79 protein-coding genes (1 of these 79 running past the window's edge) are annotated in these 86179 nt (G+C 42.4%); 27 read left to right on the forward strand and 52 right to left on the reverse strand.

Features of this window, described 5'->3' with window-relative positions; translation table 11 throughout:
• The 6 genes from JKP82_RS21085 to JKP82_RS14525 form a co-directional block, all read right to left on the reverse strand.
• A protein-coding gene (locus JKP82_RS21085) for a helix-turn-helix transcriptional regulator (RefSeq protein ID WP_218397575.1) crosses the window boundary here: on the reverse strand, positions 1–102 show its 5' portion. Its footprint begins 72 nt before the window's first position; only the first 102 of its 174 coding nucleotides appear in the window; it begins with the start codon at positions 100–102; its stop codon lies beyond the left edge, outside the window.
• 84 nt (positions 103–186) lie between these two features.
• Positions 187–351 (reverse strand): helix-turn-helix transcriptional regulator, encoded by a 165-nt coding sequence (locus JKP82_RS14505; protein WP_218397577.1) that lies wholly within the window; start codon positions 349–351, stop codon positions 187–189.
• 107 nt (positions 352–458) lie between these two features.
• A complete protein-coding gene (locus JKP82_RS14510) occupies positions 459–1742 on the reverse strand; it encodes a hypothetical protein (protein WP_218397579.1) in 1284 nt (427 codons plus the stop codon).
• Complete coding sequence (locus JKP82_RS14515) at positions 1742–5014, reverse strand: type I restriction endonuclease subunit R (protein ID WP_218397581.1); 3273 nt, start codon at positions 5012–5014, stop codon at positions 1742–1744. Before JKP82_RS14515 ends, JKP82_RS14510 begins: the two co-directional genes overlap by 1 nt.
• The gene (locus tag JKP82_RS14520; RefSeq protein WP_218397583.1) at positions 5011–6339 is read right to left on the reverse strand and encodes a restriction endonuclease subunit S; all 1329 of its coding nucleotides are present in this window, start codon (positions 6337–6339) and stop codon (positions 5011–5013) included. Before JKP82_RS14520 ends, JKP82_RS14515 begins: the two co-directional genes overlap by 4 nt.
• The gene (locus JKP82_RS14525) at positions 6339–8711 is read right to left on the reverse strand and encodes a type I restriction-modification system subunit M (protein ID WP_218397585.1); all 2373 of its coding nucleotides are present in this window, start codon (positions 8709–8711) and stop codon (positions 6339–6341) included. Before JKP82_RS14525 ends, JKP82_RS14520 begins: the two co-directional genes overlap by 1 nt.
• A 411-nt stretch (positions 8712–9122) precedes the next feature.
• On the opposite strand from JKP82_RS14525, the gene JKP82_RS14530 reads away from it, so the two are divergent.
• Positions 9123–9359 carry a hypothetical protein gene (locus JKP82_RS14530; protein WP_218397587.1) on the forward strand — a complete coding sequence of 79 codons (237 nt, stop codon included), beginning with the start codon at positions 9123–9125 and terminating at the stop codon, positions 9357–9359.
• 272 nt (positions 9360–9631) lie between these two features.
• Entirely contained in the window at positions 9632–10018 is a 387-nt protein-coding gene (locus JKP82_RS14535; protein ID WP_218397588.1) for a hypothetical protein, read from the forward strand.
• A 291-nt stretch (positions 10019–10309) separates the two neighbouring features.
• On the opposite strand, the gene JKP82_RS14540 is transcribed toward JKP82_RS14535, so the two are convergent.
• Positions 10310–11077 (reverse strand): hypothetical protein, encoded by a 768-nt coding sequence (locus tag JKP82_RS14540; RefSeq protein ID WP_218397590.1) that lies wholly within the window; start codon positions 11075–11077, stop codon positions 10310–10312.
• A gap of 633 nt (positions 11078–11710) precedes the next feature.
• On the opposite strand from JKP82_RS14540, the gene JKP82_RS14545 reads away from it, so the two are divergent.
• Complete coding sequence (locus JKP82_RS14545; RefSeq protein WP_218397592.1) at positions 11711–12526, forward strand: AAA family ATPase; 816 nt, start codon at positions 11711–11713, stop codon at positions 12524–12526.
• 353 nt (positions 12527–12879) lie between these two features.
• The gene (locus JKP82_RS14550) at positions 12880–13323 is read left to right on the forward strand and encodes an SRPBCC family protein (RefSeq protein ID WP_218397595.1); all 444 of its coding nucleotides are present in this window, start codon (positions 12880–12882) and stop codon (positions 13321–13323) included.
• Positions 13324–13457: 134 nt separating this feature from the next.
• Here JKP82_RS14550 and JKP82_RS14555 read toward each other — a convergent pair whose 3' ends face one another.
• The 4 genes from JKP82_RS14555 to JKP82_RS14570 all read right to left on the reverse strand — a co-directional run bounded on the left by JKP82_RS14555 (position 13458) and on the right by JKP82_RS14570 (position 20167).
• Positions 13458–13733, reverse strand: coding sequence for a DUF1330 domain-containing protein (locus tag JKP82_RS14555; protein ID WP_220099964.1), 276 nt, complete (start codon positions 13731–13733; stop codon positions 13458–13460).
• A gap of 151 nt (positions 13734–13884) precedes the next feature.
• A complete protein-coding gene (locus JKP82_RS14560) occupies positions 13885–15405 on the reverse strand; it encodes a tryptophan halogenase family protein (RefSeq protein WP_218397597.1) in 1521 nt (506 codons plus the stop codon).
• Positions 15383–17071, reverse strand: a complete 1689-nt coding sequence (locus JKP82_RS14565; RefSeq protein ID WP_159534214.1) for a tryptophan halogenase family protein — start codon at positions 17069–17071, stop codon at positions 15383–15385. The genes JKP82_RS14560 and JKP82_RS14565 overlap by 23 nt, the downstream gene beginning before the upstream one ends.
• A 159-nt stretch (positions 17072–17230) precedes the next feature.
• Entirely contained in the window at positions 17231–20167 is a 2937-nt protein-coding gene (locus JKP82_RS14570) for a TonB-dependent receptor (RefSeq protein WP_246604401.1), read from the reverse strand.
• A gap of 518 nt (positions 20168–20685) precedes the next feature.
• Here JKP82_RS14570 and JKP82_RS14575 point away from each other — a divergent pair.
• The 4 genes from JKP82_RS14575 to JKP82_RS14590 all read left to right on the forward strand — a co-directional run bounded on the left by JKP82_RS14575 (position 20686) and on the right by JKP82_RS14590 (position 25344).
• The gene (locus JKP82_RS14575; RefSeq protein WP_159534764.1) at positions 20686–22023 is read left to right on the forward strand and encodes a GH1 family beta-glucosidase; all 1338 of its coding nucleotides are present in this window, start codon (positions 20686–20688) and stop codon (positions 22021–22023) included.
• Positions 22024–22044: 21 nt separating this feature from the next.
• Entirely contained in the window at positions 22045–23577 is a 1533-nt protein-coding gene (locus JKP82_RS14580; RefSeq protein WP_218397601.1) for an MFS transporter, read from the forward strand.
• Positions 23578–23650: 73 nt separating this feature from the next.
• Complete coding sequence (locus JKP82_RS14585) at positions 23651–24652, forward strand: LacI family DNA-binding transcriptional regulator (RefSeq protein ID WP_159534220.1); 1002 nt, start codon at positions 23651–23653, stop codon at positions 24650–24652.
• A gap of 143 nt (positions 24653–24795) precedes the next feature.
• On the forward strand, positions 24796–25344 hold the full coding sequence (locus JKP82_RS14590) for a nuclear transport factor 2 family protein (RefSeq protein WP_159534222.1): 549 nt from the start codon (positions 24796–24798) through the stop codon (positions 25342–25344).
• A 36-nt stretch (positions 25345–25380) separates the two neighbouring features.
• Here the strand turns inward: JKP82_RS14590 and JKP82_RS14595 are convergent, their stop codons facing one another.
• From JKP82_RS14595 to JKP82_RS14605, 3 genes are all read right to left on the reverse strand, one after another.
• On the reverse strand, positions 25381–26016 hold the full coding sequence (locus JKP82_RS14595; RefSeq protein WP_159534224.1) for a YiaD family glycine zipper/OmpA-like lipoprotein: 636 nt from the start codon (positions 26014–26016) through the stop codon (positions 25381–25383).
• A gap of 478 nt (positions 26017–26494) precedes the next feature.
• Entirely contained in the window at positions 26495–27688 is a 1194-nt protein-coding gene (locus JKP82_RS14600; protein WP_159534226.1) for a cyclic di-GMP phosphodiesterase, read from the reverse strand.
• Positions 27689–27762: 74 nt separating this feature from the next.
• Positions 27763–28101, reverse strand: a complete 339-nt coding sequence (locus JKP82_RS14605; RefSeq protein WP_159534228.1) for an MGMT family protein — start codon at positions 28099–28101, stop codon at positions 27763–27765.
• 60 nt (positions 28102–28161) lie between these two features.
• Between JKP82_RS14605 and JKP82_RS14610 the strand changes: the two genes are divergently transcribed.
• The gene (locus JKP82_RS14610; protein ID WP_159534230.1) at positions 28162–28743 is read left to right on the forward strand and encodes a tRNA-uridine aminocarboxypropyltransferase; all 582 of its coding nucleotides are present in this window, start codon (positions 28162–28164) and stop codon (positions 28741–28743) included.
• On the opposite strand, the gene JKP82_RS14615 is transcribed toward JKP82_RS14610, so the two are convergent.
• The 19 genes from JKP82_RS14615 to JKP82_RS14705 form a co-directional block, all read right to left on the reverse strand.
• Positions 28744–29346, reverse strand: a complete 603-nt coding sequence (locus JKP82_RS14615; RefSeq protein WP_159534232.1) for a glutathione S-transferase family protein — start codon at positions 29344–29346, stop codon at positions 28744–28746.
• Between the two features lie 42 nt (positions 29347–29388).
• A complete protein-coding gene (locus JKP82_RS14620) occupies positions 29389–30345 on the reverse strand; it encodes a hypothetical protein (RefSeq protein WP_218397603.1) in 957 nt (318 codons plus the stop codon).
• Positions 30346–30497: 152 nt separating this feature from the next.
• Positions 30498–31412: a hypothetical protein gene (locus JKP82_RS14625; RefSeq protein ID WP_218397606.1), complete on the reverse strand. Its 915-nt coding sequence runs from the start codon at positions 31410–31412 to the stop codon at positions 30498–30500.
• 198 nt (positions 31413–31610) lie between these two features.
• Positions 31611–32027 (reverse strand): F0F1 ATP synthase subunit epsilon, encoded by a 417-nt coding sequence (locus tag JKP82_RS14630; protein ID WP_159534238.1) that lies wholly within the window; start codon positions 32025–32027, stop codon positions 31611–31613.
• Positions 32028–32085: 58 nt separating this feature from the next.
• On the reverse strand, positions 32086–33471 hold the full coding sequence (gene atpD, locus JKP82_RS14635) for a F0F1 ATP synthase subunit beta (RefSeq protein WP_013786810.1): 1386 nt from the start codon (positions 33469–33471) through the stop codon (positions 32086–32088).
• A gap of 33 nt (positions 33472–33504) precedes the next feature.
• Positions 33505–34365 carry a F0F1 ATP synthase subunit gamma gene (gene atpG / locus JKP82_RS14640; RefSeq protein ID WP_013786811.1) on the reverse strand — a complete coding sequence of 287 codons (861 nt, stop codon included), beginning with the start codon at positions 34363–34365 and terminating at the stop codon, positions 33505–33507.
• A gap of 62 nt (positions 34366–34427) precedes the next feature.
• Positions 34428–35969, reverse strand: coding sequence for a F0F1 ATP synthase subunit alpha (gene atpA, locus JKP82_RS14645; protein ID WP_013786812.1), 1542 nt, complete (start codon positions 35967–35969; stop codon positions 34428–34430).
• A 13-nt stretch (positions 35970–35982) separates the two neighbouring features.
• Positions 35983–36516, reverse strand: a complete 534-nt coding sequence (gene atpH / locus JKP82_RS14650; protein ID WP_159534239.1) for a F0F1 ATP synthase subunit delta — start codon at positions 36514–36516, stop codon at positions 35983–35985.
• A gap of 14 nt (positions 36517–36530) precedes the next feature.
• On the reverse strand, positions 36531–37001 hold the full coding sequence (gene atpF / locus JKP82_RS14655) for a F0F1 ATP synthase subunit B (RefSeq protein ID WP_013786814.1): 471 nt from the start codon (positions 36999–37001) through the stop codon (positions 36531–36533).
• A 45-nt stretch (positions 37002–37046) separates the two neighbouring features.
• On the reverse strand, positions 37047–37268 hold the full coding sequence (atpE, locus tag JKP82_RS14660; RefSeq protein WP_012520222.1) for a F0F1 ATP synthase subunit C: 222 nt from the start codon (positions 37266–37268) through the stop codon (positions 37047–37049).
• 104 nt (positions 37269–37372) lie between these two features.
• The gene (atpB, locus tag JKP82_RS14665) at positions 37373–38206 is read right to left on the reverse strand and encodes a F0F1 ATP synthase subunit A (protein WP_013786815.1); all 834 of its coding nucleotides are present in this window, start codon (positions 38204–38206) and stop codon (positions 37373–37375) included.
• Between the two features lie 99 nt (positions 38207–38305).
• Positions 38306–38689 (reverse strand): ATP synthase subunit I, encoded by a 384-nt coding sequence (locus JKP82_RS14670; RefSeq protein ID WP_218397608.1) that lies wholly within the window; start codon positions 38687–38689, stop codon positions 38306–38308.
• 205 nt (positions 38690–38894) lie between these two features.
• A complete protein-coding gene (locus JKP82_RS14675) occupies positions 38895–39773 on the reverse strand; it encodes a ParB/RepB/Spo0J family partition protein (protein ID WP_159534243.1) in 879 nt (292 codons plus the stop codon).
• A gap of 49 nt (positions 39774–39822) precedes the next feature.
• Positions 39823–40617, reverse strand: a complete 795-nt coding sequence (locus JKP82_RS14680; RefSeq protein WP_013786818.1) for a ParA family protein — start codon at positions 40615–40617, stop codon at positions 39823–39825.
• Between the two features lie 11 nt (positions 40618–40628).
• Complete coding sequence (gene rsmG, locus JKP82_RS14685) at positions 40629–41273, reverse strand: 16S rRNA (guanine(527)-N(7))-methyltransferase RsmG (RefSeq protein WP_218397610.1); 645 nt, start codon at positions 41271–41273, stop codon at positions 40629–40631.
• Positions 41274–41287: 14 nt separating this feature from the next.
• Positions 41288–43189, reverse strand: a complete 1902-nt coding sequence (gene mnmG / locus JKP82_RS14690; protein WP_218397612.1) for a tRNA uridine-5-carboxymethylaminomethyl(34) synthesis enzyme MnmG — start codon at positions 43187–43189, stop codon at positions 41288–41290.
• Positions 43190–43901: 712 nt separating this feature from the next.
• Positions 43902–44723, reverse strand: coding sequence for an ATP-binding protein (locus JKP82_RS14695; RefSeq protein ID WP_218397614.1), 822 nt, complete (start codon positions 44721–44723; stop codon positions 43902–43904).
• 4 nt (positions 44724–44727) lie between these two features.
• Positions 44728–45399 (reverse strand): DnaT-like ssDNA-binding domain-containing protein, encoded by a 672-nt coding sequence (locus JKP82_RS14700; RefSeq protein ID WP_218397616.1) that lies wholly within the window; start codon positions 45397–45399, stop codon positions 44728–44730.
• The gene (locus JKP82_RS14705; protein ID WP_159534253.1) at positions 45396–45833 is read right to left on the reverse strand and encodes a flavodoxin domain-containing protein; all 438 of its coding nucleotides are present in this window, start codon (positions 45831–45833) and stop codon (positions 45396–45398) included. The genes JKP82_RS14700 and JKP82_RS14705 overlap by 4 nt, the downstream gene beginning before the upstream one ends.
• 277 nt (positions 45834–46110) lie before the next feature.
• Here JKP82_RS14705 and JKP82_RS14710 point away from each other — a divergent pair, with 277 nt between their 5' ends.
• The gene (locus JKP82_RS14710; RefSeq protein ID WP_218397618.1) at positions 46111–47757 is read left to right on the forward strand and encodes an endonuclease; all 1647 of its coding nucleotides are present in this window, start codon (positions 46111–46113) and stop codon (positions 47755–47757) included.
• A gap of 35 nt (positions 47758–47792) precedes the next feature.
• Here the strand turns inward: JKP82_RS14710 and mnmE are convergent, their stop codons facing one another.
• The 6 genes from mnmE to rpmH form a co-directional block, all read right to left on the reverse strand.
• Positions 47793–49181, reverse strand: coding sequence for a tRNA uridine-5-carboxymethylaminomethyl(34) synthesis GTPase MnmE (gene mnmE / locus JKP82_RS14715; RefSeq protein ID WP_218397620.1), 1389 nt, complete (start codon positions 49179–49181; stop codon positions 47793–47795).
• Between the two features lie 3 nt (positions 49182–49184).
• Positions 49185–49667 carry a YajQ family cyclic di-GMP-binding protein gene (locus JKP82_RS14720; RefSeq protein WP_159534259.1) on the reverse strand — a complete coding sequence of 161 codons (483 nt, stop codon included), beginning with the start codon at positions 49665–49667 and terminating at the stop codon, positions 49185–49187.
• 71 nt (positions 49668–49738) lie between these two features.
• Positions 49739–51391, reverse strand: coding sequence for a membrane protein insertase YidC (yidC, locus tag JKP82_RS14725; RefSeq protein WP_218397622.1), 1653 nt, complete (start codon positions 51389–51391; stop codon positions 49739–49741).
• 10 nt (positions 51392–51401) lie between these two features.
• Positions 51402–51650, reverse strand: coding sequence for a membrane protein insertion efficiency factor YidD (gene yidD, locus JKP82_RS14730; RefSeq protein WP_159534766.1), 249 nt, complete (start codon positions 51648–51650; stop codon positions 51402–51404).
• Positions 51635–51994 carry a ribonuclease P protein component gene (rnpA, locus tag JKP82_RS14735; RefSeq protein ID WP_013786828.1) on the reverse strand — a complete coding sequence of 120 codons (360 nt, stop codon included), beginning with the start codon at positions 51992–51994 and terminating at the stop codon, positions 51635–51637. The genes yidD and rnpA overlap by 16 nt, the downstream gene beginning before the upstream one ends.
• A gap of 22 nt (positions 51995–52016) precedes the next feature.
• Positions 52017–52151, reverse strand: coding sequence for a 50S ribosomal protein L34 (rpmH, locus tag JKP82_RS14740; protein ID WP_049791785.1), 135 nt, complete (start codon positions 52149–52151; stop codon positions 52017–52019).
• Between the two features lie 604 nt (positions 52152–52755).
• On the opposite strand from rpmH, the gene dnaA reads away from it, so the two are divergent.
• The 4 genes from dnaA to gyrB all read left to right on the forward strand — a co-directional run bounded on the left by dnaA (position 52756) and on the right by gyrB (position 59183).
• The gene (gene dnaA / locus JKP82_RS14745; RefSeq protein ID WP_218397624.1) at positions 52756–54429 is read left to right on the forward strand and encodes a chromosomal replication initiator protein DnaA; all 1674 of its coding nucleotides are present in this window, start codon (positions 52756–52758) and stop codon (positions 54427–54429) included.
• A gap of 32 nt (positions 54430–54461) precedes the next feature.
• On the forward strand, positions 54462–55562 hold the full coding sequence (gene dnaN, locus JKP82_RS14750) for a DNA polymerase III subunit beta (protein ID WP_159534265.1): 1101 nt from the start codon (positions 54462–54464) through the stop codon (positions 55560–55562).
• Positions 55563–55665: 103 nt separating this feature from the next.
• Positions 55666–56754, forward strand: coding sequence for a DNA replication/repair protein RecF (gene recF / locus JKP82_RS14755; protein ID WP_218397625.1), 1089 nt, complete (start codon positions 55666–55668; stop codon positions 56752–56754).
• 8 nt (positions 56755–56762) lie between these two features.
• Positions 56763–59183: a DNA topoisomerase (ATP-hydrolyzing) subunit B gene (gene gyrB / locus JKP82_RS14760; protein ID WP_218397627.1), complete on the forward strand. Its 2421-nt coding sequence runs from the start codon at positions 56763–56765 to the stop codon at positions 59181–59183.
• A 169-nt stretch (positions 59184–59352) separates the two neighbouring features.
• Here gyrB and JKP82_RS14765 read toward each other — a convergent pair whose 3' ends face one another.
• The 3 genes from JKP82_RS14765 to glyQ all read right to left on the reverse strand — a co-directional run bounded on the left by JKP82_RS14765 (position 59353) and on the right by glyQ (position 62884).
• Positions 59353–59802 carry a putative periplasmic lipoprotein gene (locus JKP82_RS14765; protein ID WP_159534271.1) on the reverse strand — a complete coding sequence of 150 codons (450 nt, stop codon included), beginning with the start codon at positions 59800–59802 and terminating at the stop codon, positions 59353–59355.
• A gap of 95 nt (positions 59803–59897) precedes the next feature.
• A complete protein-coding gene (gene glyS, locus JKP82_RS14770) occupies positions 59898–61976 on the reverse strand; it encodes a glycine--tRNA ligase subunit beta (RefSeq protein ID WP_159534273.1) in 2079 nt (692 codons plus the stop codon).
• 2 nt (positions 61977–61978) lie between these two features.
• A complete protein-coding gene (gene glyQ, locus JKP82_RS14775) occupies positions 61979–62884 on the reverse strand; it encodes a glycine--tRNA ligase subunit alpha (protein WP_013782512.1) in 906 nt (301 codons plus the stop codon).
• 148 nt (positions 62885–63032) lie between these two features.
• On the opposite strand from glyQ, the gene JKP82_RS14780 reads away from it, so the two are divergent.
• Entirely contained in the window at positions 63033–63620 is a 588-nt protein-coding gene (locus JKP82_RS14780) for a DNA-3-methyladenine glycosylase I (protein ID WP_218397629.1), read from the forward strand.
• Positions 63621–63695: 75 nt separating this feature from the next.
• Here the strand turns inward: JKP82_RS14780 and JKP82_RS14785 are convergent, their stop codons facing one another.
• From JKP82_RS14785 to JKP82_RS14795, 3 genes are all read right to left on the reverse strand, one after another.
• The gene (locus JKP82_RS14785) at positions 63696–64148 is read right to left on the reverse strand and encodes a DUF2489 domain-containing protein (RefSeq protein WP_159534277.1); all 453 of its coding nucleotides are present in this window, start codon (positions 64146–64148) and stop codon (positions 63696–63698) included.
• Positions 64149–64166: 18 nt separating this feature from the next.
• Entirely contained in the window at positions 64167–64682 is a 516-nt protein-coding gene (yihI, locus tag JKP82_RS14790) for a Der GTPase-activating protein YihI (RefSeq protein ID WP_159534279.1), read from the reverse strand.
• Between the two features lie 531 nt (positions 64683–65213).
• Positions 65214–65837, reverse strand: a complete 624-nt coding sequence (locus tag JKP82_RS14795; RefSeq protein WP_218397631.1) for a c-type cytochrome — start codon at positions 65835–65837, stop codon at positions 65214–65216.
• Positions 65838–66011: 174 nt separating this feature from the next.
• Between JKP82_RS14795 and yihA the strand changes: the two genes are divergently transcribed.
• Positions 66012–66629: a ribosome biogenesis GTP-binding protein YihA/YsxC gene (yihA, locus tag JKP82_RS14800; protein WP_126871553.1), complete on the forward strand. Its 618-nt coding sequence runs from the start codon at positions 66012–66014 to the stop codon at positions 66627–66629.
• Positions 66630–67011: 382 nt separating this feature from the next.
• Here yihA and polA read toward each other — a convergent pair whose 3' ends face one another.
• Positions 67012–69804, reverse strand: a complete 2793-nt coding sequence (polA, locus tag JKP82_RS14805; protein ID WP_159534283.1) for a DNA polymerase I — start codon at positions 69802–69804, stop codon at positions 67012–67014.
• Between the two features lie 409 nt (positions 69805–70213).
• Here polA and elbB point away from each other — a divergent pair, with 409 nt between their 5' ends.
• The gene (elbB, locus tag JKP82_RS14810) at positions 70214–70867 is read left to right on the forward strand and encodes an isoprenoid biosynthesis glyoxalase ElbB (protein WP_218397633.1); all 654 of its coding nucleotides are present in this window, start codon (positions 70214–70216) and stop codon (positions 70865–70867) included.
• Positions 70868–70976: 109 nt separating this feature from the next.
• Positions 70977–72428 (forward strand): TrkH family potassium uptake protein, encoded by a 1452-nt coding sequence (locus JKP82_RS14815; protein WP_159534287.1) that lies wholly within the window; start codon positions 70977–70979, stop codon positions 72426–72428.
• Between the two features lie 28 nt (positions 72429–72456).
• On the opposite strand, the gene trkA is transcribed toward JKP82_RS14815, so the two are convergent.
• From trkA to def, 4 genes are read right to left on the reverse strand one after another with little or no spacing between them, the layout of a single operon-like run.
• On the reverse strand, positions 72457–73836 hold the full coding sequence (trkA, locus tag JKP82_RS14820) for a Trk system potassium transporter TrkA (RefSeq protein WP_013782523.1): 1380 nt from the start codon (positions 73834–73836) through the stop codon (positions 72457–72459).
• A gap of 24 nt (positions 73837–73860) precedes the next feature.
• Positions 73861–75195 carry a 16S rRNA (cytosine(967)-C(5))-methyltransferase RsmB gene (gene rsmB / locus JKP82_RS14825; RefSeq protein WP_218397635.1) on the reverse strand — a complete coding sequence of 445 codons (1335 nt, stop codon included), beginning with the start codon at positions 75193–75195 and terminating at the stop codon, positions 73861–73863.
• Complete coding sequence (gene fmt / locus JKP82_RS14830; RefSeq protein WP_218397637.1) at positions 75195–76151, reverse strand: methionyl-tRNA formyltransferase; 957 nt, start codon at positions 76149–76151, stop codon at positions 75195–75197. Before fmt ends, rsmB begins: the two co-directional genes overlap by 1 nt.
• Before the next feature lie 8 nt (positions 76152–76159).
• The gene (gene def, locus JKP82_RS14835; protein WP_159534293.1) at positions 76160–76669 is read right to left on the reverse strand and encodes a peptide deformylase; all 510 of its coding nucleotides are present in this window, start codon (positions 76667–76669) and stop codon (positions 76160–76162) included.
• Positions 76670–76855: 186 nt separating this feature from the next.
• On the opposite strand from def, the gene JKP82_RS14840 reads away from it, so the two are divergent.
• From JKP82_RS14840 to JKP82_RS14870, 7 genes are all read left to right on the forward strand, one after another.
• Positions 76856–77959, forward strand: a complete 1104-nt coding sequence (locus JKP82_RS14840; RefSeq protein ID WP_373996604.1) for a LysM peptidoglycan-binding domain-containing protein — start codon at positions 76856–76858, stop codon at positions 77957–77959.
• Between the two features lie 33 nt (positions 77960–77992).
• Entirely contained in the window at positions 77993–79150 is a 1158-nt protein-coding gene (dprA, locus tag JKP82_RS14845; protein ID WP_218397639.1) for a DNA-processing protein DprA, read from the forward strand.
• Between the two features lies 1 nt (position 79151).
• Positions 79152–79628: a DUF494 family protein gene (locus JKP82_RS14850; protein ID WP_013782529.1), complete on the forward strand. Its 477-nt coding sequence runs from the start codon at positions 79152–79154 to the stop codon at positions 79626–79628.
• 30 nt (positions 79629–79658) lie between these two features.
• Positions 79659–80210, forward strand: coding sequence for a DNA topoisomerase family protein (locus JKP82_RS14855; RefSeq protein ID WP_159534297.1), 552 nt, complete (start codon positions 79659–79661; stop codon positions 80208–80210).
• 21 nt (positions 80211–80231) lie between these two features.
• Complete coding sequence (tsaC, locus tag JKP82_RS14860; RefSeq protein WP_126871557.1) at positions 80232–80807, forward strand: L-threonylcarbamoyladenylate synthase type 1 TsaC; 576 nt, start codon at positions 80232–80234, stop codon at positions 80805–80807.
• Positions 80804–81748, forward strand: a complete 945-nt coding sequence (gene hemF, locus JKP82_RS14865) for an oxygen-dependent coproporphyrinogen oxidase (RefSeq protein ID WP_218397640.1) — start codon at positions 80804–80806, stop codon at positions 81746–81748. Before tsaC ends, hemF begins: the two co-directional genes overlap by 4 nt.
• Before the next feature lie 165 nt (positions 81749–81913).
• On the forward strand, positions 81914–82588 hold the full coding sequence (locus JKP82_RS14870) for an OmpW/AlkL family protein (RefSeq protein WP_218397641.1): 675 nt from the start codon (positions 81914–81916) through the stop codon (positions 82586–82588).
• Between the two features lie 101 nt (positions 82589–82689).
• Here JKP82_RS14870 and JKP82_RS14875 read toward each other — a convergent pair whose 3' ends face one another.
• Positions 82690–83121: a group II truncated hemoglobin gene (locus JKP82_RS14875; RefSeq protein ID WP_159534303.1), complete on the reverse strand. Its 432-nt coding sequence runs from the start codon at positions 83119–83121 to the stop codon at positions 82690–82692.
• A gap of 28 nt (positions 83122–83149) precedes the next feature.
• Here JKP82_RS14875 and aroE point away from each other — a divergent pair, with 28 nt between their 5' ends.
• The gene (gene aroE, locus JKP82_RS14880; protein ID WP_159534770.1) at positions 83150–83974 is read left to right on the forward strand and encodes a shikimate dehydrogenase; all 825 of its coding nucleotides are present in this window, start codon (positions 83150–83152) and stop codon (positions 83972–83974) included.
• 136 nt (positions 83975–84110) lie between these two features.
• Entirely contained in the window at positions 84111–85055 is a 945-nt protein-coding gene (locus JKP82_RS14885) for a hypothetical protein (RefSeq protein ID WP_159534305.1), read from the forward strand.
• 35 nt (positions 85056–85090) lie between these two features.
• On the opposite strand, the gene JKP82_RS14890 is transcribed toward JKP82_RS14885, so the two are convergent.
• On the reverse strand, positions 85091–85618 hold the full coding sequence (locus tag JKP82_RS14890; protein ID WP_218397643.1) for a gamma carbonic anhydrase family protein: 528 nt from the start codon (positions 85616–85618) through the stop codon (positions 85091–85093).
• Positions 85619–86179 lie beyond the last annotated feature (561 nt).

An 86179-nucleotide genomic window follows, 5' to 3' on the forward strand; every position in this document is an offset into this window, starting at 1 on the left:
TTCTCGGTTAGGTTCCGGAAACTCACCTGATTTTATCATTCTCCACAGGGTAGTACGGCTAACCTTTATCATAGCTAAAACTTGTTTTTGCTTAATGCCCATTTTTTACCTCAATGCCTTATAAATTCATCGAGGTAATTTTCCGGTATTTAAGTAGATTTAAGAAATTTAGATTATGCTAACTTTTTAAATCAGGTTAGCTTCCCAAGCCTCAATATCCTTAATTCTCCAGCCTACTAGACGTTTGCTTATTGAAACGGAATGAGGGAAATTGCCATCATCAATCTCCCTACGAATAGTAGACTCACTCATGCCAATAAGTTTTTCAAGCTCTCTGATTTTAATGATCATATTTTAGTGTCCAATTTTGCTAAGAGGACACTTATTTAATCTCACAAATCAAAAAAAAATAAATTCTGATTATGCTGACTTTTTTGTTTCTCTAGAAGTCTCTTTCTTTAATACTCTCTATCGAGAGAAGCTGACACTTCTTCAATTTCTGGCACTCCAAAACCGTTTCGACCAATAATAGGTTTATATATGTACTGAAAGTTCGCGCTTATTTCATGTCCTGAATATGGTCTATCATCAGCCATTTCGCCCTGAATATTTGCTGAGGCTTCCGCTAAGAAGTACCCTTCTGTTGTTTTATCAATATCAATAAACTCTGTATGTTCTACACCAAAAGAATGAGCATTACTATCGGCTATTGGGCCACTAACGGCTTCATGATTAACTAGATCGAAAACATTACTAGTATCATCTATAAATTCTTTCGCAACATCCTCCATGAGATCAGACGAAATAAACCTAAACTTATCTACTAATTCAAACATTCCAACCAAGTGGTCAAATAATTCTCCTTCATCAATTACTTCTTTGTGTTTTTGGATAACTTTCTTTAAATCATTAAGCAATTGACTATCATCATAAACAACACAGGTTAACTCTTCTAATTGGCTTATTGTAAAGGCATTATCAGTGAGCATTGCATCAACATCATCAAAGCCAAAGCAAGTGGCTACAGCCTCTGACATTAGCCCTATTGAGACATGAAGATCATCGACCATTAATGACTTAGATAGTGTATCGAGAAATAAATAAAGTGTTGGAAAGTGCGAGTTCACTATCTCTTGATGATGCTTTGCTTTAGCAATCTCATGAAAGTGTTGTTCTCTCTCTTCTTTACGTTGTGCTTCAGAAGCTTTAGCTTTTTCTTGTTGTGCTTCAGACTCTGCTTTTTCTTGGTTAGCAATAGCTTCTTTGGATTCAGCGGCTGCTTTATCCGCATCTGCACGTGCTTTTTCAGCGTCAGCATCTTTTTGTTTCAACTCAGCTTCTAGCTTTTTGCCCAAGTAAGGATTAGCAGGATTACCTTTGTATAACTCTTCATTTAATTCAGCCTTCTTCTTAGCTTTTATGATATCAATATCTACAACTTCATCGTGCCGCCACTCTTCAGCCTGCTTCAATAACTTGTGACTTAGTACATTAAAATAGGGTAAGCCAAAGGCATAAACTAATGCGACCAACAACGGCCATAACCAAATACTGTAATTTGACCATGTAATTACTTTCTCAAATGCAATTAGCCTAACTTCTAGGTCACCTTTACCCCAAAAAAGCAGTAGAAAGTGTTTCCAGTTGAAAAGTACCCACGCTCCCATGAAAGCACCTAGCACTGGGCTTGTGATCTTCACTTTGTTGTCGCTAAACCAGCTTTTCACTAAATCCTGAACCATTACAACTCCTGCTTACCTTGCTGGCCTTTAAACCCATTCAACATATCAAAAACCACTCTTGCAAACTGAGCAGTTTTAGATGGATCTGATAACAACTGCATCATCTGCTCTTGATGGGCTTCGCTGCTACCTAAGATGGCGTCATCAATTGCTTGAGGGAAGTCGCCGAGCATTGCTTGCTCACGGGTGTTGTTAGCAATTTGCGTCATTACAGCATCGTTTTCAGTGAGTTTGTCACGCACGGTAAACGCATAATTGATCATGTCTTTATCAGTGAGGTTGTCGGTGATGAACACCTCATTCAAGCGAGCAAGAATGTTAGACATAAACTCTTCTTTCTTGTCTTTGGCTTTTGCTGTTCCAACATCACTATTTGGTTCAAGCTTGTAATCAGCGCTGTCTTCCTGAAGCTTAATATTCTGCTGTCGAATTTTAGACAAACGATAATGGCTCATAACCACATTTGCTAAATCAATATCATCTTCGTCAATGACTTTCTCCCGCAGCAATGGGCGCAAATGTCTTGCGTACAAGCTCAGCTTTTCAAGTTCTTTATCGTCATAGTCCACAATCTGAGACATGAACTCATAGAAACGCGTAAAACTTCCCAAGTCTTTTTTAAATATCTCAAGCCTGTCTTTTTCTTGCTTGCAATCTTTAAAGCTGTTTTCAGCGTTAGCTATCAATACAGCATCACCTGTTTTCTTAGTTCGCTCGAACATTTCTTTAGCCTGTAAATAGGCTTCTACGGCTGAGCTATATCGTTTCTGCCATCTATCTACTGCTGGCTTACAGATATTGCTGATAGCGGCATTGGATTTGTTTTTGGTAAAGAAAGCATCACAGAACTGCTCTACCTCGTTCCAGAGGAATATACCGCTGGTACGAAGCTTCTCAAATAACTCAAACACGATATCAGGATTGGTGACATCCGTTAGTTCAGCAGTTTGATAATAGGGCTGGAATGCATCGAGAATATCTTGGGGATAGTTGAAGAAATCCAGCACAAAAGTGCCACTTTCGGCTTTACCAGGGTACGTTCGGTTTAGACGAGATAGCGTTTGTACACACTCCACCCCACCGAGCTTTTTATCCACGTACATCGCACATAGCTTTGGCTGGTCAAATCCGGTCTGAAACTTGTTTGCAACCAACATCAATTGATAACTATCTGTATCAAACGCCTTTCGCATGTCCTGCTTCAAGTCAGGATTCATGCCCTTTTCAGTGAATTTCTGATTAAGTAACGCAACGGCATCAGGATCGTTGGGGTTGAATTCGACTTCGCCAGAAAAGGCAACCAACGCTCGTATCGATTGATACCCTTTCTCAGTAACATACTTATCAAGAGCCAGTTTGTATCTCACCGCTTCCTTACGTGAGCTGGTTACCACCATTGCTTTGGCCTGACCGCCAAGCAACCCCATGATGTTGTCTTTGTAATGTTCTACAATCACCTTCACTTTCTGTGAAATATTGTACTCATGCAAGCGCACCCATTGATTTAGCTTGACCTTCGCCTTCTTGCTATCAACCTCTTTGTCAGCCGCCTCAATTTTCTGCGCTAATTGATACGCTACCTGATAATTGGTGTAGTTCTTCAATACGTCCAGAATAAAGCCTTCCTCAATAGCCTGGCGCATGGAATACACGTGAAAGGCTTCCGGTTTATTCTGTTTTGAAGCGGGCATATCTGGATTCGGTAAGCGCCCGAATAGTTCCAGCGTTTTAGCTTTCGGTGTCGCAGTGAACGCATAGTAGTTCAGGTTAGCGCTACCTCTACGAGCTGCAATAGTTGCGTCCAGAATATCTTCAGAAGTTAGTTCAGTATCATCGTCCGCTTCGTCTGTCATCAAAACTTCTTTTAACTGACGCGCCGTAGAGCCACTTTGTGAAGAATGGGCTTCGTCGGCTATCACTGCGTAACTGCGTTGTTTCAGTGATGTAGAATTTTCAATTGCGCGTAAGACGAACGGGAAGGTTTGAATAGTTACAATGATGATTGGTTGAGATGTTTCCAGAGCCTGAGCAAGCTTTTCAGATTTGGAGCCATCACCTTCTTTATTGTTGATACGACCTACCACACCATCAGCGTGTTCAAATTGATAAATGGTATCCTGTAGCTGGTCATCTAAAACCGTGCGGTCAGTAACCACAATTACGGAGTGAAACTGCTTGTTACCATTTGCATCATACAATGTAGATAACTGGTGTGCTGTCCATGCAATTGAGTTGGATTTACCGGAGCCTGCGCTGTGCTGAATCAGGTACTTATTACCTGTCCCCTCTTCAACCGCTGCATTAATCAGTTCAGTGACAACGTTCCACTGGTGATAGCGAGGAAAAATCAACGTTTCTTTTTTACTCTTGCGCCCCTCCCAATCTTCTTTTTCTTCAATCTGAAGATGGATGAACCGACCAATGATATTAAGCAGATTATCGGGCGTTAGTACCTCATTCCAAAGGTAATCTGTGGCATAGCGGTCAGCATCTTCTGGAATGTCATTACCCGCACCACCTTCGCTTGTACCTTTGTTGAAAGGTAAGAAAAATGTGTCATCGCCAGCGAGTTTAGTGGCCATATACACTTCATATTGGCTAACGGCAAAATGCACGAGCGCACCGCGTTTGAAGGACAGCAAAGGCTCGATTTTCTTGGTGGCGGGGTCTTTAGATAAACGGGTTCGCTTGTATTGCTTAATCGCATTCTCAACTGCTTGTTTAAATTCGGACTTCAACTCAAGCGTTGATACTGGTAGCCCATTCACAAATAAAACGAGATCAATACGCCATTTCTTAGACGCCTTTCCCGTTTCAGCAAGATGCTCTGCCGTTGCATAAGGGCTATAAACCAGCTCAGGCACAACACGGCAGATATTCTGCTGATAGCGATTGAGCGTATCAGGGTTTAAATCATGTTCTGGTTTAAACTGGCAAAGAGAAAAACGGGCATTGCGAATCTTTAATCCATGACGCAAAACACCTAAGGTGCCGTAGGTTCTAGACGCCTGGTCTGTCGCATTAATATCCGCTTTCTTTAACTGAGAGACCAACGCGTCGAGGAAATGGCGATCTGAATCGATAGGAAATACCTTACAGAACTTCTCCCATTCTTTTGGCTGGGTTTCTTTTATAAAAGCCAGAACATCTTGTTCATACAGAGCAGATTCGCAGTTGTAGTTTTCAGGCTGACCTAGTTGCCAGCCGTTGACCAACATTTGATTAATTATATCGTCCTGGAAAATCCGTTCCTGCGTTGCATCCATACTCATGCTGTTACCTCAACTTCCTCTGTATTCTTATTATCTGTTGGTTTCCAATTACGAACATCGATTTTGCCTGTTACAGCGGCTGAGATTAAAGCTGAACGGCGCTCTTTCAACAAAGCAATTTGAATTATTGATTTACCAACTAAATCACGAAACTTAGCCTCTTTGCCTTCAACAAAGCTACAAATATATTCTTGTTCATTTTGTGGTGGAACTAATACTGGTAAATTCTCAAAGCCTTCTTGATTAACATATATAAGTGTTGCAGCCGTTCCAATGGATTGAAAATAAGGTTTTGATATTTCAACAATTGATTGAAGATATTCAGGTTCGATTTTCTTAGGCTGAAATGCTTGTAACTGCTGGTTAATAATAGCATCAACCTTGTTGATGGAAGAAATACCGAAGTTACCAACACAACTTGCAATTACAGAGCGAGCTTTCAAAACCTTAGAACCAGCAGCTTTTGCGGATTCAGGGGAAATAAACTTTTCAGTCTCATAAATGTACTTTTGCCCCATATTTTCCATAGTAATCCAAACTGTACCAGTAGAATCATTAATATCAGGTTTATTACGCTGGGGTACGAATATTTTAGAGACAAACTTAGCTCGCGTAACCTGCCAATGCTCTGGCACTTCACCCAACCACTCCACACCAGACTCTTTCATTGGTGCATTTGGGTTCAAGCCCTTAGTTACGGCATGACTAATAACCGCTTGGCGCTTTTCTTTAAGGAGCTTAATTAGCTGTTGCTGCTTTTCGATTAGGGTGTCGATTTTTGCGGTTTCGTGGTCAAGAAAATTCGCAATTTTGATCTGCTCATCTATTGGAGGTACTGGATAAACTATGTTATTGAATGACTCTGTTGGTAATCGCCACCGCCCCAAATGCGCACTACCTTGCCCTAAATGGAAGAAGAGTTTCTGCTTATAGCCAAGTTGAAGTAAGTGAAGATAATATCTGCTGTGAAACTTTGAATTATCACTTATACAAAATACTCTATAGTCTGGGCTAGTTACGCCATTGAATTCAGATATATCTACGTAGCCAGTCAATAAGTCCATATGGTTCATAGCGAAATCACCGATATCAACTAACTGATACTTAGAATAATCCATTGAAAGCTGGCCTTCACCACTTTCAATGTCTTTTAATTTAATCCCTTTATTAGTAATAGATAAAACATCGTATCCAATTTCGCCAGCTATACGTTTCTGGATATTGAAAATGAATTTTAAACGTAACGTGTCCCAGTGCTCAGGAATATCTCCCAACCAATCGATACCGGACTCTACAGACTTAGAATATCTCCCAAATTCAATCATTAAGAATGAACCTCTTGAAGAAGTTGCAAAATCTCAGCGCTCACTGCATCAAGATCTTCATCAATCTCCTCTAAATCACGAGGTGGCTGGTAAATATAGAAATGCCGATTAAACGGAATTTCATAGCCAACAATTCCAATCTCACCGTCTTTCTCATCTCGCTTATCAGCATTAATCCATGCATCTGAAACATGGGGCGCGACTTCTTTTAAAAAGTATGTTTCGATCAAATCAGACGTTGCAATGCTTGGGTCTAGCGGCACATTTTCGTTATCACGTAAGTCTCCGTCTTGCTTAAACGACACCACTTTGCCTTTCCACTTGCTAACAGGCCCTTCGTATTCATACGCACCATAAAGTGGGTCTTCTTTACCTTTCAGCGCTTTATCAACAACACTTTCTGCATCTGGATTTTTGTTCGTTACTGCATCCAGAAACTGCTTTTTCTCTTTTGCATCAAATTTGATGTTTAGTGCTTTCAGGGCTTTGCTGTAATCGATTTCGAATTGGTTAAAGTCATCTGAACGCTTGTCTTTACCACCTGCAATGTCAGCTAGTTTAGTCTGAAGTTTTTGCACCTTTTCCATTAACGCTTTCTGGAACAACCATAATTTACTGCTCAGCACGTCTTTAATTTGCGCTTCTTTTAGCTCACTGAATTCTGCTTTAATCAGTGCTCGAACCTCTACCTGAACCTGGCTTAAGTCGCCGTAATTATCTTGATTCCATGATGAACCAAATTCACTGTAAATTCGCTCCATTACTACATTGAAAGGCTTGGGTGCAAAACGCAGGGATTCAATGGCTTCATCGGTGATTTGAGAAGATAAACGTAATGGTCTTTCAATCGTTATACGGCGATACCCAAACTCATAGGTATTGAATATTTTGCTGGCAAACGTCTTTGGCGCTTCTTGTTTCGCATTGGCGGTCTGACGACCACGATTTGATTTTTGTTTTGATGGTTTATCTATTTCACGAGCGTCTATGACTTCAAAATCACCAAAGGCGTGAGTGATTGTTTTTATGTTGTCGTCACTCATCTGATTGCGTTTGGAACCAAGAGACTTACGCATTTTTCCGTAGAGGTTTGAGCCATCGATAAGCTGTACCTTGCCCTTACGCTCGTCTTTTTTCTTATTGGTTAAGATCCAAACGTAAGTAGCAATACCTGTGTTGTAAAACATGTCAGTCGGCAATGAAACGATAGCTTCCAGCAAGTCAGCTTCTAAGATGTAACGTCGAATTTCACTTTCACCACTTCCGGCACCACCAGTAAACAGTGGTGAGCCGTTTAGAATGATGCCGATACGTCCGCCATTACTGACAACACCATCAACAGGCTGTGTATCTCGCATTTTACTGATGAGATGCATAAGGAAGAGTAAGGAACCATCTGATACACGTGGCAAACCTACCCCAAAGCGGCCATCAAAGCCTTCTAGGGTGTACTCCTTTTTAATGTCACTTTCAATTTTCTTCCAGTCTACGCCAAACGGTGGATTAGAAAGCATGTAGTCAAACTGGTCGGCAGGTAGTTGATCGTTCGATAAGGTGTTACCCAGTTTGATACGGCTGACATCCTGCCCTTTGATAAGCATGTCGGCTTTACAGATAGCGTAAGACTCTGGGTTAAGTTCCTGCCCGAAAGCTCGCATGACTGCATTAGGGTTCAGCTCATGCACGTATTCCATCCCAGATGAGAGAAAACCGCCCGTGCCTGCCGTTGGATCGTATATGGTTCTGATAATGCCTTCCTTCGTTAGCGCATCATCATCTTCCATAAATACTAAAGAGGTAGTTAAGCGAACAATATCGCGAGGAGTAAAATGTTCTCCAGCAGTTTCGTTAGAACTTTCAGCGAAGCGTCGGATTAGTTCTTCAAACACCAAACCCATATCGTGATTTGATATATTTTTTGGGCTTAGGTCTGTAGTAACGAACTTCTTTACGACTTTGTAAAGCAGGTTAGCATCGTCAAGCAGACCAACAAATTCGTCGAATTTGAAGTGTTCAAATATTTCACGGGCATCTTTTGAGAAGCACTGAATGTAGTTTTCAAGGTTGTCTTTAATATCACTCTGACCCATCTTTCCTAGATTCATTGGCGAGGTATTAAAGAATGACAAACCATTTGTCGCTCGAAGAAGCATTTTTTCCCGTGCTTCTTCAGGCAGGTTCATGGCCTTTATTTTTTCAGCCTGTGTAACAACAGCGTCTTTTGATTCTGATAATACACACTCAAGACGGCGCAATAACGTAAAGGGAAGAATAACGCGCCCATATTGTGATTGTTTGAAGTCACCGCGAAGTAAGTCAGCTACTGACCAGATGAAAGTAGCAGTTTGAGAGAAGTTTGCGTTCGTTGTCATTTTAGTCTTCCAAAAGTATTCGCCATCTACAGCGCTACTTGTCAATGTATTTTGGACTTATGCCCTTATTGAAAGCCGCATAACTCTGTAATTCTTTTATTTATCACCAATGTTGCCTTAGCTTGATAAGCGCATATTGGGTAAAGATGTGTTTAGGTAGGGAACATAATTAGGCATGGCTGAACTTAGTCTAGTTTGGCTTAGCGATACAATTATTTAGTGATGAGTTTGAGATTAATTTATATTGCAATCAAACGGTTTATCTATGTCCCTATATCACCCTTTTGAATTCTATTTTTACTTTTCTTCAGCAAAGCACTTGTAGGCGTCTAACGACTACAAAAGTGCTTTCAAAACCTAGCATTTTTGCGACAATTTGTCAGTAACTTAACGTTATTAGTGGTGATTTTTATGGGGTTAATTAGCTTCTTGTTTGGTTCTGACGATTCAGTTTCTAATAGTGAGCAAAGTGTAAATGTAGATGGCTCACCAATGTGTGGCAGTGTTGATATAAATGGGAACCCATACGGGGTGACCTCCATAGGTGATGGTATTGATCATAACTCGTGCTTTGATAACGACTTTTCTAGTTCGGATACCTTTAACACCTTTGATGATTCAAGTTGTGGCGGGGTTGATGATTGGTAAGTGAAGCATAATCATAATTTATTTTTTGTTTTTTTTATTTGTAAGATGACTTCACCGACGCTTGAGATATGAGTCATCTGGTGATCACCTAAATATATAGCCAGCTCTGACTACTAAGGAAAACACACTATGGAAAGCCGAGATTCGAAAGCTAGCCACTTTTAACTTTAGCGTTAACGTGACGCTCAAAAAAAACGAGAAAGTATGATGAAAACCAGCTAATTACCATAGCATGAACCTTGTTACTCATAGGCCAACTACTTTGAGTAACAATGATGACAGATACAATTGAGTTTTTTAAACGTTACGCACGCCAATCTCGAAGTCCTTGGGACGATGTATCGCGTGTGGTTATGATGTTTCAACCTGACTCGAAACAAGGCATTTATCTGCACTTGGGTGGATCAGGCATTAACGGCATTTCTCTCAGTAAAGAACTTCAGTCTAGACTGCCAAAAGCTTTACAAAGCCAATATATTGGAGCTAGTGATATAGACGTTGTATTACACCTATTTGAGACAGATATCTCGGAATACTGCATTGACAATGTAAGCACTAAAGCTTTCAAACGAATATTCTTGGTAGATCAGCGAGGGTTCTTTTCTGATGCGTCTAAAACCGTATGGAAGAAATCATATCAGCAATTTTTGGCTAGTTAGTAAACTAGCATCGCCGCCCTGTTTGGGCGGTTTTTTATTTGTTAAAACTCCCGAACATCAGCAGTTTTAATATTTCGCCCCCATAGTTACTACGTATAGATGTACAGGTTAACTTTGCGGCTTTTGCAGGCTGCGGCTCATTCAATCACGAATGACATATTAAAGCTGGGTATGCAAACCTCGGCACCTTTGAGCTTTCTTATGGCGGTATGCCTTGATTGTCTCTTCCTGATACAAATAAAGGCAGGATTGCGGAATATCGCTTCACCTGCCTTTTCCCTCTCAACTAACTTAGAAAGCCCAAAACGATTCGTATAGCTCAGCTATAAGCTGCTTGCTATAAACATACTTGATGTGCGCTTCAAAAAATGATCTTTCAAGATTGTTTTCTGGTTCATCAAAGAGCTTGTTGTGAATACGCTCAGCATCTTTGACGTATCTGCGCTTGTGGCTAATCATCAAAATTCTGTTCACTTTATTTTCTTCAGAAATCGCAGTTTTGTAGCGACGGATAATATCTAAACGATACGGAATTGTTTTCGAAGAGCATTCAACTTCAAGACCTATTAACTCTTCACCATTATAAACAATTGCGTCAAGACGACGCTTGCGTCCAGTTCCGTCTTTGCTTTGCTCTGATTCATTTACAAAGAACTGATACTCCCCTGACTTTACGCCTCTAGCAACAAGGTACTGAACCATCAAATCATGATTTAACTCTTTTTTAGGAAAACCGGAAGACTTAACACCATATTTGAAGTCTTGCTGATGGAAATCCTCCAACATACGTAGCCCTGCTGGTTTTAATATAAATACCCGCTTATCTCGGCAAGAATAGACTGGCACTTCGCCGACAGCACCCTCGTCTACATATCGACGAAGCATTCTATTCACGACAGAGCGATCTAGCCCCCACAATGCGACTAATACCGATGGACTGGTATACCCCCAACGGAGTATCCAATCAAGCATACAATACAGTTTTGCTTGATGCTTGGCTTGTGTTGATTTCGACTGGATGTATCTTGATAAGATACCTCTTTCATATACTGTGATCATAAAACATTCCTTTGTTTCTTGTTTAATTAAGTAGCAGCAAGGTATGCGAATTACCTTCAACTGAGGTGCTGGGGACTGATTTATTGCAGGCAATCAGAAGAAGGCAAGAGAAACTATCGTTTTAAATACAACAAGAAAGGAGACAATCACTAACTCCTTGTTTCCATTGATACATCAATTACAACTGCGGCATTGATTCCATCACTGACGTCACTGATTAGCGCATCTCCACTTACCCTATGGGAGCGGAGCAACCCGCTTCGGGAAACTTCGGAGGTGAATACACCGAACCAGGTTGCTCCGCTCGCCTATGGCGACTTGAGATGCGCTTTTGCATTTTTCAAATGGCTCTCGCTGCAAAATCAACTTCGTTATTTTTTGCTTACGCGGTTTGTTGTTTAACTGCGTTAAAGTTTTTTTTTTCATGATGCTTCGCCTAATGAGTTTATGAAGCTTTGCAAGCTCTACTTACTAATAAGCACTCCCCCCTTTAAAGGGGGGAGTGCTTATTAGTAAGTTTCTTTGATGCAAATTTTGGTGATTTTTATAAAAGACTGTTCGAATCAAAATAATTTGCACAACCTAATCTTAGATATTTGCTCACAACAATTATTATTTTTAACAAGGAAAAGAATGAGCCAATTATCTTTTGATTTTGATGAGCAGCAAGAATCTAACACACCTGGGAATTCGGGTGTTGGAGAGTGTATTAATGCGATATTGTCAGCAGATATCGAACCTCCCAATATAATTGTCCCAAACTTTTTAGTATCGGGTGAAGCCACTATGCTCGCTGCATTGGCAGGAGGAGCAAAGACGATTACTACACAGTATATTGCAGCATGTGTCGCTACAGGAACACCCTGCTTTGGTATGACAGCAACGAAGCCTGAACCTGTACTGTTTGTTGATTCAGAGCTTAGTAAATATCAAATACAGCAAAGGTTTAAGCTAATTTATGATTATTTAGGCAAAAGACCAACTAAGGGTTATTTGAAAATTATTCATAAAAGGTCTTTTAAATCTGGTATACCAGATCTTACTCACCCTGATGGTTTTGAAAAACTGATGCCAGACATAAGAGCATCCAAAGTGGTCATCTTAGATAACCTGTCTTCGCTGTATCGCTCAGCAGAGGAACTATCACAAAATGACTGGAACTATTACAACGACTGCTTAGATGAGCTAAGAGAACTAAACAAAGCAGTTTTAGTTCTTCATCATACCGACAAAGACTCCAGAAACTATCGTGGTCATTCTGAAATTGCACGTGCAATTGATAACATCTTGATCGCTATTAAAGATAAAAAACAAAGCACTGATTCTAAGACTGTAATTAAAGTAAGGAAGCCTAAAAGCAGGCATGGCGCTAATAATGATGAGTTGATGACTTTCGAGTTCGGTGACGTCTCTTGCGATGGAAAATTCAAAATGCAAAGAGTATTTTAATATAGTTAGGCAATTAAGAAGTGGTGACTTAACGGTGATTAACTCATGAATCACTAGATAAATTTAACTTTCAAGATATTGAATATATTAGATATTATTATTTAAATCAGTAAGAAAATTCAGAATATAGAATAAAGCTCTCTAGCGCTTGGTAAATCGAACAATAAACTTAGAAACCTCGCTATATCGCGAGGTTTTTTTAAGCTTTTACCATAAGTACTCTTAGCGCCTTCCCTACCTATAGTTACAAATCAAAAGAGGTTATTTGAGCTATATATCTGTTGCTTTATATTTGAGTAAGCAGTGAGTAAATCAGTCGTACTCAATAACAATAAATTCATCAGGGGCAGTGGATGTTTTCAATTCATGTAGAGCGCATTATCGACCAGCCAATAGACTTTGTTTTTGCCACGTTAAGTGACCATGCAAACTATGCACAATTTAAAGGCGTGGAAGCATCCAACCTTATTGTTGAAGGTAAGTTGGAACAAAATGGTCTTGGTGCTGTGCGAGAGATTATTGCGGGTGGAGCCAACTTGCATGAAGAAATAGTCGCTTACGATCCTCCCTATAAATTGGGTTATAAAGTGGTGAAGTCAAAACCACTTCCTTATGATCACCAATTAGGTGAAATTACGTTGAAAGAAATCGACGGCAAAACCCATGCGACATGGCGCTCGGTAGGCCACATCACCGTTTTTGTTTTAGGTAGTTTATATTTCGATAAGCAAATTCAAAAAAATGGTGGCAAAGCCTTCGGCAGTATTCTAAAGCAGATTGGGAATATGCCACGCTAATTGATAACACTTCCATTCGCACTAGGCCGAGCTTGGATAGAAAACTAATCTACACACTTCCGGCATAGTGCTTACGGCGTGTTGTTAAAGAGCCAACGCGACACTAATGCCGCGGACACTGCGCTAACGCAATATCAGGCTTTGCCTTCAATCAAAAAGTGATTACTGATGGTGCCGGCTTGACGCCCTTTTAAATGGGGAAGATAAGCTGGGTCTGACATAAACGCTTTACCAGCATCTACAGATGGCCATTCAATAATAACCCGCGCCGCTTCTTTATTACCGCTACCTTCTACAAATTCGTAGTTAGTGCTATTAGCTAAATATACCCCACCGTGTTTCGACACTATGTCACCCACGCTTTCCATATACGCTGGAACCCAACTCTCATCTTTAACGATTACATCCAATACTGAGTAAGCGTTATTGGCAACGTCTTTACTAATTTAGGCGCTAATGCTTAACGTTAGCTATAGCTTAGCAGTTCACAATAACTAAATAATTAGCCTAATCATTGAATGAGTTTATGGCGAAACAGAATAATCAAATTCGCTGTATTAATTACAGGTATTTCTCAAGGAAGTCTTGATGAGACGGTAACGCTGATACCTGGTTGTCTACCTGCTGTTTTAAGCCGGCTAGAAACCGCTCAAGTTCGGTTTCAGACATTTCATCGGCCACCCTATGGTATTGCTGTGGCACCACGCCTTGCCCCATCATAACTTGTGTCCATGAATCTACGCGGAAAATATCACCGTCATCTAAGAACACTCTCCCAGTTTGTTTAAACAGATTTATTTTGTGGGTGAGGGAGGACGGAATGTCCATGCTATTGCAATGTTCCCAGAATGGGCTGTCTTTTCGGTTGGTCACTTTATAATGCATCACAATAAAATCGAGAATGGCTGCCATTTCACTGTTGTACTTATTATTGTATTCATTTACCGTCGATTGGGTTATTCCATCAAATGGAAACAAGCGCATTAAGCGTACAATACCGGTCATGATCAGGTGAATACTAGTAGACTCCAAAGGTTCGATAAAACCACTGGCTAACCCTAATGCAACACAGTTTTTATTCCACCCTAACCGACGTTTACCTGGTGTAAATCTTATAATTCTTGGTTCATTTAGAGTTTCGCCTTCAATGGCACTTAATAAGGTGTCTTTGGCTTCGTCATCGCTCATATAATTACTGCAATACACTAAACCATTGCCCACTCGATTTTGAAGCGGAATTTTCCAGCGCCATCCCGCAGTATGTGCCACACTTTTTGTATAAGGAATGGGCGCGCCCGTCGACGCGGTTTGTACTGCCAAAGCACTGTCGCAGGGAAGCCAATGGCTCCAGTTTTCATACCCGGTATGAAGTGATTTTTCTATCAACAGTCCTTTAAACCCAGTGCAATCGATAAATAAATCGCCTGTAACTTCCTGACCATCCGATAGCTTTACACTAGATATACAACCAGTATGTGAGCATTTACTTACATGTTGAATATCACCTTCAATATGCGTCACTCCCGCATCTACTGCCAGCCCTTTTAAAAAGCGTCCGTAAGCCACGGCATCAAAGTGATAGGCAAAGTTCATTGGCATGCGTTCGCCATAGGCAAACTTGCCTTCTTGTGCCGCTTTTAATTCGGTGCAGTAGTCACCAAAGTCACCACCAAAACCAAGGGCTTTTGCTCGCAGCCAAAAGTGATGAAATTCGCCCGCCCAGCACTCTCGACCCGTTACGCCAAATGAATGAATATAACTGTGATCTTGCTCTCGCCAGTTTTCAAACTCTATACCCAGTTTAAAGGTGGCATTGGTGGCACGCATAAAGGCTTTTTCGTCTATGCCTAATAACTTGTGAAAAGTGCGAATAGGAGGAATTGTCGCCTCGCCCACACCAACAATACCTATATCTTTAGATTCCACCAGCGTAATGGATAGTGATTTGCCAAGTAACTTTGAAAGCGCAGCAGCGGCCATCCAGCCAGCGGTGCCGCCCCCTGCAATTACTACACGCTTCACTGGGCTGTTTTTCGCCCCTGTACCCATAGCGTTTAGATTATCGGAAACCGATGACATCATGGCGAGGTCCTTCTTTCTTGTCGTTATTATTTGCTGTGGTGTCTTTCTCTAATTGATGAGAAATGGCGGAGAGTAAATCGCGGTTGGTCGGCAACCCAGCAAGTAGTTGGCTTTTGCCTTGTTGTAGACTTTGTTTTAACGCGAAGGCTTTTTTAACCATGTTGCTGTTTTTATCAAGCTGTCTGTCGTTGGTGTGAAACCCCATACCGTACAAAATGTATTGATAGCTTGCCGAGGGAAAGATTTCTTCGTTTTCAATAAGATCGTAACGAGAAGGGGCTTGATATTGCCACAAATCGAGTAGCGCGTTTAGCGAATCTGGAATGCTTGACTCGCTTCGCTGTGCCAACCAATAGGGCTCTTCTCTTTCGCTTAACACATAGTGTAGTTTTAAAAAGTCGATAACTCTTTCCCAGCGATAGGTAAAACGCTGATTGTAACGCGTGGCCACGTGGCTCATGTGTTGTCGGTTCTGCGGAAACTGGTCGCACAGCATGCGAATACCTAGCTCAACCATCGCAATTGCCGAGGCCTCTAACGGCTCGATAAAGCCTGCTGACATTCCCATACCAATACAATTATTTACCCAAAACTGCTTTCGATAGCCTGGGTCAAACTGTAAATGTCTATATTTAAGGTTTTCTATTTCACTTTGGGGTAACCGCTTCGCCAAGTGCTCGCGCAAGAGAGATTCTGCGTTTTCCTCGCTTGCATAGTCACTGGCATACACTAGCCCCACACCACGACGGTGTTGCAAGCCAATATCCCATGTCCATCCGCAGGTTTGGGCAGTGGCGATTGTCGTTGAAGCAATTGTATCGGCGGAAGCCTTTATGTCGCTGCTGCCATAAGGCACCTGTACTGCCACGGCGCGGTTATTTAGCAGCACCGACGACACTGAATGCCATGGCACATGATAATGTTTGTCGATTAATAGCCCTTGTTGACCGCTACAATCAATAAACAAGTCACCTTTTATCGTATCGCCGTTTTCAGTCACCAGCGACTCGATATCGCCATTATCCTGACCAACCACATTCGCAATATGTGCTTGGGTGTGCTTTACACCTAGGTTGTTTTTACAATGGTTGGTGAGCAAGGTTGCCAGTGCAGTGGCATCAAAATGATAGCCGTAATTGAGCACGTAGGCATATTCTGGTGTTGAGCTTTGCTTTGGTGCTAGCCCAGCATCACAAATATCGGGTTGTAAGCAGAAACTTTGCTCAAACGATTCGCTGCTGAAAAGCTGTTGCCAGCAACGGTGAATATCCAGTTCAGTATAGCCTGTGGGTGTAGTGAAAGGGTGTTGGTATTTGTCATCTTGATGGCCGTTTCGCCAACCCGCAAAGGTAGAGCCTTGTTTGAAGGATGCATTACAACAAGTAAGAAAATCCGCTTCCTTGATACCTATTTCTTGAAGTGTATCTCGTAACGAAGGCCAAGAGCCTTCTCCCACGCCGATACTTGGCACATTAGGCGATTCCACCAGTGTAATGTGTATGGCGCTTTCATCACTGATGTTTTGTGCGTGGTTTGGGTTGTTGCTATTGGTATTTGTTCTGTTGCTTATTCTTTTACCCAGCCTAGCGGCTAATACTCCAGCGCACAGCCAACCAGCGGTTCCACCGCCCACAATGACTACATGCTTAATAGGTTGGTTCGACACTGTTTACCCTTTTCATTTTTTGTAGGGGGTTGTTTCTTTATTACTAAGCGTTGTGTTTAATTTAGTATTTTCTTTAGGATCCACTATGACAAAAAAGCCCATTGAGGTGCAATACATTCCACCCCAATAGGCCATTTATCAATTTAGCTTACCAGTTACTTAGAAGGTGTAACGAGCACCCAATGCGTAACGTGCGCCTAATTCATCTAGTTTCCATAGCATTGCGCTAGTTCTTCCGTGTCGACGAATATTTTCATCGGTAATGTTTATCCCTTCGAACGATACCGTCAATGCGTCCGTCACCTCATACGACATACTAAAATCAATTTGTGAGTATGCTTCAGTATAACCTGGCTCATTCACATATTGAGACGTCGTATCAAGGAACTTATCACGCCAGTTATAGGCAATACGTGCTTGAAGTGCATCCATTTCATACATGAATATCAGGTTAGCGGTATCACTTAAGCCGACTAGCGCAAACTGAGTAATACTTGGGTTAGCGTTGTTATCAAACCCGATGTCACCGGTAACCGTTGTATAGTTCGCTTGAATACCAAAACCGGTATCGCCGAAGAAGTGCTGTGCAGCCAGCTCAAATCCGTAAATATTGGCGTTTTTGTTATTCACAGGCTTCGAATTGATAAAAGTCATCAATGGGTCATCACCATTTGGAATAATGTCGTATTCCGCTTCGAACTGTTCGTCGGTCATAGAGTCGTAATCGACACCATTTTCCATTGCAGCGACCATGTTAAATAACGAGGTATCGCTGATAGGAATGCCGCGGGCTTCAAGTTCGTCCATAGCTGCCTGTGCACGAGGACCTGCCGTAGCATCCGTCAACCCAAATATGTTCTCTTCAACTTGTTCGTTACCAATAAAGTTTTTAACCCGTTTATCGTAAAAACCTACTGATACGTAGCTGGTTTCATCAAAGTAATATTCTAGCGATAAATCTACATTGTCTGACTCAAGAGGTATTAGGGCAGGGTTACCTGAACTCGCCGTAGCCGTTGGGCCATCGCTAAGGAGGGTGGGGCTACTTGGCGTACCAACAGTAGAAGCCGCACTTAAGTTGTTATAAGTCGGTCTAGCAATGGTTTTGCTATAGGAGAAACGCGCAATCACATTTTCCATCACTTCGATATCGAAATCTAACGCAGGAAGGAAATGGTCATAGCTTGAATCAACTTCAACATCTTCCATGTCGCTACCAAAACGAACGTTAAAGTCGTTGTTACCTTCCCATGCGATCCCGCTAGGTAGGCTGATATTCGCAATAGACGTGACATCCGTATTTTCGTAACGAATACCGGTCAATAAGTTGTATTCCATACCATTGAGTTCACCGGATAAATCGAGTTCAAAATAAACCGATGTAATATCTTCTTCAATAGTCCGGTTAGTGGCAAATGGGTTGTTGGCAAGTAAATCGAAACCATACTCTTGGGCAGCGAAGGCACCAATTTCAGCCACGCTTCCGGTAAACCCTTGTGAAAACATACCTGTGGTATTGAAGTCGCTAAATTCACTGGCTAAATCGAGAGGGGTTAATGAACCTGCTGGCAATTCACCTGGATTTTCAATACCCCAGTTACCCATAGTATGTCGGGTTAGTGATTGTAGTGATGTACTTTCCATAGCACGAGATTCAATACCGAAGTTAATACTTCCGGTATCCATAGCATAACTACCGTCAATGCGAGCTTGGGTAATTTCCGTTTCTTGCGAAGCAAAGTTCATATCAAGAATTGATGTACCCACATCGTCTTGGTCAAGCACGCCGTTTCCGTTTAGATTCGTACGAGAAACATCGTCGAAATCTAGCATCATGATAGGGAATTCACCGGAGAAATCGACACCTTGACCGCGGGCAACGTTCGCACCAAGACCAAGGTTTGTCCATGTACCGTAAGGTGAATCTGGTCTACCTTCTGCAGTAGAATTATGCAAGTCGAAATGCAGCGTTAAATCATCGGTAGCAAAGTATTTAACGTTAAAACCTACTGACTTATTTTCGTTAACCTGATTAAGCTCTTGTATCGCTAAGCCTAAGTCACGAGGCAATAAATCTCTACGCTCTTGCGTAATCAGCACGGGTGTTTTAACCGTATTGTCATCGAAGGTTAGGTTAGTAAAGTAACGGTCGTCCATCCAAATCGACTGTTCTGCACGAGCTTCATATAAGTCTTGTTTTGAATACGTGTAGTCTAGGGTAGCCACGAGATCATCACTTGGCGCATACTGAAAAGTAAGCTGGGCGTTTGTACGCTCACGCTCTCTGTCCGCCATGTAGTAACGTAAATCTGAAGGGATACCAAATAATTGCCCCATCGCTGGTGCATTATTTAAAACGATAGGATCACCACTATCTGGATTAGCCGGATCTGGAGACTGTGGTACCGTGCCATTAAATGGATTTACTCGCCATTCATTGACGAATGCGCCTTGTGCGGCACTATCACGTTGCTGATAAGAACCAGTAAAGGTTACGCCGAATTTTCTGTCGTCGTCTAAGTAGTTAATAAAACCAGATAACTCTGGCGTGACATCGTCACCCACGCGGTTTGTGGTGTCGTGTAATGCTTTCGCGCCTACGCTGGCCATGATCCCAGTTTCAGAAGCATCAAATGGTCTTGCGGTACGAATATTAACTGAGGCACCAATACCACCAGTAGCTATACTTGCGCGACCGGTTTTATAAACCTCTACAGCACGAACACTTTCAGATGCTAAATCAGAAAAGTTAAATGCACGGGAATTACCAACACTACCACCATTAGGTAAAGCGGCGCCTGGCATCGTTCTTCCATTTAGCGTCACCATATTGAAATCTGGTCCGAAACCACGTGCCGTAATTTGGCTACCTTCACCGTTATTTCGGCTTATTGATATGCCCGTAATACGTTGAAGGGATTCCGCCAAGTTAGTATCAGGAAATTTACCAATGTCTTCAGCGGAGATAGCATCAACAACACCCGCTGAATCACGCTTAATGCCCATCGATTCTTGAACACTGCTTCGAATCCCAGATACTTGAATGACTTCTATATTGTCACTTTCGCTAGCCTCCTGTGCTTGTACTGGGAACATCAGGCCTGTTCCCAATATTAAAGACAGACTAGTAGCGATTTTAGATTTGTATAGCTTGTTATGTGTCACTGTCTTTCTCTCTTATGTTGTGCTGAGTGATGAGCGCTTCCCAAGAAAGGGCTTTCTCAGGTTTACCAACGAAACACCCACAGGAGAAAGCGCTTTCTCAAAACTAAGACATCCCAGACTAAAGATCAACATATTTTTCACACAAAGTTCACAACGAAAACCCAACTTTACATCGCCTATTTATTAAAAATTAAATTTATAATTAAAAATCAGCGATTTAAAGTCTTATCCGAAGCGGCCATACCGAGCGCCCCCAGTCCAAATGTAAACGGTGATTTTTCAACGTAAAGATAAAAAATAACAACTTTACAAAGAAAGCGCTTTCTCAAAATGTTGAGTTCATGCTATAAACAAAATAGGTGAAGTCATCTGTTGCGCTTATCTCTCAAGCATTACTAAATCTTCACCCTGCTACATTATCCAGAATTGTAATAGGACCCTATGAAATGATGAAAGACATCGAGCTACCCAAAACAAGCCCAATGCTAGATAAACAATTTACATTTGGAACAGCGACTTCTTCTTTTCAAATAGAAGGGGATGCTGAAAATCGAATGGAAAGTATTTGGGACGTTTTTTGCCGCACGCCCGGGGCAGTAGCTGATGATTCTGATGGTGTTGTAGCTTGTGAGCATATTCTTAGGTGGCGTGATGATGTTGAAATGCTCAAACAACTTGGTGTAGATGCGTATCGCTTTTCTATTTCTTGGCCACGAGTGATGAATCAGGATGGAGAGCTAAATGAGAAGGGCGTTTCTTTTTATATTCAATTACTTGACGTGCTAAATGAGGCGAATATAAAACCATTCGTCACTCTTTATCATTGGGATTTACCACAGTATTTAGAGGAAAAAGGCGGGTGGCTGTATCGTCAAACCGCTTACGATTTTGCAAACTATGCAGACAAAATTACTGCAGCCCTTGGTGAGCGAGTTTATTCCTATGCTACCTTCAACGAACCATTTTGTTCTGCATATTTAGGCTATGAAATTGGTGTGCATGCGCCTGGACGGAAAGGAAGAAAGTTCGGTCGAACTGCCGCTCATCACATTTTACTCGCCCACGGATTAGGTATGCAGGTGCTAAGGAAAAATGCACCTGATGCCTTAAACGGTATCGTGTTAAATTTTACGCCATGCTATAGCGCATCAGATTCAGACGCCGATAAGCTCGCCACGGAAATGGCAGATCAATATATAAATCAATGGTATATGCAACCAATAATGGAAGGGAGTTATCCCTATGTTATCGACGCATTAGCAGACAATGACAAGCCACCTATTGAATCAGGCGACATGGAAATTATTTGCCAGCCTTTAGATTTTCTTGGCATTAACTTCTATACCCGTCTTCATTACTCTGCACCACATAAAGCAGAAGACTTATTTCACGAGCACGCCCACAAAGCACCCATGACGGATATTGGTTGGGAAATTTACCCGGAAGCCTTGCGTGAACTACTCGTTTCTTTACATGAACGCTATAACCTCCCCCCTGTATACATTACCGAAAACGGGGCTGCCATGGCAGATGTAGTTCAAGATGGTATGGTAGACGACGAAGATAGAATAGACTATTACATTGGCCACCTAAATGCAGTTAACGAAGCGATTGAATCTGGAGTGAAAGTGAGTGGTTACTTCGCCTGGAGCCTCATGGATAACTTCGAATGGGCAGAGGGCTATGAAAAGCGGTTCGGGCTCGTATACGTCGATTTTAATACGCAAGAGCGTACTTTCAAAAATAGCGCGAAGGCTTACCAACGTTTATTAGCTAGTCGTAAATAACAAATACAAAAGGAACACGCTGTGGATCATTCGTTGAGTGTAAGGGAAAAGATTGGTTATGGGTTGGGCGATGCAGCGGCTAATTTAGTCTGGCGCGGCGCCCTTGCTTACTTAGCGGTGTTTTACACAGATACCTTTGGGTTAACTGCTGCTGCGGCTGCCATGCTTTTTCTTGTGGTACGTCTTACGGATGGCGTTACTGACATCATCATGGGAATGATTGCCGATAGAACGCAAACTAAACTCGGTAAATTTCGACCCTGGATATTAGGCTCTACCCCTTTTTTAGGCTTATTCATGGTGCTGTGTTTCACCACACCTGATTTTTCTTATACGAATAAGCTCATCTATGCCTACCTAACCTACATAGGGCTAACCTTAGCTTACACGGTTAATAACGTACCCTATTCAGCGCTAATGGGCGTAATGACAAGCGACGACCGAGAGCGAACCAGTTTATCCGGCTTTCGGTTTGCTGGGGCTTTTATGGGAGGACTGCTCGTCATGGGGTGCTTACCTATGCTAGTTGCGTTCTTCGGTGAAGGTAATACTGCAAAGGGTTATCAATATGCCATGTACCTTTTTGCTACTCTCTTAGTCGCATTGATGTTCACGACTGTGGCCACCACCAAGGAGAGGGTTCCAGTAGTGCAAAACGACGGAGCAAGCTTACTTCGAGAACTAAAAGACTTGTCTCGTCAGCTGCCTTTAATTCTGCTCCCACTGTCGGCCATTACTGCCTTTTTCTATTATCGAAATTGGCCAAGTGGCATCGCTTTCGTTGTGGTCATTTCAATAACATCCATCTTTATTAAGCGCCTTGTAAATCGACCTGAAGCGAGCAATAGTCGTTCACAACAAGACATCATTGATTTACTTACCAATAAACCCTGGGTCATTTTGCTAGGCATGGGCTTCCTTACTATGATGTTTAACGGCATAAAGTACGGTGTCATTGCCTATTACTTTAAGTACTACATTGGTGATGAGTTGCTCACCGGATATTATTTTATTGCCTTATTGGTGGTATCGATATTAGGCGCTTTGGCCACGTCAGCATTATCGCGTTTTATGGGCAGGAAAAAGCTATTTATTCTCTCGTTATTGGCTAGCAGCGCCCTGACATGTGCAATTTACTTTGTGCCACAAGGTTCTGTGACGGGCATATTTGTATTGGGATGTAGTGCGGAGTTTTTCGCTGCGATCATGCCAACCTTATTCTTTTCCATGCTTGGCGACTCTGCAGATTATAACGAATGGCGTACAGGCCGAAGAGCGACAGGCTTAGTTTATTCAGCAGGCTCTTTTGTACAGAAAACCGGTGGAGGCTTTGCAGGTGCTCTAGTTCTGTTGGTGCTAGGAAGTTATGGTTATGACGGCATGCAAGTCGATTCTATATCGCAAACCTTACCTGGCATGCAAGCATTGATGAGCTGGATACCTGCCTGTTTCGGTATAGCCGGCGCACTCCTTATTATGCTTTATCCGCTTACCGATGCGCGACAGCAAGAAGTAACAGAGACTTTACTTAAGCGACGTAGCGCAACTGCCTGAATAACGGCATAATGCATAAAAAATGCGAACATGGCATTAATGAGCATCAAAACTAAGTTAGGGGAAGTAATACGTGGCAACAATCTATGAAGTAGCTGATAAGGCAGGGGTATCGTTGTCGACGGTATCTCGGGTGTTAAACGGTAAAACTACTGTGAACCCCGCCTTAAAAGCCAAGGTTGAAGAAGCCATGTTAGCGCTAAACTATCGCCCAAATTCTGTCGCCCGTTCACTGGCCACCAGCCGTTCAGATAGCGTAGGCATTCTGGTATCAGAATTAAACTCGCCATTTTTTGGCGACTTGATGCAAGCGGTAGAGTCAACCCTAAGAGCCGCTGATAAGCACGTTATTATTACGGTAGGGCACAATAATTTAGAAACCGAACAAGATGCCGTCGAGTTTTTAATTGGTCGTAATTGCGATGCTATTATTATGCATGCAGAAGCAATGAGCGATGAATACTTGCAAACGCTTAATTCATCTCGTCTCCCAATTTCTTTGGTTAACCGCCAAGTTGAAGGTGTGGGTGAGGGATGTATTGTGTTAGACAATGAAAAAGGCGGCTATTTAGCCACGCAGCACCTTATTAGCTTAGGCCATAAAAATATTGGTTATATATCGGGCCCATCTGATAAATGCGATGCCAATCAACGATTAGCGGGTCATAAGCGCGCGCTTAAAGAAGCAGGAATACCCTTTACGCCGAACTTGGTGTTTGAAGGAAACTACGCCGAAGAAGACGGCAAAGCAGGTCTATTAGAGTTACTTTCTGGAGACTCGCCTTTTTCAGCGCTGGTATGTGCGAATGATTGGATGGCCTCAGGCGCAATGAGTTGTGCGAGAGATTTAGGAATGAACCTGCCTCAAGATTTGTCTATCGTAGGTTTTGATGATGCCGTTTTTGCTCACCATGTTTTCCCACGCCTAACCACGGTTAGCAATCCTATCTCTGACATGGCCGCAATGTCAGCACGTCATATTTTAAATGTAGTTTATGGCTACAAAGATGAGGTAAAAACCTTGTTTCAACCTTCACTGATAATACGAGAGTCCACCATGACCTTCGAAGCCTAAGTACTCCCTGCACGTGCTCCCCATAATTGCCCATTAACACATAAGTAATACATAAACTGCTCTATGGCGCTGTTTCTATTTAAGATAAACTGCTTCTTCACTGTTTCATGTGAAACCTTTGATGCCCTTAGGGAGCGAGTTATATGCGTTTAACTATTACCGTCATTTTATTTCTAAGTTGTTTTAATGCATTTGCTGCTGAGGTATTAACCTCGACGACACAACTTCATACTAGTAACCAAGTTCAAAGTAGTAAAGTTCAGCCATTGTTAGAAGCCGAAGAAAAGGTAAATAAGGTGCTCGACTTACTGCACCAAATGGCCTCTGACGCGAACTTCGACGAATACTTCTCTCTATACAGCGACAATGCTGTTTTCATAGGTACAGATGCTTCTGAGGTATGGACTATTAGTGTTTTTAAAGCATACGCACAACCTCATTTTTCGAAAGGGCGGGGTTGGACATATATCCCTCATTCAAGACATATATATTTTTCAAATAATCGCGATGTGGCGTGGTTCGATGAACGTCTAGATAACGATAGCTTAGGACTAACACGTGGAACCGGTGTATTAATACTCGAAAACAATGAGTGGAAAGTCAGCCAATACCACTTAACCATTCCCATTCCAAATGCGCTAGCCGATAGTGTTGCTGAGCAAATTAAATCGCATAGAGAAAAGGGCCAATAAAGGCCCTTTTTTAATTTTTATTGCTAGCAATTATAGCTACGACTGAGTTAGCGGCTGAATTTCTAGTTCTACACGACGGTTCATCGACCTGTTTGCAGCAGTGTCGTTTGGCACTTTAGGCTGATATTCACCCATACCTACTGTGGTGATACGCGTAGAGTTGACGCTGTAATTCAATAACACGTTCCTAACCGCGCCAGCACGGCGCTCAGACAAACCTTGGTTATACTGCTCCGAGCCTGTGTCATCAGTATGGCCTTTTATCATCAGTACTGTTTTTTCGTAGTTATTTACTACCTTGGCGACATCTTGAAGTACTGGGTTAAAGTTAGGGCTGATAGAAGAACTGTCTGTGGCAAACGTTATATCACCAGGCATGATCAAACGTAAGTTGTCACCTTCTCGAACCACTTGAACTCCGGTATCGGATAATTCGCTACGAAGCGCTTCTTCTTGCTTATCCATGTATCCGCCAATCGCGCCACCCGCAATAGCGCCAACCGCCGCACCCCAAGCGTAGCGACTTTTATCATTATCTCCCGTTGCCTTGCCTAACAATGCGCCCATGACAGCACCTATGGCTGCACCTTTCTGAGAATTTGATGGATCGTTAGCACAGCCTGCAACGGCTAAAGATGCCGCAATTAAAGTAATTCCTATCGTTTTTTTCATAACATCCTCGGTACGTCGTTATCAACTTTTAAAGTGAACGCGATCTTACGCTTACTTTTAAACTTTCCAATTATTTGCTCGTATCACTACTATTTTTACTGTTAAAAAAACTACCGCCAATATCTATTCAATAGTTTGCAGCAATATGCATTCCACATTCATCAACTGCCATGAGTGTAACCAATAAACCAAAATCATTAAGGGCATTATAGAGGAAGTTAACTGAACGTAAGCTAAATGGCATCGGGTAAAGCAGGCTGCACAACGCCATGTTATAACAGACTGTATTTTGATATGCACTTGCAAACCACGCTTGTAAACTCGCTAAAGTTAGGTAATTAAGTTGTAAATTGCGAGCGTGTTTGTAAGGGGTACAGACATAAGCAACTTTTTTACTTAGTCGCTTTTACCCGACAGTGTATGCCGAAGGTCTGACGAATTTGCGCGCTATTTTTGTTCTTTAAGTCTCTTTAAGCGCTTACCCGATAGATACCGAGCGTTCGAAAAAGGCTTTCACATCAATTTTATAGTCAGAAGCAATAGCCGCTTTTGAGACCTTAACGTTTTTTTCCGAGGCTAAATCGATATCTTTCGGCTCAAGAAAGTGTGCATTTCGAACAGAGTAAAATACCTTAACTTTAGGCGCTAATGGCGAGTCTGTTTGTTCCATCACCATGGCAAGTCGTTCATTCGACAGCAGTACTAGGCTTCCTACCGGATAAATACCCATGCATTTAATAAATTGTTGTACCAATGGTAAGTCCAATTGAGACGGCGCATCACTTAGTAAAATAGAAAACGCTTTTTGGCTCGACATACCAGATTTGTAAACTCTATCTGCGGTTAGGGCATCATACACATCCGCAATAGCCAACATACGGCCTTCACGACTGATATTATCGCCTTTAGTGCCCATAGGGTACCCTAAACCATCTAAGCGCTCATGATGCTCGCTGATAGCTCTAATTAGCGTCTTGTCTAAGTCGGTACCATTTAAATAATCTACACCATGTTTAACATGCCCTTTCATGATGTCCATTTCACCATCAGTTAAGCGGCCAGGCTTATGCAGAATTTCATCCGGTATTTGAATTTTACCCAAATCATGTAGAAAACCTGAATATGAAAGATCTTGAACTTCACTTTCGGACATCCCTAAATGACGACCAAAATTAGCCAGCAATATGGCGACATTTAAAGAATGCTCTAGGAGGTAATCGTCTTTTTCACGAATTTTCGTCAAACACAGCAACGCATCGGGATTACGGTCTATCGACGAAACCAGCTTCGCTGAAAATTCTTTAGGAATACTACTATCAAAGGGCTGTGTTTTTTTAACACTGTTAAGAAGTTGCTTCTGGATGCGCTTACCTTGTACATGCAACTTAGTCGCGCGGGTCAATTCGTTTTCAAGACTTGCCTTGGGCGCTTTCTCTTCGCCTTTTTTGCTTACCGGTACTTCGTTTGTAGGCGTAGATTTAGTTGATGATACGCTAAAGGCTTTATCGGTATCGACAACAAGGGTTAACACTCCCCTTTTTTTAAGGGTATCAGCAACAGCCTGCGAGGTAACTCGCCCTTGGCTTTTAACTGAAAGCTGACCTTTTTGCTCCAGTATTTGATGAACAAACATCCCTGGCTTTAAGTCTTTTATAGTGATTTTTTTTAGCATTATGAGTGAGGTACCACTTTTAAAAAAACGCCACACCTAACGGTGATAAATTGTGCTACACATGAATATTTAACTTACTGGTCAAGTTCTGCGAGTAAAGTATATAAACTAGGCTTCCAACCATAAGTTTTCATGTTCACTCTATGGTTTCTAACTAAAACACCTTCCGATACTAGCAATGAACGTTGCTCTTCTGCAGGTTCAGACCCCAACGGAAATGCTATTTTCCCATCAGCTCTTACAACTCGATGCCAATGAGTAGTAACATAGGAGTCTTTCAAGTACTTTCCTACAAGTCTAGCTCTACCCGGCAAACCTGCAAGGTCTGCTAACTGACCATAGCTGACGACATAACCACTAGGTACAATTGAAAGTGTTTTTAATATTCTGGATTCTACTGCTACATTAGCCATATTGCATATTATCCATTCTACCTATTTTCTGCCGAAGAAATTTGAGTACAAATCTATACTATGAGAACAAAATGTATACGATGTCATTACCCAACAACCACCTGTATTTGCAACGCTATTTCTTCGGTCAGCATACCCATCAAGGTTATCGTTATACAGCATGTTAAAGAGTCTTCCAATGCTAAGAACACCGCGAGATTAATCAAACTTTGTACTAACAATGTAGAGATAATCACCACTGACAATAGTAGCGAAATGGAAAGATTAGCTTCAACATGTAATGCTCAATCAACAGCTCTTTTATACCCCAGTGACAACAGTATTGCCCTTGAGTCACAACGGGAACATATTGCTTCATCACTTAAAAACCTATTGGTTATAGACGGTAGTTGGAAACAAGCCTACGCTGTGTTGCAGCAATTTCCATGGTTATCGTCTATACCAAGCTTTCATTTCGAGCAGGCCCCGGCTACACAATATAGAATAAGGCATACTCGAATTCGTGAAGGGTTATCAACTCTTGAAGCAACGGCCTACACATTAAACACATTGTATAAAATTGATACTCAGCCTTTCATTGAGCTGCAAGAAGCTATGCAAGATAATTGGAGAGGCCCCAAAGCCCACCAGCGAGAGACTTAATCACAACGCTCCCATAGGGATAAACCCTTTTTGCTCTTTAATTAGTGTTATCCAGTTTCTTATCGCTGGATAAGCGGCAAGATCAAAGCCCCCCTCATGTGCAACATGGGTATAGGCAAATAATGAGATGTCAGCCAGCGAAACATGATTACCTAACAAAAACGGGGTTTGACTAAGTTGTTTATCCATTACTTCAAGTGCTCTATAGCCGCCTGCGTGCTTCGCCTCATATTCTGCTTTTCTATCTTCGGGTAAGCCAAGGTAAAGATTGATATAGCGCGCAACCGCAATATAGGGTTCGTGACTGTATTGCTCGAAGAACTGCCATTGCAACAATGTGGCAAAAGTAAAAGGTGAGGAGGGTATAAACGTAGAACCCGACGCTAAATAATGCATGATGGCATTAGACTCAGACAACACACGCCCATCATCCAGTTCTAAAATGGGAATTTTACCATTAGGGGACTTCGCTAGAAAAGCATCTGTTCGGCACTCTCCTTTAAGAATATCGACATCAATCCACTCACATGCCTTCCCAAGTAATGCTAGTAAAAGCTGTAATTTATAGCAATTACCAGAGCGTTTATCGCCGTAAATCAGCATTTCACTCTCCTAATGAATGTGTGTTTACTCTATAAACTACCCTTAGTAAAAGGATTCTACAAACAGAAAGAAAAACCAAGATGCGGGTAAAGGCATCATGCACATAAGCAATCTTAGCTTTTGGGTTTTGCTTAAAATTCTACGTAAGGTTTCTTTATTAGTTTCTATCGACTCTATTTTCTTACTTAACGACAGCTTTACGTCGCAGCTTACTTGCTGACGAATAAGGTGAGTAAGTTCACTTTCCTGTTCTTTCATGACTAAGTTTGACACGGTACGCATCCTTTTAGCCACTATAATCATAGGTAAAAACAAATACGTTGAAATGAAAATGGCATAGACAGTGAGAACACCAATATCGAAGACGGGGACTGGCTTGTTGATCCAAAAAATTGGCGTTAACGCAAATCCACAGACCGCTATCAAGGTATTAGAAAGGGCCATGTCAAATACTTCTCGCAGCAAGTTTAGCTCTTTAATAGAGTCTGGTTCTTCTGTTGATGCAAGCTGCTGCAAATAATGAGTATTACTGAAGACCTGCAAAATAAAGAGCGTTAATAATAACCAAAAAGGAATTGATGTAAGCGCGATAACAAGTACTTCTGGCTCATCTATTCGTGTCACTAAGCCTTCGGATAATAGATAAACGACGGGCATGATCACCCCAATTGAAGTTGACCACATAAGGTGTTTAGCGAACTGCCTACCTAAAACACGGCGATGATGATTAAACTTGCTTAATTTTTCTAAACTTAATAACGCTGCAATTAATGTACTTGCCGCATTCTTATGTACATTTCTAATCGTTAGCCAAAAAAAGCCTGAAAGCATCGTGGTGCCTAACGCAGTATTAAAATCTCGTTGATGATCGGCGTCTAGAATGGGCCAAGTTAATGCGCCCGTCCAATTATGTATAAGTAGGAGAATCAAAACTAAGAAGAGTGGGTACGCCCATACACTTACTACATTGCGGTTACTCTCGTAAGCACTGAACTTCATCGTAATTTTTTATCGCTAGTTATAATAATAGAAAAGGGGGTATACGCGTCGACTAAACGCTGAAGGCGGAATTATACGGGTAACTGAAGATCAAACCAAATTTAAAAAGTGTTTAAATATCGCCTTTTAATTTTAGCCGCAAGCCCGACAAATTAAATGAACGTTTCGACCATTGAAACCAATCCCCACGACAAAGGAACCAGTACAACCGCCATTATTGTTTTTAGTTTATCACTGTTTGTGCATAGATCACTGTGGGCACGGCCCAACTTCGACGGCCTACTATCGTTAGTACAATTGCTATTTTCACTGTGACTTAGGCTTGAGGCTCGTATTTTCTGCTGTTTCAACGTCGCTTTTAATTTTAACAAGGGCGTAAACGTATAAGCCATCATTAACAGTGACAAACTCATTACCGCTATCACTTCCAAAGGTGACACTACTACGTTGAACCAAAAGATAGGCAGAACAGTTAATAGTCCCAAGGCAATAATGGCATTGGTCAGAGAAAGCTTAGTTATTACGCTAAATGACGCCCAATAGTCTGAAGGTTTATTGGTTCCTGGGAGTACCTGCTTAAGTAGGTAGGTCACATTTGATCTTACTTGAAATAAAAATAAGGTTGTAAGAAGAATAAGTGTAACGAACGATGCGATGAATGAAATGCCTTTGATGCTGTAGCTTTCTTTACTAACATCGCCTAGAAATACTAATACAACCAAAAACATAGATGAAATTATTAACGAGTTGATAATTTGGTGATGAAACACCTTGGTTAGCCTTTGCCTGTGTACGGTAAACTGACCTAGCTGATTTTTTTTTACCAATAACGAAATTAAACTGCTTGCTACGTTTTGGTGAATGTAACGAAATCCAAACCAGAAATAGCCAATAAATAATGAAATGCTTACAGCAGAATTAAAGCTTCGCTGAGCAGCCAGATCGCCAGATTCAGGCCAGTTAAAAGCCCCCGAAAACATATTCAATAGCGGTATAGCTAATAAAACTAATAGAGGAAATAAGCCAATAAACTGTTGTGGTTTACTAGTTGGAGGAGCTATCTTCATAAAACCAACGTATCTACTAACGAGAGGATACAGACAGAGTGCGTTTGTAATACTACAAATTAGCCACAATCTGCGTAGACAATCATTATATTCAGCAATCCTTATGTTAATCCATTGACGTTTTGATTTACACTGTTTATGTATTAATTCAAATAAAAAAACCCGCCATTAGGCGGGTTTTTATAAACAGCTATTAGATTACTTGCGTAACTTCTGAATAAGGCGAAGTTGTGCGATAGCTTCAGACAACTCTTGAGCTGCTTCTGCGTAATCAAAGTCTGCGCCTGGGTTGGCGATGTGCTCTTCAGCACGTCGTTTGGCTTCTTCTGCTGCTTGCTCGTCTAGATCTTCTGCACGAACCGCAATATCAGCCAGTACGGTGACGTTACCAGGCTGTACTTCAAGTACACCACCTGCAACGTAAATAACTTCTTCTTCACCGAACTGCTTAACCAAACGCACCATACCAGGTTTAATAGCAGAGATAAGTGGCGCGTGACCGGGGTGTATACCTAGTTCACCTTCGCTACCTGTCACTTGAATCGTTTCAACAAGACCAGAAAAAATTTCTTTTTCTGCGCTTACTACGTCCAAATGTACTGTCATTGCTGCCATAGAACCTCCTGATTAGGTACGTTAGCACATTAATAGGCTGACAGGGTCAGCCGCATAATTATGCTTTATTGGCTTTCTCTTGAGCTTCTTCGATAGAACCAACCATGTAGAAGGCTTGTTCTGGTAGAGAGTCATACTCACCTTCCAGGATACCTTTAAAGCCACTGATAGTGTCTTTAAGCGATACATATTTACCTGGAGAGCCAGTGAATACTTCTGCTACGAAGAAAGGCTGAGAAAGGAAGCGCTGAATTTTACGAGCACGTGATACCACTTGCTTGTCTTCTTCAGACAACTCGTCCATACCTAGGATGGCAATGATGTCTTTCAACTCTTTATAACGCTGAAGTACAGTTTGTACGCCACGTGCTACGTCGTAGTGCTCTTGACCAATAACAAGAGGGTCAAGCTGACGTGAAGTTGAATCTAGTGGGTCTACCGCAGGGTAGATACCAAGAGAGGCGATATCACGAGAAAGTACAACTGTTGCGTCTAAGTGAGCAAAGGTTGTTGCCGGAGATGGATCTGTCAAATCATCCGCTGGTACGTATACCGCTTGGATTGAAGTGATTGAACCCGTCTTCGTTGACGTAATACGTTCTTGAAGTACACCCATCTCTTCTGCAAGCGTAGGTTGGTAACCTACCGCAGACGGCATACGACCTAGAAGTGCTGATACTTCAGTACCTGCTAGGGTATAACGGTAGATGTTATCTACGAAGAATAGTACGTCACGACCTTCGTCACGGAACTTCTCAGCCATTGTAAGACCTGTCAAAGCAACACGTAAACGGTTACCAGGAGGCTCATTCATTTGGCCGTAAACCAACGATACTTTATCAAGTACGTTAGAGTCGTTCATTTCATGATAGAAATCGTTACCTTCACGAGTACGCTCACCAACACCGGCGAATACAGAGAAACCACTGTGTTCGATTGCGATGTTACGGATAAGCTCCATCATGTTTACCGTTTTACCTACACCAGCACCACCGAATAGACCAACTTTACCACCCTTAGCGAATGGGCAAACTAAGTCGATTACTTTGATACCAGTTTCTAGTAATTCTACTGAGCTAGACTGATCTTCGTAGCTAGGCGCTGCACGGTGAATAGACATACGGTCTTCTTCGCCAATTGGGCCTGCTTCGTCGATTGGGTTACCCAATACGTCCATGATACGGCCAAGAGTAGCTGTACCCACTGGAACCATAATAGGGTTTTCAGTGTTCTCTACAGCCAAACCGCGCTGTAAGCCATCAGTAGAACCTAGGGCGATAGAGCGAACTACACCGCCACCTAATTGTTGTTGCACTTCTAGGGTTAACCCAGACAAGCCACCTTCGGTAACTCGTAGTGCGTCATAAACTCTTGGTACCGCAGTTTGTGGAAACTCAATGTCCACAACGGCGCCAATGATTTGGACGACCTTACCTTGACTCATAATTTGTCCTCGTTATCTTTTAGAAACCTTTGCCTACACCGCTGCGGCACCGCTCACAATCTCACTAATTTCTTGTGTGATTGCAGCTTGACGCGCTTTGTTATATATCAGTTGCAACTCATCAATTAAGTCGCCAGCGTTGTCGGTTGCTGCCTTCATGGCAACCATTCGCGCAGCCTGTTCTGACGCCGCGTTTTCTACAACACCCTGATACACCTGAGACTCAATGTAACGTACCATCAATGCTTCCAAAATTTCTTTTGGATCTGGTTCGTAAATGTAGTCCCAACGATGCTTATATTCTTCGTCTTCAGACTTTGGCAAAGGCAATAACTGATTGATCACAGGGCTCTGTGTCATGGTGTTTACGAAGTCATTAAATACCAAGAAAACTCGGTCTAATTTGCCTTCGTCGTAAGCTTTAAGCATTACACGTACAACACCTACTACATCGCTCGCAGACGGCTTATCACCCAATCCAGATTCAGCGGCAAGCAAAGTGCCACCAAAACGGTTGAAGAAAGAGCACGCTTTTGAACCTAATGCAGCGAAGTCCACTTCTACACCTTGGTCACGCCATTTTTTGACGTCCTGAGTGACAAGCTTAAATTCATTACTGTTTAAGCCACCACACAAGCCTCGGTCAGTGGAAATCACAATGTAGCCGACGCGCTTAACTTCACGCTCTTCCAAATAAGGATGGCGGAACTCAAGGTTACCGTTAGCAATGTGACCAATCACTTTTAGCATGTTTTGCGCATATGGACGGCCAGAGGCCATACGTTCTTGCGCCCGTTTCATTTTGGACGCAGCAACCATTTCCATTGCACTGGTAATCTTTTGAGTATTTTTGATACTCCCAATCTTACCTTTTATTTCTTTACCGCTGGCCATGACTATTTCTCCGATTACTCAACGTGAAGCCGATGGTGTTTACACATCATCGGCTGCATTGATTACCAAGTTTGTGTCGCTTTAAATTGTGTTAAAGCGTCAGCTAACTTAGCGGCGATTTCGTCGTTGAAGTTACCAGTTTCGTTGATAGTCTTCATAAGGTCAGCGTTTTCGCTGTTCATGTAAGAATGAAGAGCAGCTTCAAAATCTAGGATTTTGTTAAGCTCAACGTCCTTAAGGAAACCTTTTTCAACCGCGAACAATGATACGCCCATATCTGCAATAGATAGTGGTGCATATTGTTTCTGTTTCATTAGCTCTGTTACGCGCTCACCGTGCTCAAGTTGCTCACGGGTTGCATCATCAAGGTCAGATGCGAACTGCGAGAATGCCGCCAATTCACGATACTGAGCAAGTGCAAGACGAATACCACCGCCCAACTTCTTGATAATTTTAGTTTGCGCAGCACCACCAACACGAGATACCGATACACCAGCGTTAACCGCTGGACGGATACCTGCGTTAAACAAGTCAGTTTCTAGGAAGATCTGACCATCTGTAATCGAGATTACGTTGGTAGGTACGAAAGCAGATACGTCACCAGCTTGCGTTTCGATAATTGGAAGCGCAGTTAATGAACCGGTTTTGCCTTTCACTTCACCGTTTGTATAACGCTCAACGTATTGTTCGTTTACACGAGCAGCACGTTCTAGCAAACGAGAGTGAAGATAGAAAACGTCACCAGGGTATGCTTCACGACCAGGAGGACGCTTAAGTAGCAATGAAATTTGACGGTAAGCAACAGCTTGCTTAGACAAATCATCATATACGATTAGCGCATCTTCACCGCGGTCACGGAAGTATTCGCCCATAGTACAGCCAGAGTATGGTGCAAGATATTGCAATGCAGCAGACTCAGACGCAGAAGCTGCAACGATAATGGTGTGACCCAATGCATCGTGCTCTTCAAGCTTACGTACCACGTTAGCGATAGTAGAAGCTTTCTGACCAACCGCTACGTACACACATTTAATGCCTGTACCTTTTTGGTTGATGATAGCGTCAATTGCCATTGCGGTTTTACCACACTGGCGGTCGCCGATGATAAGTTCACGCTGACCACGACCCACTGGGATCATGGCATCAACTGACTTATAACCAGTTTGGATTGGCTGATCTACTGATTGACGCTCGATTACACCAGGTGCAATCTTTTCAACTGGCTCAAAGCCAGCTGCATCAATGGCGCCTTTACCGTCGATAGGCTCACCAAGTGTGTTTACAACACGACCTAGTAGGGCATTACCAACAGGTACTTCAAGAATACGGCCTGTAGATTGTACTTTTACGCCTTCCTGTAAATCCGCATATGGACCCATTACAACCGCACCTACAGAGTCTCGCTCAAGGTTTAGTGCAATAGCGTAGCGGCTTCCAGGAAGCTCAATCATTTCACCTTGCATTACATCGGCAAGGCCATGAATGCGGATAATACCGTCAGTAACTGCGACGATAGTACCTTCATTGCGTGCTTCACTGCTTACATTGAACTGTTCAATTCTTTTCTTGATCAGTTCAGCAATTTCAGTGGAATTAAGTTGCATGCTCTTATCCCCGTTATGCTTGCAACGCGTCTGCTAGACGGTTCAATTTCGATTTTACGGAACCATCTATTACTGTATCGCCGGCTTTAATAACCATTCCAGCGATCAGGTCAGGATTCACGTTACAATTAAGCTTCACTTTACGTGCCAAACGTTTTTCCAACGATGCAACCAAATCGGTTTTCTGTGCATCGTTCAGCGCAGAGGCTGAAGTTACGTCTACTTCAATTTCTTTGTCGTAATCAGCTTTAAACGCATCAAACACATTTGAAATTTCAGGCAACGCGGCTAAACGTTTATTTTCAGCCAGTACCTTTACAAGGTTCTGGCCATGATCATCGAGTTGCTCACCACAAACATTGATGAAAACGTCAGCTAGAGTATCTGCAGCTACTGCGCCAGATAACAACTGATGCATATCATCGTTTTGTGCTACTGCACCTGCAAAGGTCAGCATTTCTTGCCACTTCGCAATGGCATTCTTCTCGACGGCGAAATCGAAAGCTGCTTTAGCGTAAGGACGAGCAACGGTTGTCAATTCAGACATGGCTCATCTCCCTCTTAAAGCTCAGCGACAAGTTTTTCAACAATGTCGTTTTGTGCGTTAGCATCAATTTCACGTTGTAAGATTTGCTGTGCGCCAGCTACTGCTAATGCAGAAACTTGCTTGCGCAAATCTTCTTTGGCACGATTGCGTTCAGCTTCAATTTCGGTGTAGCCAGAAGCAATAATCTTCTCGCGTTCTGCATGGCCTTTTTGCGTTTCTTCGTCAACCAACTGGTTGGCGCGCTTTTTGGCTTGCTCGATAATTTCGGCTGCTTGCGCTTTCGCATCTTTCATTTGCTCAGTGGCTTTCGCTTGAGCAAGTTCTAAGTCTTTCTCTGCCCGTTCAGAAGCTTCAAGCCCATCGGCTATTTTCTTCTGACGTTCTTCAATCGCTGCCATCAGCGGTGGCCACACATATTTCATGCAGAACACCACGAACACAGCGAAGGCGATTAATTGACCAATAAAAGTGGCGTTAAAATTCACAATCGCCCCTCCTCTAAAAGTTCGCTAAAAAAGTGTGTAGTAAAATTAGGCACCAACAGCGAACAATAGGTATAGAGCGATACCAACACCGATCATCGCGATAGCGTCAATAAGACCTGCTACGATGAACATCTTAACTTGAAGTTGAGGTGCTAGTTCAGGTTGGCGAGCAGCAGATTCTAGGAATTTACCACCCAGCAGACCGAAACCAATAGCGGTACCAAGGGCACCAAGACCGATCAGTAGTGCAACTGCGATGTATAACATGTACGTCTCCGATTTAAGTTAAATTTAAAGTTAATGTTAAAAGTAGAACTCGGTTATTAACCGCGCCGGTCAATCCAGGTATTACCAGCGCGGATCAATGCTTACTAGTGGTCTTCACACGCCAAGCTTAAGTACACGATGGTTAGCATCATGAAAATAAACGCTTGTAGAGGGAGAACCAAAATATGGAATACAGCCCACATAAAGTGTAAAGGTAACTGGAAGTAACCAATGGTGGCTATCAAGATAAAGATTAGCTCACTGGCGTATAAGTTACCGAATAAACGCAGTGCTAATGAAAGCGGGCGTGCAAGTAAGGTAACTGATTCCAGAATAAAGTTTACTGGGATGAATACAGGGTGACCGAACGGTTGCATGGTAAGTTCTTTTGCAAAACCGCTGATGCCCTTCATTTTAATTGAATAGAAAAGAATTAGGATGAATACACCAGACGCTAATGCAAACGTCAGGTTAAGGTCAGTCGTAGGCACAGCCTTCATATAAACATCATGAGGGTCCATACCGAACGCATGCTGACCTACAAGACCAGCAATCCAAGGAATAAGGTCAACAGGCACTAAATCCATCAGGTTCATCAATAAAACCCAAACAAAAATAGTTAGTGCAAGTGGTGCAATTAGTGCACTTCTTCCGTGGAAGGTACTTTTTACATTGTCGTCAACGAACTCAATAACCAATTCTACAAACGCCTGCATTTTGCCAGGTACGCCCGTAGTGGCTTTTGAAGCTACGCTTCTAAAAACAACAAGAAATAGTATGCCAAGGCCAATTGACCAGGCTAGTGTGTCTACATGCCACGCCCAAAAACCTGCATCAGAGCATGCTTTGTTAAAAGCAATTCCGTTGTCGGTTGAGCACATGGTGGCATTGGTCAAGTGGTGCTTGATATATTCTGAGGTAGTGTATTCAGATGCCATTGTTTAACCTAAGTTGTAAAGTGTAAAAATTGGTGACTGGTTCCAGTACATATTCGTAAGCAAGTATTCAGTAGTTATTTATTAATCGTTATTGTTTGACTACTTCGTACCATAACGGAACATGGCCAGTGTATGACTGGCGGTTGTAACGACATAGGCCACAAAAACTTCTAGCGGCGAGGCATTTAGGCCTGCAAATGTCACTACAAATAAAATGATTGTCAGTGCCAGTTTCAATTTTGAACCTTGGCTAAAACTTTGGGCAACAAGTTCGTTTTTACTTGCACCAGCATATTTAAATGCAAACCCTGAAAATATGGCTGTTGGCAGTATGCTTATCACTGCGCCAGCAGCGGCTGATATTGCAGAATGTTGCCCTGCGATAATCCCCGCCAAAAGGGTTATTAATAGTGCCGTGACTACCTGAACCAGAATGCCTTTTTTGGCAATAAATAATCCGTGTTCAGCTAACTTGTTTTTCACGTTGCCCTACTGCTTGTTCATGTCTAACGAAAAGCGTCAGAAGTATACTGTTTTACCGACATTTTTCAACAGTACATCGCATTTTGAAAGCTATTCTGAAAATATTCTAACGCTATAACCGGAAAGGAGGCTGTCCACAGCCGAAGCTTTAGGAATGAATGATCGCAATATTTATGCTAACTTCCTTTCAGCACAGAAATATAACCTATTGAATTTTAGTTATTATTCCGTCTAACTGTTGTAAATCGTCGAAGCTAATGACTAATTTACCTTTCCCTTTTGCGTTATGGTCTATTGTTACCGGCGCCCCTAAATTTTCTGAAAGTCGGGTCATAAGGTTTTGCACATCAGGATCAATTTGCTTCTCTTGCTTCGGTTTTTCTGGTTCAAGTAGCTTTTTGACCAGCTTTTCTGTATCACGAACCGTTAAACCTTTACCCGAAACAACATTTGCCGCTTCTGATTGCTGATTGCCATCAAGGGCTAGTAATGCGCGCGCATGACCCATTTCAATATCACCATGCTCAACTAGCAACTTAACGTCATCATTAAGATTGTTAAGGCGAAGCAAGTTAGTCACGGTTGTACGAGATTTACCCACAGCTTCAGCAACTTCTTGGTGGGTTAAGGAGAATTCATTCATTAGACGGTCTAATGCTTGCGCCTCTTCCATCGCGTTTAAATCTTCACGCTGAATATTCTCAATTAGTGCGATAGCAACCGCGGCCTCATCAGGTACATCTTTAACAAGACAAGGTACTTCATCCAATTGCGCAAGTTGCGATGCACGCCAGCGACGTTCACCCGCAATAATTTCGTACTTGTTGTCGTCAACTTTACGAACAACAATGGGTTGAATAACACCTTGGGCACGAATAGAGGAAGCAAGGTCTTCAAGGGCATCAGGTGACATGTCTTTGCGAGGCTGATACTTGCCAGGCACAAGAAATTCTATAGGTAATTTACTAAGTTCGCTTTGTGTAGCTTCTGTCGCCGCAGCATCTGTTTCTCTTTGCGACGTCGATTGACTGGTTGCTAATAGCGCATCCAAACCGCGACCTAGCCCTCTTTTTCTTGCTGACATATTTCCCTCAATGGCCTATTTGCTGATATGCATTACGCTTTATTATAATTTAACTGGCTTTCGCCTGACTTGGCGCAGATTTATCACGACGACGAAGAATTTCACCCGCCAATGCTAAATATGCTTTAGCCCCTGTAGAAGACTTATCGTAGTACATCGCCGGTGTACCGAAACTTGGCGCTTCAGCTAGGCGCACGTTGCGCGGAATGACAGTACGATATACTTGCTCACCAAAGTGACGTTTAAGCTGTTCGGAAACGTCGTTGGCAAGGCGATTACGAGGGTCGTACATAGTACGCAATACCCCTTCAATCTTCAATTCAGGATTTACCACTGATGCGAGTTTTTGAATGGTATCCATTAACGCCGTTAACCCTTCGAGTGCGTAATATTCACATTGCATCGGCACCATGACTGAATCAGCCGCAGCTAATGCATTCACCGTAAGTTGGTTTAGTGAAGGAGGGCAGTCAATAAAGATAAAATCGTAGTAATCAAGAACAGGTTTTAACGCATTTCTAAGACGTACTTCACGGGCAAACATTTCCATCAACTTAATTTCAGCTGCCGTCACGTCACCGTTCGCAGCCACTAAATCAAATTTACCCGCTGTATTTTTTACAATAACATCGTTGATAGGTTGTTCTTCGATAAGCAATTCAAACGCGGTAGCGTGAACATCGTATTTGTCGACGCCGCTTCCCATGGTTGCGTTACCTTGTGGATCAAGATCAATCAGTAGCACTTTACGTTTTGTTGCAGCCATTGATGCTGCAACATTCACTGCAGTAGTGGTTTTACCCACACCACCTTTTTGATTCGCGATCGCGATTACCTTTGCCACAATAAGTCCTGTTATGCCTTTTTAATCCAAACGAGGTGTCGTTCGCCCACCAGATTCGGAACAGTGAGACTTTCCGTTTTGATCACCTGATAGTGATCACTCACTTCTTTTAATTCGTCTTCTGGAAACTGCCCTTTAAGTGCAAGGAACTGCCCGTCTGAATTTACCAGATGTTGGCACCAGTGCAACATATCTTTTAACGAAGCGAACGCTCGGCTAAGTACTATATCATACGGTTGCGCTGGGGTATGTGCTTCAACACGACTTTGAACAGGCGTCACATTAGATAATTTGAGGGCATGGACACATTGGGTCATAAACCGAACGCGCTTACCCAAACTATCTAGTAACGTAAACGCCGTATCGGGAAACGCAATCGCAAGTGGCATACCTGGCAAACCCGGGCCTGTGCCTACGTCACTGATGTGTTTGGCCTCATGTTTAGCTAAATATGGATATATCGCTAATGAGTCCAAAATATGTTTTACCATCATTTGTTTCGGATCACGCACCGATGTCAGATTGTACGCTTTGTTCCATTTATCAATCAGCAGCACAAACCCCACTAGCTTTGCTTGTTGATCATCGCTTAATTGGAGTGATTGTGCCGTAAGGCCAGAGGCCAGTATTTCGTGTAATTCTTGGTCTAAACTCATAAATTGAAATCTACTTAAGCGCTTAATTTATCGTGCTTTCTTAACATGCCGTGCTTTTTCAAATACACTAAAAGCAACGAAATAGCGGCCGGTGTAATACCCGAAATACGAGACGCTTTACCAATAGTTTCAGGCCTCGCTTCGGTAAGTTTCGCCACCACTTCGTTTGATAAACCTGAGATCTTAGTAAAATCGAGATCTACCGGTAACAGTGAATTCTCGTGACGCTGTGTTTTGGCTATTTCGTCCATTTGACGGGCAATATAACCAGCGTATTTAATTTGGATCTCAACTTGTTCTGCCGCAATGGGATCGGTTAAACCAGGCCCAATACTTTCAATCTCCATCAATTGACGATAGGTCATTTCAGGTCGACGTATCAGTTCTTCTAGCGAATGCTCTTTGCTTACTGGCGTTTTAAGCAGGGTGTTAAGTGCTGGCGTAGCACCATGATCTTTATGTACCCATTGACCGCGCAGGCGTTGCAATTCACCTTCAACCGCTTCCATCTTAGTGTTGAATGCCGCCCAACGTGCATCATCTACCAAACCTATCTCACGACCTAGCGCGGTTAGGCGGCTATCGGCGTTATCTTCTCGAAGCAGTAATCGATATTCTGCACGGCTTGTAAACATACGGTAAGGTTCTTTCGTTCCCATGGTTGCCAGGTCGTCAATCAATACACCCATGTAGGCTTGATCGCGTCGTAAAATAAGCGGATCTTTTTCTTGTGCTTGCAGCGATGCATTAGCACCAGCAATAAGGCCTTGCGCACCTGCTTCTTCGTACCCGGTTGTGCCATTAATTTGGCCGGCAAAAAACAAACCTTTGATAAATTTATTTTCTAAAGTTTGTTTCAAATCTCTAGGATCAAAGAAATCATATTCAATCGCATAGCCTGGACGAACAATATGCGCGTTCTCAAAACCTTTGATTGAGCGTACAAGATTCATTTGAATATCGAAAGGCAAGCTTGTTGAAATACCATTTGGGTAAACCTCAATGCTATTTAACCCTTCTGGCTCAACAAAAATTTGATGCGAATCTTTGTCTGCAAAACGAGTGATCTTATCTTCAATGCTTGGGCAGTAACGAGGGCCAATACCTTCAATTACGCCAGTGAACATAGGAGAACGATCAAGTCCGCCTCGAATAATATCGTGTGTCTTTTCGTTAGTGTGCGTGATGTAACACGGGATCTGTTGTGGATGCATTTCACGGTTGCCCATGAATGAAAATACCGGCGTTGGATTATCACCAGGTTGTGCCTGCATCACACTAAAATCTAACGAACGGGCATCTAATCGTGCAGGTGTACCGGTTTTTAAGCGGTCTACACGAAACGGTAAGGCACGTAAACGATCTGCGAGGGCTATCGAAGGGGGATCGCCTGCGCGTCCACCACGATAGTTCTCAAGGCCTATGTGAATCGTGCCGCCTAAGAAGGTTCCTACTGTGAGTACCACGGTTTTGGCTTTAAATTTTAGCCCCATTTGGGTAACCACACCAGTCACCTGATCGTTTTCAACGACAAGATCGTCAACGCTTTGTTGAAACAACGTGAGGTTTTCTTGGCTTTCTACGATTTTACGAATGGCTTGGCGGTAAAGGGTTCTGTCAGCCTGAGCACGCGTTGCTCGTACAGCTGGTCCTTTGCTTGAATTTAGCGTTCTAAACTGAATACCACCTTGATCGGCAGCCAAACCCATTGCACCACCAAGTGCGTCAATTTCTTTTACCAAATGACCTTTGCCGATCCCACCGATCGCTGGGTTACAAGACATCTGTCCAATGGTTTCAATGTTATGAGTTAACAGTAAGGTGTTTGATCCCATGCGAGCAGCAGCTAGCGCAGCTTCTGTTCCAGCATGACCACCACCGACTACGATGACATCAAATGCTTGGGTGTAATACATATCGAACCTCACTATTAACGTAAATGGAGTAACTTTTTTCTTTTCTGTACAAGTCGAAAAAAGGGCGCGTATTTTAGCTGACTTATTGCATAAAGAAAATGGTTAAATTTTCTTCAATGCTGTTGCTCATTTCTTTTCGACCTGGCTCTATTGATCTTAAGATCTTATATAGATCTGTTTATTTTTATTATTATTAGGATCAGCAAGATCTGTTAGTAACCCTTTAAAGCAGTTTCAGATCATGAAGTTACACGATCTAAAAGGTTGTGTAATACAGATCGATAACCCCCTCATAATCTTGTGTATAAACCCCTTAGTTATCCACATGGGCAATTGTGAATAAAGTTACTCATTCTTCAGTAAGAGCTTATACACAGTGGTTTGTAGGATCCTATCCACAGCACTGATCAAGATGTGATCGCATTGGGGATAAAATGTTGGTTAATACTACTGTTAGATCGTTAACTAAGCATAGAATATGGCTTTCAGAGCGATCTAACTGTGGATGAGATCTTTCCACAATTTTTGAGTGGATCATATGATCACTCATTATCTTTTATTATGTGATCAGGAAAATAATTGAAAATTTATGGAGTAAACAGAAAAAATCAGTGCCACAAGGGAGTAATGATCATTATTAATGACACCCTTTTAGAGAATTACGAGGGGGATTTTAATGATCTTTTAACGCTTACTGCCTGTGGGTTTTGGTTTAGCGTACCTGATTAGGTTGATATCTTGGTGTGATATTCTGTGCTTCGGCTTCATCTTGGGTTAAGCCTTCACGTCTACTTGGCCCTTGAAAGCGTACTTTGTAAGTATCGTATTCTTTAACTGACTCAAAGCAATAGCGCCCCATAGCGTGTTCTAGTTCGCTTAAACTATGGTTGGTGATTAAGATACAGTTCTTTTTATTCACCAATCGTTGGCGTAATAAGTTACCCAACCAGCTTTGGGTATTCTTTTTAAGTACGGTTTCATTCACACACACTTCATCAAGAATGAGTAAATCGACTTCTAGTAGTTCTTGGTTTGCTTCTCTAAATTTCTGGCCTATGTTGTCTGTGGCACTAAAATCGTAAGAGGAATAACGCATTTCCAATAGGGTTGAAAGTTGCCTATATAATACGGATATCTCATATTGCTCTATGAGTTGATGCGCGATCGCGCCTGCAATATGAGACTTACCTCGGCCATAATCACCATAAAATAACATCATGTGTGAACCGCTTTGGCGCCAGGCTGGATCATCGTGAGCGGCAATGAACGATTGAGCGATAGATACTGCTTCAATAACATCGTCACTGTCTTCAATTAAATTTGTGAATGTCCATTTTGGATTTAGATCAGAACGCCCATGAATGGCTTCTACGCGCGCTTTTTTAGAGCGCTGTTGTAGTTGACCAATCTCTTGGTTTGCTTGGTTCTCATATTGCTTTCTAAGCGTTGCGTAATCGATATATTCATCATTAGGCTCTGAAGGCTTGTTAAGTGCCTTTGCAAGATTTGCAATTTTATCTGTAATTCGATCCATAGCATCAATTCTTCTTTGTGGACGTGGCGTATTTTTCCACCAGCTTTCTTGCATTATCATCTGCTTCGATACCAGCTGCAACTTTCACTTGCTGATTTCCTACTTTTCTTACAGGAGAATAACCTGCAGCTACCCGCTTATGCTTTATATTGTGAGCAAATTTCTGTGTCCACTGAAACTCACTTAATATAGTGGTTGGTCTGCCCAGCCAATAGGAAATGAATTCACCAACTTCATTTTCATCATATTCTGTGTCAATAATGCCTAGTAGCGAGGCCATCTCTAAGAACAGATTCTTGTTTGGTTTCCAGTCTGCTGAAATAGCAAAGTGAGATTTATGCAAGGTATCAAAGTTTGATTGTGCATTGTTTATCAAAGGAAGAAGTAGGGCTTTACCATTAATGGAGTGCTCTAAATCCAACGCTTCTGGAAGCGCCACCAGTCCAACAAGTTCAAGCTGCTTTAAAAGGCTATTAATTTGCCGGCCACGTTGATAGGGAGTGTCTTTATGCTCTCCGTTTAACATCGACAGTAAGAATTTATAATCAATAGCAGCACTTGCTGTTGATGCTGTATTGGCGGTTGGGCGTAAGCCTAGTAAGTAAAGTACGCGGCAATCGTTGGATAGCGGCGATTGCAGTACCGCGAGTTCTGCTTGCGTTAGCGTTGTACTCATGCAGTTTCCAGCATTCGTTCAAACCACATTACCGCTTCATCTTCCGGTATAGGATGCTCCAAAACATCAATTAAATGGGCTGATGCCTCTAATGTAGCACCTCGTGATTTTAATAGATTTTCCATCATAAGAGCACCGAAACAATACGTGTCATAACTGGTATCTCCTAACCCAATAATAAACGCGTTTACCTTGGATAAATCAGCAGTTTCTAGTGCTTTAGCAAACGGTTTAATGTTATCGGGTAACTCTCCGGCTCCGTGTGTCGATGTGCAGACAATCCAATTGGGTTCGTCTTTTACGTCTTCTAATGTAGGCGTGTTATGGATAGTTACAGTATTCCCCATATTAATCAATGATTTCGCCAATGCATCGGCGACGTACTCAGATGCGCCGAGCATAGAGCCCACGATAATGGAATAATGTTTACTCACTTTCTACCTACCTTAGCCATCAAAATGTTTATGTGCCGTACTTGCTATTGCTCACTCTAGCCTGCTATTTGTTCGGCTTTTTACCATGATAAAAGATTGTCTTGGGATTACAAAGAAAAGTCGAGAACCACCCTAATAATTTAACGATAGCATTTAGATATAAGGTTTTATTTATATTTATATGCAAATTGGTCGTTTATTGTTCACAGTGCTGTCATATTGTGTAATTATTTTGATGACACCGAGTATGTCGAAAAAAAAAAGAGAAAATAAAATAATGAATAAAAATATAGTTCGCACAATAGGTGTAATGACGTTAACGCTTCACGCATTTGCTTTTGCCGATGTGGTGAATGGCGATTTTGAAAGCTGGAGCAATGGCGTTCCCAATAGTTGGGATACCATTGACTCAGGTATAGAGGTTTCTCAATCTAATAGTATTGTTTACAACGGCGATAGTGCTGCGGCGATTACGGTAAATACCACAACGCAAGGCTCTACCGATTTTAGGCAGTCAGTTGATGTAGTCAGTGGTGAGTCATACACTTTTAGTGTGTGGGTTTATCATACAGAGGGTGGCGTATCTGCGCGTCTTTACGTAGATGGTTACCAAGGTTATTCGACACCATCAAATACTGGGCAGTGGCAAGAATTAAGCTACGCCTATACCGCTTCTAGTACTTCATCTATAGACATAGGACTGAGGTTCTATGATCAGTCATCATTTGACGGGTCTGAACTCGTGTACGTTGACTTATTTTCGCCAACAGACAGCACAAGTGAGGAGCCGGGAGGAGAAACCTGCGAGTCTAATTCAGGTTCGTTCTCTCTCGTTACCGATAACTATGGTAGTGAGACTAGTTGGACTATTACCAATAGTGCAAACGCTGTGGAATATCAAGGTAGTGGTTATGAAAGTAACACCACCTATAGCGAATCGGTATGTCTCACTGACGACACTTACACATTAACAATACAAGACAGTTACGGTGATGGCATTTGTTGCAGCTTTGGCTCAGGCAGTTATTCGTTAACATTTGATAACGTTACCGTGGCGAGTGGTGGTGAATTTACGTCTTCAGAAGCTACTACCTTCACGCTAGGAAATAGCGGCGATAATGGAGGAGGTGACGGAAGCGGCGGTAATAACGATACATCAGACTATTATTCAAATGCGTCAGGTATGACAGGTTATTCATTAAAGACTGCACTTTACAATATTATTAAAGGGCACAGCTCACAGTCATATGGTGATCTTTGGACGTTTTATGTTTCTTATGGCCTAGATAGCTATTATGAAAACGATGGCAGTATATTGGATATTTATTCTGAACTTCCTTCTTCTAACGACCCTTATAGTTTTACTTCTAGTAGTGATCAATGTGGAAACTACTCTGGAGAAGGCGATTGTTATAACCGAGAGCATTCCTTTCCTCGTAGTTGGTTTGGTGGCGCTGTAGCACCAATGAATACAGATATTCATCATGTATTTCCAACCGATGGATATGTGAACTCTAAGCGCAGTAGTTACCCTTATGGGGAAGTGGGCAGTAGCACATTTACCTCTCAAAATGGCTCACTATTAGGTGCAGCGGTTTCCGGTTTAGGCTATTCCGGTACGGTATTTGAACCTATTGATGAATTTAAAGGCGATATTGCTCGCGCTTATTTTTATATGGCTACACGATATGAAGATGTCATCAGTTCATGGGAATCTAATAGTAGCTATGGTGATGCGGTGCTTAATGGAACAAGTAGCCAAGTTTTTGAATCATGGTTTTTAACAATGTTGTTAAATTGGCATCAACAGGACCCAGTTAGTCAAAAGGAAATTGATAGAAATGAGGCTGCTTATAGTTTTCAGTCGAATCGAAATCCGTTTATTGATAATCCTGATTATGTGAATGACATTTGGGGGAACTAGATTGGTTGGGTCGCCAGAGACTCTCTGGCGACCTATTACTTACCAATACAGAAAGATGAAAATATCTTTCCAAGTAAATCGTCTGAGGTGAATTCACCGGTTATTTCACATAATGACTGATGGGCTAAACGAAGTTCTTCTGCAAGTAGTTCGCCGGCCATAGCATCGTGAAGTTGTTGTTCGCCTATTACTACATATTCGTAGGCTTTTTCCAACGCATCGAGATGACGTCTTCTGGCGATGAATTGCCCTTCAGTGGTGGTGTCGAAGCCCATGGTTTTGGCTAAATGATCCCGTAGGGTATCTATACCGTCACTTTGTTTTGCCGAAATATTAATAACGGGCATCTCGCCATGCTCTGTTTTTACTTGATTCAAGCCAACTTGCAAGTCGCTAAGATCCGCTTTATTTTTGATTACCATGGTAGGGATACCTTGTGGTAAGCGAGCCATAAACTCAGGCCAAATTTTATAAGGATCTGCCACATCGGTAGTGGTTGAATCAGTGACAAAAAGTACGTGATCGGCTTCGCTAATTGCTTGCCACGCCCGTTCAATACCAATCTGTTCTACTTTGTCAGGGCTATCACGAAGCCCGGCGGTATCAATGATGTGCACCGGCATGCCGTTAATGTGAATATGCTCTTTTAATACATCTCGGGTCGTGCCTGCAATTTCGGTGACAATGGCACTGTCTCGGCCTGCTAATGCATTAAGTAAACTTGATTTACCCGCATTAGGACGCCCGGCAATAACCACCTGCATCCCTTCTCTGAGCAGGCTTCCCTGCTTTGCTTGCTCTCTCACCACTTGAAGATGCGCAAGTATGGCGGCTAAGTCACCAGATACTTTGCCATCAGATAAGAAATCAATTTCTTCTTCAGGAAAGTCGATAGCGGCTTCAACGTACATGCGTAGATGAACAATTTGGTCGGATAAGGTTTGAATTTGGGTTGAAAATTCGCCCTGTAACGAACGTAGCGCGCTTCTTGCCGCTTGTTTAGAACTGGCATCAATTAAATCAGCAATCGCCTCAGCTTGCGCTAAATCGAGCTTATCATTAATGAATGCTTGTTCACTAAACTCACCTGGATTAGCTAATCGTGCTTTACCAGTGGAAAGCACAGCATCAATGAGCATATCCATCACAACTTGGCCGCCATGACCTTGTAGTTCTAATACATCTTCGCCCGTAAATGAATTAGGCCCTTTGAAGAATAGCGCGATACCTTGGTCGATAACGTTTTGTTGACTATCGACAAACGGGGTATAGGTCGCCAATCTTGGCGTTAGCGGTGTGGGAACTAATACTTCAGCGATAGCTTTTGCGCATGGACCTGAAACCCGCACTATTCCAACACCACCGCGCCCAGGGGCAGTGGCTTGAGCGGTAATGGTATCGGTTGTGATGATATGTGAATCCATATTTTAGTCGCGAAAGTTCTTAAATTGAAAAGGCTGACCTAAATCTGATGATTTGACCAAGGCCATAGCTTGTTGTAAATCGTCACGCTTTTTACCCGTTACTCGAAGTTCTTCACCTTGAATAGCCGTTTGTACTTTAATTTTCGCGTCTTTAATTATTTTTACGATCTTTTTGGCAATGGGCTGTTCTATGCCTTCTTTGAATGCGATAGTTTGACGATAGGTTTTCCCATTCGCATCAAACGGCTTTACATCTAAAAACGACGTATCTAGGTTTCGTTTAGAGCATGCGGTTCTAAACATGCTTTCCATTTGCTGTAGCTGGAATTCAGCTTCCGCTTTCATCACCACGGTTTTCTCTTTGTATTCAAAGCTCGCTTCAATACCGCGAAAATCGAAACGTGTGGCAAGTTCTCGGTGTGCGTTTTCAGTGGCGTTGCGCACTTCTTCCATATTGATTTCAGACACAATATCAAATGATGGCATAGTTAATTTATCCTCGTAGACAAAACAGCCCGCAATTGGCGGGCTGTTTATTATAAAAGAAATAGACGTTGCTATTTAATTCCCCGCTTCTCCATAGAAGCATATATCATTTTGGCTTGTACTAACGTAATGATGTTACTCACCAACCAGTATAATACTAGACCTGCAGGGAACCATAAGAAGAACACACTCATAGCCACAGGCATAAACTGCATTATCTTTTGCTGCATAGGGTCAGTAATTGTTGTCGGTTGTAATTTCTGCAACAAGTACATACTTGCGCCCGTTAATATAGGCAATACAAAGTATGGGTCTTTCACTGATAAGTCAGTGATCCACAATGCAAAATCTGCATGGCGTAATTCAACACTTTCCATTAACACCCAATAGAGCGCTAGGAAGATAGGCATTTGAAGTACGAGCGGTAAACAACCACCCATTGGGTTAACTTTTTCTTTCTTGTAAAGCTCCATCATCGACTGAGACATTTTTTGTCTGTCATCGCCAAAACGGTCTTTAAGTTGTTGCATTTTAGGCGCTAGGTTACGCATGCGAGCCATAGATTCGTACTGCTTCTTAGTCAGCCAGTACATTGCCCCTTTCACTACGATAGTAATTAAGATGATGGCCACACCCCAGTTATTCACTAAGCTGTGAAGGAACGTAAGCAAAGAAAACAGTGATTGCGATATCCACCATAGAATGCCGTAATCGACGGTTAAATCTAATCCGCGGGCGATCTCTTTTAACTTGTCTTGATCTTTTGGACCCATATAAAGGGTGCTAGACAACGTTTTTGCTTCGCCGGTATTAACCACTGCCGCAGGCATCAATACACCGATAACCGCGTATTGATTTGAAATATTGCGCGAGTAAATGGTGTTAACTTGATCTTGTGGTGGTACCCAAGCAGAAACAAAATAGTGCTCTAGCATACCAGCCCAGCCAGCCTTGGTCGTTTCACGCAACTTGTCATCGGCAATATCATCAAACGTGTATTTTTGATAACGGTCTTCTTCGGTTGAATACGCTGCGCCGCGATAGGTAGGCATAAACATGTTGCCGTCGTCTTCCGCGTCGATGACTTGCTTAAGCTGTGCGTATTGCTGCACATTAGCCGCAGCACCAGAATTATTTTCTACGGTGTAATTTACCGCAACTTCATAATGGTCTTTTTTGAAGATGAACGTTTTGGTAACAGAAAGTCCTTGGTCGTTTTTCCACACCAAAGGCACTTCTAGGCTGTCACCGGTCATTTCATAAAAATTGCTATCGGTACGATAAACAGGGCGACCGCTACTGCTAGCATCAGGTCCGTTAGCACCAATAAGACCACTTTGCGCTACATACAGGCCATTACCTGAACGTAATAGGCTATAAGGTTCTTCTGAGCCTTGGGTAACTGGAAACTTCAATAAGTCGGCGGTAATAACGTCGCCACCTAATAAATCGATGCGAAGGTCTAAGCCATCAGTTTTAACTTCGATAATGCGGTTAGCATTTGATGCGCTAGCCATTGGTTTAGCCGCTGGAACGCTATCACCGGTAGGCACATCTTCAGATTGTGCATCATCAAATGATGGTACACCTTGTGATACCTGTTCGGATTGCTCTGTTTGTACTTGCTGTACAGGTTGAGGTCCGTATTCTTTTTGCCATTGTTGCCAAAGCAAAAAGCTGACCAGCGCTAGGCCAATTATCAGAAAACTACGTTGCGATTCCATATAGGTCTCTTTATTTTGAGTGTTTATCTTGTTGTTTTTCCGGTACTGGGTCGTAACCACCGGCATGCAAAGGATGGCATCTTAATATGCGTTTGATTGATAGCCAACCGCCTTTTACTAATCCATGTGTTTTTAATGCTTCAATAGCATACCAAGAACATGATGGATGAAAACGACAGCGTTGTCCTAAAATAGGAGATATAAACCATTGATACAGTTTTATGAGTATCAGTGGTAGCGCGATTAAGACGCGTTGCAACGTTTGGCTAATTTTTTCCATAGCTTATCCATCGTTGCGAAAATCTCTTGATTGCTCAGTTTGTCAGCACCAGATTTACCAATTACGATAATATCCACATTTGGAAGGTCATGTTGCTTATGGCGAAAACTTTCACGAATTAAGCGTTTTAAACGATTTCGGTCGTGAGCTTTACGAATGCGCTTTTTGGCAAGTGTAATGCCTAAACGTGGGGATGGTAGAGTATTTGTTCTTGCAAGGATGGTAAACGAGGGAGATACAGCTGGAATTGCATTATCAAACACATAGGTAAAGTGGGTGGGAGTTAACAGACGTAACTCCCGTGAAAAATGATTTTCGCCCACTTTAGGTGCTTTCTACTTAAGCTTAAGCAGAAAGACGAGCGCGGCCTTTTGCACGGCGAGCTGCTAGTATTTTACGACCATTTTTAGTCGCCATACGTGCACGAAAACCGTGAGAACGCTTACGCTTCAAATTGCTCGGTTGAAATGTTCTTTTCATGACCAAAGTCTCACTTATATTTAATTAAACATAGGCGTTTTTGGTAAACACTTTATTCTGTTGCCAGAATAAGTTGTGCTTATCACCAGAAAAGCCCATCGAAAAAGGACGCTGAATTCTAGAGATCTCGGGGGCTACTGTCAATCAATAATCCACTATTTCGGTAGAAATTGTGAACAACGTTTACTGAAGAGGCTTAAATGCTAATCAGTCGCCATAATTTTAACTGTGAATAAGCTGGTCATAATAACCATTTTATCCACAGATTTTTAATTTTTAAGTCACTATGAACGGTTTTTAGCCTATGATCTTATTCAATTATGCGTATTTTAATTCTTAATTTAACTAAATTAAGCACATTTTCGAATAAGGAGTCTTCTGATTTAAATCAATGGTTTATGAAATTGATCCTGATGATCTTCAAAGATCGCCATTTACTTTTTGTTGATAAAGTAAGATAATCCACAGCTATTAAAACGATAAAACAATTTCTCGCTGCTACCCAACAATATACATCCGCCTAATTTTCTTCCTGGCGCGCATCTCGGTGCCTGTTTCTTTGTATTGGTTGTTATTTGCGAGTTACCGGAGCTAAGTAACTTACATGTCTTTATGGAATCAATGTCTTGAACGTTTGCGTCAAGAATTACCCACGCAACAATTTAGTATGTGGATCAGACCTTTGGTTCCTCAAGAGGAAGAAGGTGTTGTAGCCTTATTTGCCCCTAACCGTTTTATTCTTGATTGGGTAAGAGATAAGTATCTCGATAACATTACTGGGTTATTGCGGGAATTTGCAGGTCCAAACGCACCTCAGTTACGCCTTGATGTTATGAGTAGGGAAAGCTTAAGCCGCAGTAGAGCTGCTGCTTCAGCTACGCCGCAGCAATCCCAAAGCCAAAATCAGGGTCACAGCGAGAAGCAGAGCTTCAGCGAAAACCAAGGCCAACCGGCTCATCAATCGTATAACCAAGCACCTAGTCAGCTATATAACCCATATTCAGGGCGATCATCCGGAAATATGGCAGGTCAAGCGGGAAACGATCAGCAATCTATTGATAATAATAACAATAGTGCGTCGTCACCTGTACAGGCGAGTGCTCGCTCTGCTATGCCTCAAACAGGTTACAGTCAACAAAGTCATTCTACGTCTACTCATGATAACAGACAGTATGATCAACGAAGTGCTGGATCTAACACTATGCGATCAGCACCTCAACAGCCTAAAGTGATCCCGATCCCGGAAGCTGCTAAGCATAAAAGTAATATCAACCCGACTTATCAGTTTGATAACTTCGTTGAAGGTAAATCTAACCAATTAGCTCGAGCAGCAGCCACTCAAGTGGCTAATAACCCTGGTAGTTCTTATAACCCGTTGTTTATTTATGGCGGAACAGGTTTAGGTAAAACTCACTTATTGCATGCTGTTGGTAATGGTATTGTCGCTAATAACGAAAATGCCAAAATCGTGTATATGCATTCTGAGCGCTTTGTTCAAGATATGGTTAAGGCACTTCAAAATAACGCGATAGAAGACTTTAAACGCTTCTACCGCTCAGTGGATGCTCTATTAATTGATGACATTCAATTTTTTGCGAATAAAGAACGCTCTCAAGAAGAATTCTTCCATACCTTTAATGCGTTACTTGAAGGTAATCAACAAATCATTCTCACGTCCGATAGATACCCTAAAGAAATTGACGGGGTAGAGGACCGCCTTAAGTCTCGTTTTGGCTGGGGGCTAACCATTGCTATTGAGCCACCTGAATTAGAAACTCGTGTCGCTATTTTAATGCGAAAAGCTGCCGAGAACCGAATTCAGTTACCCAATGAAGTTGCTTTCTTTATCGCTAAGCGTTTGCGTTCGAATGTTCGCGAACTGGAAGGCGCGTTGAACCGAGTGATTGCTAACGCTAATTTCACCGGTCGTCCGATAACCATCGATTTTGTACGTGAAGCCCTAAGAGATTTATTAGCGCTTCAAGAAAAATTAGTTACGGTTGATAATATTCAGAAAACTGTGGCAGATTATTATAAGATTAAAGTTGCTGACATTTTATCTAAGCGAAGAAGTCGAAGTGTTGCAAGGCCCAGACAAGTGGCGATGGCATTAGCGAAAGAGCTTACCAATCACAGTTTGCCTGAGTTAGGAAATGCCTTTGGTGGACGAGACCATACAACGGTACTTCATGCTTGCAGAAAAATAACGCAGCTTAGAGAAGAAAGTCATGATATAAAAGAAGACTATAAGAACCTCATTCGGACTTTGTCTTCCTAAAAAATGACCTTTAGAGGCGAGATAGCACAGCAATGAAATTTAGTATAAGCCGCGAACAATTTTTACAACCCCTTCAGCTGGTATCGGGGGCTGTAGAGCGTAGACACACATTACCTATTCTCTCGAATGTGCTCATTAAAGTTAGTGAAGACGCACTATGGCTAACGGGTACAGATTTAGAGGTTGAACTCATTTCTAGCGTTAAGTTAGAAGGGGAGTTCACCGAAGGCGAAATCACCGTTCCTGCCAAGAAACTCTTCGATATTATTCGAGGTATTTCTGAAGGTACCGATATTCATTTTTCTTTAGATGGTAACAAAGCGCTGATCAAAGCAGGGCGTGGTCGTTACACACTTTCAACGTTATCAGCCAACGATTATCCAAATCTAGAAGATTGGGAAGGCGAAGTTGAGTTTGAAATTACGTGTAGCGATATGAAACGCCTAATTGATTCAACGAGCTTTTCAATGGCACAGCAAGATGTCCGCTATTATCTAAACGGCATGTCGTTAGAAACGGAAGAAAATATTATTCGCACCGTCGCCACTGACGGTCACCGTCTAGCACTTTGTCGTTTAAGCTACGAAACAACACTTCCTGCCCGACAAGTTATTATTCCTCGCAAGGGGGTGCTTGAAATATCGCGTTTAATAACGGAAGACGATAAATCATTAAAAGTACAAATTGGTGCAAACCATTTACGTATTTTTTCAAACGACTTCATCTTTACATCTAAACTTGTAGATGGCCGATTCCCTGATTATCGTCGTGTATTGCCTCAAGATGGTGATAAAGAAATTATTGCCAGTAAAGCGGTATTGAAAGACGCTTTTTCACGTGCAGCTATTTTATCTAATGAAAAGTTTCGTGGCGTTCGGTTAAATCTTTCTTCGGGTGAACTGAAAATTACAGCAAACAATCCAGAGCAAGAAGAAGCCGAAGAAATTGTAGATGTAAATTACCAAGGCGACGATTTAGAAATTGGGTTTAATGTAGCCTATCTTATTGACGTATTGAACTCGCTAGGTTCTGACGATGTAAAAATTAGTTTGTCCGACTCTAACGCAAGTGCATTAATTGAAGATGCAGCTGACGATGCTGCACTTTATGTCATTATGCCAATGCGTTTGTAGTTATTAATACAATCCATTGGTTATCGGTGTTGGTGGTAGCGGTCATTCGTTACCTTCCATCGCCGTTTATCTTTTATCATCGTGATTTTTACCGAGTCTTCTTATGAAACTGGACAAGGTCCAGCTTACGAACTTCCGTAACATTTCTTCTGCAAGCCTTTCACCTTCTCCAGCGTTAACAATTATTCGCGGCGTAAACGGTAGTGGAAAGTCGTCTCTTGTTGAATCTATTTTTTATTTAGGTTTTGGCCGCTCATTCCGAACGAATAAACACACATCTGTTATCAAAACGGGGGAAGAGGAGTTTAGTGTATTTGCAAGCTGCAGAAACGAGAATAGTGAATCTTTAAACGTAGGCTTTCAGCGGCGAAGAAACGATACATTCACGTGTAGTATTAACGGAGAACATTCTAATAAGCTTTCTGATTTAGTGAGCTTAGTGCCAGTTCAACTCTTTACACCGCAAAGCACGGACCTTATTTTGGGTTCACCTTCTGAGCGTAGACGGTTTTGTGATTGGGGATTGTTTCACGTGGAACACAGCTTCCAATTGTTGTCTGTGCAATTTTCGAAGTTCCTAAAGCATCGTAATGCTTTATTGAAACAACAATCCGATTTGTTGGCAACGCAAAATCAGTATTGGGAGCAGTGTTTTTTAGAACGGGCGGAAGCTTTGTCGCGCAAACGAGAAGAATATATTTCGAAATTGACGCCTATATTAAAAAAATATGCGACAACATTTCTACCAGAGTATGAAGTTTCACTGAATTACTACAAAGGTTGGGAAAAAGATGCGTCTTTAGCAGAAAGCTTAGTTAAAAAACGTGAGTATGATGGTAAAATAGGTCATACAACTTCTGGCCCCCACAAGGCTGATATTAAGCTAAAAGTGAATGGGGTTAATGCCCAAGAGTTATTATCTCGTGGGCAGCTTAGAATGGCTGTTGCGGCGCTGCAAATGGCGCAAACCGAACTATTTAATACTTTAACTGACAGGAAAAGTATCTTCTTGTTAGATGATGTAGGCGCAGAACTTGACGCCGATAAACGTGAGTTATTTATAGACGGGCTGTTAGATATGGATACGCAGGTTTTCGTTACTGCAATTGAATCTTCGCAGCTTGAATTCATACAAAAATATAACGAAAAGAAAATGTTTCACGTGGAACATGGAAGCGTGAAAGAGGAGTAAAACCTAGTATGTCAGAACAGAATAATTACGACTCGTCCAGTATCAAGGTACTTAAAGGATTAGACGCCGTACGAAAGCGTCCTGGTATGTATATCGGTGACACGGACGATGGTACAGGACTTCACCACATGGTTTTCGAGGTTGTTGATAACTCGATAGATGAAGCTTTGGCTGGACACTGTTCAGAAATCGTTGTGCAAATACACACAGATGGCTCTGTTTCTGTATACGATGACGGTAGAGGAATTCCCACCGCAGTGCACGAAGAAGAAGGCGTGTCTGCGGCTGAAGTTATTATGACAGTTCTGCATGCTGGCGGTAAGTTCGATGATAACTCTTATAAAGTATCTGGCGGACTACACGGTGTTGGTGTTTCAGTAGTAAACGCATTATCGAGTAAATTGAAGCTTCGTATTCGCCGTGAAGGCAATACACACGAACAAGAATATCAACATGGTGTTCCTCAATCACCTTTGGCTGTCATTGGTGAAACTGATAAAACAGGTACTAGCGTTCGCTTTTGGCCAAGCTCAGATACCTTTACCAACACATTATTTCACTACGATATTCTAGCTAAACGTTTAAGAGAGTTATCTTTTCTTAACTCTGGTATTTCAATTCGATTGAAAGACGAGCGAGACGGTAAAGAAGATCACTTCATGTACGAAGGCGGAATTAAAGCTTTCGTTGAATACTTGAATCAAAAGAAAACACCTGTTCACCAGAAGGTTTTCCATTTTACGCATGAACAAGAAGATGGTATTTCAGTAGAAGTATCTATGCAGTGGAATGATGGTTTCCAAGAAAATATCTACTGCTTTACCAACAACATTCCTCAAAGGGACGGTGGTACTCACTTAGCCGGTTTCCGTGGTGCGTTAACAAGAACGCTTAATAACTACATGGAAAAAGAGGGTATGAACAAAAAGGCCAAAACTAACACGAGCGGTGATGATGCGCGTGAAGGTTTAACGGCTGTTGTATCAGTGAAAGTTCCTGACCCTAAATTCTCTTCTCAAACTAAGGATAAGCTGGTTTCATCAGAAGTGAAAACAGCAGTTGAATCAGCAATGAACGAAAAGCTTGCTGAGTTCTTACTTGAGAACCCTGCCGAAAGTAGAATTATTGCAGGCAAAATTATCGATGCTGCACGGGCTCGTGACGCAGCACGTAAAGCACGTGAAATGACTCGCCGTAAGGGTGCGTTAGACTTAGCTGGCTTGCCAGGTAAGCTTGCTGATTGTCAGGAAAAAGACCCTGCACTAAGCGAACTATATATAGTGGAAGGAGACTCTGCTGGCGGTTCAGCAAAGCAGGGACGAAACCGTAAGAACCAAGCTATTCTTCCACTTAAAGGAAAAATATTAAACGTTGAGAAAGCACGTTTTGACAAAATGCTTTCTTCACAAGAAGTTGCCACACTGATCACTGCACTAGGTTGTGGTATTGGACGCGACGAATATAACCCAGAAAAACTACGTTATCACAGCATCATTATCATGACGGATGCTGATGTGGATGGCTCGCACATTCGTACATTGCTACTGACATTCTTCTATCGTCAAATGCCAGAAATCATTGAGCGTGGTTATATTTATATTGCACAGCCGCCGCTTTATAAAGTGAAAAAGGGTAAGCAAGAGCAGTATTTGAAAGATGATGATGCGTTAACGGCATACCTGACCTCTATCGCAATTGATGGTGCATCTCTGCATACTAGTGATGATGACCCAGGTATAAGCGGTGTAGCGTTAGAGCAATTGGTAACTTTATATCAATCAGCAGAGAAGATGATTACGCGCATGAAGCGCCTAATGCCATCATCTATTCTTTATCGAATGATTTATACGCCTACATTGAATCTAGAAGATTTAAAAGATGAAAGTACGTTAGCGAACGTGGCTGAGCACTTTGTAGCGCAGCTTACTGAACGTGAAAATGATGGCGCAACTTATCGTTACGAAATTCGCAGAGACATTGAACTCAGTGAGTTTTATATCACCATTATTATGCGTATGCATGGTATTGATTACGAATACGTAATTGGTCACGACTTTATTGAGTCTACTGAATATCAGCGTCTTAAAGAGCTTAATTTAGCGATTAACGACATGATGAGCGCAAATGCGTTTATACAACGTGGTGATCGTAAAATGCCGGTAGAGTCATTTAAAGAAGCACTAGATTGGTTAATGAGTGAAGCTAAACGTGGTCAGTACATTCAACGCTATAAAGGGCTAGGTGAGATGAACCCAAGTCAGCTTTGGGAAACAACCATGGATCCTGAAGGCCGTAGAATGCTTCAAGTGAAAATTGAAGATGCCATTGCGTGTGATCAATTGTTTACTACGCTAATGGGCGACCAAGTAGAACCAAGACGAAACTTCATTGAAGCTAACGCCTTAAGAGTAGAAAACTTAGACGTGTAATCTAGTTAAGTTCATCGTTGAATAATGATATGAACAACTAAAACATAAGTTGCTACAAATAGAAAAGCCCGGTTAACTGAAAAGTTACCGGGCTTTTAAATGTTTATTTGAAGGTAGGCCGCATAGCCCCTTAGTTAGGCATACAAAGACGCAAAAACGCCACAGCTATCTAGTTTCCTCGGCGCCTAATAACTAGACTTACTTCGCCTGTACCAGCGGGCGAAACGACAAAACGATAGATACCCGTGGTTGATGGGGTAAACTGCAAATTCTCAGAATTTTGCTGACACACTAAATAAACCACCGACTCAACCATTACCGGTTGGCCTTTATATTTTCCACCACAACTTTGTGATGGCGTCCAGTTTTCGTCAGACAAACGGAAGTCATAAGGCTGGCCATCGGCAATAAGTTCAACATCAACAAACCAACCGTCGGTATCCTTCGTGAACCGATAGGCCGGGGATGATTCCCACCAATTAAATACACCGCGCAGATAAAGGTTTTTAAAATTAACCTGTGGACTAGGCTCCATCACTTCAGGAATAGAGAACCCTGAACGATTTGCACAGGCTGTTAACAGAAACGAAAAAATAATAACTAAAAGGGTTTTATTCACACTTGCTCCAAATACAAAAACGCCCAACGTGGGTTGGGCGTTATAAAATGATTGTCGTGTAAGGGTGCGCGCCCTTAAACCGTAATCCTAAATATCTAAGACTTAGCCAACAATGATATATCGCCTGTAGTAAGGAAAAGTTGCCTTAAAAGCGATAACAACGCAAGTCGGTTTTGCTTAACAGCATCGTCTTCAGCCATAACCATCACGTCATCGAAGAAACTATCAATAGCAGTACGTAGTGTTGCCATTGTAGAAAGTATCTTAGTGTAGTCTTGAGTAGGAACAGCTGTGGTTACCACAGATTCAGCAGAAATTAGCGCGCGATAAAGTGCTTTCTCAGCATCTTCACTTAACAAGGATTCAACAATTGTAGCACTTACGCTGCTGTCGACGCCTTGCTTAGCTAGAATGTTCGCCACGCGTTTATTAGCCGCGGCCAGGGCGTCAGCTTCATCAAGCTGTTTAAACTCGGCTACGGCGTTTACACGGGCTACATAATCACTCGGTTGAGTAGGGCGTCTGGCAGAAACCGCTTGAATAACATCAATAGCGATACCTTGGTCTTGTAACATTGCAACAAACCTTGCTAACACAAAATCAACGACTTGTGCTTGGAAATCTTGGTTAGACAGCTTATCACCGTATACTTCACCGGCTTTAGCAACAAGGACTTCGAGATCGAGAGGCAATGAAAGCTCAGTGATAATACGCAATACACCAATAGCTGCACGGCGCAACGCGAAAGGGTCTTTATCACCTTTCGGTAGTTGGCCAATACCAAAAATTCCAACAAGAGTATCTAGCTTGTCAGCAAGTGCTACTGCAGCACTAATTCCTGGCGAAGGCAAAGCGTCACCCGCAAAACGAGGCATATACTGTTCATAAAGCGCTTCAGCAACCGCGGCATCTTCGCCATCGTTTAACGCATAGTATTTACCCATAACGCCTTGTACGTCTGGGAATTCCATTACCATGTTGGTCATTAAATCGGTTTTAGCAAGTAACCCCGCACGAGCAGCGAGCGCTTCATTAGCGTTAATTTGTGAAGCAATAAAACCAGATAACGTAGAAATACGTTTAGATTTTTCGTTAAGCGTACCTAATTGCTTTTGGAAAAGAACGCTTTCAAGACTGGCAAGCCGACTTTCGAGTGAAGTCTTTTTATCACTATTAAAGAAAAACTCAGCATCAGCTAGGCGAGGGCGAATAACTTTTTCATTTCCGCTTATTACCTGAATAGGATCTTGGCTTTCAATATTACTGACAAATAAGAACGTGTTAGAAAGCTGACCATCACTATCAAGCAGTGGAACGTATTTTTGATCATCTTTCATGGTGTAAATAAGTGCTTCTTTAGGCACCGCTAAGAAGCCTTCTTCAAAACTCGCTTGCATCACTACCGGCCATTCAACCAGTGAGGCGATTTCTTCAAGAAGATCTTCATCAAAATCGGGTGTAAGAGAAAGCGCATCAGCGGCAGTTTGTAGTTGCTGACGTACCTTGTCTTTACGCGCTGTGAAATCAGCTACCACATAATGGGCTTCCAAGGCACTTGCGTAGTTGTCGGCATGGTCCAGCTCAAAGCGCGCTTCGCCGTGGAAACGATGGCCTTGAATAGTCCTGCCGCTTGCTAAGCCTAATGCTGACAAGTTCACTACTTCACTTCCATACACAGCTGCAAGGGTATGAACTGGGCGAATAAACTGGGTAGTGTAGTTACCCCAACGCATCGCTTTAGGGATAGGAAGCTTGGCAATAGCTTGGTTAAGTAAAGACGCTAATAACTCGCCAACTTGTTTACCTGGCACATGCGCTTTGTGTAACAGCCATTCACCTTTGTCTGTAACAAGACGTTCAGCATCTTCTACACTAATACCATTACCACGGGCCCAACCTTGGGCTGCCTTGGTAGGATTACCATCAGCATCGAAAGCGGCGCTAACAGCAGGGCCACGTTTTTCTACCGTTTTATCATCTTGGCTTTCAGCCAAAGCTGACACATAAACCGCTAACCGACGTGGTGCAGCAAACCAGCTTACGCTGGTAAAGTTGAGCTCAGCCGCAGTAAGTGCTGCCTCAAATTGCTGTGCAAAGGCTTCGCCAAGAGACTTAAGCGCTTTAGGTGGAAGCTCTTCTGTTCCAAGCTCTATCAAACAATTCTCTGTTCGCACCTTTAAGACTCCTTATTACAAAGTGGGAAACCAAGCGCTTCACGCTTCTGGAAATAACTCTCAGCACATGCTTTGGCGAGAGTACGCACGCGCAAAATATAGCGTTGACGTTCTGTCACTGAAATAGCATGGCGAGCGTCTAGCATATTAAATGCGTGAGATGCCTTCATTACTTGCTCATAGGCAGGCAGTGGTAAGTTCTTCTCGATAAGCAGTTGGCTAGCTGCTTCGCATTCATCAAATGTACGGAATAACGCATCAACGTTGGCGTACTCAAAATTATAAGTAGATTGCTCTACTTCATTTTGATGGAATACATCGCCATAGGTTACTTTACCCATAGGGCCATCTGCCCATACTAAGTCGTAAATACTATCTACGCCTTGTACATACATGGCTAAACGTTCTAGGCCGTAAGTAATTTCGCCAGTAACTGGCTTACATTCAATACCGCCAACTTGTTGGAAGTAAGTGAACTGAGTTACCTCCATACCATTAAGCCATACTTCCCAACCAAGACCCCATGCGCCAAGGGTAGGTGACTCCCAGTTGTCTTCTACGAAGCGAATGTCATGCACCAACGGATCAAAACCTAATTCTTTCAAAGAACCCAGATACAACTCTTGAATATTGTCAGGAGAAGGCTTCAACATTACTTGGAATTGATAGTAATGTTGTAAGCGGTTTGGGTTTTCACCGTAACGACCATCAGTGGGGCGACGGCAAGTTTGAACATAGGCACTGCTCATAGGCTCTGGGCCTAATGAACGAAGAAATGTCATTGGGTGAAAGGTACCCGCACCTACTTCCATATCAAGGGGCTGAATGATTACGCACCCCTGACGCGCCCAATAATCTTGAAGCGCAAGGATCAAACCTTGAAAGGTATTAATATCGTATTTCTGCATACATCCGCTGCTTATTGGTTATCTGTATCTTTAAAGGTGGGATAGTATACAATTTGTAACGCATAGTATGTAGGTGTAAAGCGTTAAAAAGCGCCATGAAACCCGTTAAAAGATGACTTAAACGTGGATTAACAAGGCTATTTAAATTATGGCATCAACTAAATTGAATCGTTGTGGCTGGGTGAGCGATGACCTTCTATATCAAAAATATCACGATGAACAGTGGGGGCGACCTGTTTTAGATAGCAAAGAGTTGTTCGCTAAACTTTGTTTAGACGGTCAACAGGCCGGGTTGTCGTGGATAACCATTTTAAAAAAACAAGCAAATTACGAAGCTGCTTTTCATGACTTTGAACCTACAAAAATAATTCAAATGGATGAGCAAGAAATAGCGGCATGCTTGCAGAATCCTGGCATTGTGCGCAACAAACTAAAAGTCGCGTCCATTATTAAGAATGCCCATGGCTATTTAAACATCGAAAAACGGGAACGTTTTTCCGACTTTATTTGGCAGTTTACCGATGGTAAAACTATCATCAACGAATGGAAAGACGTTAAAGAGGCTCCTACCTTTACCGCCGAATCCAAAGCAATGTCGAAGGCGCTTAAAAAAGAGGGCTTTTCATTTGTAGGTGAAACCATTTGTTATGCTTTCATGCAAGCGGTAGGCATTGTGAATGACCATGTTACAGGCTGTCATTGTTACGAAGAAACCTGTCAACTAGCAAGGCGATAACCCTAAATAAACCCCAATAAAAAAGCGCTTCATAAGAAGCGCCTTTAAAGGGGGGACTGGTATTATAGCAACCAGCTAGGTAATAGACTGGCAATAAGCTTTTATTGCTGGCATTTCACTTAACACTTTAGATTCATAATCTGACTCAATTTGCTCTCTGGCGAAGTCTTGCTTACGCCTTTCTTGTTTAGTCAGTTTTTGCCTATCTTCAAGTACGGCAAAGCCGCTCACTTCTACGAATAACGCATAAGTATGAGGGTAGGACGCTTTATGATTTGGTGGAGATAAAATAGGTAATGCACCCAATAAATTGACTATCCGAATAACCCCTTCAGATAAGTCGCACTGTTGTTGTTCCATTGCCTTAGCGATAGTATAAATACTTTCGCTAATCGTTTTTATACGCTCTTCTCTCACCTTCTGCTGGCGTTGGTTTTGTTGCTTCAGCTGGAACAACAACCGACCTGCGTAAAAACCAAGTGCGACTATAACTAATAGCGCCACAATAACTAACACTGTCCACAGCATAAAACAGAGCCTGCCTTACTAATTCTTAAAGTCGTTAATATCTATAGCGTCTAAATCATCTAATGGATCCATCTCGTCGTCATCCTCATCATCGTCTTCTACGATGCCTAGCAAATCGCAGAGAATGCGGTGGCGTGCCATTTTTTCATTAACGTAAGTTTGTTGTTCTTTAGTAAGTTGCTTGTCGTCATCAAGCTTATCTAACAATGACGCTAAACGTTGATCGGCTTCAAGTGCTGCTAGCTCTTCGCTTGGCGTGGCGAATTTTTTCTTTTGCGTCGGCGTAGTCGTCATTGTCGTTTTCTTAACGACTAGAGGAATAGGTTTCTTACTGCCTAACCGTGGGTCTTGGTTTTCACGACGCTTAGAAGCACCGTTCTCACTCTGCTCAACGTTGTGACGGTTACCAGCAGGTTTGCCTTTATGCTTCTTTGGACGAGGGGTACTTTCCTGACGCTTTTGCCCAGGTTTGCGATCAGGATCTTTCCTGACGCCAATGAGTCCAACTTTACGAGACTTTTTTGATCTTGCCATATATAAAAGGTATCAAATTTTAGAGATTGAAAGGACATATTATAGCGCGAATTGCTCAAAGCTTCTTCATCAATACAGCATGATTCATTGGAAAGTGAATTTGCCGACGGGCCTGTTCGCGATAATACAGCTTGAGGGTCTACGAATAAGTAGGTGTTTGCCGAATAATAAGTAATACAAACGCTGGTATACACTTAAATTTAGGCAAGAAAAAAGGCGATGGCTTTCACCATCACCTTACATTGTTTGAGTGTCAGATGACACCTCTCCCGTTATTTACACTTCTATGTGTAATTGTGCTTCCCAGCTTGGCTCTCCTTTTTATTGGTTTTAGCAGAGCTCATTTTTGTTCTTGGCCTTCTTGGCGCTTTATCCAATCTTCCGTGTTGTATTTTTATTATTATTCTTGTTATTTAGCCTGTAGTGTTTCAGACAAACCTACAAACTATTGCGATAGACTACACGAATAATTTTGAAATACAACTTTATACGCAACAATTAATTAACAAATGCGGGTATAATTTCAGAGTCTTAGTGTAAGCCCGCGATATAGTTAGATAAAATTTCGATATCTTCATCGGTTAATTTCATCGCAATATCACGCATCATGCCATTCATATCGTTATGGCGTTGACCTGAACGGAAAGATTTCAATTGTGCTGTGGTATAGGTTGCATGCTGGCCACTGATATCAGGGAAGCCAGCTAAGCCCATTCCGTTACCTTTAGGACCGTGACATGCGATACATGCGGTAACGCCGCGAGACTCATCACCGCCTTGATATAAAGCGCGACCAGCTTCAATGTATTGCTCTGCTGTTTCACCTTCTTTAGGTGTTTGGCTAGAGAAGTAAGCGGCTAAGTCTTTCATGTCTTGTTCTGAAAGAGGGGCTGCCATACCATTCATTACCGCATTGTTACGGCCTTCTTCGCCACCTGTCTGTGACGCAAGTTTGAACTCCATTAATTGCTTAACGAGGTACTTTTCGTGCTGTCCTGCTATTTTGGGATTCATGTCTATCATGCTGTTACCATCAGGCCCATGACATGCTGCACATACTGCAGATTTTGCTTTACCGGCTTCAGCATCACCTTCTGCCATCGCAGAAACTGAAATACCTAAAGACACACACAATAACAAACACAGTTTTTTCATAATAAATCTCTTAAATGGATCCAACGGCTCGCGTAACATACGTGATATCATGCGTATTTTACACATTTAACGCGTCAGAAAAACCTATTCCATGATAAAACTATGGTTTTTAGCAGGTTTAGATCATTAATAGAGTTTAATTCTAGGGTTATGACGCATTTGAGGTAAGTCTAGATGTCGTATTACACCAAAGCAAAGTTCTTTACCAGTGCACCTGATATTCGCCATTTAAAAGATGACAGCGGTATTGAGGTGGCGTTTGCTGGCCGTTCTAACGCGGGCAAGTCGAGCGCATTAAATACACTCACTCGTCAAAAGAACCTAGCAAGAACCAGTAAAACACCAGGTCGTACACAGCTCATCAACGTTTTTAATCTTGAAGAAGACCGTCGTTTAGTCGATTTGCCTGGTTATGGGTTTGCGCAAGTACCACTTGCAATGAAAAATAAATGGCAACAAGCATTAGGTGAATACCTTCAAAAGCGTAAATCGCTTAAAGGTTTAGTGGTGCTTATGGATATTCGTCACCCGTTTAAAGATCTTGATCAAGATTTGATTCATTGGGCAGTAGATTCCAATATCCCTGTATTAGCCTTGCTGACCAAGTCAGATAAGCTCAAGTCGGGTAAGCGAAAAGCTCAGCTGCTTATGGCGCAGGAAGCTGCACTGGCGTTTATGGGTGATGTGACCGTAAATACCTTCTCATCGTTAAATCGACAGGGATTGCCAGAGCTCGAAAAAGTGTTGAATAAGTGGTTGGCACTTGACGAAAAATCTCCTGACGCAGAATAAAATAAAAGGCCAGATAAAAGAAAGCCCCGCTAAAAAGCAGGGCCAAAATACTGAGAGAAAACACATAAAAACCGAATATATAGAGTAGGCAGATTTCGGTTAGTTCACTATAAAATACAAAAAGATCTTTATTTGTATTTAAGTATATGATTATTATGTGTTTTTATTTAAAGAATGTTTGGAAGCTTTATTGCAGATATAAAAAAACCCCGACAAATCTGTCGGGGTTAAAGCAAAGGTTTGAAAACAGATTTCTCACCTCTGTACCCTACACGCATAGGGTACAATAATGGTGAAAAAAGGCAAGTAAGAGTGTAATAAAATTACCAAACTCGCCCAGTTTTGAGCTATTGCTCACTGTTTTTTGTAATCTAATTACTTTTTAGTGCGCTTCATCCCAGTTATCGCCCACGCCCGCTTCAACCACAAGCGGCACATTTAATACTGCGGCTTGCTCCATTAAGCTGACAATATTTTTAACCTGTTCCTCAAGATGCTCTTCTTTAATCTCAAATACCAATTCATCATGTACCTGCATCATCATGAGTACGTCATCACTTTCAAGTGAGGTGATCCAATCGTCAACTTTTATCATCGCCATTTTGATGATGTCGGCAGCTGTACCTTGCATAGGCGCGTTGATTGCTGCGCGCTCTGCGCCTTTGCGACGTGCGCCATTGCTGGCTTTGATATCCGGTAGGTACAAGCGGCGACCAAACACAGTTTCCACGTAGCCTTTTTCTTTAGCGCCTTCTCTGGTGCTGTCCATGTATTCAAGCACACCAGGGTAGCGTTCAAAATATAAGTCCATGTATTTTTGGGCTTCGTGACGTGGAATATTAAGTTGTTTGGCAAGGCCAAAGGCACTCATTCCATAGATCAAACCAAAGTTTATAGCTTTAGCACTGCGACGTTGTTCAGTCGTGACTTCATCAAGGGTTACCCCAAACACTTCTGCCGCGGTTGCTTTGTGGATGTCTCTGCCGTGAGCAAATGCATCAAGCAAGCCTTCATCGCCCGATAAATGGGCCATTATTCTAAGTTCAATTTGAGAATAATCGGCAGCAACAATCTTGTAACCTTCACGTGGAACAAATGCTTGTCTTACCTTACGGCCTTCTTCATTTCGAATGGGAATATTTTGAAGGTTTGGATCCGTTGACGATAACCGTCCCGTTGCTGTAATAGCTTGATGGTAAGAAGTATGAACTCGACCCGTGCGATGATTAATCATTTTAGGGAGTTTGTCGGTATACGTATTTTTAAGCTTGGTTAACCCTCTATACTCCATTAACTTTTTAGGTAACGGAAATTCAAGGGCGAGTTCTTGTAATACTTCTTCTGAAGTAGAAGGGGCACCCTTGGGGGTTTTCTTAATAACCGGTAATGACATTTTCTCAAACAAAATGTGTTGAAGCTGTTTTGGCGAACCTAAATTAAATACCTCGCCGGCTTCTTCATGCACTTCTTTTTCTAGTTCAGCAATACGCGTAGCTAAGTCTTGGCTCTGCTGACGTAACCGTTGGCTTTCAATTAATACACCTTGCTGTTCCATACGAGATAAAACACAGGCAACCGGCACTTCAACATCAACCAATAGTGCTTTAAGCTTGGGTTCGTTTTCTAGTTTTGCCCATATTGCTTGATGAAGGCGCATAGTAATATCAGCATCTTCGGCAGCATAAGGACCTGCTTCTTCTAATCCAATTTGGTTAAAAGTAAGCTGCTTAGCACCTTTACCTGCAATTTCTTCAAAGTGAATTGTTTTATGACCTAAATAGGCAAGGGCTAGCGAGTCCATGTCATGACGCTGCGCTGTACTGTTTAACACATAGCTTTCCAGCATAGTGTCAAAGCCGATGCCATTTAACGTTATGTCATAATGCGCGAGTACATTCTTGTCATATTTAATGTGCTGACCCACTTTGATAATGGTTTCAGACTCTAAAATAGGCTTCAATGCCGTAAGTACGTAATCTCGTGATAACTGCGTGGGTGCATCGGGATAATCATGAGCAACAGGCACGTAAGCCGCAGCACCGGGTTCGATACAAAAAGAAACACCAACAAGTTCAGCTTCCATGTAGTTAACACTGGTCGTTTCAGTATCAACAGCAATAAGCGGCGCTGCTTTTAGCTTTTTAATCCAGCTATCAAACGTAGCTTCATCTAGCACCACGTCATAACCAGACTTATCGATATTACTTTCTGGTTGTACTTCATCTGTATCGCTTGAATCTGATGTGCTCTCAGTCCCCGTTGATTTTGAGGGCTCATTACCATCGCTTGCGATCAATGCGCTAATTTCTGTATGCCAGCGCTTAAACTCATACTCTGCAAATAACGACTGTAATGTTTCGTTATCTGGTGATGTAGGGCAAAGCTCATCTATTTTGTATTGTAGATCTAAATCAATGGCAATCGTGGCAAGGGTGTATGACAGGCGAGCTTGCTCTTCATACTCTCGCATTTTAGTTGCCATAGTTTTGCTCCCTCTAAACGAGAGATCGGCAATTTTATCAAGGTTGTCATAGATAGCACTGATGCCACCAATACCGTTTAACAGTGCTTGTGCACTTTTATCACCCACACCAGGTACGCCAGGAATGTTATCGACTTTGTCACCCTTAAGGGCTAAGAAATCAATAACCAGTTCTGGTGGAATACCGAATTTCGTATTTACCCCTTCAATGTCCATAATCTGATTTGTCATAGTATTGATCAAGGTGACATTTTCGTTGACCAGTTGTGCCATGTCTTTATCGCCAGTACTGATCAGGGTATCAATACCATGTTCTGTGGCGCGACAGGCTAGGGTACCAATCACATCATCGGCTTCAACGCCAGACTCAACGATGACAGGTAAACCCATGGCTTTGATGATGGTGTGCAATGGTGCTATCTGACTGCGTAACTCTTCCGGCATAGGTGGGCGATTCGCTTTATATTCTTCATAAATATCGTCGCGAAACGTTTTACCTTTGGCATCAAAGATGACTGCCATGTGAGTAGGGTTGTATTGTCTAATCAAGCTTTTCAGCATGTTGACAACACCATAGATCGCACCGGTATCCTGACCTTTTGAGTTCGTCAGGGGCGGCAATCCGTGAAATGCTCTAAATAGATAAGATGATCCATCTACTAGAATAAAAGGGGGCTTTTTCGAATCTGTCATAGCTATGCATTAACCAAGCTTAGAATAAGGCGCAAGCATGCCATAGGCGCTAGTGGATCGCCATAGAGCATCACAACATAAATAACGAGATCATCTGTGGATAAGATTGTGATCTAATGAAATTCGCACAGCAAAAATAATGATCTTTTTTAAAAGAAAGATCGTGCTGTAAAGCAATAAAAATAAGGGAATGAAAAATAAGAGTGTGGACTGCGTACCTGTAACTCATCATTCCATTTTATGTGGATAACTTGGTGAACTTATTTTTTTCGTTTAACCAAATTGGTCAGATAATGTAGCATAAGAAATTAGCAATCCAATACTGGTTATTAAGACTTTTTTTTAAACGGCTGGTGATTTTATAGCCAAAAATAGAATAAGTCGGTTTGGCAAGGTCTAGGAGGACATTATGAAGCAAGTTGCAGTGATTTTAAGTGGGTGTGGTGTATTCGATGGCGCTGAAATTCATGAGTCAGTATTAACGCTTTTAGCTATTGAACAAGCCGGAGTAAAATACCAATGCTTTGCGCCAGATAAGGCTCAAATGCACGTAGTGAATCATTTAACGGGAGAAGTTTCAGAAGATGAGACTCGTAACGTATTGGTTGAGTCTGCACGAATTGCCCGAGGCAATGTAAAGCCTGTTACAGAATGTAAGGTATCAGACTTCGACTACCTTATCGTACCTGGTGGTTTTGGTGCTGCTAAGAATTTATGCTCATTTGCCGTTGATGGTGAAAAAAATAGGGTAGATAAAGATGTGCTTGCGGTGTGCAATGACTTTGCGAAAGCAAAGAAACCTGTGGCCTATGCATGCATTGCCCCTGCTATTGCAGCTAGTGTATATGGAAACAATGTTAAACTGACCATTGGTAGCGATGAAGATACCGCCAATGCCTTGAACGCGTTAGGGGCATGCCATGTAAACTGTGAAGTAAATGAAGTGGTGGTAGACGTTGAAAATAAACTGGTTACTACGCCAGCCTACATGACGGCACAAAATATCTTACAAGCCCATGCTAGTATTAGTAAAATGGTAGAAACAGTACTAGCGATGAAATAATTTGCTTATAGCCCTATAATCGCGTCAATGTAGTAGAAACCTTGTATCCTCTAAAAACCGCGAACACTGTTAATCGCGCGTTTACTAATAACGAAAGGCATAAAGAAGCATGCACTACCGTGCCATTGTACGAATTCTAGGGCTCCTTATTGCGCTATTTAGCGTCACCATGATCCCACCAGCTGTGGTATCTCTGATTTATCAAGACGGCAGTGGTTTGCCTTTTACCCTTGCGTTCTTTATTTGCGTAGGTGGCGGTATGGTGCTTTGGTACCCAAACCGCCAGCAAAAAAACGATTTACGAGCGCGAGAAGGCTTTTTAATCGTTGCCCTGTTCTGGTCGGTACTAGCAAGTGTGGGTGCCATTCCTCTTATGTTGCTAGAACAGCCTAGCATGACCATAACGGATGCCTTTTTTGAATCATTCTCAGGACTAACCACCACCGGTGCAACGGTAATAGAAGGCATTGATTTCTTACCCCATTCGGTACAGTTTTATCGACAACAACTACAATGGCTAGGCGGTATGGGTATCATTGTACTTGCCGTAGCAATACTGCCTATCTTAGGGGTTGGGGGTATGCAGCTGTACCGTGCAGAAACTCCAGGGCCGGTTAAAGATAATAAAATGACGCCTCGTATTGCAGATACCGCTAAACACCTTTGGTACATTTATCTTTCTATCACTATTGCATGCGCCGCAGCGTATTGGTTGGCCGGCATGGATATGTTTGATGCCATTTGCCATGCGTTTTCAACCGTTGCCATTGGGGGCTTCTCAACACACGATGCTAGCCTTGGCTACTTTAATAGCCCAATGGTGAATGTGGTTTGTACGGTCTTTCTATTAATTGCTGCACTTAACTTTTCACTCCATTACGCAGCAGTGAGTACCCGTTCGGTAAAAGGCTATTTTAACGACCCAGAATTTAAAGCCTTTTTCTTTATTCAAGCCACACTTATCATGCTGTGCTTCTTGGTACTCACGCTATCAGGTTTTTACGATTCTGCTGAAACCGCGCTCGATCAAGCTATGATTCAAGCCGTATCAATCAGTACTACTGCGGGGTTTGCGACCACAGACTTCTCAATTTGGCCGACGTTTTTGCCCATACTACTCATCTTTTCAAGTTTCATTGGAGGCTGCGCAAGTTCAACAGGAGGCGGCTTAAAAGTGGTTCGAGTCTGTTTACTGTTCCTTCAGGGGAAGCGTGAAGTAGACAGGCTTATTCACCCTAAGGCAGTGTATTCCGTTAAGTTAGGAGAACGTGCAATGCCTGATAAAGTAGTAGAGGCGGTATGGGGCTTCTTCTCTGCTTACGCGGTGGTGTTTGTTGTACTTATGATAGGGCTTATTGCAACAGGACTAGATAACTTAAGCGCGTTTACCGCTACCGCAGCCATGCTAAACAACCTTGGCCCTGGATTGGGCAGTGTTGCGTCTAACTATGCGGGCGTAACCGATGCTGGAAAGTGGATTTTAGTGGTGGGGATGGTGTTTGGGCGACTGGAGGTCTTTTCGTTACTGGTACTATTTTCACCTACGTTCTGGCGAAGTTAATACGCTTTCGATACGTGCATTGTTCTATTTACCCAAAGAAGAATGCGCTGGGTTGGAACAGCTTTTCTACATCGCCAATGTATTTTTTGTCGACTAAGAACAGAATAACGTGGTCATTTGCTTCAATAAGCGTATCGCTATGGGCAATGATCACTTGGTCGTCTCTTACTACCGCGCCTATGGTAGTACCAGGAGGAAGTTTAATTTTACCGATTTCTTTACCCACAACCTTGGACGTATTTTCATCACCATGTGCAATCGCTTCTATCGCCTCTGCTGCACCACGGCGCAAAGAATATACGTTTACAATATCTCCGCGTCTAACATGGGTAAGTAGGGCCGAAATCGTCGCCTGTTGCGGTGAAAAAGCAATGTCTATTTCACCACCTTGTACTAAGTCTACATAAGCACTACGTTGAATCAGTACCATGGCTTTTTGTGCGCCCATGCGCTTGGCCAACATGGCAGACATAATGTTAGCTTCATCATCATTGGTCACCGCAATGAATGCATCAACTTGCTCGACATTCTCTTCACTGAGCAACTCTGGATCTGATGCATCACCGCTAAACACAATCGTTTTGTCTAAGTGAGCAGAAAGGTATTTTGCTCTTTCGTGACTAAACTCAATCAGCTTCACGTTATGTTTGTGTTCAAGTTTTTTCGCTAGTCCTGCACCAATTAAGCCGCCACCGGCTATCATAATGCGTTTATAGCTAGACTCTAATTTTTGAAGTTCACTCATTACCGCACGAATATGCTTAGTTGCAGCAATAAAGAATACTTCATCATCGGCTTCGATAACGGTAGTACCCAGTGGTCGAATAGGGCGACCGCGGCGATAGATTGCTGCCACCCGTGTTTCCACATTGGGCATGTGGTCTTTTAACGCAGATAACGCATGACCTACCAGTAAACCACCATAATAGGCTTTTACCGCCACTAAGCTGGCTTTACCATCAGCAAATTCAACAACCTGTAAAGCACCAGGGTAGTCTATAAGCCGTTTAATAGCTTTAGTCACTAGCTGTTCAGGAGCAATGATGTGGTCTACAGGTATGTCCTGCTGCTTATAGAGTTGTTCTTGGTAAATAATGTATTGTTCTGAGCGAACGCGAGCAATCTTGGTCGGGGTTTTGAATAAACTAAAGGCAACTTGGCAAGCGAGCATATTGCTTTCATCACTGTTCGTTACCGCGATAAGCATGTCGGCATCTTCTGCACCGGCTTTTCGTAATACGTCCGGGTGAGAACCCACGCCATTAACCACCTGTAAATCTAATCGGTCTTGAAGCGCACGCAAGGTATTGGGATCAGAATCGATAACCGTAATATCGTTCTTCTCTCCTACAAGGTTTTCAGCAAGTGTTCCGCCAACCTGACCTGCGCCTAGAATGATGATTTTCATCGGTGTTTATGTGCCTTATTGCTTTTATTTGCTCAACGACTTTACCAGTCTCGCATAGTAGAAACCATCCATTTGTTGCTCGCCAGGTAGGATTTGTCTACCGGGCTTACTCGGTGTTTCGGTTTTTATAACAGGGACTAATGTAGCATCGGCATTGCGTTCTAAAAATGCGCTAATCTGCTGGCTGTTTTCTTGTGGCAGAATAGAGCAGGTGGCGTAAAGCAATGTGCCACCAGGCTTAAGTGTTTGCCATAAGCTAGTTAGTATTTCAGCTTGTAGTGCAGCAAGTGCATCAATATCACTAGACTTTCTTAGCCAGCGAATATCGGGGTGGCGTCGTATAACACCAGTGGCAGAGCAGGGTGCATCAAGCAAAATTCGGTCGAAGTGTTGTCCATCCCACCATGTATCAGGCTTAGCCGCATCGCCTTGCTTTATAACGGGCAAATTGGTTTGAGTATGCTGCAGGCGAGTCATGTTTTCTTCAACGCGCTTTAAGCGGTTCTCGTCAGCATCAAGGGCAAGGCAATAGGCTAATTCAGGGGTACGCTCAATAATATGACCCGTTTTACCACCAGGGGCTGCGCAACAATCTAATACGCGCTCGTGTGGTTGAGCATCTAAATAATGGGCTGCAAGCTGAGCTGCACCATCTTGTACAGCAAAGTGGCCTTTTTCAAACCCTGACAGCCCCGTAATATCTTCACGGCCTTCAAGTCTGATGGCGTCTGGGTGTGCAGCACTTAGTGAATAGCTAATCTCAGCAGCATCCAATGCAGCAGCGTAATCGCTAATAGATATTTGTTTGGTATTAACCCTTAGCCAAATTGGCGCCATGGCATTGGTAGCTTCTCGCACGGCATCAGCATCTTGACCATATGCATCTTCTAGTGCCTTAAATAACCACTTAGGTAACCCACTGGCAATAATGGGATTATCGATAGGCTTGTTAACCAGTTCTTGACGCATGAAGTTGCGCAGTACAGCGTTCACTAACCCTTTTAATGCTGTGCCGCCTAAGTAAGGCGAGGCATTAACGGTTTCGCCCACCGCAGCATGTTGGCTTACACGAGAAAACGCTAACTGGTATAACCCCAATAAAATAAGGTGCTCTATTACCTTCTTATTCCCCTTTAAAGGGCGGTCAAGTAACTCTCGTAACCAATGCTGTAATATGGGAAGTTTACGCATGACGCCCAAAGACATTTCTTGAATCCACGCATTGTCTCTAGGGTGATGACGACGTTGAACCCGCTCTAGGCAGTCTCTTGACGATTTACCTTGTTCTAGAATTTGATATATCACCCATGCACAATCGGCACGAAGGTTTTTTTGTTTCGGTAATGGAGTGGGTTTCACTATTCTTCCGTACTGGCAATGCAGTTACCTGGTGCGAACCAGTCTTTGCGAGCATTAACGACATCTGCAGCGGGCAATGCTTTTTTCCCAGGTATTTGCAGGGTGTTGATTCGTAGGGCACTTGAGCCCGTAGCTACCACAATGCCGTGCTTGTCAGCTTGAATGATAGTACCTGGGGCATGTGAAGTCTGTAGGCCATCAACCACATCCACCGACCAAATTTTAATATTTTGCGATTCAATTTTAGTCCAAGCTACAGGCCATGGATTAAAGGCGCGCACGTTTCGTGCAATTTGCGCTGCGCTATCGTGCCAATTAATAAAAGCTTCTTCTTTGGAAAGCTTTTTGGCGTAAGTTGCTTCGCTATCATCTTGCTTCACAGGTGATAGGGTGTCGATACTGTTTACTACATCTAATAATGCAGTAGGACCAAGTTCTGCTAGCTTCTCGTAAAGCGACGCACTGGTATCGCTTTCGCTAATTGGCAAGGTTACTATATGCAACATGTCACCTGTATCTAGCCCTTCGTCCATCTGCATGATGGTAACACCAGTCTCGCTATCACCGGCCCATATCGCGCGTTGAATCGGTGCAGCACCTCGCCACTTAGGCAAAATTGACCCATGCACATTAAGGCAACCTAATTTAGGTGCATCAAGTACGGGCTTAGGTAAAATTAATCCATAGGCAACCACAATCATTACATCGGCGTTAATGTCTGCCAATGTTTGCTGCGCTTCGTCATTTTTTAAACTAGCTGGCTGATAGACTGGAATCTCATGTTCTTGAGCAAGCACTTTTACGGGGCTTGGCGTAAGCTTTTTACCCCGTCCAGCAGGACGGTCTGGTTGGGTATATACCGCAACAACGTCATGAGTACTAGATAATAAAGCACTCAAATGCTGAGCTGCAAAATCCGGCGTGCCGGCAAAAATGATGCGTAATGGTTTTATCAAAACTAACCTCAGTCGCGTGCAGCTAAACGTGCTTCTTTTTCAAGCTTTTTACGAATTCGCTGGCGTTTAAGCGGAGACAAGTAATCAATAAACAGTTTGCCTTTTAGATGATCCAATTCATGTTGAATACAAATAGCCAATAGACCGTCTGCTTCCAACTCAAATGCTTCACCGTTTTCATTCAGTGCTTTTACCGTAATTTCTTCTGCGCGCTCTACTTTGGCGTAGTTACCTGGAACAGAAAGACAACCTTCTTCACTGATCGTGCTGCCATCTTTTTTGGTGATTTCCGGGTTGATAAAAACACGAGGCTCGTCTTGATCTTCCGCTACGTTCATTACAACAACTTGAACATGTCTGTCGACTTGAGTAGCAGCCAAACCAATTCCATTCTCGTCTTTCATGGTTTCGAACATATCCGAAACCAATTGTTTAATGTCGTCGTTCACGTCTTCTACCGGTTTTGCTACGGTACGAAGTCGTTCATCGGGAAAACTTAATACGTCTAAAATTGCCATGTGTCGCTTATTTAACCTTTTCGCTGTATAAATTCATATACGATCTAGTCGCTCGTACACTTTACAGTGCCTTTTGAGTTACTATTCTAACGTATATCGAGTTATATCGTGCAGTTTTTTGCTGCCGCGCCACAGTATTGAGGCACAATATCGATATAGTAGTATTGTCTGAAATTTCAACAGTAAATGGCAGTGGAAAAATTGCGGGTGGTTAATTTGAAAAATCGATTGAAGAATGCAGCACGTACAATTGTAATGGTAGTGGCGTGTTTTGCCGTATTTTCAGCAATGTCTCAACCACTAAAAGAATCTGCGCCAAAGACGTACACAGTTCAACAAGGTGATACCTTATGGGGCATCGCTAATCTCTTTTTAAATCAGCCATGGCTCTGGCCTGAACTCTGGCGTCACAACACTCAAATAGATAACCCGCATTTAATATACCCCGGTGATGTTATCTCGGTGTCTTACATCAATGGTGAGCCCGTATTTTCGATAAATCGAGCTAAGCCAAGCTTAGTGCTTTCGCCTGGTTCTACCCGAAGAGTAAAGAGTGCGCCTATAGAGACATTATCATGGTCGGTATTAGCCCCCTATATAAAACAACACACTCTGGTATCTGAGGAAGAGTATGAATTACTCCCCCATTTATTGGGAAATCACGGTGGTAATGTGAGTTTTGTGTCTAACGACCTAGTGGTAAGCCAACAAGAAAACCGCCCTGACGATCAGTATCAGGTGGTAAGAAAGCAATCTATTATACGCAATATGCAAGGTAACGTGCTTGGTGTGCAACTTACCCATGTAGCAAAAGCTAGCTTAGAGACGGACGTGTCATTGCCAAACGCCAGAATGGTGAAGCTTTCAGGTTCAAATCAGGAAGCGAAACGTGGAGATAAGCTACTTACTGATAGCTTTACGTTAGATGCTGATTTGGTTCTGCAAGAAGCAACATCACAAAGAGGCTTCGTGATTGGCGATTTACATGATCACGACTTACTCGGGCGCTACGATGTTGTGATACTAGATTTAGGCGCACGTGAACTAACGGCGGGCACCCTGATGGGCATCTACGCTGGTGGCCCTGACATTATAGATGGTGAAGAACCTCAATACGCTAGTAATAGTGATGTCATAAATGGAAACGGGCTTTTTACAGATAAAGTACAGCAACCTGCACTTAAAATTGGTGAAGTCATTGTGTTTAAAACTTTTGAGTCAGCTAGCTACGGCATTATAACTCGAGCAAAAGAAGGCGTAAGACGCGGCTTCATTGTGGCAAAGCCCTAACACGTTATTGCCGCTTATTATTTAGGAGCGGCCATGACAACTTTCCAGCCACATGAAGTAAGCAGTAATGCTGTTAAAGCCTTGGATAAAGCCCTAGGCAAAGAACAGATAGCCTGGCTGACAATGGCTTCAGCAATAAATATCGCAACAGGGAAGTGGCTTAAGGCGCTTGAAGCAGAATCGCTTAGCGCACTAGCATTATTGGATGGGATTCATAAAACCGCTTTCACTTCGGGTGCTCTCCATACCCTTACACAAGCAATTTCTCCTAACTTACTTGAAAAAGCGACACGCTGGCATGCTTCACATGCAAAGCATCATATTGTCACCCTAGGGTGCACACACTACCCTGAGCGATTAAGGACCCTGCCAAATCCCCCGTTGGTGTTATTTGTTATAGGTAACATTAATACGTTAGTTATGCCTCAAATAGCGATTGTAGGGAGTAGACGGGCGAGTCATCAAGGTAAGCAAATTGCCACTGATTTTGCCGAAGCACTAGCAAGTAACGGCGTAGCAGTAACCAGCGGGTTGGCAGCAGGAATAGATTCAGCTGCCCACAAAGGTGGTTTGGTGTGCGAAGGTGGCACCCTTGCGGTAATGGGGACGGGGCCTGATATTGTGTACCCCCCTAAAAATGTATCACTACACCGGGACATCGTGAATGCAGGGGGCGCTTGTATTACCGAGTTCTTTCCAGGTGTATCTGCTAAGCCTTGGCATTTTCCCCGAAGAAACCGAATAATTGCTGCTATGTCACTTGGAACCCTAGTCATAGAGGCAAAAATAAAGAGTGGTACCTTGATAACTGCGAATTTGGCCGCAGATATGGGGCGTGAAGTATTTGCAGTTCCTGGAAGTATCTTCCATGCTTACTCCGAAGGATGTCATTGGTTAATTCAGCAAGGCGCTAAGCTGGTAACCTGTGTTGATGATATTTTCGATGAAATTGTAGTGTCGACTGGTGAGAGAGAATGCCAGAGTGAAGCGTTAAGTAAAAAAAGTGAAGTGAATAACTTGGCAACCGATAAATTATTAGATAGTGTGGATTACGACATCACCGCTATTGATGTTATAGCGCAGCGCTGTACCTCTCCTGTTAATGAGGTTATGGCATCATTATTAGAATATGAGTTGCGTGGTTTAGTAGCTGCTGTCCCTGGTGGCTACATTAAATTGAGGGGAAAATAATATGTTCGATATCCTCATGTACCTGTTTGAAAACTTCATTCACAGTGAAACTGAAATTCGAGTCGATCAAGACGAGCTTACCGAGGAGTTGGTACGCGCGGGTTTCCATCATGATGAAATCTACAAAGCATTAGCGTGGCTTGAAAAGCTAGCGGCTTTGCAAGAAACAGATATTAAGCCTTATTTTTGTAAAGGGATTAGTACCAGCCTCAGTCGTATTTATACGCATGAAGAGCAGATGCGATTAGACGTAGAGTGCCGTGGCTTCTTGTTATTTTTAGAGCAAGTGGGCGTGGTAGATGCGTCAACGCGAGAAATGGTAATAGACAGGGTAATGGAAATAGACTCTTCTGAATTCTGTTTAGAAGACCTAAAGTGGGTAGTGCTAATGGTACTGTTTAATGTGCCAGGTAAAGAAAAAGCCTACGCACAAATGGAAGATTTATTATTTGATGAACCTGACGGCGTGTTGCACTAATGTGCTTCATGTCGTGCTAGTTGCTGGTTTATGTCGAAAATTGATCATTCACTTTTCTCTGCGCACGAACATGCCTTAGAAGACGCTTTCGGTGATTGTCCCGATTGCGGTAAACCACTGCATATAAAAAACAGCAAATCAGGCCCTTTTATTGGCTGCACCGGTTACCCAGACTGTCATTTCAGCAAGCCATTACACGATAAACAAACTACCTTATTAAAACTACTTGATGGAGTTTCCTGCCCAGAATGTGATTCTACCTTGGCTATCAAGAAGGGGCGGTTTGGTATGTTTATAGGCTGTACCAATTTTCCTGAATGCCACTATATCTCGCCAATTAAACAGCAAGAAGACACCCACGTTACTTGCCCTAAGTGTAAAAAAGGACAACTTGCGTCCCGCACCAATAAATACGGTAAGCAGTTTTTTGCGTGTGACCATTATCCCCACTGTCGTTATGTGCTAAATTTCACGCCAGTAAATGAAACATGCCCCGATTGTGGCTGGACCGTTCTGATTAAAAAGAAAGGCCAAATTTGTTGCCCTCAGCCAGCGTGTGGCTTCAAAAAAGACGATAAATAACACCTACAGAGAAAAACACTAATGAGTATCCCGACCAAGGGGCAAGTAGACACTAGCGACCCAATTGTATCCGCGTTTAAAAATGGTGACTTATTGGTTTACCCTACCGAAGCGGTTATGGGCATAGGCTGTGACCCAGACAACGAAGCGGCTGTGTTAGCGCTCTTAGCATTGAAGCAGCGCCCCATAGAAAAAGGGGTAATTTTGATTGCCGCTAACTATTCTCAGTTATTACCTTATATAAATGATGAAGCCATACTTCAGCACAGACGTACTGAAATTGTGTCTAGTTGGCCTGGGCCAAATACTTGGCTGCTACCTAAGTCGGCGTCGACGCCACAATGGTTAACTGGCAAGCATGAAAAAATAGCGGTTCGAGTCAGCAACCATCCAGTGGTTAAAGCTTTATGTGAAAAGCTAGAAAAGCCACTTGTATCTACAAGTGCCAACCTAACTGGCCAACAACCCGCAATCACGCAGCAGGATGCAATCAATATATTTGGTGATAGTGTTTTCTATATTGATGGGGAAGTAGGTGGCCACGCTAAACCCAGTACCATCCGTGACGGCGACACCGGAGAGATAATAAGATCATGATTGACCCCCAACACGTAAATCAACAGTTAGACGGTAAAGACGCCGGTGAAGTAATAGAACAAGTAAAAGCGTACTTATTGTCTTTGCAGGACAACATTTGCCAAACCTTAGAACTTGCCGACGGTAAAGGGCAGTTCAAAGAAGATTCTTGGGTTCGCGAGGAAGGTGGTGGCGGGCGTTCACGGGTTATTAAAAACGGCGCAGTAATAGAGCAAGGTGGGGTTAATTTTTCTCACGTGTTTGGTAGCCAAATGCCGGCGTCTGCCACGGCTAACCGTCCGGAACTTGCGGGTAGAAACTTTCAAGCCATGGGGGTCTCGTTAGTTATTCACCCACACAACCCCTATATTCCAACGTCTCATGCAAATGTACGCTTTTTTATTGCCGAAAAAGAAGGTGAAGCCCCTATTTGGTGGTTTGGCGGTGGGTTCGATTTAACCCCGTTTTACCCCTTTAAAGACGACGTCGTGCATTGGCACAATACCGCGAAGAAATTGTGTGCTCCCTTTGGTGAAGACGTGTACGGGAAATATAAGAAGTGGTGTGATGACTACTTCTTCTTAAAGCATCGCAATGAAACACGTGGTGTAGGCGGTGTATTCTTTGACGATTTAAATGATTGGGGTTTTGAAACTTCATTTAACTTTATGCAGGCAGTGGGTAATGGTTTTGTCGATGCTTACGTACCTATCGTAGAAAAGCGAAAAAGTACCTCATACGGTGAAAGAGAGCGTGACTTTCAGCTTTATCGCCGTGGTCGCTATGTAGAGTTCAACTTGGTATTCGATAGAGGCACCTTGTTCGGGTTACAAACTGGTGGTAGAACCGAATCAATCTTAATGTCTATGCCACCACTTGCCCGATGGGAGTATTGCTATACTCCAGCCCCAGGTAGCGCGGAAGCAAAGCTAACTGATTGGCTTCAGCCTACAAACTGGTAATATTTTGCACCATGGGTTCTTCCTGTGGTGCCATTCCCTTGATCCACATCAAATTCCCTCATTACCAAGGTATGTAGCTAGATTGCACCTTGCGCTGGATCAAATTATTTTCTTTTTAAACGTTTACAGTGTCGTCATTATCATTAAACACACAAGAGACACACAATGCGTACACACACACTTTCAGCCATATGTATTTCTTTAGCGCTTGCCGCTCCTTTTGCTTCTGCTCATGAAAAGGGTGATTGGATAGTTCGTGGTGGATTAACAACCGTTGCGCCCGACGAATCATCCTCTAACATCATTGCCGGTGGTAGCGATTTAGGTGTAGCACTGACTATCGATAACGATACCCAGTTAGGATTAAACGTTGCTTATTTCATCACCGACAATATCAATGTTGAATTGTTGGCCGCAACGCCGTTTACTCACGACGTGAATTTTTCAGTTAACGATCCACTAGGGACAGGTAATACATTGGGAGAAGTCACGCACTTACCCCCAACTGTTACTGTTAACTACTACTTCAACGATGCTAATGCTGCTTTTCAACCTTATATTGGTGCAGGTTTAAACTATACCTTTATCTTTGATGAGTCATTTACGGCTGCAAATAAAGAAGCAGGCCTTGAAGATTTGTCTTTAGATAATTCTGTAGGTATTTCTGCACAAGTGGGAATGGACTATCAAATAGATAAAGAGTGGCATGTTAATGCGTCAGTACGTTACATCGATATTAATACCGAAGCGTCATTTACCGTAGGTGGTGCAGAAGGTAGCGTAAACGACATTGATATTGACCCTTGGGTTTATACTTTGTCTGTAGGCTATACATTCTAAGATTCATCTAATGAGGTAAGTTACGTTTATATAAGTGGCTTATTAAGCTCGGATAACCTTGAATCTTAATCTGAAGCGTTCCGTATCTCACGGAGCGCTTTTTATTTAGTATTAATCATATGCGTGGCAAGTTGATCTAGCGCGTTAAGAAGTTGCTGCGCCAAAGGAAGGTCATCAACCGACTCGTGCATGGCTTTTCGCATACAGTACATCCACTGGTCTTTTAATTCTGGGGTAACACTAAAAGAAAGGTGTCGTGAACGTAGCCGTGGGTGACCATATTGCTGCTGATAGGTATCAGGTCCGCCTAACCATAAACTTAAATAAAGAAAAAACACTTCTCTGATTCTATCTGTTGGCTGAGGATGAATAGCGTAAAGCTCTTTTGCAATAGGATCATCACGCATAATGTCATAAAAACGGTTTGCCAAAAGGCGTACCTTATCCTCTCCACCTATTCGGTAATATGGTGTAGTCTCTGACACAGCAGGTTTTTCCTTTCGTATCGATTTAAAGAAGTTAGACATTCCCATGACAGACAGCCTTATTAATAACAATTCAATGAAAAAGTTTGCCGTTTTCGGTAACCCTATTGTTCAGAGTCTATCACCAACTATTCATCAAATGTTCGCTAAGCAATGTGGCGAGCAAATTAGTTACGAAAAGATCCTTGCGCCAGAAGATGGTTTTACGCCTGAAGCGAAGGCATTCCTAGCGCAACCAGACGCTATAGGTTGTAACGTTACTATGCCGTTTAAACAAGATGCCTTTGCCCTTGCCAACGTAGACGACCAGGCTGCGTTAGATGCAAAAGCGGTTAATACATTAATGAAGCGTAGCGATGGCACCGTTGCAGGTTTTAATACCGATGGCGTAGGGTTAGTAAATGATTTACTTAATCATGGTGTACAACTGCAAGGTAAACGCGTGCTATTAATAGGTGCAGGTGGAGCGGCAAGAGGTGTAATAGCACCGCTTATTGCTTCAGGTATAGCGTCGTTACATCTTACTAACAGGACAAAGGCTAAAGCAGAAATAGTGGCAAGTGAAACGGGCGGAGGAAAGGTTAAGGTTGTTGGTATAGAAGACTGCGATACAGTAGCCCCACATATTATTATCAATTCAACAGCCGCCAGTTTAAGCAATGAGTTACCGTGTAGTTTAGATGGCGGTGTTTTACATCACTGTGAAGTGGTTTACGACATGGTTTATAAAAACTCGCCCACGCGTTTTATGAGAGATGCGGCAGAGTTGGGTGTAAAGACACAGATAGATGGGCTAGGGATGTTAGTTGAACAAGCTGCCGAATCATTCTATATATGGACGGACAAACAACCGAATACAAAAGACGTTATTGAATATCTCAGAAAAGTCGTCGTTGGATAGGTTTAGTTAAGGAAATGGTTGCCCCCCCCTCGTAGTTTGATATTTTCACGATAGTTGGCGAAAGTGATTACTTGTATTTACACGGTCGTCAATAGTCGCTAAGGACTTACAATAAAATTTATAAACAAGGAAAGTTATGAAATCAATTTCTTCTCTCTTATTCACCGCTGGCCTTATCATCAGCGCAGGTTATTCGCATGCTACGACAAAGGTTACTGTTTGTCAGAGTAACTCAGCCTGTTCTGATTCTGCATTGAAAAGCCATGTTATTTCTGTCGCTCAAGGCGAATCAGCTGATGTAATTGTGTTGGACATTCTAAATGGAAAGAGTTTTCACTATGAGGTCGCGGTGATTGATGCTGGTGGGCTTGAATTCCCTGGTATGTATACAGTGGGAGCGCGAAAAGTATCAACTTTACCCGATGAGGTTACTATAGCTGCTGCAGAATTCATCGGGTTTAGTACCGATCCTCTTGGAAATACACTAGATGATGCATCTACGAAATTAAGTGTAGTCAACGGAAGGCCTGTATATATGCTTAGTGATGTATGGGACGGGCCCCAGAGTTTACCGGAATTGAGTCAGTCTATTTATCAAATAAATAGCGCAATCTCTTCTAAGCTTCAAAGAGCGGCTGAGCTTAGAAAAGTAGATGTTCAAGTTAGTTTGTCGGCGGCATTACAAGCTGCAATATCTAAGGTAATTACGGGTTCCATTTCAGCCTCTGTCGCAGTAACTCAGTCCTCTTCAAATCAAATGACAGTATATTTTAAAGGTAATAATTATCTAACTGTTGCTGTGAAGTTAACCTACAATGGCGCGAATGGGGTTTCAGCAGAAGTTAAAGCACTGAGTGTTATTGATAATGGAGTAGTAGTATTTGAGATACCAGTGGAAAATGGAATTGCTAATCTTGAGGCCGTTTTTGGAAAAACTTTCGCGTATAATGGAAGTAATCAATCGTCTATGAGTAATTGGCTTGCCGGCTTGAACCTTGGATTATCTTGGAATAGCCGACGTGGCACAGTAACAATAACAGATATTAATGATCCCGATATCGGCGAAGTCGAAGATCAATAATTCTTAAAAACAGCATCCAATATTGGATGCTGTTTTTATTTAAGATACTCATCTTTTAATACAATATAGTTGACGGCCGATTGTTTTAAAAATGCCATTTCAGCGTCATTGAGCGGTCTTTTCTTTTGCATTGGGTTGCCAACATAAAGAAACCCGCTCTTTAATCTTTTGTTTGGCGGTACCAATGTACCTGCGCCAATGAACACATCGTCTTCAACAATAACGCCGTCCATAACAATAGCGCCCATCCCTACCAAAATACGATTTCCAAGCTCACAGCCATGAAGCATACATTTATGGCCCACAGTAACATCGTCACCAATAATGAGTGGAAAACCGTCTGGGTTGGACACAGATTTACGAGAAACATGCAACACACTGCCATCCTGAATATTGCTACGTGCCCCAATTGAAATATGATTTACGTCACCTCGGGCAGCGACTAAAGGCCAGATGCTTGCGTCTTCGCCTAAGGTAACGTCGCCAACAATAACAGCTGACTCATCTATATAGCAGCGTTCGCCGAGCGTGGGAGAAGTTGATTGATAGTTTCTGATTGTCAAAACAGCACCTTTATATATAAATTCATCTGTTGAGAAAGCATTAAAACAGAGAATAGGGGTGAAGAACCAATCTTATTCCACCACTGTTTAAGTAAAAGTAGGCAATGAGACTAATAGGAAATCAGTGAAAATCCGAATTTATGTGTGATTTATAGGCTGTGTGGTTGGTATTTTAAGCACTTAAACGAAATGTGACACTTTTTTGAAATCAGAGGTTGACGCAGGCTCAGAAATCTCTAGAATGCGCATCCGCTTCGACAGGAAAGTGAAACAACTTACACTGACAAAGCAAGTCACTACTTACCTTTAAGGTCAAGTGTGACGGGGTTTTAAAGAAAACGCTTCAGAAAATAAATTTTCAAAAAGTGTTGACACTGAAAACTTCAAGCGTATAATACGCACCTCGCTCAAACAGAGTGAGTCACCAAAAAGCAACGGCTTACGGTGAGGTTACGTTAAGTAGCCACGTTCTTTAACAATTTAGACAAGACAATCTGTGTGGGCACTCATTAAGAGTGTCACACAACGACGATTCATATTCGATATATTTAATTGAAGAGT

The sequence above is a fragment of the Alteromonas lipotrueae genome (genome assembly GCF_019249215.1).
GTDB classification, from domain to species: domain Bacteria; phylum Pseudomonadota; class Gammaproteobacteria; order Enterobacterales; family Alteromonadaceae; genus Alteromonas; species Alteromonas lipotrueae.

Excerpts from the sequence above, each read along its gene's own strand:
- JKP82_RS14505 (WP_218397577.1), bottom strand. The coding sequence starts at position 351 with ATGATCATTAAAATCAGAGAGCTTGAAAAACTTATTGGCATGAGTGAG.
- JKP82_RS14510 (WP_218397579.1), bottom strand. The coding sequence starts at position 1,742 with ATGGTTCAGGATTTAGTGAAAAGCTGGTTTAGCGACAACAAAGTGAAG.
- JKP82_RS14515 (WP_218397581.1), bottom strand. The coding sequence starts at position 5,014 with ATGAGTATGGATGCAACGCAGGAACGGATTTTCCAGGACGATATAATT.
- JKP82_RS14520 (WP_218397583.1), bottom strand. The coding sequence starts at position 6,339 with ATGATTGAATTTGGGAGATATTCTAAGTCTGTAGAGTCCGGTATCGAT.
- JKP82_RS14525 (WP_218397585.1), bottom strand. The coding sequence starts at position 8,711 with ATGACAACGAACGCAAACTTCTCTCAAACTGCTACTTTCATCTGGTCA.
- JKP82_RS14530 (WP_218397587.1), top strand. The coding sequence starts at position 9,123 with ATGGGGTTAATTAGCTTCTTGTTTGGTTCTGACGATTCAGTTTCTAAT.
- JKP82_RS14535 (WP_218397588.1), top strand. The coding sequence starts at position 9,632 with ATGATGACAGATACAATTGAGTTTTTTAAACGTTACGCACGCCAATCT.
- JKP82_RS14540 (WP_218397590.1), bottom strand. The coding sequence starts at position 11,077 with ATGATCACAGTATATGAAAGAGGTATCTTATCAAGATACATCCAGTCG.
- JKP82_RS14545 (WP_218397592.1), top strand. The coding sequence starts at position 11,711 with ATGAGCCAATTATCTTTTGATTTTGATGAGCAGCAAGAATCTAACACA.
- JKP82_RS14550 (WP_218397595.1), top strand. The coding sequence starts at position 12,880 with ATGTTTTCAATTCATGTAGAGCGCATTATCGACCAGCCAATAGACTTT.
- JKP82_RS14560 (WP_218397597.1), bottom strand. The coding sequence starts at position 15,405 with ATGATGTCATCGGTTTCCGATAATCTAAACGCTATGGGTACAGGGGCG.
- JKP82_RS14570 (WP_246604401.1), bottom strand. The coding sequence starts at position 20,167 with ATGTTCCCAGTACAAGCACAGGAGGCTAGCGAAAGTGACAATATAGAA.
- JKP82_RS14575 (WP_159534764.1), top strand. The coding sequence starts at position 20,686 with ATGAAAGACATCGAGCTACCCAAAACAAGCCCAATGCTAGATAAACAA.
- JKP82_RS14590 (WP_159534222.1), top strand. The coding sequence starts at position 24,796 with ATGCGTTTAACTATTACCGTCATTTTATTTCTAAGTTGTTTTAATGCA.
- JKP82_RS14595 (WP_159534224.1), bottom strand. The coding sequence starts at position 26,016 with ATGAAAAAAACGATAGGAATTACTTTAATTGCGGCATCTTTAGCCGTT.
- JKP82_RS14600 (WP_159534226.1), bottom strand. The coding sequence starts at position 27,688 with ATGCTAAAAAAAATCACTATAAAAGACTTAAAGCCAGGGATGTTTGTT.
- JKP82_RS14605 (WP_159534228.1), bottom strand. The coding sequence starts at position 28,101 with ATGGCTAATGTAGCAGTAGAATCCAGAATATTAAAAACACTTTCAATT.
- JKP82_RS14610 (WP_159534230.1), top strand. The coding sequence starts at position 28,162 with ATGAGAACAAAATGTATACGATGTCATTACCCAACAACCACCTGTATT.
- JKP82_RS14615 (WP_159534232.1), bottom strand. The coding sequence starts at position 29,346 with ATGCTGATTTACGGCGATAAACGCTCTGGTAATTGCTATAAATTACAG.
- JKP82_RS14620 (WP_218397603.1), bottom strand. The coding sequence starts at position 30,345 with ATGAAGTTCAGTGCTTACGAGAGTAACCGCAATGTAGTAAGTGTATGG.
- JKP82_RS14625 (WP_218397606.1), bottom strand. The coding sequence starts at position 31,412 with ATGAAGATAGCTCCTCCAACTAGTAAACCACAACAGTTTATTGGCTTA.
- JKP82_RS14630 (WP_159534238.1), bottom strand. The coding sequence starts at position 32,027 with ATGGCAGCAATGACAGTACATTTGGACGTAGTAAGCGCAGAAAAAGAA.
- atpD (WP_013786810.1), bottom strand. The coding sequence starts at position 33,471 with ATGAGTCAAGGTAAGGTCGTCCAAATCATTGGCGCCGTTGTGGACATT.
- atpG (WP_013786811.1), bottom strand. The coding sequence starts at position 34,365 with ATGGCCAGCGGTAAAGAAATAAAAGGTAAGATTGGGAGTATCAAAAAT.
- atpA (WP_013786812.1), bottom strand. The coding sequence starts at position 35,969 with ATGCAACTTAATTCCACTGAAATTGCTGAACTGATCAAGAAAAGAATT.
- atpH (WP_159534239.1), bottom strand. The coding sequence starts at position 36,516 with ATGTCTGAATTGACAACCGTTGCTCGTCCTTACGCTAAAGCAGCTTTC.
- atpE (WP_012520222.1), bottom strand. The coding sequence starts at position 37,268 with ATGTTATACATCGCAGTTGCACTACTGATCGGTCTTGGTGCCCTTGGT.
- atpB (WP_013786815.1), bottom strand. The coding sequence starts at position 38,206 with ATGGCATCTGAATACACTACCTCAGAATATATCAAGCACCACTTGACC.
- JKP82_RS14675 (WP_159534243.1), bottom strand. The coding sequence starts at position 39,773 with ATGTCAGCAAGAAAAAGAGGGCTAGGTCGCGGTTTGGATGCGCTATTA.
- rsmG (WP_218397610.1), bottom strand. The coding sequence starts at position 41,273 with ATGAGTTTAGACCAAGAATTACACGAAATACTGGCCTCTGGCCTTACG.
- mnmG (WP_218397612.1), bottom strand. The coding sequence starts at position 43,189 with ATGTATTACACCCAAGCATTTGATGTCATCGTAGTCGGTGGTGGTCAT.
- JKP82_RS14695 (WP_218397614.1), bottom strand. The coding sequence starts at position 44,723 with ATGGATCGAATTACAGATAAAATTGCAAATCTTGCAAAGGCACTTAAC.
- JKP82_RS14700 (WP_218397616.1), bottom strand. The coding sequence starts at position 45,399 with ATGAGTACAACGCTAACGCAAGCAGAACTCGCGGTACTGCAATCGCCG.
- JKP82_RS14710 (WP_218397618.1), top strand. The coding sequence starts at position 46,111 with ATGAATAAAAATATAGTTCGCACAATAGGTGTAATGACGTTAACGCTT.
- mnmE (WP_218397620.1), bottom strand. The coding sequence starts at position 49,181 with ATGGATTCACATATCATCACAACCGATACCATTACCGCTCAAGCCACT.
- JKP82_RS14720 (WP_159534259.1), bottom strand. The coding sequence starts at position 49,667 with ATGCCATCATTTGATATTGTGTCTGAAATCAATATGGAAGAAGTGCGC.
- yidC (WP_218397622.1), bottom strand. The coding sequence starts at position 51,391 with ATGGAATCGCAACGTAGTTTTCTGATAATTGGCCTAGCGCTGGTCAGC.
- rpmH (WP_049791785.1), bottom strand. The coding sequence starts at position 52,151 with ATGAAAAGAACATTTCAACCGAGCAATTTGAAGCGTAAGCGTTCTCAC.
- dnaA (WP_218397624.1), top strand. The coding sequence starts at position 52,756 with ATGTCTTTATGGAATCAATGTCTTGAACGTTTGCGTCAAGAATTACCC.
- dnaN (WP_159534265.1), top strand. The coding sequence starts at position 54,462 with ATGAAATTTAGTATAAGCCGCGAACAATTTTTACAACCCCTTCAGCTG.
- recF (WP_218397625.1), top strand. The coding sequence starts at position 55,666 with ATGAAACTGGACAAGGTCCAGCTTACGAACTTCCGTAACATTTCTTCT.
- gyrB (WP_218397627.1), top strand. The coding sequence starts at position 56,763 with ATGTCAGAACAGAATAATTACGACTCGTCCAGTATCAAGGTACTTAAA.
- glyQ (WP_013782512.1), bottom strand. The coding sequence starts at position 62,884 with ATGCAGAAATACGATATTAATACCTTTCAAGGTTTGATCCTTGCGCTT.
- JKP82_RS14780 (WP_218397629.1), top strand. The coding sequence starts at position 63,033 with ATGGCATCAACTAAATTGAATCGTTGTGGCTGGGTGAGCGATGACCTT.
- JKP82_RS14785 (WP_159534277.1), bottom strand. The coding sequence starts at position 64,148 with ATGCTGTGGACAGTGTTAGTTATTGTGGCGCTATTAGTTATAGTCGCA.
- yihI (WP_159534279.1), bottom strand. The coding sequence starts at position 64,682 with ATGGCAAGATCAAAAAAGTCTCGTAAAGTTGGACTCATTGGCGTCAGG.
- JKP82_RS14795 (WP_218397631.1), bottom strand. The coding sequence starts at position 65,837 with ATGAAAAAACTGTGTTTGTTATTGTGTGTGTCTTTAGGTATTTCAGTT.
- yihA (WP_126871553.1), top strand. The coding sequence starts at position 66,012 with ATGTCGTATTACACCAAAGCAAAGTTCTTTACCAGTGCACCTGATATT.
- polA (WP_159534283.1), bottom strand. The coding sequence starts at position 69,804 with ATGACAGATTCGAAAAAGCCCCCTTTTATTCTAGTAGATGGATCATCT.
- elbB (WP_218397633.1), top strand. The coding sequence starts at position 70,214 with ATGAAGCAAGTTGCAGTGATTTTAAGTGGGTGTGGTGTATTCGATGGC.
- JKP82_RS14815 (WP_159534287.1), top strand. The coding sequence starts at position 70,977 with ATGCACTACCGTGCCATTGTACGAATTCTAGGGCTCCTTATTGCGCTA.
- trkA (WP_013782523.1), bottom strand. The coding sequence starts at position 73,836 with ATGAAAATCATCATTCTAGGCGCAGGTCAGGTTGGCGGAACACTTGCT.
- def (WP_159534293.1), bottom strand. The coding sequence starts at position 76,669 with ATGGCAATTTTAGACGTATTAAGTTTTCCCGATGAACGACTTCGTACC.
- JKP82_RS14840 (WP_373996604.1), top strand. The coding sequence starts at position 76,856 with ATGGCAGTGGAAAAATTGCGGGTGGTTAATTTGAAAAATCGATTGAAG.
- dprA (WP_218397639.1), top strand. The coding sequence starts at position 77,993 with ATGACAACTTTCCAGCCACATGAAGTAAGCAGTAATGCTGTTAAAGCC.
- JKP82_RS14850 (WP_013782529.1), top strand. The coding sequence starts at position 79,152 with ATGTTCGATATCCTCATGTACCTGTTTGAAAACTTCATTCACAGTGAA.
- JKP82_RS14855 (WP_159534297.1), top strand. The coding sequence starts at position 79,659 with ATGTCGAAAATTGATCATTCACTTTTCTCTGCGCACGAACATGCCTTA.
- tsaC (WP_126871557.1), top strand. The coding sequence starts at position 80,232 with ATGAGTATCCCGACCAAGGGGCAAGTAGACACTAGCGACCCAATTGTA.
- hemF (WP_218397640.1), top strand. The coding sequence starts at position 80,804 with ATGATTGACCCCCAACACGTAAATCAACAGTTAGACGGTAAAGACGCC.
- JKP82_RS14870 (WP_218397641.1), top strand. The coding sequence starts at position 81,914 with ATGCGTACACACACACTTTCAGCCATATGTATTTCTTTAGCGCTTGCC.
- JKP82_RS14875 (WP_159534303.1), bottom strand. The coding sequence starts at position 83,121 with ATGGGAATGTCTAACTTCTTTAAATCGATACGAAAGGAAAAACCTGCT.
- aroE (WP_159534770.1), top strand. The coding sequence starts at position 83,150 with ATGAAAAAGTTTGCCGTTTTCGGTAACCCTATTGTTCAGAGTCTATCA.
- JKP82_RS14885 (WP_159534305.1), top strand. The coding sequence starts at position 84,111 with ATGAAATCAATTTCTTCTCTCTTATTCACCGCTGGCCTTATCATCAGC.